General features: G+C 68.5%; 90 protein-coding genes and 17 pseudogenes (1 of these 107 cut by a window edge). 52 read left to right on the top strand and 55 right to left on the bottom strand.

From position 1 onward, the window contains the following. Nucleotides 1-102: 102 nt before the first annotated feature. Nucleotides 103-1,404: an MFS transporter gene (locus ABT245_RS14730; RefSeq protein ID WP_351733273.1), complete on the bottom strand. Its 1,302-nt coding sequence runs from the start codon at nucleotides 1,402-1,404 to the stop codon at nucleotides 103-105. 146 nt (nucleotides 1,405-1,550) lie between these two features. Between ABT245_RS14730 and ABT245_RS14725 the strand changes: the two genes are divergently transcribed. Continuing rightward, the gene (locus tag ABT245_RS14725; RefSeq protein ID WP_351733312.1) at nucleotides 1,551-1,817 is read left to right on the top strand and encodes a hypothetical protein; all 267 of its coding nucleotides are present in this window, start codon (nucleotides 1,551-1,553) and stop codon (nucleotides 1,815-1,817) included. Here ABT245_RS14725 and ABT245_RS14720 read toward each other — a convergent pair. After that, entirely contained in the window at nucleotides 1,768-2,613 is an 846-nt protein-coding gene (locus ABT245_RS14720; protein ID WP_351733270.1) for a phosphotransferase family protein, read from the bottom strand. The two genes, ABT245_RS14725 and ABT245_RS14720, sit on opposite strands and share 50 nt — an antisense overlap. Nucleotides 2,614-2,735: 122 nt before the next feature. On the opposite strand from ABT245_RS14720, the gene ABT245_RS14715 reads away from it, so the two are divergent. Next, nucleotides 2,736-3,011, top strand: coding sequence for a hypothetical protein (locus ABT245_RS14715; RefSeq protein WP_502982121.1), 276 nt, complete (start codon nucleotides 2,736-2,738; stop codon nucleotides 3,009-3,011). Between the two features lie 580 nt (nucleotides 3,012-3,591). Here the strand turns inward: ABT245_RS14715 and ABT245_RS14710 are convergent. The 3 genes from ABT245_RS14710 to ABT245_RS14700 form a co-directional block, all read right to left on the bottom strand. Beyond that, nucleotides 3,592-4,185 carry a hypothetical protein gene (locus ABT245_RS14710; protein WP_351733268.1) on the bottom strand — a complete coding sequence of 198 codons (594 nt, stop codon included), beginning with the start codon at nucleotides 4,183-4,185 and terminating at the stop codon, nucleotides 3,592-3,594. Nucleotides 4,186-4,537: 352 nt separating this feature from the next. After that, nucleotides 4,538-5,461, bottom strand: coding sequence for a recombinase family protein (locus tag ABT245_RS14705; RefSeq protein ID WP_351733265.1), 924 nt, complete (start codon nucleotides 5,459-5,461; stop codon nucleotides 4,538-4,540). Between the two features lie 458 nt (nucleotides 5,462-5,919). Beyond that, nucleotides 5,920-7,158: an acyltransferase family protein gene (locus ABT245_RS14700; protein ID WP_351733263.1), complete on the bottom strand. Its 1,239-nt coding sequence runs from the start codon at nucleotides 7,156-7,158 to the stop codon at nucleotides 5,920-5,922. Nucleotides 7,159-7,607: 449 nt separating this feature from the next. Between ABT245_RS14700 and ABT245_RS46070 the strand changes: the two genes are divergently transcribed. Further along, nucleotides 7,608-8,279 (top strand): RICIN domain-containing protein, encoded by a 672-nt coding sequence (locus ABT245_RS46070; protein WP_502982120.1) that lies wholly within the window; start codon nucleotides 7,608-7,610, stop codon nucleotides 8,277-8,279. Nucleotides 8,280-9,051: 772 nt separating this feature from the next. On the opposite strand, the gene ABT245_RS14680 is transcribed toward ABT245_RS46070, so the two are convergent. Beyond that, nucleotides 9,052-9,318, bottom strand: coding sequence for a hypothetical protein (locus ABT245_RS14680; protein ID WP_351733257.1), 267 nt, complete (start codon nucleotides 9,316-9,318; stop codon nucleotides 9,052-9,054). Nucleotides 9,319-9,700: 382 nt separating this feature from the next. Between ABT245_RS14680 and ABT245_RS14675 the strand changes: the two genes are divergently transcribed. From ABT245_RS14675 to ABT245_RS14665, 3 genes and pseudogenes are all read left to right on the top strand, one after another. Beyond that, nucleotides 9,701-10,003 carry a type II toxin -antitoxin system TacA 1-like antitoxin gene (locus ABT245_RS14675; protein WP_351733255.1) on the top strand — a complete coding sequence of 101 codons (303 nt, stop codon included), beginning with the start codon at nucleotides 9,701-9,703 and terminating at the stop codon, nucleotides 10,001-10,003. Beyond that, nucleotides 10,000-10,386, top strand: coding sequence for a fic family toxin-antitoxin system, toxin component (locus tag ABT245_RS14670; protein ID WP_351733253.1), 387 nt, complete (start codon nucleotides 10,000-10,002; stop codon nucleotides 10,384-10,386). Before ABT245_RS14675 ends, ABT245_RS14670 begins: the two co-directional genes overlap by 4 nt. Nucleotides 10,387-10,516: 130 nt before the next feature. Beyond that, nucleotides 10,517-10,800, top strand: a pseudogene (locus tag ABT245_RS14665) (GP88 family protein); the annotation flags it as partial. A gap of 129 nt (nucleotides 10,801-10,929) precedes the next feature. On the opposite strand, the gene ABT245_RS14660 reads toward ABT245_RS14665, so the two are convergent. Then, on the bottom strand, nucleotides 10,930-11,367 hold the full coding sequence (locus ABT245_RS14660; RefSeq protein ID WP_351733250.1) for a hypothetical protein: 438 nt from the start codon (nucleotides 11,365-11,367) through the stop codon (nucleotides 10,930-10,932). A gap of 162 nt (nucleotides 11,368-11,529) precedes the next feature. Here ABT245_RS14660 and ABT245_RS14655 point away from each other — a divergent pair, with 162 nt between their 5' ends. Both ABT245_RS14655 and ABT245_RS14650 read left to right on the top strand, forming a co-directional pair. Further along, nucleotides 11,530-12,291, top strand: coding sequence for a nucleotidyltransferase domain-containing protein (locus tag ABT245_RS14655; RefSeq protein ID WP_351733248.1), 762 nt, complete (start codon nucleotides 11,530-11,532; stop codon nucleotides 12,289-12,291). A 129-nt stretch (nucleotides 12,292-12,420) separates the two neighbouring features. Next, the gene (locus ABT245_RS14650; protein ID WP_351733246.1) at nucleotides 12,421-12,711 is read left to right on the top strand and encodes a hypothetical protein; all 291 of its coding nucleotides are present in this window, start codon (nucleotides 12,421-12,423) and stop codon (nucleotides 12,709-12,711) included. On the opposite strand, the gene ABT245_RS14645 is transcribed toward ABT245_RS14650, so the two are convergent. Both ABT245_RS14645 and ABT245_RS14640 read right to left on the bottom strand, forming a co-directional pair. Continuing rightward, the gene (locus ABT245_RS14645; protein WP_351733243.1) at nucleotides 12,672-13,451 is read right to left on the bottom strand and encodes a Tn3 family transposase; all 780 of its coding nucleotides are present in this window, start codon (nucleotides 13,449-13,451) and stop codon (nucleotides 12,672-12,674) included. The genes ABT245_RS14650 and ABT245_RS14645 overlap by 40 nt on opposite strands. A 13-nt stretch (nucleotides 13,452-13,464) precedes the next feature. Then, nucleotides 13,465-13,782 (bottom strand): annotated as a pseudogene (locus tag ABT245_RS14640) (Tn3 family transposase); the annotation flags it as partial. A gap of 93 nt (nucleotides 13,783-13,875) precedes the next feature. Between ABT245_RS14640 and ABT245_RS14635 the strand changes: the two are divergent. Further along, nucleotides 13,876-14,010: pseudogene (locus tag ABT245_RS14635) on the top strand (rRNA methyltransferase); the annotation flags it as partial. Nucleotides 14,011-14,026: 16 nt separating this feature from the next. Here the strand turns inward: ABT245_RS14635 and ABT245_RS14630 are convergent. Then, nucleotides 14,027-14,692 carry a YdcF family protein gene (locus ABT245_RS14630; RefSeq protein WP_351733241.1) on the bottom strand — a complete coding sequence of 222 codons (666 nt, stop codon included), beginning with the start codon at nucleotides 14,690-14,692 and terminating at the stop codon, nucleotides 14,027-14,029. A 217-nt stretch (nucleotides 14,693-14,909) separates the two neighbouring features. On the opposite strand from ABT245_RS14630, the gene ABT245_RS14625 reads away from it, so the two are divergent. Both ABT245_RS14625 and ABT245_RS14620 read left to right on the top strand, forming a co-directional pair. Then, nucleotides 14,910-15,056 (top strand): helix-turn-helix domain-containing protein, encoded by a 147-nt coding sequence (locus ABT245_RS14625; protein WP_502982119.1) that lies wholly within the window; start codon nucleotides 14,910-14,912, stop codon nucleotides 15,054-15,056. Nucleotides 15,057-15,502: 446 nt separating this feature from the next. Then, nucleotides 15,503-15,847: pseudogene (locus ABT245_RS14620) on the top strand (hypothetical protein); the annotation flags it as partial. A 430-nt stretch (nucleotides 15,848-16,277) separates the two neighbouring features. Here the strand turns inward: ABT245_RS14620 and ABT245_RS14615 are convergent. Continuing rightward, on the bottom strand, nucleotides 16,278-16,907 hold the full coding sequence (locus ABT245_RS14615; RefSeq protein WP_351733236.1) for a hypothetical protein: 630 nt from the start codon (nucleotides 16,905-16,907) through the stop codon (nucleotides 16,278-16,280). A 585-nt stretch (nucleotides 16,908-17,492) separates the two neighbouring features. Here ABT245_RS14615 and ABT245_RS14610 point away from each other — a divergent pair. Continuing rightward, nucleotides 17,493-18,149: a hypothetical protein gene (locus ABT245_RS14610; protein WP_351733233.1), complete on the top strand. Its 657-nt coding sequence runs from the start codon at nucleotides 17,493-17,495 to the stop codon at nucleotides 18,147-18,149. Here ABT245_RS14610 and ABT245_RS14605 read toward each other — a convergent pair. Further along, a complete protein-coding gene (locus ABT245_RS14605; protein ID WP_351733230.1) occupies nucleotides 18,136-19,131 on the bottom strand; it encodes an RICIN domain-containing protein in 996 nt (331 codons plus the stop codon). The two genes, ABT245_RS14610 and ABT245_RS14605, sit on opposite strands and share 14 nt — an antisense overlap. A gap of 510 nt (nucleotides 19,132-19,641) precedes the next feature. Between ABT245_RS14605 and ABT245_RS14600 the strand changes: the two genes are divergently transcribed. The 8 genes from ABT245_RS14600 (at nucleotide 19,642) to ABT245_RS14565 (ending at nucleotide 26,840) form a co-directional block, all read left to right on the top strand. Next, entirely contained in the window at nucleotides 19,642-20,487 is an 846-nt protein-coding gene (locus ABT245_RS14600; protein ID WP_351733228.1) for an alpha/beta hydrolase, read from the top strand. Continuing rightward, nucleotides 20,484-21,071 (top strand): hypothetical protein, encoded by a 588-nt coding sequence (locus tag ABT245_RS14595; protein ID WP_351733225.1) that lies wholly within the window; start codon nucleotides 20,484-20,486, stop codon nucleotides 21,069-21,071. Before ABT245_RS14600 ends, ABT245_RS14595 begins: the two co-directional genes overlap by 4 nt. A gap of 158 nt (nucleotides 21,072-21,229) precedes the next feature. Beyond that, on the top strand, nucleotides 21,230-21,430 hold the full coding sequence (locus tag ABT245_RS14590) for a linaridin-like RiPP (RefSeq protein ID WP_351733223.1): 201 nt from the start codon (nucleotides 21,230-21,232) through the stop codon (nucleotides 21,428-21,430). Between the two features lie 34 nt (nucleotides 21,431-21,464). Then, nucleotides 21,465-21,665 (top strand): linaridin-like RiPP, encoded by a 201-nt coding sequence (locus ABT245_RS14585; protein ID WP_073790453.1) that lies wholly within the window; start codon nucleotides 21,465-21,467, stop codon nucleotides 21,663-21,665. 204 nt (nucleotides 21,666-21,869) lie between these two features. Next, a complete protein-coding gene (locus ABT245_RS14580) occupies nucleotides 21,870-22,730 on the top strand; it encodes an HTTM domain-containing protein (RefSeq protein ID WP_351733219.1) in 861 nt (286 codons plus the stop codon). A gap of 53 nt (nucleotides 22,731-22,783) precedes the next feature. Next, a complete protein-coding gene (locus ABT245_RS14575; RefSeq protein ID WP_351733216.1) occupies nucleotides 22,784-23,569 on the top strand; it encodes a class I SAM-dependent methyltransferase in 786 nt (261 codons plus the stop codon). Further along, complete coding sequence (locus tag ABT245_RS14570) at nucleotides 23,566-25,356, top strand: ABC transporter ATP-binding protein (RefSeq protein WP_351733213.1); 1,791 nt, start codon at nucleotides 23,566-23,568, stop codon at nucleotides 25,354-25,356. Before ABT245_RS14575 ends, ABT245_RS14570 begins: the two co-directional genes overlap by 4 nt. Further along, nucleotides 25,353-26,840, top strand: a complete 1,488-nt coding sequence (locus ABT245_RS14565) for a phytoene desaturase family protein (RefSeq protein ID WP_351733210.1) — start codon at nucleotides 25,353-25,355, stop codon at nucleotides 26,838-26,840. The genes ABT245_RS14570 and ABT245_RS14565 overlap by 4 nt, the downstream gene beginning before the upstream one ends. A 155-nt stretch (nucleotides 26,841-26,995) precedes the next feature. Here ABT245_RS14565 and ABT245_RS14560 read toward each other — a convergent pair. Further along, a pseudogene (locus ABT245_RS14560) lies at nucleotides 26,996-27,481 on the bottom strand (transposase); the annotation flags it as partial. A 41-nt stretch (nucleotides 27,482-27,522) separates the two neighbouring features. Between ABT245_RS14560 and ABT245_RS14555 the strand changes: the two are divergent. Next, the gene (locus ABT245_RS14555; protein ID WP_351733208.1) at nucleotides 27,523-32,361 is read left to right on the top strand and encodes a tetratricopeptide repeat protein; all 4,839 of its coding nucleotides are present in this window, start codon (nucleotides 27,523-27,525) and stop codon (nucleotides 32,359-32,361) included. 1 nt (nucleotide 32,362) lies between these two features. Here ABT245_RS14555 and ABT245_RS14550 read toward each other — a convergent pair whose 3' ends face one another. The 5 genes and pseudogenes from ABT245_RS14550 to ABT245_RS14530 form a co-directional block, all read right to left on the bottom strand. Then, nucleotides 32,363-32,764 carry a hypothetical protein gene (locus tag ABT245_RS14550; RefSeq protein ID WP_351733205.1) on the bottom strand — a complete coding sequence of 134 codons (402 nt, stop codon included), beginning with the start codon at nucleotides 32,762-32,764 and terminating at the stop codon, nucleotides 32,363-32,365. 159 nt (nucleotides 32,765-32,923) lie between these two features. After that, nucleotides 32,924-33,214, bottom strand: a complete 291-nt coding sequence (locus ABT245_RS14545) for a hypothetical protein (protein WP_351733203.1) — start codon at nucleotides 33,212-33,214, stop codon at nucleotides 32,924-32,926. Beyond that, nucleotides 33,211-33,870, bottom strand: coding sequence for a ChbG/HpnK family deacetylase (locus tag ABT245_RS14540; protein ID WP_351733300.1), 660 nt, complete (start codon nucleotides 33,868-33,870; stop codon nucleotides 33,211-33,213). Before ABT245_RS14540 ends, ABT245_RS14545 begins: the two co-directional genes overlap by 4 nt. A 109-nt stretch (nucleotides 33,871-33,979) precedes the next feature. Beyond that, nucleotides 33,980-34,138: pseudogene (locus ABT245_RS14535) on the bottom strand (SDR family NAD(P)-dependent oxidoreductase); the annotation flags it as partial. Beyond that, nucleotides 34,113-34,328 carry an FcoT family thioesterase gene (locus tag ABT245_RS14530; RefSeq protein ID WP_351733297.1) on the bottom strand — a complete coding sequence of 72 codons (216 nt, stop codon included), beginning with the start codon at nucleotides 34,326-34,328 and terminating at the stop codon, nucleotides 34,113-34,115. The gene ABT245_RS14530 and the pseudogene ABT245_RS14535, both read right to left, overlap by 26 nt. Nucleotides 34,329-34,541: 213 nt before the next feature. Between ABT245_RS14530 and ABT245_RS14525 the strand changes: the two are divergent. Further along, nucleotides 34,542-34,726, top strand: a pseudogene (locus ABT245_RS14525) (DUF4158 domain-containing protein); the annotation flags it as partial. Nucleotides 34,727-34,751: 25 nt separating this feature from the next. On the opposite strand, the gene ABT245_RS14520 reads toward ABT245_RS14525, so the two are convergent. Further along, nucleotides 34,752-36,590 (bottom strand): FG-GAP-like repeat-containing protein, encoded by a 1,839-nt coding sequence (locus ABT245_RS14520; protein ID WP_351733201.1) that lies wholly within the window; start codon nucleotides 36,588-36,590, stop codon nucleotides 34,752-34,754. Between the two features lie 66 nt (nucleotides 36,591-36,656). Further along, on the bottom strand, nucleotides 36,657-37,376 hold the full coding sequence (locus ABT245_RS14515; protein ID WP_351733198.1) for a hypothetical protein: 720 nt from the start codon (nucleotides 37,374-37,376) through the stop codon (nucleotides 36,657-36,659). 427 nt (nucleotides 37,377-37,803) lie between these two features. On the opposite strand from ABT245_RS14515, the gene ABT245_RS14510 reads away from it, so the two are divergent. The 4 genes and pseudogenes from ABT245_RS14510 (at nucleotide 37,804) to ABT245_RS14495 (ending at nucleotide 42,989) form a co-directional block, all read left to right on the top strand. Next, nucleotides 37,804-38,901: a flagellar basal body L-ring protein FlgH gene (locus ABT245_RS14510; RefSeq protein ID WP_351733196.1), complete on the top strand. Its 1,098-nt coding sequence runs from the start codon at nucleotides 37,804-37,806 to the stop codon at nucleotides 38,899-38,901. A 40-nt stretch (nucleotides 38,902-38,941) separates the two neighbouring features. Continuing rightward, a pseudogene (locus ABT245_RS14505) lies at nucleotides 38,942-39,139 on the top strand (hypothetical protein); the annotation flags it as partial. A 947-nt stretch (nucleotides 39,140-40,086) separates the two neighbouring features. Continuing rightward, nucleotides 40,087-42,189 carry a HelD family protein gene (locus tag ABT245_RS14500; protein WP_351733193.1) on the top strand — a complete coding sequence of 701 codons (2,103 nt, stop codon included), beginning with the start codon at nucleotides 40,087-40,089 and terminating at the stop codon, nucleotides 42,187-42,189. 104 nt (nucleotides 42,190-42,293) lie between these two features. Next, entirely contained in the window at nucleotides 42,294-42,989 is a 696-nt protein-coding gene (locus tag ABT245_RS14495; RefSeq protein WP_351733191.1) for a helix-turn-helix domain-containing protein, read from the top strand. A gap of 144 nt (nucleotides 42,990-43,133) precedes the next feature. Here the strand turns inward: ABT245_RS14495 and ABT245_RS14490 are convergent, their stop codons facing one another. The 4 genes from ABT245_RS14490 to ABT245_RS14475 form a co-directional block, all read right to left on the bottom strand. Then, nucleotides 43,134-43,664, bottom strand: coding sequence for an SDR family NAD(P)-dependent oxidoreductase (locus tag ABT245_RS14490; protein ID WP_351733189.1), 531 nt, complete (start codon nucleotides 43,662-43,664; stop codon nucleotides 43,134-43,136). 62 nt (nucleotides 43,665-43,726) lie between these two features. Then, on the bottom strand, nucleotides 43,727-44,029 hold the full coding sequence (locus ABT245_RS14485) for an IclR family transcriptional regulator domain-containing protein (RefSeq protein ID WP_351733294.1): 303 nt from the start codon (nucleotides 44,027-44,029) through the stop codon (nucleotides 43,727-43,729). 330 nt (nucleotides 44,030-44,359) lie between these two features. After that, nucleotides 44,360-45,007: a response regulator transcription factor gene (locus ABT245_RS14480; RefSeq protein ID WP_351733186.1), complete on the bottom strand. Its 648-nt coding sequence runs from the start codon at nucleotides 45,005-45,007 to the stop codon at nucleotides 44,360-44,362. Then, the gene (locus ABT245_RS14475; RefSeq protein WP_351733183.1) at nucleotides 44,995-46,281 is read right to left on the bottom strand and encodes a sensor histidine kinase; all 1,287 of its coding nucleotides are present in this window, start codon (nucleotides 46,279-46,281) and stop codon (nucleotides 44,995-44,997) included. Before ABT245_RS14475 ends, ABT245_RS14480 begins: the two co-directional genes overlap by 13 nt. Nucleotides 46,282-46,415: 134 nt before the next feature. Here ABT245_RS14475 and ABT245_RS14470 point away from each other — a divergent pair, with 134 nt between their 5' ends. The 5 genes and pseudogenes from ABT245_RS14470 to ABT245_RS14450 form a co-directional block, all read left to right on the top strand. Further along, entirely contained in the window at nucleotides 46,416-47,189 is a 774-nt protein-coding gene (locus tag ABT245_RS14470; protein WP_351733181.1) for an ABC transporter ATP-binding protein, read from the top strand. 12 nt (nucleotides 47,190-47,201) lie between these two features. Further along, nucleotides 47,202-49,139, top strand: coding sequence for an FtsX-like permease family protein (locus ABT245_RS14465; RefSeq protein WP_351733178.1), 1,938 nt, complete (start codon nucleotides 47,202-47,204; stop codon nucleotides 49,137-49,139). Between the two features lie 147 nt (nucleotides 49,140-49,286). After that, nucleotides 49,287-49,901, top strand: a complete 615-nt coding sequence (locus ABT245_RS14460) for a serine hydrolase domain-containing protein (RefSeq protein WP_502982118.1) — start codon at nucleotides 49,287-49,289, stop codon at nucleotides 49,899-49,901. Then, a pseudogene (locus ABT245_RS14455) lies at nucleotides 49,832-50,476 on the top strand (NF041680 family putative transposase); the annotation flags it as partial. The gene ABT245_RS14460 and the pseudogene ABT245_RS14455, both read left to right, overlap by 70 nt. Nucleotides 50,477-50,485: 9 nt before the next feature. Further along, a pseudogene (locus ABT245_RS14450) lies at nucleotides 50,486-50,770 on the top strand (transposase family protein); the annotation flags it as partial. 62 nt (nucleotides 50,771-50,832) lie between these two features. Here ABT245_RS14450 and ABT245_RS14445 read toward each other — a convergent pair. From ABT245_RS14445 to ABT245_RS14430, 5 genes and pseudogenes are all read right to left on the bottom strand, one after another. Next, nucleotides 50,833-51,747 (bottom strand): NADP-dependent oxidoreductase, encoded by a 915-nt coding sequence (locus tag ABT245_RS14445; RefSeq protein ID WP_351733176.1) that lies wholly within the window; start codon nucleotides 51,745-51,747, stop codon nucleotides 50,833-50,835. Next, nucleotides 51,744-52,205 (bottom strand): cupin domain-containing protein, encoded by a 462-nt coding sequence (locus tag ABT245_RS14440; RefSeq protein ID WP_024494953.1) that lies wholly within the window; start codon nucleotides 52,203-52,205, stop codon nucleotides 51,744-51,746. Before ABT245_RS14440 ends, ABT245_RS14445 begins: the two co-directional genes overlap by 4 nt. 14 nt (nucleotides 52,206-52,219) lie before the next feature. Beyond that, entirely contained in the window at nucleotides 52,220-53,173 is a 954-nt protein-coding gene (locus ABT245_RS14435) for a helix-turn-helix domain-containing protein (protein WP_351733172.1), read from the bottom strand. Nucleotides 53,174-53,329: 156 nt separating this feature from the next. Then, a pseudogene (locus ABT245_RS46065) lies at nucleotides 53,330-53,425 on the bottom strand (IS5/IS1182 family transposase); the annotation flags it as partial. 72 nt (nucleotides 53,426-53,497) lie between these two features. Continuing rightward, entirely contained in the window at nucleotides 53,498-54,670 is a 1,173-nt protein-coding gene (locus ABT245_RS14430; protein WP_351733170.1) for an FAD-dependent monooxygenase, read from the bottom strand. An 82-nt stretch (nucleotides 54,671-54,752) separates the two neighbouring features. Here ABT245_RS14430 and ABT245_RS14425 point away from each other — a divergent pair, with 82 nt between their 5' ends. Continuing rightward, complete coding sequence (locus tag ABT245_RS14425) at nucleotides 54,753-55,484, top strand: TetR/AcrR family transcriptional regulator (RefSeq protein WP_351733167.1); 732 nt, start codon at nucleotides 54,753-54,755, stop codon at nucleotides 55,482-55,484. 66 nt (nucleotides 55,485-55,550) lie between these two features. Here the strand turns inward: ABT245_RS14425 and ABT245_RS14420 are convergent. From ABT245_RS14420 to ABT245_RS14405, 4 genes and pseudogenes are all read right to left on the bottom strand, one after another. Then, nucleotides 55,551-55,917 (bottom strand): annotated as a pseudogene (locus tag ABT245_RS14420) (transposase); the annotation flags it as partial. A 204-nt stretch (nucleotides 55,918-56,121) separates the two neighbouring features. After that, nucleotides 56,122-56,616, bottom strand: a complete 495-nt coding sequence (locus ABT245_RS14415) for a transposase (protein ID WP_351733165.1) — start codon at nucleotides 56,614-56,616, stop codon at nucleotides 56,122-56,124. A 711-nt stretch (nucleotides 56,617-57,327) separates the two neighbouring features. Then, a complete protein-coding gene (locus ABT245_RS14410; protein WP_351733162.1) occupies nucleotides 57,328-57,588 on the bottom strand; it encodes a hypothetical protein in 261 nt (86 codons plus the stop codon). A 194-nt stretch (nucleotides 57,589-57,782) separates the two neighbouring features. Continuing rightward, nucleotides 57,783-58,202, bottom strand: a complete 420-nt coding sequence (locus ABT245_RS14405) for a transposase (protein ID WP_351733160.1) — start codon at nucleotides 58,200-58,202, stop codon at nucleotides 57,783-57,785. 946 nt (nucleotides 58,203-59,148) lie between these two features. On the opposite strand from ABT245_RS14405, the pseudogene ABT245_RS14400 reads away from it, so the two are divergent. Then, nucleotides 59,149-59,256 (top strand): annotated as a pseudogene (locus ABT245_RS14400) (IS5/IS1182 family transposase); the annotation flags it as partial. Between the two features lie 9 nt (nucleotides 59,257-59,265). On the opposite strand, the gene ABT245_RS14395 reads toward ABT245_RS14400, so the two are convergent. The 6 genes from ABT245_RS14395 to ABT245_RS14370 all read right to left on the bottom strand — a co-directional run bounded on the left by ABT245_RS14395 (nucleotide 59,266) and on the right by ABT245_RS14370 (nucleotide 68,638). Then, a complete protein-coding gene (locus tag ABT245_RS14395; RefSeq protein ID WP_351733288.1) occupies nucleotides 59,266-60,576 on the bottom strand; it encodes a type III PLP-dependent enzyme domain-containing protein in 1,311 nt (436 codons plus the stop codon). Nucleotides 60,577-60,824: 248 nt separating this feature from the next. Continuing rightward, nucleotides 60,825-62,504 carry a PucR family transcriptional regulator gene (locus ABT245_RS14390; RefSeq protein ID WP_351733158.1) on the bottom strand — a complete coding sequence of 560 codons (1,680 nt, stop codon included), beginning with the start codon at nucleotides 62,502-62,504 and terminating at the stop codon, nucleotides 60,825-60,827. A 415-nt stretch (nucleotides 62,505-62,919) separates the two neighbouring features. Further along, nucleotides 62,920-64,485, bottom strand: a complete 1,566-nt coding sequence (locus ABT245_RS14385) for an MmgE/PrpD family protein (protein WP_351733284.1) — start codon at nucleotides 64,483-64,485, stop codon at nucleotides 62,920-62,922. A 77-nt stretch (nucleotides 64,486-64,562) separates the two neighbouring features. Then, the gene (locus ABT245_RS14380; protein ID WP_351733155.1) at nucleotides 64,563-65,906 is read right to left on the bottom strand and encodes a M20/M25/M40 family metallo-hydrolase; all 1,344 of its coding nucleotides are present in this window, start codon (nucleotides 65,904-65,906) and stop codon (nucleotides 64,563-64,565) included. Nucleotides 65,907-65,949: 43 nt separating this feature from the next. Beyond that, on the bottom strand, nucleotides 65,950-67,140 hold the full coding sequence (locus ABT245_RS14375) for a M20 family metallopeptidase (protein ID WP_351733153.1): 1,191 nt from the start codon (nucleotides 67,138-67,140) through the stop codon (nucleotides 65,950-65,952). A 133-nt stretch (nucleotides 67,141-67,273) separates the two neighbouring features. After that, on the bottom strand, nucleotides 67,274-68,638 hold the full coding sequence (locus tag ABT245_RS14370; RefSeq protein WP_351733150.1) for an MFS transporter: 1,365 nt from the start codon (nucleotides 68,636-68,638) through the stop codon (nucleotides 67,274-67,276). Nucleotides 68,639-69,606: 968 nt separating this feature from the next. On the opposite strand from ABT245_RS14370, the gene ABT245_RS14365 reads away from it, so the two are divergent. Continuing rightward, nucleotides 69,607-70,482, top strand: coding sequence for a LysR family transcriptional regulator (locus tag ABT245_RS14365; RefSeq protein WP_351733148.1), 876 nt, complete (start codon nucleotides 69,607-69,609; stop codon nucleotides 70,480-70,482). Between the two features lie 277 nt (nucleotides 70,483-70,759). Here ABT245_RS14365 and ABT245_RS14360 read toward each other — a convergent pair. Next, a pseudogene (locus tag ABT245_RS14360) lies at nucleotides 70,760-71,029 on the bottom strand (transposase); the annotation flags it as partial. Nucleotides 71,030-71,313: 284 nt separating this feature from the next. Here ABT245_RS14360 and ABT245_RS14355 point away from each other — a divergent pair. Then, a complete protein-coding gene (locus ABT245_RS14355; protein WP_351733146.1) occupies nucleotides 71,314-72,144 on the top strand; it encodes a transglutaminase domain-containing protein in 831 nt (276 codons plus the stop codon). 217 nt (nucleotides 72,145-72,361) lie between these two features. Here the strand turns inward: ABT245_RS14355 and ABT245_RS14350 are convergent, their stop codons facing one another. Then, entirely contained in the window at nucleotides 72,362-72,685 is a 324-nt protein-coding gene (locus ABT245_RS14350) for a hypothetical protein (protein WP_351733144.1), read from the bottom strand. On the opposite strand from ABT245_RS14350, the gene ABT245_RS14345 reads away from it, so the two are divergent. The 4 genes from ABT245_RS14345 (at nucleotide 72,665) to aspA (ending at nucleotide 79,105) form a co-directional block, all read left to right on the top strand. Then, on the top strand, nucleotides 72,665-73,696 hold the full coding sequence (locus ABT245_RS14345; RefSeq protein WP_351733142.1) for an APC family permease: 1,032 nt from the start codon (nucleotides 72,665-72,667) through the stop codon (nucleotides 73,694-73,696). The two genes, ABT245_RS14350 and ABT245_RS14345, sit on opposite strands and share 21 nt — an antisense overlap. A 211-nt stretch (nucleotides 73,697-73,907) precedes the next feature. Continuing rightward, entirely contained in the window at nucleotides 73,908-75,383 is a 1,476-nt protein-coding gene (locus tag ABT245_RS14340; RefSeq protein WP_351733139.1) for an MmgE/PrpD family protein, read from the top strand. A 219-nt stretch (nucleotides 75,384-75,602) separates the two neighbouring features. Then, a complete protein-coding gene (locus tag ABT245_RS14335; RefSeq protein WP_351733136.1) occupies nucleotides 75,603-77,264 on the top strand; it encodes a carboxylesterase/lipase family protein in 1,662 nt (553 codons plus the stop codon). A gap of 413 nt (nucleotides 77,265-77,677) precedes the next feature. After that, complete coding sequence (gene aspA / locus ABT245_RS14330) at nucleotides 77,678-79,105, top strand: aspartate ammonia-lyase (RefSeq protein ID WP_351733134.1); 1,428 nt, start codon at nucleotides 77,678-77,680, stop codon at nucleotides 79,103-79,105. A gap of 105 nt (nucleotides 79,106-79,210) precedes the next feature. Here the strand turns inward: aspA and ABT245_RS46060 are convergent. From ABT245_RS46060 to ABT245_RS14310, 4 genes and pseudogenes are all read right to left on the bottom strand, one after another. Beyond that, nucleotides 79,211-79,476: pseudogene (locus tag ABT245_RS46060) on the bottom strand (IS21 family transposase); the annotation flags it as partial. A gap of 693 nt (nucleotides 79,477-80,169) precedes the next feature. Beyond that, nucleotides 80,170-80,943: a hypothetical protein gene (locus tag ABT245_RS14320; RefSeq protein ID WP_351733131.1), complete on the bottom strand. Its 774-nt coding sequence runs from the start codon at nucleotides 80,941-80,943 to the stop codon at nucleotides 80,170-80,172. 265 nt (nucleotides 80,944-81,208) lie between these two features. Then, nucleotides 81,209-81,699 (bottom strand): annotated as a pseudogene (locus tag ABT245_RS14315) (winged helix-turn-helix domain-containing protein); the annotation flags it as partial. An 863-nt stretch (nucleotides 81,700-82,562) separates the two neighbouring features. Next, a complete protein-coding gene (locus ABT245_RS14310) occupies nucleotides 82,563-83,429 on the bottom strand; it encodes an SDR family NAD(P)-dependent oxidoreductase (protein ID WP_351733126.1) in 867 nt (288 codons plus the stop codon). 58 nt (nucleotides 83,430-83,487) lie between these two features. Here ABT245_RS14310 and ABT245_RS14305 point away from each other — a divergent pair, with 58 nt between their 5' ends. After that, nucleotides 83,488-83,952: a MarR family winged helix-turn-helix transcriptional regulator gene (locus ABT245_RS14305; protein WP_351733123.1), complete on the top strand. Its 465-nt coding sequence runs from the start codon at nucleotides 83,488-83,490 to the stop codon at nucleotides 83,950-83,952. Nucleotides 83,953-84,004: 52 nt separating this feature from the next. On the opposite strand, the gene ABT245_RS14300 is transcribed toward ABT245_RS14305, so the two are convergent. Further along, on the bottom strand, nucleotides 84,005-84,355 hold the full coding sequence (locus tag ABT245_RS14300; protein ID WP_351733120.1) for a hypothetical protein: 351 nt from the start codon (nucleotides 84,353-84,355) through the stop codon (nucleotides 84,005-84,007). A gap of 17 nt (nucleotides 84,356-84,372) precedes the next feature. Continuing rightward, complete coding sequence (locus ABT245_RS14295) at nucleotides 84,373-84,822, bottom strand: hypothetical protein (protein WP_351733118.1); 450 nt, start codon at nucleotides 84,820-84,822, stop codon at nucleotides 84,373-84,375. 26 nt (nucleotides 84,823-84,848) lie between these two features. Between ABT245_RS14295 and ABT245_RS14290 the strand changes: the two genes are divergently transcribed. Continuing rightward, nucleotides 84,849-84,980: a hypothetical protein gene (locus tag ABT245_RS14290; protein ID WP_351733116.1), complete on the top strand. Its 132-nt coding sequence runs from the start codon at nucleotides 84,849-84,851 to the stop codon at nucleotides 84,978-84,980. 334 nt (nucleotides 84,981-85,314) lie between these two features. Here the strand turns inward: ABT245_RS14290 and ABT245_RS14285 are convergent, their stop codons facing one another. From ABT245_RS14285 to ABT245_RS14275, 3 genes are all read right to left on the bottom strand, one after another. Beyond that, nucleotides 85,315-86,748 (bottom strand): amino acid permease, encoded by a 1,434-nt coding sequence (locus tag ABT245_RS14285; RefSeq protein ID WP_351733113.1) that lies wholly within the window; start codon nucleotides 86,746-86,748, stop codon nucleotides 85,315-85,317. Nucleotides 86,749-87,101: 353 nt separating this feature from the next. After that, a complete protein-coding gene (locus ABT245_RS14280) occupies nucleotides 87,102-89,048 on the bottom strand; it encodes an N-acyl-D-amino-acid deacylase family protein (protein ID WP_351733111.1) in 1,947 nt (648 codons plus the stop codon). Between the two features lie 135 nt (nucleotides 89,049-89,183). After that, nucleotides 89,184-90,527 carry an FAD-dependent oxidoreductase gene (locus ABT245_RS14275; protein ID WP_351733282.1) on the bottom strand — a complete coding sequence of 448 codons (1,344 nt, stop codon included), beginning with the start codon at nucleotides 90,525-90,527 and terminating at the stop codon, nucleotides 89,184-89,186. Between ABT245_RS14275 and ABT245_RS14270 the strand changes: the two genes are divergently transcribed. Together ABT245_RS14270 and alr are read left to right on the top strand one after the other, a co-directional pair. Further along, nucleotides 90,526-92,073 carry a PucR family transcriptional regulator gene (locus ABT245_RS14270; protein WP_351733109.1) on the top strand — a complete coding sequence of 516 codons (1,548 nt, stop codon included), beginning with the start codon at nucleotides 90,526-90,528 and terminating at the stop codon, nucleotides 92,071-92,073. The genes ABT245_RS14275 and ABT245_RS14270 overlap by 2 nt on opposite strands. Nucleotides 92,074-92,955: 882 nt before the next feature. Next, complete coding sequence (gene alr / locus ABT245_RS14265; protein ID WP_502982123.1) at nucleotides 92,956-94,149, top strand: alanine racemase; 1,194 nt, start codon at nucleotides 92,956-92,958, stop codon at nucleotides 94,147-94,149. A gap of 228 nt (nucleotides 94,150-94,377) precedes the next feature. Here the strand turns inward: alr and ABT245_RS14260 are convergent, their stop codons facing one another. Further along, nucleotides 94,378-94,803 carry a DUF4232 domain-containing protein gene (locus ABT245_RS14260; RefSeq protein WP_351733106.1) on the bottom strand — a complete coding sequence of 142 codons (426 nt, stop codon included), beginning with the start codon at nucleotides 94,801-94,803 and terminating at the stop codon, nucleotides 94,378-94,380. Nucleotides 94,804-95,585: 782 nt separating this feature from the next. On the opposite strand from ABT245_RS14260, the gene ABT245_RS14255 reads away from it, so the two are divergent. Next, nucleotides 95,586-96,248: an SMI1/KNR4 family protein gene (locus tag ABT245_RS14255; RefSeq protein WP_351733103.1), complete on the top strand. Its 663-nt coding sequence runs from the start codon at nucleotides 95,586-95,588 to the stop codon at nucleotides 96,246-96,248. A gap of 294 nt (nucleotides 96,249-96,542) precedes the next feature. Here ABT245_RS14255 and ABT245_RS14250 read toward each other — a convergent pair whose 3' ends face one another. Next, nucleotides 96,543-97,205, bottom strand: a complete 663-nt coding sequence (locus ABT245_RS14250) for a helix-turn-helix domain-containing protein (RefSeq protein WP_351733101.1) — start codon at nucleotides 97,203-97,205, stop codon at nucleotides 96,543-96,545. A gap of 70 nt (nucleotides 97,206-97,275) precedes the next feature. Between ABT245_RS14250 and ABT245_RS14245 the strand changes: the two genes are divergently transcribed. Beyond that, nucleotides 97,276-98,139, top strand: a complete 864-nt coding sequence (locus ABT245_RS14245; RefSeq protein ID WP_351733098.1) for an IclR family transcriptional regulator — start codon at nucleotides 97,276-97,278, stop codon at nucleotides 98,137-98,139. A gap of 38 nt (nucleotides 98,140-98,177) precedes the next feature. Here the strand turns inward: ABT245_RS14245 and ABT245_RS14240 are convergent. From ABT245_RS14240 to ABT245_RS14230, 3 genes and pseudogenes are all read right to left on the bottom strand, one after another. Beyond that, nucleotides 98,178-98,748, bottom strand: a pseudogene (locus ABT245_RS14240) (4-hydroxy-2-oxovalerate aldolase family protein); the annotation flags it as partial. Nucleotides 98,749-98,778: 30 nt separating this feature from the next. Next, nucleotides 98,779-99,726, bottom strand: a complete 948-nt coding sequence (locus ABT245_RS14235; RefSeq protein ID WP_351733096.1) for a 3-carboxyethylcatechol 2,3-dioxygenase — start codon at nucleotides 99,724-99,726, stop codon at nucleotides 98,779-98,781. A gap of 11 nt (nucleotides 99,727-99,737) precedes the next feature. Then, the gene (locus ABT245_RS14230; protein WP_351733093.1) at nucleotides 99,738-100,721 is read right to left on the bottom strand and encodes a zinc-binding dehydrogenase; all 984 of its coding nucleotides are present in this window, start codon (nucleotides 100,719-100,721) and stop codon (nucleotides 99,738-99,740) included. A 101-nt stretch (nucleotides 100,722-100,822) separates the two neighbouring features. Here ABT245_RS14230 and ABT245_RS14225 point away from each other — a divergent pair, with 101 nt between their 5' ends. The 7 genes in view from ABT245_RS14225 to ABT245_RS14195 are tightly spaced (at most 60 nt apart) and all read left to right on the top strand, a layout consistent with a single transcriptional unit that may run on beyond the window. Beyond that, nucleotides 100,823-102,172: an aromatic ring-hydroxylating dioxygenase subunit alpha gene (locus tag ABT245_RS14225; protein ID WP_351733091.1), complete on the top strand. Its 1,350-nt coding sequence runs from the start codon at nucleotides 100,823-100,825 to the stop codon at nucleotides 102,170-102,172. Then, entirely contained in the window at nucleotides 102,169-102,504 is a 336-nt protein-coding gene (locus ABT245_RS14220) for a non-heme iron oxygenase ferredoxin subunit (protein WP_351733088.1), read from the top strand. Before ABT245_RS14225 ends, ABT245_RS14220 begins: the two co-directional genes overlap by 4 nt. Beyond that, the gene (locus tag ABT245_RS14215; protein ID WP_351733087.1) at nucleotides 102,501-103,721 is read left to right on the top strand and encodes an NAD(P)/FAD-dependent oxidoreductase; all 1,221 of its coding nucleotides are present in this window, start codon (nucleotides 102,501-102,503) and stop codon (nucleotides 103,719-103,721) included. The genes ABT245_RS14220 and ABT245_RS14215 overlap by 4 nt, the downstream gene beginning before the upstream one ends. Nucleotides 103,722-103,781: 60 nt before the next feature. Beyond that, nucleotides 103,782-104,354 carry a 3-phenylpropionate/cinnamic acid dioxygenase subunit beta gene (locus ABT245_RS14210; RefSeq protein ID WP_351733085.1) on the top strand — a complete coding sequence of 191 codons (573 nt, stop codon included), beginning with the start codon at nucleotides 103,782-103,784 and terminating at the stop codon, nucleotides 104,352-104,354. A 31-nt stretch (nucleotides 104,355-104,385) separates the two neighbouring features. Beyond that, complete coding sequence (locus ABT245_RS14205) at nucleotides 104,386-105,246, top strand: alpha/beta fold hydrolase (RefSeq protein WP_351733082.1); 861 nt, start codon at nucleotides 104,386-104,388, stop codon at nucleotides 105,244-105,246. Continuing rightward, nucleotides 105,243-106,079 (top strand): 3-(cis-5,6-dihydroxycyclohexa-1,3-dien-1-yl)propanoate dehydrogenase, encoded by an 837-nt coding sequence (gene hcaB / locus ABT245_RS14200; protein WP_351733079.1) that lies wholly within the window; start codon nucleotides 105,243-105,245, stop codon nucleotides 106,077-106,079. Before ABT245_RS14205 ends, hcaB begins: the two co-directional genes overlap by 4 nt. A 19-nt stretch (nucleotides 106,080-106,098) precedes the next feature. Further along, nucleotides 106,099-106,977: the 5' portion of an acyl-CoA synthetase gene (locus ABT245_RS14195; RefSeq protein ID WP_351733077.1), read on the top strand. Its footprint extends 708 nt past the window's final position; the window shows 879 of its 1,587 coding nt (coding positions 1-879); it begins with the start codon at nucleotides 106,099-106,101; the stop codon falls past the right edge of the window.

The raw sequence follows: 106,977 nt of genomic DNA, 5'->3' as shown, positions 1-106,977 counted from the left end.
ACGATGCCACCCGTTCCGTGTTGTCAATCGTCGCGGCGGCCGGGCAGCTCCGGGCGGTGGTCCACAGGCGGAAGACAGCCCAGGAACAAGCGGCCCGCGTCTCTACATCCGTTTTGCCTTCGAACTTTGCGGCAGTGAGCCCTCTGTCCTGTCGTGGGGAGAGCCGCTGCTGTCCATCTGTCTCCAGGCTGGGAAGATCACCGGGCAGAGCGTGGCGAGCAGATACACGCCGCCAACCGTCAGCAGCGCACAAGGCAGGCCGGCCGCATCCACGAGGAGGCCCGCGGCCAGTCCGCCCAGCGGAGTGACCAGCTGGACCGCGGCTGTCGTCGCACTCAGCACGCGGCTGCGCAGTTCCTCCGGCACCGTCTCATACGTCACGGTGGCCATGATGGGGTTGAGCACACCGAAGGCGAGACCCTCTACCGCCATGATCACGGCCAGCGGGGTGAAGGTGTCGGTGAAGGCGGCCACCACGAAGCGCGGCAGGCCCCCGATGAGAAAAGCGATCGTGAACACGGGCCATCGCCGAAAGTGGCTGCCCACAGCCCCGTAGATCAGAGCCCCCGTGAGTGCGCAGATGCCGAACGCCGCGTTCAGCAGACCGAGATCGATGGCACCATCAAGCTCCTCACGGGCGTGCACGGGGAGAAGCACAGCGCTCCATCCTTGGTCGAGGCCCCTGGTGACCAGCGTCATCAGGCACAGGCCCAGCAGCAGCGGCGTGGCCGCCAAGAAGCGATAACCTTCCGTGAGTTGACGACGGTAGGCCCGCAACGATGCCGGCTCGACCTGCCGCAGGGGCTGTGCCTCGGGCAGGCCGCGCACCCCGAACGCGAACAGCGGCGCGGCCACGGCGAAGGTCGCGGCATCCACCAACAGGACGTTCTCGGCTCCGAGTACGGCGATCAGCACACCTCCGAGAGCGGATGCCGTCAGCGCCGCACAGCGCGCCGCGCCGTCGTACAGCCCGGCAGCCCTGGTCAGCGGCATTCTGGCGCGTTCGGCGAGCGTGGGCAAAAGCACGCCGCGGGCCGTTTCACCCGGCGCACGGAACAGCCCTGTCAGCGCCATCAGCACGCACAGCATCCAGAACTGCAGGATGCCGGCGAACTGCAGCAGGGGGATCGCCACAACGGCGACTCCGCAGGCGAGATCTGAGGCGACACTCACCCGCCGTCGTCCCATCCGGTCGATGACCGGACCGGTGACGAGCGCAGCGAGCACTGCGGGCAGCAGTGTGCAGAACGCCACGATCCCGGCCTTGGCGGCACTGCCCGTGCTTTGCAGCACGAACCACGGCACACCCATGTACGTGAGGCAATTCCCTGCGGTCGAAACGAGGTTGGCGACGAGGACTGCTGCCAGAGGACGGCGATCAGCCGTCAAGAAGTGTTCGGGCACTACGGTGGTCTCCCATGAGGGGAAGCGCCCACTGTGAAGGAAGCAGGTCAGCCGGTGGGCGAAGCGAAGTGGTCAGCGTCTGGCGCGCATAGCGAGGCGCACCGCGGTGCGGTGTTCACAAGCAGCGCCTCCAACACTTCGCCGGGATGACCACCCGGCACCTCCACGCATTGTCACCTCGGGCACCGGCCCTTCGCAACGACGATCCGTTCGCAACGGGCGGGCTCACACAGGAAATTGTCCGGGTTGCGCCAATGACGACAGAACTGCTGACGATCTGGATCCGGCGGGCGACGCCGGCCTTGAACGTTCACGGTCTCGGAACATCCACCGATGGGTCACACCATGCAGGCTGGGAAACGATCAACGTGCGCGTGGGAACTGCCACTGAAACCCGCAACCATGTGCGCTGATCAGCGGATTCCGTCGGTGCCCCGAAGTGGCCGCTGTTCGGCAGCAGCTCGGGCGGCGGGACCATCCCGCACCCCGAGCTGCCCGACTCGCCCCCGCTGCTGAACGGTCAGTTGCCCCCTGGTGTCCGAGCTGGGATTCTGGGGCCAAACAGGTTGACCCCAGAAGTGCGGACCATCGACGGCCTGCCACAAGAACCGCAGCATCGTGAACGGCAGCTGGACCGACAGCGCGGTGGCCCCGACCCGCAGATGAGTTGGGTCCACCGAAGCCTCTGGCGCAAGGCAGCTGGCTCGCCAGCCAATCAGTGAGACACAGAACACTCGGACACACGTTCCGCTTGCATAACATATAACCAACATCCTCCAGCGGACTGCCGGGCGCGGCCATGTCGAAATCGATGAAGGCGACCGGCATCTCGTCCTGGAAGACGGCGTTGTTCGGTCCCAGATCGTGGTGGCACACGACCTGATGCTGACCAGCAAGATCGCTGCCCCGGGTGGCATCGTGCATGGCGCGGGCCAGGGCGCCGGCCGCAGCAACCTGAACGTCGGTCCATGGCCGGAACTTGGGCGGGACCCAGCCCGGCACAAAGCTGAAGGTGTCCCGGCCTACCTGATCCCGGCCGAGATATCGCGGGGCCCCCGTGAATCCCCGGCTCTCCAAAAGATCAAGCAAGGAGGCGGCGAACGGCGAGGCAGCCGAGGTCGGCCTTCGAACCGTGTCACCGATGCGGACGACGTCTTCGGTGATGCGGCCACCCCGCAGAGGGACCACTTCGTCAACACTCTCGGACATGCCAGTGGTTCCTTTGCTGTCTCAGGCTGCTGCTGACGCGTGACGTTCCCTGAGGCATCGCGAGCGCCCCTGCTTCCCAGGCCCAGCGCTCGACCCGTGATCGACAGCATGTCTCATGAGACATGCGGAGCGCGAAGAACACCGTCGTGATCGCCACGGACTTCGAGCCCCGGGCCGGCAGCACGAACAACACCGCTGATGGCAGTGGCCAGCCGGACATCGACCTTGACGAAGCACGCCTTGCTTACGTCGCCGTCACCCGCGCCCGGGAGCGCCTCGACCTCGGCGGCCTGTCCTGGATTAACCAATACCCCAGCGCTCCCAGCACGAGGGGCGATCCTCGCCCCTCGGACGCGGGCCCGTCACCCTGGGACCGGCTCGGCCCGCCACCTGGCTAGCGTGCATGCGTATGAGTGAACGCTTCATAGAGATCAAGCGCGTTGACGAATACGCGGGCACGTTCGGGGAGTCTTGGCCGGGGCGGCAGGTCTTGGAGGCTGTGAACGCGGCCTATCCCTCGATCGTGGTCGACGGCTGGAGCCAAGAGGGCTGGGTCTACTTCCTTCCCGGAGGCCAGGAGGGCCCTCGACGAGGTCGGGCGGATGGTGGTCGTGGGGGCGAGCGGGTCGCTTCCCGTCCGTGTATGCCGAGACGGCGTGACGCGAGGCGAGTGGAACGTCATCCAGGAGCCGTTCAAGTACGGGCAGGAGATGGACTTCGAGCAGTTCTTGCGCGTGATCCACGGTGCCTGATCGAGCGGGACTTGCCGGTCCGGTGGTTTCCGAGCGGGGCATCCTGCGCCAACTGGTGCGAGCGGCCCCGTGGCAGTGATGCCCTCCAGCTCCTGGAGGACGCCGAAGAGGTAGTCGGCGCCCAGTGAGCTCGCCGCCGTCGTCTCGGAGGTCGCCTTGATCCACCGAGATGAGGGCGGCCGGAAAGTCAGAGCCAGCCTGCGCCGCCTCAGTGCCGGCAGCCGTATCAGAGCCCGGCCAGCATTCGTTTGGCCTGCGCGTGCTTGCTGATGACGACGCTTGCGTACCGGCGAAGTCCTCTCCTGTAGCAGCGTTTGCAGGGTTTTTGCGGATCGCCGGTCTTCTTTGCCCCGTGCGGGCATCCGGTCCTGATGCTTTGCAGGATGCTTCGGAGGACCCGCTCGTTCTTGGCAGCTTCGGCCGGTGTGTTGTCCGCCAGGTTCAGCCCCAGGCGAGCGGCGAGCGCCTCACCGCCTGGCGACAGCGGCGTCTTCAGCGCCAGCGTCTGAGGGCAGTGCCGGTTGAACTCGGTAAGGGAGAAGGTGGCGAGCCCGCGGCCGCGGAACTCTTCCTTGACGTGGATCACTTCGACCGAGTAGCGGCCGGTGTCCATGGGCAGGAACCCGGCGTCCTCCCCTTCGCAGCGGAAGAGGAAGGTGGAGAGGTAGCCCGCTACAGGGTTGCCGAAGGCCATCTCGCCGGTGCGGTCGAACTCCTCGAGGAGATAGCTGCTGAACATGTCCTCCAGGCTGCTGACATCTCCGGCCTTGAGCGCGTCGTACCTCTCCAGGACGACGCCCTCGGCGAGCTGCATGGCCATGGACTTCTCCTCATGAGCAGGGACTCTTCACAGCAGGCCCACCAGAACGTTGTCCTCGCGCCCGGTCGACCGGCGGCATCGCGATGCGGTTTCCTCGGTCGGCGGGAGACGAGTAGGCCCTGCTCTCGTATAGCTGTCACCAAGTGGCGTGTAGCGCTGAGTAACCATGGGTTGCGGTCGCGTTGCTGTGCCGAGGAGGAACGGACCAGGAAACCGGTGTTGCTGTGAGAGGTTTCGACAGGCTGTGATCGGCCGATGCTCTTCGATCCGAAGGTGCCGGTGACCAGCGGAACAGCGGAGGCCTCCGACATCTCCCAGGTCGGAAGCCTCTTGGTTTCGAAGCCCTGACGGCTTACTGCGAGGTTTCGGTCCCGAGGGCATTGACGCGATTCGCGTACTCGCGGCGGGCCTTGCGCTGTGCCGGGATGCTGTGGGCGCCGTCGAGGGGCTGGCAGCGGGCGAGGAGCTGGTGGTGGACCGCCGGGTTGGTGCTGACGCGCAGGGTGTAGCCCTGGCCGCGTCGTACGGTCACGCCGTGGTCGAGCGCGGTCCGTTCGGCGGGATCCAGCTCGGTGGTGCTGAGGAAGTCGGCGACCTTGCCCGGCATGTCGAGGGTGACCGGCAGCTCCGGGGCCGGTCCTTCCTCCGGGATGGCGGCGGTGTGCTCGGGCGTGAGATCGGCGACGGCGGTGCGGATCGCGGCGCGGCTGACGCCGTGGTCGCGGGCCAGGGCGGCGATGGAGCGGCCCTCCAGGTACGCGGTGCGCACGGCGTCGGTCTTCTCGGCCGCCACGGCGGGGCGGCGTCCGCCCTTGTTGCCCTTGGCCGCGGCGGCCCGCAGCCCGTCGTAGGTCAGTTCCCGCTGGAGATCGCGCTGGAGTTCGCCGGCGGCGGCGAAGGTCTGCACCATGAACTTCACCGTGGACAACAGTTCCCCGGTGCGCGGGTGGCGGGCGGTGAGGTCCATCGCGGAGAACGCGCCGTCATGGATGCGCAGCGCGACCTGGTCGCGGTGGAGGACATCGAGCACGTCGAGGATGTGGCCGGTGCCGCGTACGAGGCGGAACATCTCGGAGATGTGCACGGTGTCGCCCGGCCGCGCGTACGTCAGCAGCTCGCGGAACTTCGGGCGCTGGAGGGGGTGGAGGCGGCTGGAGGTTCCCGGGTCCTCCTCGAAGACGACCGGGTCCTCGATCCCGGCCTCGTCCAGGACGAGGTTCTGCCGGGCGGTGGACTGCTGGTCGGTCGAGACCCGCTTGTAGACCAGGTTCGCCACCGAGGGGCCCCCTTCCGTACGGAGGATCGGACCCTATCTGTCGTCAAACCCTGTCAGCAATCACCATCGGATCTGATTGGATTCGCGGCGCCGCGGACCCCCGGATTGCGGGGGTTCATTGGACGCGTCGACCACCTGTCGCCAATCGTTTGCGAACACCATTCAACCGGGCGAGGAGGCCGGAGACCGGCGGAACACAGCGGGGGCGCGAAAGTTCGTGGGCGCCGGTCAAGTCCCCAGTGCGGCAGCCCCGGCGGGCGGCGCGCTGGCTGACAAGGCGACGCCGGCCGACGGCCTCGCGGCGCCAGGGGACCTGATCGGCAGTCAGAGACGAAGGCCGACCACCCCACCGCGCTAACCGGCAGCGATCGGCCGGAGCGAGTCCTGCTATCCGTTTCGGCCAGTTACCCTCATCCAGACCGTCCAGCGCTAGGAGCCAACCTGCAACGCTCCGACCCTCATTGGTCCGGGGCGTCACGGGCTCCGGATATCAACGCAGCGCCCTCGGGAACAGATTCCCCTCGCGCGGCGTGAATACGACCTGTCAGCCTTCGGCCCCACGCCTGGCATGGTGCTTCGACCCACCGGTAGGTCAACGCACTCACAGGCAGCAGCACGGCATAGAACGCGATTTCCAGCACGAGATTGTCCCGCTCCCAGCGCCCGATCGTGCCATCGGATACCGCCAGCAACACCGGGTGCACCAAGTACACCGAGTAGCTGATCGTTCCCAGCCCGATCAGCCACCGCGGTATCCGCTGGCGCCGAAACGCCAGCCCAATACCGAAAGTGGCCACCGCCAGCAGGAACGCCACAATCCAGCCCCGCCCGGTGAAGTTGGCCCCTCCGCCGTACCGATACGCACTTCCCACAGCACACACCACCACCACAGCGGCGGCGCTTGCCGCATACCGCCAACTACTCTGACCGCTTTCGGCCCGGTAGACGGCTGTGCCGAGGAACATCACGGCAAGGATCACCAGCCCCTCCCACATGGGGACCGTGCCGTTGCACGTGACCAGTACGAGGGCCAGCATGCCTCCCAGTACCGCACCGGACACCCGGAGTATGGGAGATTGTGCGCTCGCGCAGCCGATAGCGACCGCCATGGTGATCGCAACAGCGACTACCAGTGGGGCAACGCCCACCGCCCCGGACAGAGCAGAAACGGGTAGCGCAGCCCCTGCCGTCACGCTGACGGCGGCGAGCGCCGCCAAGGCGACGGCGTACGTGGCTGACCGCTGGTGAAGGCGGACCGAGAAAAGAGCGACGACCAGCAAGTAGAAGGCCATCTCATACGAGAGCGTCCACAGGACAAGGAGAAGGTTGGGAGTGCCCAGCAACTCCTGGAACAATGTGACATGGGCGATGACGACCGCGGCGACGCTCTCCCCGTCGAAGTCGCGGATCTCCGCGATGCCTAGTAGATGGGCCCCGAGGACAGCCGCGGCAACGGCTGCCCACAGCGGGTAGATGCGGAAGATCCGCCCGAACCAGAAGGTCCGGATGCTGCCTCGCCGTTCGAGCGAGGCGGGGATGATGTAGCCGCTCACCAGGAAGAACACCATGATGCCGTACCGGCTGGTGTTGAACTCCGGCATCAGTTGCCGCCGGAATTCGGCCATGAAGGAGTACGAGGAGTGGTCGAAGACCACGACGAGCGCCGCGATGCCGCGCAGTGCATCCAGCCAGCCCAAGCGTGATGTACGAACCGGCCGGACCGTCAGGGGTAACTGCGGGGGCACGGAGGGTGATCGCACCTCCGCCGGGGAAGTCGGGGTGGGGGGGTTCCATACCCATGTTCACGTCCGGCGCCTCTCGAGTGTTCACCTGGGGCGTCATAGGAATGATCAAGCGTGCGCGAGCTGGTGCCGTTAGCCCCGAAACGAGACCGTGGCGATTACGCCCAGCGTCAGCAGATCCAGGGAACCGCAGGCCGAAGCCTGCACCGAGGCAGAATCGTATCCACTCCGAACAGCCGCCCGGCCGGGACGCGCGCAGGATCTCGCCCTACTGCACGTGCACCTGACCCTTGTCAAGCAAGCGCTTTCAGTCGAGATGTTCGAACGCACTAGCGAGATCATCGTTAAAGCCTGATTGAGTGCTCTCGGTAACACACAGAGCACCCACGGCAAGGAGACGCAGCATGCGCACCAGACGCCCCAAGCAGGTTCTCGTGGCCGCTCTGGCCGGAACCCTGATGGCGCTGGCCAGCCCTGCCATCGCGGACGCCCAGTCGTCGCACAGCAGTGACAGTGATCTGAAGCCCGTGGCACTTCAGGACGTCAAGTCCGCCTCCGCCGATGGCAAGTCCGTGGCCGCGGCCGCGTACTACGGCATCCGGAACGTGAAGTCCCAGAAGTACATCCAGCCCTTGGGTGGCAGCTCCGCCAACGGGACCAAGGTCGTTCAGCAGCCCTTCAACGCCGACTCCCTGACGCAGCTGTGGACGCGGATCACCGACGGCGGCTACTACAGCTTCGAGAACTACTCCGGCCGCAACCTCGGCATCGACGGCGCCAGCACCGCCAACGGCGCGGCCGCCATCATCGCAAACGGGTCCGGCGACGCCAACCAAGGACTGGGTGCAGGTCGACCGCGACGCGTACACCTTCGAGCTGCACAACCGCAAGAGCGGCAAGTGCCTGGGCATCGATGGCGCCAGCACCGCCAACGGTGCGACGGCCGCCCAGTTCACGTGCGACGGCAGCGCCAACCAGGGCTGGGGCTACTTCCAGTAGCCGGAGCAAGGAGGGGCTCTCCTCCCCATGCTGACCTGCACCGACTCCACAGCTCATCAGCAGCGTGGATTCAGTGACCTGCAGTAGGGCGCTGGCGGGTCAGCGACAACCTGGTAGCGGCCACCCCTGCGGGCCGGGTCCAGCGGTCCGATCGCATCCAGGATCGCACGCCAACTCAGGGCCGCCGCTCCCAGATCCCCGTCACGGTCGACGATCGCGGCGGGACCAGATTCGGCGCGTCGACGGCCCTCGCTCGACGCCCGGTCATCACAACCTCCACTCCGTGTATCGCGTCCGCGCGAAGGCGATACACGGGAGTGGAGGAGCTCGGCCTGCTGCGGCAGTGTGGGCTGGTGTCCGTGGCCCAGGGCGAAGCGGGTTCCGCACACCGGGCCCTCCGCGACGAGTACAGCAGCGACGTGAGGGTGCCGGAGATCCAGGAGACGATGCCCGCCACGCCCGACGGCCGGCGCCTGCAGCTACGGCTCCGCTTCCGCAGCGGCGACGAGGACCGGCACGTCGCCTCCGGCGGTCACGCCTTCTGCCGCCGTGACTTCGATGTGCACGACGCACCACGCGCCTTACAGAGCGGCGGGAGGAGTCTTCGAGCCGGGGTCGTTATGCGGTGTGCTCCGATGGGATGCCGGCCCCTGGCGCAGCACCCGGGCCATGTCTCGGCGTATGCGTTCGGCTTCACCGCGCACCTGGGCGGGGACATCGCCGCGCTCGGCGATGAGACGGCTGAAGATGGGGGTCTCTTGGAACACCGGGATATCTGCTCTCTGTCCGGGCGGCGGGACCCGTGGCATCGTGGCGGTTACAGCTGCGGGTCGAGGCCGAACTGGTTCATCAGGTCGGTGAACGACTTCCTGCGCTCTCCTTGAGTGCCTGGTCCTCGTCGGCGGGAAGAACGGTGGTGGTGACGGGCTGGATCTTGTGGGGGCGGCGGGCGTGGTCGGGGCCGTCAGCCAGGCATGGGAAGTCCACGACGACGGGTATGAGCGGCACGTTCTTCTCCGTGTGGGCCGCGATGGCAGCGTTGAGCAGCAGGCCCCTGTCGAGCCCGAGGTGCCGGGCCAGACTCGATGGGGGCGGGCGGCACACCGAGGCGCTCATGCAATCGCGTCCCCAGGGCAACTTCCGAGTCGGGGCGTCGAGCGGCATCGGCCGTCACGGGTGCGCTCGGGGCTTCGCGGACCTGGGTGGCGGGTCATCGTGTCGGCGTACGCGCGGGCCGACCGGGTGCGCACGAGGTGCTCGGCGACGACCTGGCCGGTCAGGGGGCACGGCTGGTGTGGCAGGGGGAATAGGAAGAGTAGCCGTTACATATTTCCGTCCGGGCTCAGAGGGCCCGGTACATATTTCGGGTGCAGAACAGGCCTGTGAGAGGCCCTCCCCAGGGGCGGGACTGTGGACGTGTCCGCGCCGACGGCTTGGGGCCGAGTCGTCCTCGTCGATCCCGAGACGCGCGTGTGGTACCGCTGGTACCGTGGATACCATGTCGGATGCCAAAACAGCGATGAACCTTCGCTTCCCCGACCCTGCGCAGCGGGCCGCTATCGCGGCAGCGGCCAAGCAGGCGGGGGTCAGCATGCAGGAGTACATCCTCTCCGCAGCCTACGACCGCGCCACCGCCGTGGAGCGGAAGTTCCTGGACGGCTTCCAGGCGTCCATGGCCCGGAGCGGCGCGGCTTTCGCTGCCGAGCCCAGCAGTCTGGACCCCAGTGCCGAGCAGCGGGCGGCCGAGCAGGAAGCGCAGCAGGAGCTGGGACAGCACCAGGAGCGAGGTCACGCCGCGTGACCCAGTCGGAACCGCTGCACCCGCTCGACGTCACGTTCCTGCTGCACGCCGCCGAGCTGCTCGACGGCGATCCGCAGGTCGACGATCTCGGACCGCTGTACGCCGCTGTCGCCCGAGTCAATGCCCGGGCGATGGAGCGCGACATCTACGGATCTCTGTATCTCAAGGCCGGCGCGCTGCTGCAGACCCTGGCGAAGCTGCCGTGCTTGGAGCATTCCAACGAGCGCTTCGCCTGGCATGCGACCGAGGCCTATCTGATCCTCAACGCACGCGAACTCGACTACCCGCCCAAGGCGGCCGTCGCGCTCGTGCGGGACGCCGCCTCCGGGGCGCTCGGCGTCGCCAGGATCGCCCGCCAGCTGCGCGACTGGACCGTCGCCTGATCCCGACGTGCCCCGGCGCCTGGGTGCGGTGGTCACACCAACTAGCCACAACACCAAACGGGTTGACCGGCGAGCGGCCTACGATCGCGTCATGACGATTGCTCCGGAGGCCCCTACCACGCTGCGGTTCCTGTCACTGGAGATCACCGGCCGCTGCCAGCTCACCTGTCCGTCCCGTGTCGCGGCACGTACCGGTTCAAGAACGTCCGCGCAGCACACATTCGGAATCTCCTCCTCTGCCGGGACAATGCGGAGGAGTTCGAGAGGCAGATGACGGAGGAACTCACGCACAAGAGGTACGTCGGCAAGTGGATTCGCGTGCACGATTCAGGCGAGTTCTTCTCCGACGAATACCTTCTCACCTGGCTGCGCATCATGCGCAGCTCACCGGGCGTTCGCTTCTACTGCTACTCAGGTTGAACTCGTGGAGTCCGGCGGTCTGATCGCGTCGTCGCCCATGGTCCGTCCGGTGGGTGGCAGACAGCCGTCGACCAGGCCCTGTTCTCGTATAGCTACGGCCAGGTGGCGTGTAGCGCTGAGTGACTACACGGGGCTGCGGTCGCGCTGCTGAAGGGCGGCGAAGTCGGCGTGTGCCGTCTCGACGGCCTCTGGGTATGCCTGGGTCTTCTCGTATTCGGCGAGTGCCCGGTAGACGCTGGCGACGGACGGGTTCTGTCCCTTGCGCTTACCGGTGGGGATGATCAGGGCGAGCTGGATCTGCTCGACGGACTCGCCGAGCGCCTTGCGCCGCAGCACGGTGTGCAGCATGTCGTCGGTGATGATCGGGGGTCGGCCGCCGTACTTGCCCTTGCGGGCCGCAGTCTCCAGCCCCTCCAGCGTCGACTCCCGGATGTTCTCCCGCTCCGTCTCGTCGAACTCTCCGAGCGCATCGGGATCTGTGCAGAGGCGATCGAGGAAGGAGAGGTCGTCTTCGGTGAACGCCCGCAGGTGGACTGTGTCTGCGTGGTCCGATGGAGTCATGGACCCCAGTCTCCCCCTCCAGGAGGCCAATCTGGCAGCTCCGCTGCAACCGCCATCATCGCCACCCACTCCGCCGTGTACTTGGAACGGATCTCCGCGATCATGCGTACAGCACGCTCACGATGCTCGGCAGGGTGAGGCATGCGGCCTCAGACTTTCCCCATGACGGATCAGAACACTGAGCAACTCATCGAGTGCTTCGTCAGAGCACTCCGGCCAGTCGTGCCGCTGGTCTCGGTATGGGCGCACGGGTCACTCGCCGGCGGCGATTACCAGCCGGGCCGCAGCGACCTCGACCTGATCGCGGTCGTAGCCCGACCCTGCACGGCAGCGGAGGAACAGCAACTCGGTGAGGTGCACCAGAACCTGGGCAATGTCATCCCCCTCGCGTCGAAGCTGCATTGCAGCTATCCCGTGGTCACAGAGCTGGATGACCCGGCACAGCCTCACCTGACATGGGCACACGAGGAGTTGATGCATCGGCCGGTCACACCGGTGACCAGGCGGGAACTTCATGACTTCGGACTCGTCCTGCACGGTCAGTCACCCGCCGACCTCCTGCCGCTGGTGACTGACGGGCAACTCGCTGATTTCATCGTCAAGGACCTGAAGAGCTTCTGGCTGCCGGCCCTGGACCACCCGGCGTGGTGGATGCGCGACATCTGGATCGACCTCGGCCTGCTGACTTTGGCCAGAGCAACAGCGACGCTGCGAGACGGAAAACTCATCACCAAGGCCGATGCCCTCGGTGTGCTCACCGAACTGGGTGCCCCCACCGACGTCGTGGATGACATCAGACAGCGTCGCTACGGCGTGCCCAACTCAGCGACAGAACAGTGGATTACCCACCGCGCAGAACTGACACTCGCCTTCCTCAGATCCGCGATTGAGCAGGTCATCTGGAAGGCAGGTACATGCCAGTGACGCACTGCGATCTCCTGGACCCGTAGGAAGCCGCCGACGGGGCCACCGACCTGTACGACGAGCTCGTTGCTCACGGCAAGGCCGACGATGAGCCGTGGACCCGGGCGTGCGGTGTGTACGACGCCGCGCATGCCGAAGCGTGAGGAGACCCAGATGTCCATCTGCGTCGTGCGGCGTCACCGTGTCGAACGCCACGCTCACCGTGCGATCACCAAACGTCTGCGCCATGCCGCCCCGGACGCAGTGCTGTCCGTCGACCGCGACCCGGACCGTGCGGACGCGGTCGTGCTGCACGTGAACTGCGGCGGCAGTGCCCTCGCCTGCAAGAGCATCCTGACGCGGGCCGGTCACCGGTGTAAGGACATCCCGTCCGAGCCCGGTCAGTACGGCCCGCTCCTGCGCATCTTGCCCACCGGCTGAGCCTCACGCACAAGGCGATCCGGCCCGGAGTCATAGGTGGTGACTTTGGGCCCGCCCGACCGTACGCCCCGCGCGTTACGGGGCCGATCGCTCTGCAGCCCGGCTCCGGGCTCGTCCACGGCCAAGGTCCGCAGCGGTCGGTGGCCCTGCTCGTCGAGCTGGGCAAGTTCGCGTTCGTAGTCGACGGTGATGGAGCCGTAGTAGTTGACCGCCGAGCTGCGGGCCGGGGAGATGTGCGCCAGGACCTCCGCGTCCACCTCTCGGCCGGCGCCGCGCAGTTCGCCGACGGCCAGGCCCATGTACTCGGTGTGCCAGCAGACCACCGCGTTCGTCACCACCGTCAGGCACCATGCCTGCTCGTTCTGCTGCTTGGGCCGGCGTCGGGCGACCTTGCCCTCACGGGCGTAGTGCAGCTGGCGGCGCAGGGAGTGGAGGGACTCGCCCTTGTTCAGCTGCCGGGCAATCTTGCGGCGGTAGACGGGATCGGACAGATACTTCGCCGCGTAGATGGTCCTGCGAATGGCGCCGTACTCCTTGAGCGCGGCGGCCAGGGCGTTCTGCCGGGAGGACGCGGAGAGCTTGCCGACGACCAGGGAGGCGGTGGCCTGCCCGTACGTCAACGACCCCGCCAGGCGAAGCAGGTCGTCCCAGTGGTCGGCCACCAGGTCGAGGTTGGCCTTCTTCGTCAACAGTGGCCCCGCTGTGGGGAAGCGTTCCTCGTAGTCGGCCTTCGCGCCCATCCGGGTACAAGGTGATCTTGCCCAGGTCACGGATACGGGGCGAGAGCTGCTTGCCCACCGAGTCGAAGAGGCCGAAGTTGACGAGAGTCACCCCGTGTGTGTCCGTGGCGTGCTCGGTGATCGGCAGATCGGTGGCGTTGCCCAGGATCTCGTCCAGCACGTAGTGCGCCTCGCGGTGCGTCGCCACGATGACCTTCGTGCCGAACGTGGAGTGCTGGTCGGAGACGTGCGTGTAGGTGGAGATGCCCTCGGACACGAAGTACTTGTTCAGATGCCGGGCAGTGATCGACTTGCCCCGGGTGGGAAACCGCTGCCCGTCCGAGGACGACAGCGGCCGCCGAACAGGAGACCCACGCCCGGGTGGCCCACCTGCTGACCGGCGAGCGCGCCCTGGGCCTGGACAACCAGCGCGACCAGGGCGATGCGGCCGGTGGCCGTAGTCGGCACGGACGAGAACGGTGACGCCGAAGTCTCGGAACTCGATCTGACCCAGCCGGTCCTGCTGCTGATCGGCAATGAGACCGCGGGCCTCAGTGCGGCCTGGCGTGAGCTCTGCGACCGGGGTGGACCGGCGCTCAGGCCCGTTCCGCCTCTTCCGGCACGAGTCGACTCGTGAAGCCCTCGCTACGCAACCGTTCGAAAGCCGCCGCTACCTCGTCAGGGATCTCTTGATCGATCATGAACCCCTGCTGTGGGTACACCATGAGCCGCTGCTGGGCCCCCACCAGCATGTCGATGACGAGACGCGCGTCCTGGATTGAATCGACGTACTCGGAGAGCGTCATAGGCGTGGAGGCGCTCACCCACTCGACATCCGGCCAGAGCTTTCGCGCTGTTGCGTAGGCCCGTCGCTCCTCATAAGGCTTGCTGACCAGTAGGACCGACGAGACGGGAACACGCTGCTCTTCGAGCAGGGCGCGGGAGAAGCGGATGTTCTCGCCTGTGTTCCTGGCCTTCGGCTCGACGATGACGGCGCTCGCAGGAACTCTCAGCTCCACTGCGCGGTCCCGGTAGTGTTCCGCTTCACCGCGGGGCATCCGCTCACGCGTGGTACGGCTGGTCGCTCCGGTGAAGACAATGAGCGGCGCCATGCCACGGTGGTACAAGTCTGCGGTGGTGTCGGCCACGCCCAGGTCGTGGCTCCCGAGTCCGATCGCCACGGAGCAAGGGCGCAGCTCGTGGCTCATCTGCTGGAAGTCCCACAGCCGCCGAGCATCCGCCCATGCCTGCGTTGAGATCACTTGCTCTCGCCCTCCAATGTTCGCCAACGACTGCGCCCCGCCGTTGAAAACGTACAGTCCCGTCTCCGGGCATCACGCGGAGATCAGCCGCGCCCCCGATGGGAACCAGCCTACGTTCCGGATCACAGACGTCTTCAGGCGCTGACTCTCCTGCCCTACGCGCTCACACTGTGTGACACTCGATCGAGCAGGGTGAGGGGAGCGCGCCAATGCGGGCATGACCGACCATCTTCCGTTCGGCAAGCGAGTCCGGTTCTACCGGAAACGCCGGGGCCTGAGCCAACGGCAGCTCGGCGATCTTCTGGGACGCTCTGAGGACTGGGTGTACCGAGTGGAGTCCGAACGCATAGGCCGCGGCACCTGAAGTGCGCAGCAGCGTACGGTTGTTCGCCGAAGCCGAAGGCACGACGCATCCCTTTCGCCGCCCGGCGGGACGCGCGCCACACGGGGTCGTCGGCGTCCGGATGTGCCGACCCGTGGCTGCGCCTGAAGCCGTCCCGTGGTGGCGTGGCGCGGGGACGCGCGCTCCACGCCGACTCCATCACCGGGCAGATGTAATGCGGTAGTTGATGACCTCCTCAAATGTAGAGGAGCGGCACACAGAAACGAACAAGGCGGCACTTGTTCCCCCTCAGAGAGCGCGGCATCAACCGCTGAACAGTGGAGCTGCCGCTCTGAGGGCCACAGGGCTCTCAAGCGTCGACCACCGTGCCGCGGCCGCATCCGGCGAGGCCGCCACGGAGACATCGACAAAACTTACCAATCAACCATAGAAGGGACGCAATCCTGTCTCGATTCTCAATAACTCGTCCGTTCCACGGAAACGCGCAGTGGCGCAGAATCCGGGATGGGAGCCCGGAGGAATGGGCGGACGTGGTCGCATTCGACACGGCCATCCGCCAGGGCAACGCCCGCGCGAACGCCGCGGGCAACCATCTGCTGGGGCAGGCGTTCCTTCACCGCTCCCGGGTGCCACTCAGTGAGGCCCCGATCGATCACGTCACCGCTGCCGAATGGGCCGCCCGCCAACAGGAACTCGACGACCGCACCGCGGTGGCCGAGGAACTGGAGAACGGGGTGGCCGACGTCTGCTCTCCCTGGGCGTGCCGCGGTGAGTCCGCGTCGGCACAGGACGGCTTCGAGTTGGCGTCCTGATACTCGATCTCGTCACTGGCCAGGGCGGCTAAAACCGCGCGCTGACCGTCGTGGGCGCACATGAAGTCGGCCTGAATTCCAGGCCACGGCCCAGATGGTGGTGCTGCTGGTGCTGTTCGGCGCCACGGTCGCCGTGCAGTTCGCCCTGCTGGGACGAATGGACCTGCAAGTCCGGCGCTTCTGACGGTCAGCCGACGGTCCCGACCGACGTGGCGATGTATCCGGCCTGTGTCTGTAGGCACTTCTGTGGGTTCCAGTGCACGAAGTTGTTTTGGCTCCCCTGCTGGGGTGGAAGGGGCGCGTATTGGTGTGATTCACGCCCCTGTAGCAAGGTGATTGGGCCCCACTTCGATCGGGTGGTTCCGCTGGCCCGGGTGGAAGGGATGGCGGCCAGGAAGCCGCGTCCGGCACGCTGCCCGGGGCGGAGTCCTTACCGGGCCTGCGCCTTGTCCGTGAGGTCGTAGTCCCCCTTGATCACCTGGTAGTCGGCGGCCGGCGCCATGCACTTGCTCAGCAGCGGCTCGCCCTCCTCGGTGCCCCCGGAGAGCCCGATACGGCTGGGACCACTGCCCTTGCCCTCTCCAACATAGAAACTGATCCCCATGCGGATGTGCCGCTTCAGATAGTCGTCCCAGGCACCGGTGTTGCCCCCGGTGCGCACGATGCGCCCGGTCACGGTGGCGGTGGGGCCGCCGCTGGTCAGGCAGTCCACCTTGAAGTCGCCCCAGTTGACCATCTCGGGCTCCCCGTCGGCGGCCGGCATCCGGTGGTGAATACGGAAGGTGCCCCAGGCTTTGTCGGGCTTGACCCAGCCCACGCCCTTGAAGGTGGCGTGGGCGTTGACGGTGACCTGGATGTCCTGACCGGCATCCGGGTAGTCCATACGGCCCCAGCCCTTGAGACTGGAGGTGACGGTCCCGGAGAAGGCGGAGGCTCGCGCCGTCCTGTCCGGCTCGGACGCGGGTGCTGTTGACGCGGAGGCGATCCCCGCGGTGGCCGCCACCGCGGAGGTTGCCGCGAGGAACGTGACGGCGCGGTGGGGCAGCTTGAATCCGGACATGGTGGAACTCCATTCGGGGTCGTGGAACCGTGCGCGGAGTGCAAGGGCCTCCGCTCCGCCACGACCGATCCTGCTCAACGCCCGCTCCCCGTACGTCAGTCAGCGGTCGTGACCTCTTCCGCCGTGCGGATGAGCCCGCCGGTGTAGCGATCCCCCTGACGATGTAGGCGACAACGACCGCGGCACCGGACCAGGCCCTGTCCGTACGCGCTCTCGTCCTCGCCATCGCCGGCCACCACCGCGGCTGGACTGCCGCGGTCGAGACCAGGACAGCCAGGCAGCCGGCCCACGACCGCCCACAACCCGTTACGCCGCCCGCGCCGGCCACCGTCTCCGAACCCACCGGCAGCCAGGCCGCGCCACCCGCGGTCCGCCGAGTGTCCGCGACCAGGCCACCCGTCCCGCCAGCACCCCGCTGACTCCCGCCCCCATCGGCCCCTGCGGGTCCGCTGTGCTGCCGTTCCCCCGCGCCGGCCAGGAACGACCCGTGAACCGGCACGCCGTCCTCCAGCGGACTGATCCGTTCGCCAGGGAGGCCGCCTCCGGGCCGGTTCCGCCACCGTGAACTCCCCGAGGAATTCCACCATGACCGACCTCGTCGAAAGCCCTGGCCCTGTACGACATGGCCGGTCGGATCGACCGCCTCCGATTCCAACTGCGCTCCCTGCCCCCTGTGCCCTGCCCCCTGCGCCCATCATCCCGGGGCTGAACAAGGTATCCACCCAGGTCTGCACCCTGGCCGGGATCACCACCGCAGTCAGCGCACAGGTCAGCCTCCGCCTGTCCGAAGGGCTGGCCCGCGTGCCCAGGCAGAAAGCCCTCCAGGCGTACAGCGATGCCCTCGCCCCGCTGGGCGAAGCCATGACCGAACTCGGGCGCCTGCAAACCGAGATCGTGTACTTCAACTTCATGCTGGGGCCCCCGATCCGAACGCGGATGCGCGACCCCGCACGGAAGATGTGGGAGAACTGCTGGATCTCCAGCCGGGCCAGTACGGGGGCGGTGTTCCTGATCGGCTGGGGAGCGGGTGGTCAGCTTCAGGTAGGGCCGCACGGCCGTCGACTTCTCATGGTCGACGGCGCGCTGGGAGAGGCGTACCAAGCCGCGCTGGACGCTACGAAGGACCGGCATCGCCTGCTCCGTCGAACTCATACAGCGACCATGCCTATTACTCGGACGGCGACGGACCGGGATTCCGCATGGGCTGACGCCCCGCGCGCGTCCCCGGTCAGCTCGCCCTGATGAGGAACCGCTGATCGGCGCCGCCGTCGCACGGCTCCTCGACCGCCTCGGCGCCCTCGGCGGTGTCGTCGTCGACGATGCCGACGCACCGCCTGTTGTCGTTCGAGCGGATCTGCACCGCCTGGTCGGCGGTGTCGGTGTCCTCCAGCCGGAACACGGTGGAGCGGTCGCAGTCATCCCAGGGTTCGAGCATGCCCTTCACCGGGCCGTCGCGCATGACGGTCAGACACCCTTTCCCCTGCTGGGGATGGTGCCACTGGATCTGGTACATGCCCTGACCCATCGGTTGCAGATAGGTGCGTGGCACCAGCGCCTCGTCACACGGGAACTGGGCGGCGACGGCGCTCTCGTAACGGCCGGCGCGGTCCCGGCCTTCGGTCAGGCAGAGGTCGGGCGTACGGGCGGGCCGGATGGTGACCCAGGCGTTGGTGGCGGCACCGGAATCGTACCGGGAGCCTGAGCCTGAGCCTGAGTCGTCGGAAAGCAACACCCAGCAGGTCAACGCCAGCACCGGGACGACGACCGAGGCCGCGATCACGGCCGTGCGCTTCTTGGTCCGCCGAGGCCGGGCCGCCAACACCGAGGTATCGACCCCCGCTTGAACGACGGCCCCGGACGCGGGTTCGGCCCCCGACGCGTCCGTCGCCGTCCCGGTCACGGCGTCGGACGCCCAACCCTGCCGGGACTCGGACTCGGAGCCCGAAGCAGCAGGCCTCGCGGCGATCCGCTCCCTGGCCTCCAGCCAGGAGTCGGCCCGCTGCCCGTCACCGCAGGCACGCACGAACGCGGCCAGTACATCGGGGCGCGGCAGACTCGTCCGGCGCAGTACGTCCGCGAGCGTGCTGCGGGCCAGCATGTCACCGTTACGGGCGGCCTGCTCCTCCAGTTCGCGATACGTCAGCCCGGAACGTTCCTTCAACTGCTGCATCAACGCGATGAAATCGGCGGCGTCCCGGGCTTCCTGCGGTAACAGATCCCCCATGTTCCTCATGAAACGGCATCTTGCTTCGGCCGTGTCATGAGGACAATGCGGAATTCCGCCATGCCTTGTTGTCGTCCGGCCGCAGTCCGGACACTTCCGAACGTGTCTGGACACGGATCCGGATCTGTCCGCCAGCGTCCCGAGCCCGTCCGAGCCGCCTCCGGACAAGATCCGGACTGTCTCCGACCAGCCCGGACAGCCGGTCGCCGTCCGGGACAGCCGGTGGCCGTTGCACCGGCCCGGCAGCAATCGGCAGGCTCGATGCCGCCAAAGGTGCGCTGCCCCTGTGGGGTGGGCGGACCTCGGTGTGCTGTCGCCGCTCACCGAGCCGGAAACCGGACCGACCGGACCGACCGGACCGACCAGACCGACCGGAGACCAGAGAGGCAGGTCATCGAGATGAGGAAGGCCCTGGGGGTCGAACTTCAATTCGCCATCGGTGTCGCTGGATTACTCACGGGCAACGTCGTCCGGGGGGCGCGGACACGGCGCCGCGGCACCCGCCGACGTATGGCCGCCTACACCTTGTTCGAGCGCCCCGACGGGGGCGTCATCGAAGTCGATCACCGACGGCCACCGGACGCCGAATTCGGCGTGCTCCTCTTCAACGGCCTCGGCCTGCCGCACGAACAGTGGTCCTGGGTACGCGGGTTCCTGCCCGGCAACGCCGCCTGCGTGGGCTACAACCGGCCCGGTCACGGGCTCAGCAGTCCGCTGCGGGGGGCCACTCTGGAGGACCAGTTCCGCATCGTCGACGAACTGCGCGAGCGCTACCTCGACGACCTGCCGCTGGTCCTGGTCGGACACTCGATCGGCGGCTACCTTGCCGCCGCGTACGCCGCGTCACGGAGGAGTGTGGCGTCGCGGGAAAGCGGGGCGTTGTCCCACGTGGTCATGGTGGATCCCACGATCATCAGCGACCTCCAGGCCAGTCTCGGCCTGCTTCCCGACTGGTGGACGCGGCAACGGCTGCTGATGGAATGCCTGTGGGCGGCGACCGGGCTCAACATCCTGCGGCCGATGACACCGGCCGGCGCGCTCTACAGCGAGGAGATCAAGGAGAGCCTCACCGCTTACCACGCCCGGCCGCGTGTGTGGGCCACCGCGTACCGCGAGTACATGACGGCACGCACCTACCCGCCCGTCGGGAGGCTCGGTCTCCCGTTGCACGTGGTGACGGCGCTCAAGGGCACCCGCAGCGCCGAGAAACACCGCAGGTCGCAGGAGACGATGCTGGAGCTGTCGGACTCCTCCTGGCACCACGTCCTCGACGATGCCGACCACATGGGAGTCGTCGCGGAGCAGACGCACGCCAAGACCCTCGCCGAGCTGGTGATCCCCGGGAGGGTGGCATGAAGCATGGCACGACCGGAGAGCGGGCCGTATACGCGACGGTGTCCACCGGGCTTGCAGCGTGGCTGGTCAGCACCGCTGCCGGCCAGCTTCCCGACCACAGGTTCGACCATCTGCTGGTACAGGGTCCGCTGCGGCTGCTCATGGCCCCCAACTGGCGGTTCTTCGGGCCCAATCCCGGTATGTCGAACTCACATCTGCTCTACCGGGACATCACCGACGGCAAGGCGGCCCCCTGGAGGGAAATCGAGCTGACCCCGGACCGGCCGTGGTACGCCCTGGCCTGGAACGCGGGCAACCGCGCCCCCAAGGTCCTCTTCGACGCGCTTCAGGTCATCATCAGGGCGGCCAACGAATCGTCCGCGGACCTGGGCCGTATCGCCAGGAGTCCCGGTTACCGGATCCTTCAGCGCTATCTGACCACCCGTGTCCCGCACGAGCCGGGTACCGACCACACGCAGTTCATGCTGCTGCGGGCCCACCCCGAGCGCGGTGAACGGCAAGAGGTGGAACCCATGTTCGCCTCCGAACACATCCCGCTGGGCCGGCCGCCGGCGTCATCGTCCGCTGCCACTGCTGCCCGGTAGACCGCTTCGGCCGGGAGTTCCGCTCTCACGTCCTTGCACCTCCGTACTCGTGACACGTCGCCGTGCTCGCGCGTGAGAGCGGGCCCCTCAGCCGAAACGGGAATCACGCCCCAGCTGAGGGAACGACAGAGAATTCGCACGCACACGAAAGGGAAGAGATGTCCCTCGTATCCGAGTTCGCCAACGAAACCCTCACCGACGTCGCCCCGGGAATGCTCTCGGCGACCGACGTCGCCACCCGTCTGGACACCCCGGCCGACCCGGTGATGGCCACCCCCCTCATCGTGGAGACCGTCCTCCTCACGACGGGGTGGCTCGCGGACAACATCGCCAACTACGTCGACCGCGTCAACTACTGACGTCCGGCACGAGGATCAAGACGAAAGAGGCGAGATGTCCCTGATAGCCGAGTTCGCCAACGAGACCTTGACCGGCGTCACCCCAGGCCTGCTCTCGGAGACCGACTCCATCATGTGCCCGGATGCTCCTGCCGACCCGACGATGTCCACCGCCTTCCTGACGGTGAACACCTGCCTGGACGGCCTTTACACCCGCACGGCCCTGACCGCCCTGATCGTGGTCGCGGCCGGCTGAGCGGTCTCCCGCGCTGTCATCCCCGCGATGTGGTGCCGACCAAGGGCAGCGGGGAGTCCGGCCTCCGGCGAAACCGCGCCGCGTCGTCGGGCCGCCCGGCACCACCCCGGCCGGGGGCAGGCACCGTCCTGTCCCCGGCACCCCGTCCTCGCCGAAAGTCACCACCGGAAACGCCCGCCGAATCGCCTGTCAGAAGGAGACCCCGTGTTCCGTCGCCTGGCCACCCGGGTGGCCTCGTCCCTCGCCGCGGCCCACCCGCCGGCCACGGTGCGCCGCATTGCCTCCGCGGGAACGTTCGTCGCGGCGCTTGAAACGCTCAGCCAGCACAAGCGGTTCGCGAGCGGCGATCTGCTGGGCAGCCAGGTCGAGGCCTTCCGTCCAGGGCTCGCGAAGCGGCATCCCAGGGTGTATCGCGCGCTGGCCTCAAGGGCGTTGCCCTACACGGTCTACGGCGCGCAGGCCGCCGTCTCCGCGGCCACCTTCCTGTGGCCCGAAAACCGGCCGCTGCGCATCGCGGGCGGCGCGACGCTGGCCGCCCTGCAAAGCGCGCAGGCTGCCTATATTCCGTTCGGCCGGGACGGCGCCGACCAGTTGCAGCAGGTCATCAACATCACGATGGCGTCCACCGGACTGATCCGCGACCGCGAACAGGCCGACGACCTGGCGATGCGGACGCTGGCACTGGAGACCTCGCTCTCCTACGTCGCCTCCGGGCTGGTGAAGGCCGTCTCCCCGGTCTGGCTCAGGGGCGCGGCCGTCGCCGGGGTGATGCGGACGAAGAACTACGGGGACCCGCGCGCCCACCGGCTCATCACCCGCTACCCGGCGGTCTCCACGGCGCTGTCCTGGGGCACGATCGCCATCGAGTGCGGCTTCCCGCTCATCTACGTGCTGCCCAAGCCCGCCGCCCGCGCCTACCTCGCCACGATGACGGCGTTCCACCTCGGTATCGGCGAGTTCATGGGACTCAACCGGTTCGTCCTCGCGTTCGGCGCCACGCATCCGGCGATCCATTACGTGTTGTCCCAGCGCCGCCGCGAGCTGGCCCCCGCCCTCGCGGTATGAGCCACGGCTCTTCACGAGGACCAGGATCCAAGAACCAAGTACACGGAGACCTCATGACGATCAAAACGACCAACACGGTCGCCGACATCGGCTACGGCAAGCAGTTCGAAGGCTGGTACGACCGCATGTTCCCGGGCGACGCCGCCACGCGGCTCACCGTCGACGCCTTGGCCGCGTGCCACCCGGACCCGGCCTGGGGCACGCTGGAGTTCGGCGTCGGGACAGGGCGCATCGCGCTGCCGCTCTCGCATCGTGTTGGTCCGGTCACCGGTGTGGACTCCTCTCAGGAGATGCTGGCCGTGCTGGAGAAGAAGTCCGGCGACGGCTCGGTGACCACCGAACTCGGCGACATCCGGACCTACCGCGACAGCCGCCGGTACGGCCTCGTCTACTGCGTCTGCTCCACGCTCTCGCTGATCCTGGACCCCTGCGGACAGCAGGACGCCATCACCCGTGCGGCCGAACTTCTGCGCCCTGGCGGCAGGTTGCTGGTCGAAACGCACAACCGCCCCGGCGTCGAGGCCCTGCACCAGGGCCTGACCCGCACCACGGTGTTCGTGCCCTTCCCGGAGCCAGACGCCGGGCTTCAGATGCACGCCACGCTCCTCGGGGAGAACCGGATCTGGCAGGTGTCCACGATCCTGTTCGAGCCGGACGGCACCCACCGCATCGGCACGGAGACCGCGCGCCTGCTCACGCCCGACGAGGTGGACGGCTACGCCCGGAACGCCGGACTGCGGCCCGAGGGCCACCACAGCGACTGGCGGCGCAACGACTACGTTCCCACGGCTGGTGTGTTCATCGCGTCCTACACCAAGCCGACCGTCGAGCCGGCATGAACCTCCGGGAGACGGTCCGCCGCCACTGGGCCCTGCTGGCCGCCGGCCTGGGCATGGGCCTGGCCGGTACGGTGGCCAAGCTTGCCCAGCCCTGGATGCTCGGCCGGCTGATCGAAGCCGTGGCCCTGGACAAGGCCATCGCCTGGCCGGTCACGCTCATCGTGCTGTTCTTCCTCGCCGACGCGGCGCTGAGCGCCGGACACTCCTATGCGATCGGCCGGGCCGGCGAGAACATCGTCTTCGATGCCCGGCGCACCCTCGGCAGCCGCCTGCTCCGCAGCCGGATCCCGCACTTCGCGCACCTGGAACACGGTGACGTCTTCGCCCGCACCGTGTCCGACACCTCCATCGCCTGCCTGGTCATCGCCCAGGCGATGGCTCAGACGGTCGGCTCTGTCCTCATGGTGACCGGCGGCATCGTGCTGATGGCCCGGCTCGACTGGCAGTTGCTGCTCACCGCCGTCGGCTGCCTCGGAGCGGCCAGCGGCGGGGCGTTGCTCCTCGCCCGCCAGGTGCGTATCGCCGCCCTGCGGAACCGGACGGACATCGGTGCGTTCGGCTCGGGTCTCCAGCGCGTACTCGGGGCCCTCACCACGGTCAAGGCCTCGCGCGCCGAGGAGCGGGAGACCGAGGAACTGGCGCGCCTGGCCGACCGGGCACGGCGCAGCGGAAGCCGGGTGGCGAAAGCCGGTTCGCTGCTCACCCCGGCGATGAACGTCGGAACCCAGCTGACGCTGGCCGTCGTCATCTCCTGGGGCATGGCCCGGGTCGCCACCGGCTCACTGCGGGCCGCCGATCTCACGTCGTTCGTGATGTACCTCTTCTACCTGGTGACGCCGCTGGTGATGCTCTTCCTCTCGATCGGCCAGGTCCAGCAGGGCCGCGCCGCGATCCAACGGGTGACGGAGCTGGCGGCGATCCCGCAGGAGGAGGAGCCGGAGGAATCGGAAGAACCCGTACTCCCGGAGGAGGACCGAGAGGAGAGGAACAGGAAGGAGGGCGACAAGAAGAACGAGGCGGACGCGATCCGCTTCGAGCACATCGACTTCTCCTACCACGACGACACCCCGGTACTGCGGGACGTCTCCTTCGCCGTGCCGCGCCGCGGCCTGACCGCGATCGTCGGTGTCTCCGGCGCGGGCAAGACGACGGTGTTCCAGCTCATCGAGCGCTTCTACCGGCCGGACTGCGGCACGATCCGCGTCGCGGGCCACGACACCGCTGCTCTCCCGCTCGCCGAACTCCGCTCGCGGGTCGGCTATGTGGAGCAGGACACGCCCCTGCTGCGCGGCACGATCCGGGAGAACATGACGTACGCGAACCCCGGAGCCGACGCCGCCGACATCGCCCGCACACTGCGCCTCGCCGGTCTGGCCGACTTCGTCACCGCACTGCCCGACGGGCTCGACACGCAGCTCGGCGAGCGCGGCGCGGGCCTGTCCGGCGGCCAGCGGCAACGGCTCGCCATCGCCCGCACACTGCTGCAACGGCCGGAGGTGATGCTGTTGGACGAGGTCACCGCGCATCTGGACAGCGACACCGAGGCCGCGCTGCGCGACGCGATGACGGAGGCCGCCCAGGAATGCGCGGTGCTGGCCATTGCACACCGGCTCTCCACCATCGTGCGGGCCGACCGCATCATCGTGCTGGCGGAGGGACGCGTGCGAGCGGTCGGCACCCACCGGGAGCTGATGGCGTCCGACGAGGTCTACCGGCGGCTGGCCGCCCAGCAGTTCGCCTGTCGGCGGAGCACCGCCGAAGACGTGGCCCAGGAGGTGCCCGTATGACACACACGAACGCAGCGGGCGTGGCGAACAGGGTGCGCGGTGTGGACGTCGCCGTCGTCGGCAGCGGCCCGAACGGTCTGGCCGCCGCCGTCACCATGGCGCGCGCCGGGCTGACCGTGCACGTCCACGAACAGGCCACGACCGTCGGCGGGGGTCTGCGCGGTGCGGCGCTGTTCGACTCCGAGGTCCGGCACGACGTCTGCGCGGCCGTGCACCCCACGGCCGCCGCGTCGGCCTTCTTCCGGGAGTTCGACCTCGCGGCGCGCGGTGTCACGCTGCTCCAGCCGCCGATCTCCTACGCGCACCCGCTCGACGACGGCGAAGCCGCGTTCGCGTACCGCGACCTCCGCGAGACCTGCGACCGGCTCGGCCCGGACGGGCGCCGTTGGTGGCGCCTGATGGCCCCGCTGGTGCGGCACAGCACGGGCGTGACCGACTTCCTGCTGTCCGGCCAGCGGTCCCTGCCGCACGACCCGGCCGCCCCACTGTTCCTCGGTCCGCGCATGCTCGGCGGCCTGCTCCCCCAGGCCCACGGACTGCGCACCGAGGCGGCTCGGGCGCTGCTCACCGGGGTGGCGGCGCACGCGATGGGCCGGCTGCCCAGCCCGTCAGCCACCGCCGTCGCACTGCTCCTCGGGCACCTGGCCCACTCGACCGGCTGGCCGCTGCCCCGAGGCGGCGGCGACCGTATCGCCGAGACCCTGGTAGAGGACCTGCGGGCGCACGGCGGCACGGTGCATACCGGCCACCGGGTTACCGACCTCGCGGAGCTGGACGCCCGGGTGGTCATGCTGGACACCACACCGCGCGGACTGCTCGCGCTGGCCGGTGACCGGCTGCCGCCGCGCTACCGACGGGCGTTGCGGCGCTTCCGCTACGGACCGGGCGCGGCGAAGGCGGACTTCCTGGTCGACGGGCCCGTGCCCTGGGCCGACCCGGAGGTCGGGCGGGCCGGGACCGTACACCTGGGTGGCGGCGACGCCGCGATACGCGCGAGGGAGAACGCGGCCGTCCGGGGCGAGGCCGGTGAAGAGCCGTTCGTGCTCCTGGTCGACCCGGCCGTGACCGACCCCGGCCGCGCGGTGGGCGGACGCCGACCGGTGTGGGCCTACGCGCACGTACCGAACGGCGACACCAGAGACCCGGTACCGATGATCACCCACCGCATCGAACGATACGCCCCAGGCTTCGCCGACACCGTCGTCGCGGCGCGCGGCATAGCGGCGGCCGAGTACGAGGCGTACAACACGAACTACCCCGGCGGCGACATCGGTGCGGGGGCCGTCACGCTCGCCCAGTCCGTGTTCCGTCCGGTCCCCGCCTGGAATCCGTACCGCACACCGCTGCCCGGCGTGTACCTGTGCTCGGCGTCGACGCCCCCGGGCCCCAGCGTGCACGGCATGTGCGGGTACCTCGCCGCACGGTCGGCCCTGCGCGGAGAGTTCGGCGTGACCACACCCCCGTACCTGGGCCCACACTCCTAACCTCGCTGTTTCGGTTGGCGTCGGCTGGTCTGGGGTGGTCCGTATGCCGGGGGTCGCGGGGCTGCTGTCGGACGTTGGGCATGGCGAGGTCCCGGCGCTGGGGCCGGGTGCTCCTGGGTCCTCGGGTCGTGGGTGGTCAGCGGCGACGTCGTCGGTCAGGTGGCCGGTCGGGGCAGTGCGACAAGGCGGCTGAACGCCGCGGTCAGTTCGTGACGCCAGGGCCAGGTGGCGGCGATCCGCAGGCGTAGGCGGCGGGCTCCGCGGGTGATCCGGGCGGCAGCATGCAGGAGGCGGTAGCGCAGTTTCTTGGGCTCGGCGGTGGCCAACTCGCCGTCCAGCAGCAGGGTTCGCGCCCAGACCAGCAGGTCGATCGCGGTCAGGAACAGCTCCAGCCAGGCCTGGTTGATGGCGAAGCGGCGGGAGGGGAAGCGGCCGAAGCCGGTGGTCTTGCCGCAGCGGATGTAGTCCTCGACCCGGGCGTGGGCCCGGTGGCGGGCCTCCAGGTCCTGGAGTGAGCCGCCGCCGGCGACGGGCGTGTCGGTGAGGAAGACCTGGTGGCGCATGCCTTCGTCCTGGTCGAACAGGGACAGCTGGGCGCCGGGGTGGGGGCGCTCGCGGCGGACGATGATGCGGGTGCCGTCCAGCGCGTGCCGAAGGCTGGGCGGCTGCCGCGCCCACCGTCGTGATCAGCACCATCACCGGCCCGGCCGGCGTCGGCAAGACCGCTCTCGCCGTCCACCTGGCGCACGAGGCGGCCGACCGCTTCCCGGACGGGCAATTCTATGTTGACCTGCGTGGTTTCGATCCCGCCGCACCGCCCACACGACCGCAGGACGCCCTGCGGGGATTCCTGGAGGCCCTTGGCGTACCGGCCGCTCACGCACCCGAGGGGCTCGACGCCCAGGCCGCGCTGTACCGCAGTCTGTCGGCAGGGCGCAGACTGCTCGTCCTGCTCGACAACGCGCGGGACGCCGCTCAGGTCCGGCCGCTGCTGCCCGGCACGCCCGGCTGTCTGGTTCTCGTCACCAGCCGCAACCGGCTCGGCGGCCTGGTCTCCGCCGACGGTGCCCACCCGGTCGCCCTGGGCACGCTCACGCCGGCCGAGGCCCGCTCGGCCCTGGCCCTGCGGATCGGTGCCGCCCGGGTGGCCGCCGAACCCCGGGCGACGGACGAGATCGTCCGGCTCACCGCGCGGCTGCCCCTCGCCCTGGCCGTCGTGGCCGCCCGTGCCGCCGACCGGCCGACGTTCCCGCTGGCGACGCTGGCCGAGCAGCTGCGGGCCGCTCACGGCGGGCTGGAGGCATTCCGTGACGCCGACCCCGCGATCGATGTACGGGCGGTGTTCTCATGGTCGTACGACGCACTCGGTCCCTCCGCGGCCCGCATGTTCCGGCTGCTCTCCCTGCATCCCGGGCCGGAGGTGACCCTCCACGCGGGGGCCGCCCTCACGGGTGAGCCGGTCTCCAGGGCCCGGGCCCTGCTCGCCGAGTTGGCCGACGCACGTCTCGTCACCGAGCGCACGCCCGGCCGGTACGCCTGCCACGACCTGCTGCGCGCGTACGCCACCGAACTGGTCCGCGCCACCGAGAGCGAGGACGAGCGCCGGGCGAGCCTGCGCCGGATGCTCGACCACCTTCTGCACACCGCCCACACCGCCGCGCTGCTCTTCGACCCCCCGACGGCCGTGATCACCCCTGTCCCACCGGCCGAGCCCTCCACACCACCGCAGCCCCTCGCGGACGAAGCGACGGCCCTGGCATGGCTCACCGGCGAGCGGGCGGTGCTCCTCGGCGCTTTCCGACAGGCGGTCGACCTCGAACTCGACGCCCATGTCTGGCAGTTCGCCTGGTGCCTGGAGCGCTTCCACGAACGGTTCGGCCACTGGCCGGAGTACCTCGCCCTCCAGCGGGCCGCTCTGGAGGCCGCCCGGCGACTCGCCGCTCCCGTGGCCCTCGCCCAGGCCCACCTCGGCCTCGGCCGCGCCTGCATGTTGCTGCGGCGGTACACCGAGGCCGAGGAGCATCTCCGAGCATCCATGGGCGAGTTCGGCCGGGTCGTGGACGACGACGGCAACGGGCGGGCGCAGTGCCATCTCTCCCTGTGGACGTTGATGACCCGTCAAGAGCGCTTCAGAGAAGGGCTCGAGGAGCTGGCGCCCGCTCTCGGCCTGTATCAGGCGTCGGGTCGGCGGAGGGGCGAGGCCGATGTGCTGGTGGCCAGGGCCTGGGGGCAGGCGTGCCTGGGCGACGGCCGCGGTGCGCTCCCCCACGCGCACCGGGCACTCGCTCTCTTCCAGGAGCTGGAGATCCCGCTCGCCGAGGGCTACACCTGGGACACCCTCGGCCACATCCATCGTCAACTGGGCCGGCACGGGCGGTCGGTGACCTGTTATCGACGCGCCCTCGCCCTGTTCCGAGCGGCCGGTGACCTGTTCAACGAGGCGTGCGTGCTCGACCGGCTCGGCGACGCCCACCACTCGGCCGGTAGTCCCATGGAGGCCCTGCGCGCCTGGGAGAGCGCGCGGGACGCGCTCCACGACTTCGATCCCGTCTGGACGGTCGCTGTACGGCAGAAGATCGATCTCCATCACTTACGGCTCCCGGTCCCGGTCACAAGGCAGGCACACTTCGTCCACTGCTCGCCGCCTACGCTGCCGCCACCTACCAACACCCGTCCACGGGGAGCGAGTCAAGTGACCATGGAGGAGTTGCAGCACGCCCTCTGGGGCGAGGCACCGCCGGGCTCGCCCGCCAACGCGGTCTACCGGCACATCGGTGTGCTGCGCCGGCTGCTGGAGCCCCAGCTGCCGGTCCGCGCGCCGGGCCGCTGGCTGCTACGGGACGCGGGCGGGTATCGGCTGCACGCGACGCCCGAGACACTGGACCTGCTGCGCTTCCGGGAACTGGTGCGGATGGCACGGCGGAGCGGGACCCGGGGCACGGAGGCGGCCGTACCGCTCCTGCTGGAGGCGCTGAATCTGCGCACCGGCCCGGTCGCCACCGGTGTCCCGGTGGAGGCGCGGTCCCATCCCGCGTTCAACGCCCTTGAGCGCGAACACCTGGCGGTGGTGAAGGAGGCGGCCGACGTGGCGCTGGCGTCGGGGCAGGCCGGGCGGCTGCTCGCCGTACTGCACCGCACCGCGACCGAGCACGCGCTCGACGAACCGCTGCAGGCCCGCCTCGTTCGCGCGCTCGCGGCCACCGGACAACGGGCGGCGGCGCTCGACACCTGGCAGCTCGTACGAGCCCGGCTCACCGCCGAACTGGGCGTCGAGCCCGGCTCCGAACTGCGGGCGGCGCAGCAGGAGGTACTGCGCGTGGACGCCCGTAGGAAGCCGTCCACGCCGGGCCGCGGCGCCCGGAGCGCTCCGGTCCGGCTGACCGTGGTTCCGGACACCCCGGCGGCCGCCACCACCCGTCCGGCCGTCCCGTTCGTCCGCCCGGCTCAACTGCCCGCCGACCTGGCCGCGTTCGCGGGCCGACGGTCGGAACTCGCGCATGTGGCGGAGCTGTCCGGGAAGGACGCGCCGGGGACCCGGATCGCCGTGATCAGCGGTCTGGGCGGCATCGGCAAGACCACGCTGGCCGTGCGGTGGGCGCACCGGGCCGCCCACCGCTTCCCGGACGGGCAGCTGTACACGAACCTGCGCGGCTTCGCCCCGGGCGGGATCCCGGCGGATCCGGCGCAGGTGCTGCGCGGGTTCCTGGAGGCCCTGGGCGTGCCCCCGCAGCGCGTGCCCGCCGGGGCGGACGCCCAGGCGGGGCTCTACCGCAGCCTGCTGGCCGGGCGCCGGGTGCTGATCCTGCTCGACAACGCGCGGGACGCCGAACAGGTGCGCCCGCTGCTGCCCGCCAGCCCCGGCTGCCTGGTGGTCGTCACCAGCCGCGACCGCCTCCTGGGCCTGGTCACGGCCGAGGCCGCCCGGCCGCTGGTACTGGACCGGCTCCCGGCCGCCGAGGCCCGCGAGTCCCTGACCCGCCGCCTGGGCGCGGACCGCGTCCTGGCCGACCCGGCAGCCGTCGACGAGATCGTCACCCGGTGCGCGGGGCTCCCGTTGGCCCTGGCCGTCGTCGCCACCCGGGCCGCCGCCCATCCGCACTTCGCGCTGGCCGCGATCGCGGACGAACTGCGCACGACCCAGGGCAGCCTCGACGCGTTCACCGACGCGGACCCGGCCGGGGACGTACGGGCGGTGCTCTCCTGGTCCTACCGTGCGCTGAGCCCCGACGCGGCACGCCTGCTGGGGCTGCTGTCCCTGCACCCGGGCCCCGACATCACACTGCCGGGCGCGGCGGCCGTTGCGGACGACGACCCGGCAGCGGTCCGCTGTCTGATCGCCGAGCTCACCCGCGCCCATCTGCTCACCGAGCACGCACCCGGCCGGTACGCCTGCCACGACCTGCTGCGTACGTACGCGGCGGAGTGCGCGAAGGAGCACCGGAGCGCGGGCGAGCGGGAGGCCGCCGTACGCCGTCTCCTCGACCACTACCTGCACACCGCGCATGCCGCCGGCGGTGTCTACTCGCCTTTCTGGAGGCTCGATCCGCTGCCCGCCGCCGCCCCCGGCGCGCGTCCCGAGTTCTTCGCCGACGACGCGCGGGCGCTGCGCTGGTACAAGGCCGAGGCACAGGTGCTCTCCGCCGTCGCCGAAAGGGCGGTCGCACGCGGGGACCACGCCCATGTCTGGGGCCTGGCCTGGGCCCTGGAGCGGTTCATGGACCGGCAGGGCCACTGGCACGACGGGGCCGCACTCCAGCGCCTCGGTCTCGACGCGGCCGTCCGCGACGGCCACCGCCCGGCACAGGCCCATCTGCACCGTGGCCTGGCTCGCGCCTCGGCCCGCCTGGAACGGTACGACGACGCGCGCACCCACATCCGCCACTCCCTCGACCTGTTCGCCGAGCTCGGCGACCGGCTCGGCCTCGCCCACGCCCATCGCAGTCACGGCTGGCTGCTGGACCGCCTCGGCGATCACGACGGGGCGCTCGACGCGGCGGGCCGGGCGCTCGCCCTCTACCGGGCCCTCGGCGACCGTGCCGCGGAGACCAGCGCCCTGCACGCGCTCGGCTGGACCCACGTTGGGCGGGGCGAACACCGCAGGGCCGCCGCTTACTTCGAGAAGGCCCTGAGCGGCCTTGCCGGGCTCGACGGCACCCGGTACGCCGAGGCCGGCGCCTGGGACAGTCTCGGTGTCGCCCGCCACCACCTCGGCGAGCACCGGCGGGCCGTCGCCGCGTACCAGTGCGCGCTAGGGCTCTACCGCGAGGTCGGCGACCTGTTCAGCGAGGCGGGGACGCTCCGTCACCTCGGCGACACCTACCTCGCCATCGGCGACCCCGGCGCGGCCCGCACGGTCTGGGAACGCGCGTTGCGGCTCCTGACCGGGACCGACCCGACCGCGGCCGAGGAGATCCGTACGCGGCTGCTGGCCCTCGGGGACGAGGTGCCCGCGCCGCGGATTGCCGTCGTGTCCACGTCCGCCGAAGACCTGGCGTGTGCTGCCGGCACAGGTCATGAGTGACTCACTCCCTGCGGGCCCAGGCGCCGTACTGGACGGGTCCCTGTATCTGGCTGCCCTGTTCCTGTACGGCCTTCTCCAGCAGGTCCGGCAGGGTGTCGTCGGCGGTGAGGCCCGCGGGCAGGGTCAGCCCCGTCCTTTCCAGCATCGGTGCGAGGCTGCGGACGGAGTCGGCGATCCACCGGATCACTGGTGAGGACGCGTCCGCTCCGACCGGGGTCAGGCATTCGACCGCCGGGCTGGGCAGCCCGGCGTCGAGGAAGGTCCGGGTGAGGCGGCGGCCGAAGTCCGGTGGGGTGCCGCCTCGCCGGTACGCCTCGGCGAGGAGAAGGTAGCTCTCGTCCCAGAGAGGGCTGGGCGGCCAGCTGGAGTACTCGTTGGTGAGGTCGATCTCATGGAACACCATGACTCCGCCCGGCCGCAGGAAACGGGCGAAGCGCCGGAGCGTGGCGGCCGGGTCCGGCTGGTACAGGTCGAGTCGCCGACCAGTGAGGGCGCGGGTGACGACAGCGCGCCAGCGGGTGTGCTCCGACCGGTCGTCGTCGCTGAAGTCGGCGATTGAGCTTTACTCCTCCCCGGGATCGAGACGGTTGAACACTCCCCCGTCCTCGGAATCGCCCAGCCGTGCGGCATCGTCGGCGACCAGGCTCCGGCTGAACCTGCGGCCGGCGAACAGCCTGCGGACGTCTTCATGGCGGGTCAGCAGCGCGGTCTCGGAACCGCCGGGTGTGCGGACCCACGCCACGGGGCACTTCTCGCGCAACTCGGACCACTGGGTGGGCGGTTCGAGGGCAGTGGGGCCCACGAAGGGGTAGTCCTGGGGGATTTCGTCGCTGTGGCCGCCGGCCGAGGTCATGTCGTTGCCCTTTGCTTGAGGTTGTCGCAGAGGTCGGTGAAGCCACCGGTCCCGGCACCGGTCTCGGCGAATGCCTCTCGCACCCGTGGAGACAGGAGCGCCGAGAGCTCGTCGGCATGGCGATAGCCGCGCATGGTGTCGGTGATCGGTTCCGGCCCGGCGGTCGCCGGGTGCAGATAGATCTCCGTCAAACCGCGAGGCAACAAGGTGAGTACGTCGATCAGCGCCGCCTCGTCGAAGCGCCCGCTGTGGGCGATCCCCCGCGCTTGGTCGTTGTGGCCGACCCCTGCCCTCTCCAGCCGGGCCCTGGTCAGCGCGGCCCAGGGCCACAACCCGACCTGACCCCCGGGCTCGTGGGGCAGCCGGAAGGCGCGCAGGCCGTAGTGCGAACCCACTCGGAGGATCAGCGAGAGCACCGTCGGGTGCAGGTGAAAGTGCTTGTGCGTGTTGACGTGGTCCAAAGCAGGACCGGTGGCCGCGAACGCCGCGAACTGGGCGTCGATCTCAGCACGTGCCCGGGGCGAAAGGAAGAAGCGGAATCCGTCGCGCACCATGGCACTGCCGAACCGGCCCCGGTCGTCGACGAGGGCGGAGATCGGTGGCCGCGCGGGATCCCGTATCGCCCAGTGAACCGCCCAGTCCGCGCCCTGCGGCATGGACAAGCAGCGACAGTTCACCGCAGGAGGCTGTCAATGGCGTGGCGCACGGCAGTGATTCCCTCGGACGTGGTGAGATCGGCGAGCACCGCCCGGCCCCCGTCCTGGCTGTCTCCTGCTTGTAGCGTTCCGCGTCGCGGCCCACCAGGACAAGTAGGCAGTCCTCCCGGGACAAACGATCCGCCGCGGCCGCCCCTATGCCGGACGAGGCTCCGGTTACCACGGCCCAGCCCCCGTTGAGGTCATCTCGCTCCTTGCTTCGGCGCATCGACGACGGCCACCGCGAGCTCGCCGGCGCTCCTGCCGCCCACCGCGTCCCAGAACCTCGCCCCGATCTGGACGATTGCCAGGTCGAGCCGCTCGACGACCCGGGTGAACGTCAACTCACCGTGGAACGAGGACGAGCTGATGGGACGCCGGAACGCACTCTTGAAATCGGTGATCAGGAGACTGCCCAGCTGCCGCGTCCACTATTCGCCCATGATCCACTCCGAGAACGGACTCATCAGGCCGTCCTGCGTCAACGGTGGTGCTGTTGCGGACGTTGAGGATCACCGTCGCGCGCTCGTTGCGGCTGACCGCGGACATCAGGCGAGGGCGACATTGGCGTAGCCCTGGTGCGCGGGGTCGGGCAGGAAGTCCGCCTCGGCGTCGCACTGCGCCACGCCACGACGCGGCCGGAGCTGGAGCGGTTCTTCTTCCTGGACGACGTGGACCGGGACCTGATCGCGTTGCGCCGCAGATGGCGCATCAGCTGGGGTTCGCGGTCCGGATGTGCACCGTCCGGTACGTCGGCCGGTTCTTGGTGGACGACCCGCTGGACGTGCCGTGGGCGGTCATCGAGCACCTGGCTGCGCACGGCTGTGGAGGCCCTTGGAGGTTTATCGGGTTCTGAAGCGGCGGTAGAGGTTGCGGGCCACGTAGACGCCCGGGCCGCCGAAGCCGACGATGTCGACGTGTCCGTCGCCGGTGATGTCGACGAGGAAGCGGGGGTGGCGGTCGACGCGCCAGGCGCCGGCGTCGTCGTTGTATCCGAACCCGCGGCACACCAGTTGGGCCTGCTCGAATTGGCCGTCGCCGTGGTTGTGCGATACCCAGACGCCCTCGTTGCCGAAGCCGATGATGTCCGGGTTGCCGTCGCCGGTGACGTCGGCGAGGAAGCGGAGGTGCTTCTTGCTCGTCCATCCCTGGGCGGTCCCGAAGTCGTTCAGGACGAGTTTCGGGGGCTCGAACGTGCCGTCCCCGCGCCCGCGTGAGACGACGACGCCCTGCGGGCCGAACCCGATGATGTCCACTGCTCCGTCGCTGGTCGTGCTGAGCAGGAACCGGGGATGTTCCTCGGTCGAGCTCCAGCCCTGGTCGGCCCCGAAGTCGTCCAGGACGTACAGGGGCTCGGCGAACGTGCCGTCCTCGTCCTGGAGGGACACCCACACGCCGTCGTCGTGACAGCCAACGATGTCGGCGCGTCCGTCACCGATGGTGTCGACGAGGAAGCGGGGGTGCTTGTCAACCAGCCAGCCACCAGACTCTTTGTGGTGGCCGAACGCCCGGAGAGCCGGTTCGTCGGTGAGCGGGGCGAATTTTCCGTCCTCGTCCTGGAGGGACACCCAGACGCCGTCGTCGTGGAAGCCGACGACGTCGAGCCTGCCATCGCCAGTGGTGTCGACGAGGAAGCGGGGATGCTTGTCGGCCAGCCAGCCGCCGGCCTGGTTGCCGTGTCCGAATGCTCTGAGGACGGGCTCGCCGCCCGGCGGCGGATACGTCCCGTCCTCGTCGTGAGGGTGCACCCTGACACCGTCGGCGGAAAGCACGACGATGTCGGGCTTGCCGTCGCCCGTCATGTCCGCGAGGGTCCGCAGGTCCGCGGGGCTCGGGGAGGGCGCGGGTGGGTGCAGGACGCGCTCTTCGTCGTCGAACGTGCCGTCGCCTTGGCTGGAGGACGTCACCGCGCCCGTGGCGGGTTTGAGGCCGACGATGTCCGCTTGTCCTGTTCCTGTGGTGTCGGCGAGGAACCGCGCGCCGAGCCCGGCCCACCAGGTGGGTTGGCCACTGGGAGAGGGCGTGGGCCCTTCGTTCTTCCACCCGCCGGCGTCCTGGTCGCTGCCGAACCGCTGCAGGACCAGCAGCATGTCGCTGAAGGAGGGGGTCGTATCGGGTGCCGGCCGCAGCGCGGCCGAGTGGGCCAGTCGCCAGGACCGGCGGCCGTTCCAGTGACTCAGTGGTGCCCAGCGCAGCACGGGGTCGCTGATGCGCTCGGGCTCGGCCGTGACGAACCGCCAGCGCTGGCTCTTAGCGCTGTCGTCGTACTCGCGCAGGACGACCCGGATGTCCTCCGAGTCGGGGTCGGGGTCGGCGAGGTCGAGAACCGCACCATCACTCGCGCCCTCGATGAAGTACAGGCCCGCTTCGCCGTCGACAGGGACGACGCGCCACTGCTGGCCCGTCTTGCCGGCGGCAGCGTCCCCCTCGCGTACGCCCCGGTCCGCGGCGGCGGGGTCGTCGAGCACCTTGCCGCTGACGACGTTGCGGAACACATACGCTTGTTCTTCCTGTGTGGCCTGCACAGGTGTGAGCTGCCACTGCTCGGGGCGCGGGGCGCCGTCGGGGAAGTCCCGGACGACGAGCGCTCCGGCCGCGCCCGGCGCGGCCTGAACGGCGAGGGTCTTCCCCGTGGCGGCGTTGACGATCTCCAGCTTCAGTTCTTGAGTGGGCACGGGCATCTGGTGCCTCTTCCAGGCGGTGCGGACGTTGACTCGGGACGGGCGTTGCGCGGCGGTGGCCGCGGATCACGTGAAGACGTGGTGGTAGGGGACGCTCCACTCGCTGGGCAATCGCGGGTAGAACGTGTTGATGACCGTCCCGGTGAAGTCCCCGCCCCAGTTGTAGGTGAGGCGCACCTCGCTCTCAGCCGTCACCGCGTGGTCCTTGAACCCGAGGATGGCGTCGGGGTGGGTGATCGGCACGAACGTGATCCGTCCCCACGGTGTCACCGTGACGACCCATAGCTGCGTGTCCTCGGGCGCGCCGTTCTTCCCGCGCCACTTGTCGCCCACCTTGTCGGGCAGGCCGACCTGGACGGTGTCGGCCGTGCTCTTGGGAGCGTCCTGGTGGACGGTGATGCGCCTGCGCTGCGGCTTGGGCGCGCCATCGTCGCCTCGTCCGTCCTCGGCTTGGCCTGCAGCGGCGGGAGGGGGCGGCACCTGGCCAGCGGCGCTTTCGATGAAGTACAGCGGCCGCTGCCCGAAGAAGCCGGCAGGGGTGATGTACCAGAGGTGGCCCTTCGCCTCCTTGGTGGCCGGATCGAGCGCGGTGGCCAGTTTGACCCCCTTGTCGTGGCTCGCCTCCGCGAGTTCGGCGGGCCGCAGGTAGCCGCCGTTGAAGGCGTGGACGAGCATGACCGGCCGGTTCTCGACCAGTGCTGCCACGATCGCGTTGTCGTAGCTGTTCACGGCCACCGGGCCGCCCACCACCAGATTCGACATCGCCGTGCGTTCCTGGGTGTACATGGCGGAAACCTCACCTGCTTTTGGATGTGGAGAACAACACGTCAGACACTCGGCGCCATAGTCGATAACTCAGCACCATGACCGGTAGGCGGAATTACCGCAGGCCCCAATCGTTCTTCGACAGAAAGGACCTCGAAAGCGTGGGCAACCTAATCAAATCCCCTCGCTTCACGGCAACATCCGAGGCCAAAGCACTTACAGGCAGGACTTCGGAAAGTCATCGACCGAGCGATCGACGCTTCCTCAAGTTACCTTGGAATAGGGCCAGTTGAGCCGCCGACAAAACTTTATCACTCGATTGAGGGTTATACACCGCGATACCTTTCCGGGAAATGAAGCACCTGCTAGCTTCGGTTGACGGAACGCGCGCAGATTCCTGATTACATTTCACCGAGCCGAATTCGGCCAGATTAGTCGAGGACGGGGAATGTCTTCCATCGCGTACTATCTGGGACAGGGCAAACGCCAGCCGCTGACGAAGAAGAACCTGCGGGAACTCAACATCGAGCAGACCTGGCAGTCCCTCCTGAACCACCCGAACCTGGTCTACGTCGACGACTACGGCGTGCAGCACAAGCCCGTCGGGTTCTCCGTGAACAAGTCGAGCTTCGGCACTTTCCCCGGCTCCGCCCTCCAGCGGGGCTGGCTCGCCTATATGAACCTCGGGGAGCCGCTGATCGAGGAGCGGCGCAACATCAGCCAGCCCCCGCCCGACACGTTCTCCTCGCGCGCCTACGTCAACCGCAGCCAGACATCCAAGATGACCTTCACCGACTCGGTCGATTTCACCGTGTCGAACGGCATCACGTGGTCTCTCCACGGGGAGGCCAAGCTCACCTTCGGCGGCAGCGTCAGCGCACAGCTCCAGCTGCAGCTGCAAAACCAGCTCCGGATGGATCTCCAGTCGCAGATGGCCACGCAGTGCCAAAGCGAGGTGGCGAACAAGAACGCGAACACGGTGACGAACAAGAACAGCAAGGACAACATGGGGGTGGACAACGCCAACGCCACCGAGAATTCCGTGCGGAACGCGGCGACGAACTCCGCGTCGAACACGGTGACGGGCTCGGTGGGGTTCACCACTCAGGGCAGCGCCACCGGCACCGCGTCGCTCAACGCCTCGTTGCTGCTGGGCATCTCGGGCTCCGTCGGCGGCTCCCTGACCACCAGCTGGGCCTCGAAGTCGCAGATCTCCGGCGAGGTCCCGCCGGGCGGCCGCGTGGAGACCATCGTCACCCAGCGGCGTTGTCACAAGCACTACTGCTACGAGATCCCGGTGACCTTCTCCGGGTTCATCGCGGTGAAGTACCCCGTGCCGGTGGCGGTGCTGTCTCCCCCGCAGCCCGGGGACCACCCCGGCCTCGACGACGTGGTCGCCCGCCCCATCAGCGACCTCGACCTGGCCGGCGGCGGGTTCCTGATGCACGGGTGGGCCGAGGTCGTCTCCGCCCTGGACGTCCACCACACGATGTTCGACAGCCAGAGCCTGACCGACAGCGACCGGGCGCTGCACAAGCAGCCCTGACCCGGGCATCCGACCGCCACGACGACCAGAGGTGACGACCATGGTGTTCGACAACATCTTCAACTCCGCAGGCAGGGGCGCGGGTCTGTTCTCCGTGAAACCCGGCACCAAGACCCAGCCGGGTGCGGGCGTCGACTTCGAGGACGCCGACGACGACACATACGACGACACGAGCACGAGCCTGTTCGACTGCGCGATCCACGGGGCGTCTTCCCGCGCGAAGGTCGTGCAGGAGCAGCCGGCGCCGCGGCCGGGGGTGAACACCCCTGGCCGTGCTTGGAGCGCCCGCCCTCGCTCCACCAGGCGTTTTGCCTTCGACCGCAGCCCCTCGACCTTCGCCGGAACCGTCTGAAGGCCCAGGGCCGCGGCCAGCTGCCGGCACCCCATACCCTCCCCGGCCGCATCCGACACCAGCACGGACATGATCCGCTGGTAGTCCGCAGGCAGGACTGCCGCTGTCATGCCCTCGGTCCGTCCGGGCACCACCGACCCCGCCAAAGCACTCACCACCGGCTCCGCCACCGCGGGTGGCCCGGCCACCCCGGCCACCGTCACACGGGCATCCACCAGACGCTGAAGTGTGCGTTCCGCCTCGCCGAGGGCAGCCTGCACCCGCTCGGCGTCCTCCCGCAGCCGTGCCACCTCTTCCCGGACCTTCTTCTCCCGGGCCTCCAGCAGACCGAACACCGACGGCACCAGCCACCTCCACAAGCGAGACGAACAGACGAACCACGCCCATCTCTCCCGCCAGCAGCCGGAGTCCATGCCCACCCAGCCCGAACCAAACGATCACGGTCGGAAAGCGGATGTCGCCTGAAGCCAAGCAACTCGATTCCACCCAACTCGGCGCAGGCCGAGAGCTCTACCGAACCCGGGGCGGTTCAGTGCCGCTCCAGCGGCGATAACGACGCGCCGATGGACGGTGTCCGGGTGGGGCTGGCTGCGCCAGCCGCCTGGGCAGGGTCTGGCATGGCGGCGAAGTGCTGAGCCTCCCTGAACTCGAATCTCTTCAGGCCGGATGAGAGCCCGGTCGGCTCCTCTTGTCCAACAGTGCCCGAAGGCCGCCCAGACCTGAGCTGTGATGGCGGACCGGCCGCGGCGGCTGACCCGGACAAGTAAGTCAAGCCTTACTTTCAAGGAAATTTGGCTGCATAGTGGAGGGTCGAGTCGAGAGGAAGGCTACTTTTGTCCCAGCTCAATGAGGGTGCCGCAGGACAGGTCGAGGTGGAGCAAACTCATGTGGCCGCTATGTACCGGCTGCTCGATGAGCGATTGGCGGATGCACGGGCCCAGCTGGCGGATGTGCTGAAGTCGTCGGCCGACAGCGCGGGCGAGGTGTACGCGCGCGATGTCGCCGCAGAGCGTCTGGCACGTCAGGTTCGTCGGCTGGAGGGGGCCGAGGAGGGGTTGGCGTTCGGCCGGGTTGATGGCGCGGACGGAACCGTCCTGCACATCGGACGGCTCGGCCTGCACGTGGGTGACCGGGACCTGCCACTGCTCGTCGACTGGCGAGCGGACGCGGCGCGGCCTTTCTACGAGGCGACGGCCGTCCACCCCATGGGGCTGCGGCGCCGGCGTCATCTGCGAGTCGAGGGCCGTGCGGTACGTGCGGTGAGCGACGAGCTACTGGACGGATCGTCGGCCGCAGTCGGCGACATCGTCGGCGATGGTCCGCTGACGGAAGCGCTGGAGGCGCAGCGCACGGGGCGGATGCGTGCGGCGGTGGCGACGTTGCAGGTGGAGCAGGACGCGATCGTCCGGTCCCCGCATCGGGGGGTGACGGTGGTGCAGGGCGGCCCCGGTACGGGCAAGACCGTGGTTGCGCTGCACCGGGCGGCGTATGTGCTGTACGCGTTCCCGGGAGCGGCCGCGCGCGGTGTGCTGGTGCTCGGGCCGAACGCGCGGTTCCTCGACTATGTTTCCCAGGTGCTCCCCTCGCTGGGGGAGAACGACGTGCTCCTGGCGACGTGCGCGGAGCTGGCCGGGGTGGAGCCCGCCGCTGTGGAGTCGTTTGATGTCGCGCGCCTTAAGGGGAACTCCGCGCTGGCCGAGGCGCTCGCGGGCCTGGTGCGCTCCCGGCAGGCACCTGCCGGCGGCTTCGCGGTCCGGGTGGGGCAGCAGTGGGTCCGGCTGGAGAGCGTAGATGTCGCGGCGGCGCGGGAGGCCGCGGTGGCGAGCGGTCTGGCGCACAACCGGGCGCGGGAGGTGTTCAAGGAGCACCTGATCGGCGCTGTCACGGATGCCCTGGAGCGCGACGCCGTCGAGGCCCTCGAACATATCGACGCCGAGATCGCCGAGAGCACGGGCCTGGATCTCGATGCCGCGGCCGAAGCCGATCTGCGGGCTCTCGGCTTCGACGGCGCGCCGGCCGCGGATCCGGCCGAGGTGTTCGACGCGGACGCCGTCCGTGCGGACCTCTCGGGCGACGCCCACGTCGACCGTGCGGTGGAGGCCCTCTGGCCGTGGCTGACGCCCGACGTGGTCGTGCGGGCCCTGCTGGCGGACGCTCGCACGTTGGGCAGGTACCTGCCCTCGCTCGCCCGCGACGAACGGTCCCGGCTGGTGCGTTCGCCTGAGGCCCCGTGGACGGATGCCGATGTGCCGCTGCTGGATGAGGCGGCGGCCCTGGTGGACGGGCTGCCGGAGCGGTCGTTCGGGCACGTCGTGGTTGATGAGGCTCAGGAGCTGACCGCTATGCAGTGGCGGATGGTGATGCGTCGGTGTCCGGCCAGGTCGATGACCCTGGTGGGTGACTTCGCCCAGGCGGGCCCTGCGACGGCGGCAAGCGACTGGTCCCAGGCACTGGGTCCGCATCTCGGCAGCAGGTTCGCCCTGCACACGTTGACCGTCAGCTACCGCACGACCCAGGAGATCCTTGCGAGCACCCATGGCCTGTTGGCGCGGATCGCCCCCGGTCAGACGCCGAGCCGGTCGATCCGCCACGGCGAACTTCCCCGCCACCTCGCCGGCTGCCCGCACTCCGTCGCCACCACCGTGGCCGGGGAGCTTCGGACGCAGGTGGCAGCGCACCCGGGCGACCTGCTCGCCGTGATCTGCGCGGACGACCGGGTCGAGGAGTTGGCGTCGGCCGATGTCGAGCGGTGGGCCCGCCTCGTGCCGGCTTCCGAAGCTCGCGGCCTGGAGTTTGACGCGATCGTCGTCGTCGCCCCGGAGGAGATCGCCGCAGCCCGCCCCGGCGGTGAGCGCGACCTGTATGTCGCCCTCACGCGTGCAACCAAGAGACTCTGCACAATCGCCGTGAATACGGCGTCACAGCACACCTCATGACGCCTGTGATGGACGCTCGGAGCGGGTACCTCAAGGGGCTGATATGGCGGGACATCCCAACGCCCCGCTGACGCCAGAAGGGCGTCCGTCGGTTATGTGAGCGCGTGGACGCCGGGCGTCCGGTCGCGCATGCCGCGGCGGAGGCCGGGATCTCCCGCCGTTGCCTGGCCAAGTGGTATGCCCGCTGGTGCGCGCACGGCGAGGCCTGGCTTGTGGACCCTTCCTCCCGGCCTGCCACGAGCCCGGCCCGCACCGGGGAGGACGTCGCGGATCTGATCGAGGCGCTGCGGCGCCAGACCAAGCACGGGCCCGCCCGCCTTGCTGCGCACCTGCAGCGACTGCACGGCATCACCGTCGCGCCCACCACCGTCCACCGCGTCCTCGTACGCCGCGGGCTCAATCGGCTGCGCGACCTGGACCCGCCCAGCGGCGAGCAGTTGCGCGAGGCGATCCGCTACGAGCACGACTACCCCGGCGAGCTGGTCCACGTCGATATCAAGAAGCTTGGCTGCATCCTGGCCGGCGGCGGCTGGCGCATGCACGGCCACGGTACTGACGCCGCGCGGGCCCCACCACGCCCTGCCACACCCTCAACCACCCGCCAAGCCCCGATCGCCCTCGAATTCGATGTCGGAGAGGTCCGGTTGCGGGTTTTGGATGTAGAGGTTGCTGCAGGCTCGCCCGAGGCCGCCTCCCATCGCCTTCGGGGTCACTCGCAGAACCCCTTCCGACCTGCGGAAACGCCGAGCACTAGAGAAACGGCCTGTGGCACCCGACGAGGCGAAACCGCAGGCCAGTAGGAATGCCGTTGCCCCAGAGGCTCCGAATTACGCGGAACACGGGCATGATGGACATCATCCTTCTCGGGCCGAAGCCCCTGATCTTCGATTTCCGTCAAAGCTGATCAAGCCCAATGGCTGAACTCAGCGACGATGCCCGGGTGACTATTGCTGGCTGTCCAGCGCGATGATCGGGACCTGGGACTCCAGGTGCACTTGGCTGACGAATCCGCCGTCAACTGGTATGTCGACGCCGGTAACGAATGCAGCGGCCGGTCCGAGGAGGAAAGCGATCACGTCGGCGACATCCTCGGGCTGGCCGATCCGCCCATGGGTATTGCGCGGGTCAATGAGCTGTGAACGTCGGGATCGGAGAACGTGTCCGAGTTGAGGCCCGTGGCCGCCGGGCCGGGGCTCACGGAGTGGGACGATGACCCCGGCCCCGTTGAGCAAGCCCACGACGTCGCCCGGAACCCGACCGAGCGCGTCGGCGACCGAATCCGGATCGCCCACATCCGCCACAAGAGTGATGGCTTGTCCCCCAGCGCGCTGAACGGACTTATCCGTGCGATCGAGGCCTTCCTGGTTGACGTCGAGCAGGGCGACGGTCACCCCGGTTCTGGCGAGACGGACGGCGGTGTTGGCACCGATTCCGGATCCGGCTCCGGTGATGACCGCAATGTCGGAAGTTGGCATGCCGAACAGTATGTGCCGTTCGAGGCCAGTGGGGTCGGTCTTTCCACGGAGCGGAAGGACAGTTACGGCTCGGTGAGGTGGTTAATTCGGCCCGCGAGGGCCTGAGCCGCGGAGCATAGGTGCGCGAGAAGGTGTTTTTGGTGAGTCGGGGCTGAATCGGTCCTGGCATCCATCCGGTTCGGCGGCACCGCGAGGGAGAGCGCGACCGTCGGCCAGCCTGTGCGGCTGGGGACAGCCACCGCTACGGAATGGATGTTCTGGCGCCACTCGCCGGCTACGCGTGCATACCGCATGAGTCTCACCCGCGCCAGCTCGTGGGCCAACGCGCCAGGGGTGCGAATCGTGGTGGGAGTGGCTGTCGGCAGGAGAGGGCCGGGGAATAGCCGTGTACGTAGGCTGGTTTGAACGCCGCCATGATTGCCTTTCCTCCGGCCGAGGCATAGGCGGGCACTTCATAGTCGATGACTGCGGGAACCCTGATTGACTGGCGGGATTCAACGGAGTCCAGGTAGCGTGCTACGCCGCCTTGGCCGCCCGCGCGACGGCCCGAACACCACCGTGTCCCAGGACACGGGCCTCCGCGGCCATCAGAAGCGCTGCGCGAGGACATCGCCGACGTGCTGCAACCTCTTGGCCTTCGTCTCTCCGAGGCGAAGACGCAGACACTCGGTTCGTTTCATCCGCCGTTACACCGGTCAGTGGCTGAGGTGGGCGAGGACTGCCAACACCCGCCGGTGGTCCGTGTCGACCGGGGCGAGGCCGAGTTTGTCGAAGATGGCTCTGACGTGTTTCTCGACGGCGGCGGTGCCGACGACGAGGCGCTCGGCGATGGCGACGTTGGATCTGCCCTCGGCCATGAGCGCGAGGACCTCGCGTTCCCGGGCGGTCAGGGGCACGAACCGGTCTTCCTTGCGGGTGAGGATCTGGGCGACGACTTCAGGGTCGAGGGCGCTGCCTCCGGTCTCGACGCGGCGCAGCGCGTCGAGGAATTCATCGATGTTGCCGATGCGGTCCTTGAGCAGGTAGCCGAGGCCGCCGGCGCCTTCGCTGCGGTGGGTGAGCAGTTCCTTCGCGTAGCGTTCTTCGACGTACTGGGACAGGACCAGTACGCCGACGCCGGGCTGTTGGCGGCGTAGGAGGAGGGCGGCGCGCAGTCCCTCGTCGGTGAAGGTGGGCGGCATGCGGACGTCGACGATGACGGCGTCCGGGTGGTGTGTGTCGACGGCTCGCAGAAAGGTCTCGGCGTCGCCTGCCGCGGCGACCACGTCAATGCCGGCCTCTTCGAGCAGGAGGGTGAGTCCTTCCCGGAGGAGGACGGCGTCCTCGGCGATTACGACGCGCATGGCAGCTCCGCGGTGAGGGTGGTGGGACCGCCAGGAGGGCTGGTGACCGTGAGGCGGCCGCCGACGGAGGCGACCCGGCCGGTGAGGCCGGTCAGCCCGGGGCCGGCCGGGTCGGCCCCGCCGATGCCGTCGTCGCGCACGGTCAGGACCAGCAGCTGGCCTGTCTGCCGCACGGTGACGGCGACGGCCTGGGCGCGGGCGTGTTTGGCGACGTTGGCGAGGGCTTCGGCGGCCACGAAGTAGGCGGCCGACTCCGTGGCCATGGGCGGGCGGCGCTCCAGTCGCACGTCGATGGTGGCGGGCACGGGGCTCAGACTCGTGAGGCCGGACAGCGCGGCGTCGAGGCCGCGGTCGGTCAGGACTGGGGGATGGACGCCGCGGACCAGGTCGCGAAGCTCGGTGAGTGCGGTCATGGCATGGGTGTGGGCTTTTTCGACGAGCGGTCGGGCGGCGTAGGGGTCATCGGCTGCGAAGCGGCTCTTGGCGCGCGCCAGGTCGATGGTCAGCGCGACGATCCGCTGCTGGGCGCCGTCGTGGAGGTCGCGTTCGATGCGGCGCCGCTCCGCTTCGGCCGCGTTGACGGCGGCGGCACGTCGGTATTCGAGCTCATCGACGCGGTCGGCGAGCGTTTGCCGCTCGTCGGTGCCGAGCAGCCGACGGGAGATGGCCAGGAGGAGCGTCGCCGTGGCACGGGTGAGCGGCGGGGCGACGAAAAGCAATGAAGCACCGGCGAGTGCGCAGACGGTGAGGGTGGGGGCACCTTCGAGCCGCCCTGCACCCACGACCACGGTTCCACCGAAGGTGACGTAGAGGGGCAGGGCGAGCAGGCCCAGCGCGGCCGACCAGAGGACGACGACGACCGCGAACCCTGCGAGGTGCCCGGGCACGAGCAGGAATACCGCGACCGCCTGCCACCACCGCCGCGGGCCCAGCAGCGCACGCAGCCGCGTGCGCCACGGCCCCCGGGTCCACGGCGCGGGAGCCGGTCCGGGTACTACGGCATGGAGCAGGAGCGCGGTGCGTGCCCGTTCGGCCCGGCAGACCAGGTCGGCCGCGGCCAGTGTCAGGGCGGTGACCGGGATCCCGAGCAGAGCCACCGCCAGGGTCGCCAGCGCGAAAGCGAACCCGGCGACGAGCACGAGGGCGGCGCCGGCCGTGAGGGGGAGCCCGGTCAGCAGGTAGAGCGCCGCCCTCCAGGTGCGGGGCGGGCGCGGGGCGCCGGCGTCCTGTGTGACCGGCCCGGAGCGGGCGCGGCCGAGGGCCGGAAGTCTCATACCAGTGACCCTACGGATCACGGTTGGGCGTCTCCAGCCGGACGGCCCACGGCCCGGTCCGTGGGTTAACCCCCGGTCAGGACGTGGGTGGGCATGATTCCGCTGGGCCCCGCCCCGGCCGCAGGCTGGACAGCATGACAAACGCGCATTCCAGGAGGAACTCCGCAGCCGGCGCGGCGCCGGGGCCGGTACCCGCCGCTCGGCTCTCCGCTGCCGTCAAGGCGTACGAGGCCGGGGGCGCCGCCGTGCGGGCGCTCGATCATGTGAATCTTGAGGTGCCCGCCGGCTCCTGGACGGCCGTCATGGGGCCCTCGGGGTCGGGGAAGTCCACGCTGCTGCACTGCATGGCCGGTCTTGAGCGGCTCGATGCGGGCCAGGCGGTCCTCGGCGGGCGGGACATCACAGCCGCAGCCGAGTCCGAGCTGACCCGGCTGCGCCGTCGGCAGATCGGGTTCGTGTTCCAGAATTTCAACCTCATCGCCTCGTTCACCGCCGAACAGAACGTGGCCCTGCCTCTGCGGCTGGCCGGAGCCCGGCCGTCCGGTAGGGATGTGCGCGCTGCGCTGGATGCGGTCGGGCTCGGCGACCGTGCCCGCCACCGCCCTGCCGAGCTGTCCGGCGGACAGCAGCAGCGTGTGGCCATCGCCCGCGCGCTGGTGACCCGGCCGGCCGTCCTGTTCGCCGACGAGCCCACCGGTGCTCTGGACACCAAGTCGGCCCGAGCGGTGCTCGACCTGCTCGGCCGGATGACCGCGGCCGGGCAGACGATCGTGATGGTGACCCACGACCCGGTCTCGGCCGCCTGCGCCGACACCGTCGTCTTCCTGCGCGACGGCCGCATTGCCGACCGGCTGACGCGGCCCTCAGCCGCCCTGGTGGCCGGCCGGCTGGCCGGCCTGGAGGGGTGACCCATGCTGTCCATGTCGTTTTCCACCCTCCGGGACCGCTGGGTGCTCTTCGCCGGCGCCGTCATCAGCCTCGCCGTGGGGGTAGCGCTGACCGCGGCAGCCCTCCAGATCGCCGCCTCGGCCGCCACCCCACCGACCCACACCGGACAGTCCCCGCCGGCAGCGGAACAACTGCGTACCGCCTATGACGACGTCGCCACGGTCATGATCATGGCGGCGATGCTGACGATCTTCTTGACCGTCTTCATCGTCGCCACCACCTTCGCGTTCACCGTGGCCCAGCGGCGCCGGGATCTCGCGCTGCTGCGTCTGGTCGGGGCCGGACGTAGCCAGGTCCGCCGGCTGCTGCTCGGTGAGGCGCTGCTACTCGGCGGCTGCGGCACCGCCCTGGGCATCCCGCTCAGCATTCCCGCGATCCATGCCCAGATGTGGCTGCTCGGCCAGGCGGAATTCCTCCCCGACGGCTTCAACGTCGGCACGGCCCTCTGGCCGACCGTCGCCGCCGCCGGGGCCGGGCTCGCCGTCGCCGTCCTCGGCGTCCTCGCGGCCTCCCGGAGCGCCGCACGGGTACAGCCCTTGGAAGCGCTGCGCTCGGCCGCCACCGTGCGCCGGGCCATGACGCCCTCTCGGTGGGTGTGCGGGCTCGGGCTGCTGGCCTGCGCCGTCGTGCTGGTGTTCATCGCCCCGTACGCCGGGCTGGTCGCCGCGCTCGCCCTGTCCCTGGGCGTCGCGGTCATCGGCGGCATTGCCTTGACCCTGCTCAGCCCGCTCGCTGTCCCCCTGACCAGTCGCCTGATCGGCCTGGCCCTGCGCGGCAGCATCCTCGGTACCCTCGCCGAGGCAAACCTGCGCCACGCCGTGCGCCGCAGCGCCTCCACGGCCGCCCCGCTCATCGTCCTGGTCGCCCTGTTCCTCGGCCTGGCGGGAACCCTGAACGCCGTCGCCCGCGCCACCGACATCGAGCTGCGGGACAACCTCGCCGGCGACCTTGTGGTGCGGACCACCGGCGCACATGCCGACCGCGTCGCATCCGTCCCCGGGGTCGCGGACGCCTCCCCGGAGTTCAGCATCCCGATGACACTCGATCTGAACGTGCGCAACGGCAGCAGCAGCAGCAGCCAGGACCGGTATGTCTCCGGCATCGTCGCCGTCGACCCCGACGCCTACCGGCGGGCGCACCGTCTCACCCCGCTGGACGGCAGCCTCGGTGACCTGAGCGGGCGTGCCGTCGCGGTGACCCAGCGCACGAGCGACGGCGACCGAATCGCCCTCGGGCAGGCCGCGACGGCCCACCTGGGCAACGAGAAGGTGCGGTTGCGGCTGGTGGCCGTGCTCCCCGAGCGGCTGTCGACCAGCCAGCAGATCCTCGTTCCGCGCGACCTGGTGCCGCCCGCTCTGCTCACCAAGGCATCCGCCCACGTGGTCGTCCATGTCGAGCGCGGGGTGAGCCCCGCCGAGGTGGCGCAGGCCATCAGCGACGAGGGGATCGGCACCGCGGCCACCGTCGCTGCCTGGGCTGCGGACCAGTCCGGCGAACAGCAGCAAACGAACCAGTCGACGCTGGTCGTGCTCATGGGACTCTCAGGGCTCTACACCGCCATGGCGGCGATCAACGCCGTCGTCATGGGTGCCTCCGCACGCAAGCGGGAATTCGCTGTCATCCGCATGACCGGGCTCTCCCGCCCGCAGGTGATACGCATGGCACTCGTTGAGGCTGCCACCGTCACCACGATCGGGCTGATGCTTGGCTCCGTCGTCGTGGCCGGTGCCCTGGCCGGCATCGCCGCCGCCTCGGCAAGCACCATCGGCACCACGGTGATCGCTGTCCCGTGGCACCTCACCATGGCGGTCTTCGCGGGCGCGTATGTGGTCATCGGAGCCACCAGCGCCCTCACCGCCTTGACCGCAACCCGGCCTCGTCCGATCCGGCTCGCCGCGGCCCGCGAATGAGCCGTGCCGCCGGCTCCACCACAAGGCGAGGGAACCGAGGGATGTGCGGCGCGTGACACCGCGACGCGACCGGTGCCCCCAGGCCACGCGAACAGCGCGCCGCGGCGCGTCGACCTCAGGAAGAAACCCAGAGAAGGGCGAGGAGACATGAGCAAGAGCTTCTTCACGCGAAAGGGCGGGTTCAATGCCCGCCTATCCACCGGTGCGCGGCTGAGCGTCGCCACCCTGGCGATAGCCACCCTTGCCACGGGAGTGGCGGCTGCCGCCGACGCCGCTGTCCCCGGCGGGCCCGGGCCCGACCAGAGCTTGCTGCAGCGCGATGTCGACGCCGTGCACAGGACCGGCGCCGTAGGCGCTCTGGCCCGGGTCCAGTCCGCTGATGGACACGCAGAGGCCAGGGCCGGTACTGCGGATCTTGAGACCGGCCAACCGATGCCCTGGAACGCCTACTACCGCATCGGCAGCATCACCAAGACCTTCACGGCCACGGTCGCGCTCCAGTTGGTCGGCGAGGGCAAGCTCAAACTCGACGACACGGTGGAGCACTGGCTGCCCGGCGTCGTGCACGGCAACGGCAACGACGGCAGCAAGATCACCGTGAAGAACCTGTTGCGCCAAACCAGCGGGCTCAACGACTACGACGAGCAGCTGCCATGGGTCCAGCAGTTCACGCCCGAGAAGTTCCACGAGGCACCACCAGCGCGACCGGCCGCTACGGGCAGGCCGTCGCCCGATCCTGGGACCGGCTGCACCCGCTGCTGAGCCGACGGTCGGCCTGGGCCGACCGTCCCGCCGGTGACCTCCCGGTCATCCCGGGCACGGTCGTCCGGCTGCAGGTCGACCACCTGCCCGGGGACCGCGACCCCAAGCCGGTGTGGCTGTGGTGGTCGGGAGTCAGTGCCACGGCCGCAGACGTGGACCGGCTCTGGCGGTCGTTCCTGCGAAGATTCGATCTTGAACATACCTTCCGGATGGCGAAGCAGACCCTGGGATGGACCCGCCCGAAGATCCGCACTACCGAGGCGGCGGACCGCTGGGCCTGGCTCGTTCTTGCCGCCCATACCCAACTCCGCCTCGCCCGGCCTCTGGCGGAAGACCTCCGCAAGCCCTGGGAGCGCCCGGCGAAGCCGGGCCGCCTCACCCCTGCCCGCGTCCGTCGAGGATTTCACCGCCTCCGCTGGAAGACACCCCAGCCGACCGGCGCACCGAAACCCGGCAAGGCCGGTCCAGGCCGACCGGCCGGCTCGAAGAACAAGCGCCGTGCGCACCAACACCCCGTCGGCAAGCGGGTCAAAACGGACACGAATGGAACCGACGGAAAGAAGCAAGCAGCTTAAATGTCAAGCTCAGGCATCGACCAGAAACTGGCCGGGCGTCCGGTGATGGCTGACGGCGGCTGCCAGGGCAACCCCGACGTGATCGTGCCCTACCGTAAACCCGCCGACGGGACACTGACCGACTGGCAGGAAGATCTCAACGCCATCCACCGCAAGGTCCGCGCCCGCGTCGAACACGCGCTGGCGCGGATGAAGTGCTGGAAAATCCTGCGGGACTACCGACGCGCGGCCAGCACCCTGGCGGACACCGCCTCGGGCGTCGCCCACCTGCACAACCTCGCCCTCACGGGCTGACCGCGAGTCGGCCAGTGGTCACTACCAAGAGCAGTCACGAGACACCCTCAGCTCGGCCCGGCTTAGCTTCCGGCCATGGCGATGACCAGTTTGCCGCCCTTCGGGCGCTGCTCGCGCTCCAGCTCCGTCAGGGCGGGAATCGCCTCGGACAACGGGACGGTACGGGCGATGGGCAGGCGCAGGGTCCGGGCCACCTCCTCCAGGTCGGCGGTCACTGGCCGGCCCATCATCGCCCGGAACGGGCCGGGCAGTGCGCTTCTGATCATTTTGGCCGGGGTTGGGACGATGTCGACGATGGTTCCGCCGGGCTTCAGCAGCGTTCGGGCCGCGGCGAAGGGAAGTATGCCGGGCGTGTCGAGGACGAGATCGAACCGTTCCGCGAGGGCGGCCGGGTCGAAGCCGAAACCCACGACCGGTTCGACGCCGAGCTCGTGGGCCTTGTCGGTCGCAGGGTTGCGGCAGCTGCCGGCGACCGAGGCTCCCCGCGCCCGGGCGAACTGGGCGGCGGCCCGGCCCACACCGCCCAGGCATCCGTTGACGAAGACCGCCTGCCCAGGCCGGATTTCCGCCGTGGCCTGGTAGGCGGTCACGCCCACGGTCGGCAGGGCGGCGGCCTGCTCGTACGAAAGGTCCACCGGTTTGAGCACGACCGCCTTCTCCGGGGCCGTCACCATCTCGGCGAACGCCCCCGCCTGCCGGAACCGAGCGTGGCCGAGTACCGCGTCGCCGGCCTTCAGGCGGGTGACGCCGGCGCCGACCGCCTCGACGACTCCGGCGAAGTCGTGCCCCATCGCCCGGGGAAAGGAGCGGCCGGTCATCAGCTTCATCTCGCCGTTACGCATCTTCCAGTCCAGCGCGTTGGAAGCCGCCGCTCGGACGCGGACGAGAACCTCATCCGGACCCGGGCGTGGTGGCTCGAATTCGGCGAGCCGCATCACCTCCGGGCCGCCGTAGCGGTCGTATTGAAGGCGCTTCACGAGGCGTATTCGTTCGAGATCTCGGTGGCGTAGTTCTTCCAGAGCGGTTGCATGGTCTCGGCGTTGACCGGCTGCCCGGAATCGATCATGGCCTTGAAGTCGCGGAAGTACTGCACATACAGGTCCGGCGTGAAGGTGTTCAGCATGACCGCGTTCTCGTCGCCGACGTTGGCGAACGTGTGCGGCGCCCCGGTCGGCACGATGACCCAGGTGCCCGGCCCGGCGTCGTACTGGTCCTCGCCGACGGTGAACCGGAAAGTTCCCGCCAGCACGTAGAAGCCCTCGTCATGCTGGGCGTGGCGATGCTGCAACGGGCTCGGGGTGCCTGGCGGAATGGTGACCTCGGCGAACCCCAGCCGGTGGTCGGTGTGCTCGCCGTTCTCCAGGATGCGGATCTGCTGTGCCCCGCTGCCGAGGATCTCGCCCTCACCGGGGCGGACGATGTTCACCTTCGCCACGACTTCTCCTATTGCTATTGCGTGCCTTGGTCACCACCATCCTTTCCCGGGCCGGCTGTGCGCGTCTTGGTCGTCTGTGCACGGTTGCTGGTTACCAGTGCGCGGGCGTTGTAGCCGTACGTCGCCTTGAAGAGCTTGCTGAAATGGGTGGGATCGGAGAATCCCCACCGGGCGGCCACGGCGGTGACAGTACGTCCGCTTCCGGTCAGCTCGGCTCGGCAGCGCTCCAGGCGGCGACGGCGGATCAGGGCCGCGACGGTGAGCGGCTGGTCCTCGAACAGCTTGTGCAGCCGGCGTACTGAGATGTAATGGGCGGCGGCGATGCCGGGCGGGGACAGATCGGGATCGGCCAGCCGCGCCTCGATGTAGCCGGTGATCCGGTCCCGCAGCCACTCGTCCGGGGCCGGTTGGTCGTCGCCGAGCCGGGCCTCCAGTGCGACCGCGATCAGCTCGACGACGGCCGCCGCCGACCGCAGCGCCTCCGCCTCGCGGAACCCGGTCGCCGACCGCGCCGACTCCCGGGCCAGCACGGAGACGAGAGCGCCCGGGCCGTGGCTGCCGTCGATGCGTACGCCGATGAGCCGGTCGATCTGCGCGGGCCGGATCCGAAGCTCCCGGCGCGGAACCAGGATAGTGACGTGCGCCGCGGCGGTGCTCTCGAACCGGAGCGTACGCGTGGGATCGAGCAGCACCAGGTCGGTCGGCCCGAGTTCGGCGTCGCCGCGCCCTTGCTCGATCCGCGTCCGGCCCCAGGTCATCACCTTGACCGCCAGGTTCTCGCCGTCGGAGGCGTCGCGCTCCTGCCCGATGCAGGAGCTCTCTGGCGTGTCGAGGGAGACCAGCCGCAGCGGCCCGAGGTCGCGGGTGGCGATCCGGCCCCGGAAGCTGGCCCCGGCCAGCTTGTTGACCAGCGGCGGAAACCCGCTGGCGGCCAGCTCGTCCTGGAACGTCTCAAGGTTGCCGATCACCGGTCAACGATAACGGCGACACTTCTGCTCGGGCACGGTGTTCGGCGGGCGTTACAGCGGCGCCGGCCCGCATCTGCTCTACCAGGCTCTGGTGCACGCGGTGGACGGCTCGGTCGCGCCGGCGACCGACGGCCGAACGGTGAGCGCAGCACCGATATCGGAATTGGTGCGCCGGACCGGGGCCAGTGCCAGTAGCGGGCCGAGGGGGTCGATCACGCGATGGGCGGCGGAGTGCGAGACGCCGAACAGCGGTCAGCGGCGGCGCCGAGACAAGCAGACCGAAGTCCCGCAGATGACATCGCCGATTGCGGCCCGCTGGATATGTCAGTTCATGATGAATTGGGCGAGTTTGGATCCGACCGGGGTGTTGGTGGCGCGGATGAAGCCACGGCGAGCGTGGTAGCCCAGTCGGTTGGCCGGCATGAAGAAGTGCTGCATGCGCAGGGCTTCCTTCTGGTGGCGGGTGACGAGCGGGCGGAGCTTCTGCTCCCATGTGCCGAGGGCGGCGGGCATGCTGCCGGGTTCGGTGAGCAGGCGGGCCAGCAGTTCGGCACCGGCGATCCCCATGCCGGAACCCTGGCCGGAGTGGAGGGTCATGCACCAGGCGGAGTCGCCGAGCAGGACGACCCGGCCCTGACTCCAGCGGTTGAGGCGGATCTGGCTGACCTGGTCGAACAGGACTGACTCGGAGCGGTCCATCGCGTCGAGCATGGCGGGCACGACGTCCCCGCCGAAGTCGGCGAACGCCTCGCGCAGGGCGTCGGCGGGCTCTTTGCGGATCTCGGCGGCGGGCCAGGGGGTGCAGTACAGGAGGAAGGCGACCGGGGGATGATCGCGGTAGCTGTTGATCCACGCGGAGCGGCCGGGTGCGGTGGCCACCACGGAGTCACCCTCACGCATTCCGGGCAGCGGGGTGTCCATGACGCAGGCCGCCACGACATGGTCGAAATCTCTGCGATAGAGATCTTCGGGGCCGAAGACGAGGGAGCGCACGGTGGAGTGGATGCCGTCGGCTCCGACGAGCAGCTCCGCGCTCTCCACGGAGCCGTCGGTGAGCGTCGCGGTCACCCCGCCACGGTCCTGGGTGATGGCGGCGGGTCCCGTGCCGTAGCGGATCTCCACCAGGTCGTGGACCGCCTCGTACAGGGCGCGCTCCAGGTCGCTGCGCAGCAGCATGCGCATGGGGGTGCCGTTGAGCTGCCGAGGGAAGGCGAGACCTGGGGTGAAGCGGCCGCGGGAGTCGACCTCGAACATGCGGCTGTCAGGGTCACGCCGGTCCGGGAGCGAGTCCAGGATGCCGAGGCGTTCGGCCGCGGTGTAGCCGGCGCCGTTGAAACGGACGAAATAGCCACCGGTACGGCGCTCTGGCGCCCGTTCGATGACCAGGGGCTCCCATCCGGCTCGGTGCAGGCTCAGTGCCGCGGCCAGGCCCGAGATGCCGGATCCGACGATGAGAGCGCGCCGGGCGCCGCGTGGGGGGAGTGAGGGAGCAGCCATGTCTCGACCTTAGACCAGGTGAGTACTGGATGACCAATTTTGAAATTTGGTCATCCAGGGAGCCGGGTGGGATGCTGTCCGCATGCCCCTGGAACACCCGGCCGCTTCCGAACAGACCGACACCGAACGCACCGAACGCATCCTCGCCGCCGCGCGCGAACTGCTGCTGGCCTGGGGCTACAAGCGGGTCACCGTGGATGAGATCGCCCGTCGCGCACGGATCGGCAAGGGCACCGTCTACCTGCATTGGAAGACGAAGGACCTGCTGTTCACCGAGCTGCTGCGGCGCGAGTTCCAGGAGGTCCTTGAGGCTGTCACGGCCCGAATCCAGCAGGACCCCGCAGCCGCCCTGCCCGGCAGGCTGGTCCGGGAGGTCTTCCTTCAGCAGACCCACAATCCCCTGGCCCGCGCCATCCACGCCGGTGACAGCGAAGTACTCGGCGCGCTCGCCACACCGGCGAGCGGGATGCCTGTCGCGCAGGAACTCGGCTTCCACACCCTGCTCGCCAGGCTCATCGATGTGTGGCGCGAACATGGGCTGCTGACGGACGTCGCATCTGCGGCGGACCAGATCTACCTCATCGACACGGTGCTGACCGGATTCATCACAGGCGGCATCGCGGTACCCCCGCGCGAGGACTTCAGCCTGGAACACCGAGCGGATCTGCTGGGCCATACGATCAAGGCCGCTCTCGAACCCTCCGCCAGCCCGCCCGAGGCCACCCTTCGCGCAGCCGCGCCACACATTCTCACCGCCCTGGCAGCCGCCCGGAGCACCCTCGCCGAGGTCGGCTCGCGCCTGGCGTCCCGCTGACCGGCAGCCGCACCGCCGGCCGGGCGGAACAGGCGGCGAGCGTGCGGGGGTGCCCTACGGGTTTCGTCAAATCGTGGGGCTTGGTTGTGGGCCGTGGAAGGTGCCGCCGCGGAGCATCGCGAAGAGCACGTCGGCTCGTCGTCTCGCGAGGCGGAGGAGGGCTTGGGTGTGGTGCTTTCCCCGGGCGATTTCTTGTCGTAGCAGGCCCGCGAGACCGGGTCGGCCAGGGCCGCGAACACAGGGCCCGCTTGAGCTGCTTGTTTTCTCGTCGGGAGGGCTGTTCACCCCGGGTCGAGGAACCCGAGCTGCGGGTCGCCGGCGCCAGTCCGGCATAGGCGGCCACATGGGCGGCGCACGGGAAAGCGGTGCCGTCGCCGACGTCGATGAGGATCCCTGCTCCGGTCCCGACGCCGATCCCCGGCATGGACGTCAGAGACCTAATTCGTTGCTGACGGATCCAGCACCATCCAGGTGGTTCGCTGAGTCTGTTCGAGCGTGGGACCGTGACATCTGTTGCCACTCCGGCTGACGAAGCCTCCGGATAGACCGGTGCAGGGCCCTGGTGCTTGTGGTGGTGGCGGTCACGGTGTCGGCGTACGACGTCAGCTGCCTCTGGCAAGATTTTCGTAGGCACAGATCATCTCGGTGCCATGGTCGACCGAACCGCGTAACGGCGGCGGAGGTGGGCGATCAGGACGACGCGGTGGCGCAGGAGTGGAACGCCGGCACGCCCTGCCTTCAGGCGTCTTTGGAGCTTGATGGCAGTGATACGGCCCTCGTTAACGCCAGAACTGTAGATCGTGGCGATTCCTTGGGCGACAGCATGCCGGTCTTCGCGCAGGGCTCCGGCGAGACCGGCAAGCGGTGGCAGTCCGCTGCTGGAGAGTTCGTCGAGCCAGGACGACAGGGAGCCGGCGTCGCGGTTGTCGAGCATGGCGGCGAACCGGCGGACCAAGTCGTGAGCGTGCTTGAGTTCCGGACAGTGCTCGAGGAGCCGGTACAGGCGGTGTGTGTCGTCAAGGCCGCGGCGGTCTGGGTGGGTGGTGATCCAGCAGGCACTCTCGCGCGGAGATGGCGGACGCTCGCGGGGCTGGTCCAGCGGCAGCCCGCGTCGCAGGGGCGCGACGGCCATCTTCCTTCACGCGCTGGTAGTGCCCGAGGCAGCCCTTGTCGCGGAGTTCCTCATGGAGAACCATCGCGTTGCGCTCTCCCTCGTCCCAGCGTTGTTGCAGGTAGTCGGGGTAGGGGTCCACGGTGGAGGGCTTGCGGGGTGGGCGGCCCATGACTTCATGCCAGTTGCGGGCGCGGGCATACTTGCGCACTGTCCGGCGGTCCAGACCGACCTCCCGGGTGTCTGCAGCAAGGCTTTCGGGTACCAGCGCACCGAGTTCTTCTGGCTCCGACAGTCGTTCGACGGTGAGCCCGGTTGTGGGTTGAAGCAGGGGCGTGGCCTGCGAGAAGAGGCCGTCTCGGGCGAGGGCGAACCTTCGACTGCCGGTTCGAGGGTGGTGCCCAAACTCGTCCGTACCGTGGAGCCGACTCACGTGCGTACAGACATCCCGGGCCACGGCGCTGTAGCTGCGTCCGATGTCGGTCAGGGTGTGCACAGCCTCGAACGGTCTCCTGGCGTGCAGACCGGCTCGAGTGTCTGCTGCAGCGTCCTCGGCGGTTTCCTCGTCCGGGCCCGGATCGGCCTCTGCGGTTGGCGGGAGGGCTGAACTCAGGCAGCCTCGGTGGGCGACGGCAAGACCTTGAATGCCACGGGACGGTCCCTGCCAGAGATGGAAGCGGTCGCTGACCTGCACGGCATCTGAGGCACCGGCGGTGATGTCCTGCCGGTAGGTCAGCGAGCCATCCGGCACACGACCTCGACACCGGGATGTTCACGAAGCCACTGGCTGAGTTGTTCGGCGTCCCGTCCCTGGCAGAGTGTGAGGGAGAGACGGGTGGTGGCCTCGACCAGGAGAGTTCCGTAGGTGTCGCCGTAGAGGGCGAATTCGTCCACGCCCAGCACCCGCGGGGTGACAAGGGGCGGCAGCGGCATCCGCATCAGCTGCAACAGGACAGTGCACCGCGACAGCCTGACGTTCAGAACCCGCAGCATCCGGGCCCCACCCCGGCCCGCCCGCGGCACCCCCGCCGATTCGAGCACCCGCTGCAGCAGCGGCGTGCGCGAACTGCACGCCACAGTGACACGGCCCCTCTGACGCCCGTGCGGCGGCACGGGCGCGCAGCCCCACAGGGTCCGAGGCTCTGCGCTTGAGCTTGACTCTGTCGGGGATCTTGGAGTGGTCGAGGTCAGCTGCCCGGCGTTCGCCGGGACTTCGGCGGGGGGATGTCGTGCTGGTCCAGGAAGGTCTGGAAGGCGGCCGGTGGTCGTGGTGAGGGGGTTTCCTCGGTCGGTGGCAGGCTGCTGAGGCGTGCGATGTTCACGGCGATGGCCGTGAGTACGTGTTGCAGATGGGTTTTCGGCTGTTCTCGGTAGCGGCAGTGGCGCATACCGTGTCCGTGGGCGAACTCGTTGATGGTGCCCTCGACTCCGGAGCGGACCGCGTAGCGGGTCTTCCAGCCGGGTTTCTGCTGCTCGGCGCGGATGTGGAGTTGCAGGTCGCGGAGTTCTCGTGGGGGAAATCCCACGCTCCGGGCGCTGTCGGCGGTGGTGGCGCACCGGGTGCCGGCCGGGCGGGGGCGGCACCGGCTCTTGGTGAACCGGGCCACGGTCGGCGGGGCGGCGGTGGGCGAGGACGTCGGGCAGGGGCCGTCCCGGCCCCGGCTGACCTGGCCCCGGTGGGCAGGTGACCTGTCGGCGGTCGAAGCCGATGGGGAAGTCGTCCCGGTCGAGGCCTTCGTTCCTGCGGTGCCGGCGGGTGGGGTTGCCCGGCAGTGGGCGTGGACGGTGACCTGGTGTTCACGGGTGGCTCGTTCCAGGCGGACCAGAGAGGTGTAGCCGCCGTCGACCGGGTTGCTCGGCGGGCAGCAGCCCGCGACGCGCCAGTCGGGTGTGGATGCCGGGCAGGGCCTGGCCGTCGTTCGTGGCGGCCGACGTGGTGGCCACGTCCGTGATCACGTTGATGCTGTCTGAGGCACACGTCTCGGTGACCTGCGCGGCGAACTCCTTCCAGTGGATGATGTGCCCATGGCGGACGTAACGCGCCGTAGTGTCGTAAGGCGAGACGACCGCTGAGGAGGAGGCGGCAGACCGCCGTCGTCGGCGGTGCGCCGGCGCAGGCGGCCTGCCGCGTCACGGTAGTAGTTCTGCACGACGATCTGCCGCAGTGCCTCGGCCTGCGGGCCAAACCGGTAGCCCGGTCCGTGCCGGTGGAGGCGTTCCACCATGTCCTGGCCAGCCTGATGCGGCTTCGTGAATTTCCCCAGGGCTGCTCTTCGTTCCCCACTCGGTTGCCGTGGGCGACGAGGGCCGGGGCCGCCCGCTCGTGGAGTGTGCGGGCCGTGCCGAGCCGTCAAGGGCGCCTTCGGCGTCGCTCACGCGATGCGCTGCGCGCACCCTGGACTGCTCGCCCCGCCCCTGGACCTGGCTGGCTATCGGGCGGCCCCTCCCTTGTGGCGTCCGACGCAGGTCAGCGCCCTGTGGGTGGGGAATCTCGGTGAGCAGGTCCGTCCCATCCCTGAGCACGGGGTGGGGAATTTCAACGAGCCCCATCAGGCCGGCTGTCGCCGCCTGCATCGCCGCTACCAACGCAAGGCCGAACACTTCCTGGCCTTCACCGCCCTCGCCTGCAGCCTCATCTGCTACCGCAGACTGACCAGATGAGACGACTTCTTAGGAAGTCTGTCCCGCGCTCGTCAGTTCAAGGAGCCGGTCCGCGTGGCGCGCGCCGCTCTCGGCCGCTATCTCGTCCAGGGTCTGGGCGTCACGCACGGGGGTGAGCCGGACCGTGCCGGTGTGCGTGTACCCGTACACGGCGGGGCGCGGCAGGCTGTTGTAGGCCCAAGGGGTGGAGAAATAGTAGGCGCCGGTGTCGTACAGGACGACGAAGTCGCCCTCGCTCAGGACGGGCAGCGCGCGGTCCTCGGCGACCACATCGCCCGCGAAGCAGCAGGGTCCGGCTATGTCCTGGGCGACCACCGGTCCGGTCAGGGGCTCTCCGCCGTGGTCGAAGGCACCCACCCGCAGGGGCCAGGCACCGGGCATGAGAACGGTACGGGTGGCTGTCTGGGCACCGGCGTGGGTCACCGCGATCCGGCGTCCGCCGGCCTGCTTGGCGTACTCGACCCGGGCGGCGATGAACCCGTTCTTGGCCAGCAGAGACCGGCCGAACTCGGTGACGAGGCCGTAGCGTCCGTCGAACAGTCCAGGGACGGTGGCGCGCAGGGCGGCGGCGTAGTCGTCGAAGGTCGGGCGGATTTCAGCGTCGGCGAAGTTGACCGGCAGTCCGCCGCCGATGTCGAGGCTGGTGATCTGCTGCCGGCCCACTGCGGCGTTGATCTCTTCGGCCAGCCGGTACGTTTCGGCGATGCCCTCGGCGATCAGGTCGAGCGGGCAGCCCTGCGAGCCGACGTGGGCGTGGAGCCTGGTGAGCCAGGGACGGTCGGCGAATGCCCGGATCACGGCCGCGCGGTTTCCGGCGTCACGCAGGGCGACGCCGAATTTCGAGGTTGCGGTCGCGGTGCTCATCGCCCCGATGGTGCCGCCACCGACTTGGGGGTTGACACGTAGTCCGATGACGGACATGCAACCGGCCGGCCGCAGTTCGTCGATACGCCTCAGCTCGTCCAGGTTGTCGGCGTTGAGGGCGATCCCCCACGCGAGCGCCTCGGTGATCTCCTCGTGGGTCTTGGCGGGTGAGTCGAGCACGACGCGTTCCGGGGCGAAGCCCGCGTCCCTGGCCAGCCGCAGTTCCCCTGGGCTCGCGACCTCGCACCCCATGCCCTCCTCGGCCAGGAGCCGCAGGACAGGCACGAGCGAGGCGGCCTTGGCGGCGAAGGTGTGCAGGACGTTGGGGACACCGCCGAAGGCCGCGTGCAGGGCGGCCACGGACCCGCGGATGCCGTGGACGTCGAGGAAGCCGGCGACGGGCTGTTCCGTCCGGAGCAGGCCGCTGCCGATCGCCTGACGCAGTACGGCGCCGATGCTTTCGGGGGCCTGGGACGCGGTGGTGGCGGAGTACGGGCGGTCGTCTCGTGCGATGTCACTGTAGGGGCTCACGTGCAGACTTTCTCCGTAGGGAGGCCGGGATGCGATAAGAGTCTCTCCTGCGACCGGCCCGGAGTCTTCGTGGCCCGGCACAAGAATTCACCGGACGTTTGTGGGCCGCTTCAACGGTCACGGCCGAGCTGGCGCCTCTCGGACGGAATTCCTGTGCTTCCTTCCGCTCGTCGTCACGCGGAAGGTGAAGCGGCGAGACGTACGGCCAGGGTGACGATGAGCAGGGTGTCGGGGTCGTCGAGGTCGACACCGAACCGCTCACGGATACGGCGCAGCCTGTAGCGCAACGTGTTGGGATGCAGGACCAGGCGCTGTGCGGCCCGTGGAATGTCGCCCGCCTCGTCCAGGTAGGCGGCGAGCGAGCGGACCAGTTCGCCTCCCGCCGCAAGGTCGGCGGCGATCATGTCGTGCACGGGTCCGCCGTGACGTTCCCAGACGGGACGGACCGCATCGAGTACCCGTAGCACCGCCACCGTCTGCGCGGTCTCCCCCGGTCCCGCGTAGCGCACCGGTGGCCGGCCGTCGACGTCCGCCCCGACCGGGACGGGACGGTGGGACCGCAGGCCACGAGCCTCGCGGTCGCGCAGCGCCCTGACGACCAGGAGCGCCTCGGCGTAGGAGTCGGCCGCGTCCAGAGGCGTGGGGACCAGCGGGCCCGCGCCGGTCCACACGGGTGGTGCGCCGGGCGTGGCGGCGGCCAGGGAGTCGAGTTCGCGGGCGAACCCTGCGACGTCACGCTCGTTCCCGCTCATGACGGGAAGCAGCACGATGAGCGCGGGTCCGTCACGCCAGGTGTGGGCGGTGGAGCGGAGGACGGACGCCTGGGCGCCAAGTGCCTGGAGGCTGTACTCCGCGTCGGGTCCGGCACGGCGGTCCCGCTCGGCGACCACCACGGCGCATGCGGTATCGGCGCTGAGTCCCAGCGTCCACAACTGCGAGCGGGGGTCGCCCTCGCCGGTCAGGAGCCCTCGCAGGGCATGCTCCCGCCGCCGGGGCTCGACACTCCCTCGCAGCCGCTCCTGGAGCAGGTAGGGCACGGCGACCTCCGCCGCCCGCCGCAGCACCTGCGGCGCGTCCGGGGAGAGCTGTCCTCCGTCGGCCGCCGCCCAGATGGAGCCCAGCACCTCGCCGCCGCTGCGGATGGCGATCACCAGGCGCTCGGGATCGTCACCCTGAGCGGGCCGGTGGATGACATCGTGGCTGGTCCACAGCGCACGCACCAGTCCGCTGCGGCGCAATTCGGCGACGCGCCACTCGGGCACCCTGCCGCCGAGGATGGTGGACTGCCGCAGTCCGTCGGCGTCGGCGCTGGTGGCCGAGTGCGCCAGAACCCGAAACTGCGTGTCCTCGACGGTGATGGACGCCTGGCAGGCGCGGGCGACGGTCGCCGTCAGCATGACGAGGCCTCCACCGGCGGCACTCTGCGCGAGGCTGTCCTGGCCGCTCGCATCGTTGAGGACCAGCACCGATCGCACGAGTTCCAGAACGTCGTCCCACGTGGCCCACGTGGCCCGGGCGAGCAAGGCCGTGCCCATCTCGCCGGCGGCGGCGCGCGCCGGCTCGGCCGGGTCGGCCGTACCGCCGAGAACGACGGCGGCGGCGCCCTTGCGCGCGGCGTCGCGCACCGCGTCGGCAGCCGCCGCGGCGTCGGGCCGCACCCCCGTGGCGAGCACGATGCGACCGTCGTACGACGAGGCGGTGCCCTCGTCCGCGATCAGGGCACCGTGCAGTGCGGCGTCCTGAGCCGGCGGCGCGACCACGAGACGAAGGATGCCGCTCTCGTCATGAGCGAGAAGGTGCCGCAGCGTGCTCTCCGACGGAACACCACCAGGACTGCCAGGAAACACTTGCATCGCCCCACGATAAGAGAACAGTGACAGCGATCCCGGCGGCTCACAGCCGCCGTCCGCCTCCCGCCAGATCCTCGCCCTGTTCGAGGACGGCGAGCACGGCCTACGGACCAAGGACATCTGCGAAGCACCGGGAACCGGCACACCGAAGGCACCCGGGCCAAGCTCGAACGCCTCGTGAGCCGCGGCATCCCCACAGAACCCGAACCCGGCCTGTTCACCAGCCCCGAACGGCAAGGTGAACAGGCGCCAAGGCTCGCAGAACCACCAAGACGGTACGAAAACAGGGTGGCGATCGTTGCGCACCGCCGGTATCGCGACGTCAGATTCCCGTTCCCAGTGGACGGGCCAGTTGGCCTGGGACTGACAAGCCTGTAGACCGACTTGCCGGGAGCCGCAGAAGGTCGGGCGCCGGGTTTCATTGAGTACCGAACTCAGGCTCTCCGGTGGATGAGAGGTCAGGTACGCGCGTCAATTCTGCAGCTTTGAGGAGTCTAGACCTCAGGCTTTCGGCGCCAACAGCTCCCAACAATGGAGTCGTCAGCGTAAGGAATTTTCTGGCCAGCTCATCATCTCCAATGGGATTATTCTTTCCGCCGCGACAGTCTTCCTTGGCCACGCTGAACTCTCGACCGTCTGTGGTCCGTAGCTGTATTCGACTCCCGTAGCTTTGTCGATCAAGCCAGAGTGCTTCCATTCTGGAATCCTCGTGCAGCGTCACTCGTGCGGCTAGCGAACGAACAGTCGAATCATTCATAGCCGACGAACTGTACCAATCAGGGCCTGGCTGCCGCCTCGTGAGCACCATTGCAGCTGTATAAGGCGCGCTGAACTCAGCGTCCACGATGCTGACCGGCTGGGGATCTCCGAACCATTCGGCCATCTCTCGGAACGATCCGACCTTTACTTCGGCAATATCTTCTGGCAGCAGGGAATATCGGTCGCGTAGTTCCGTCAAGCCATCAAGCATCGAATGGAGATACAGGCAGGCAGGGTACCCCTTGAAATAGGAGTCTTCGATGCGCCAATCGACCCCCAGATTTTTCACGAGCTTCTCGGGCTGGTAGCGGTCGGAGCCGACCATGCGCCAAAACCCAAATTCACTATCGAGGGTGCCGACTGGAGTTCTCACGCCGCTCTCGGCCATGTGGAGGGCGAGGACGCCGGCACGTGCTTGCTCGCCGAAATTGTTTTTGATGTCATTCAGCGGGCGGGAGGATTTGCTGATCCAGACAGGCAAAGGACTTCCCGAGGAAGCGTACCCGAAGGCGTGGCGAGCTTTCTCTGCATCGAGCCCGGCGATGTTCACTGCCGTTGCAGCCGACGTGAAGGCCATCCAAGAAAATTTTGATGGCACCAAACGAGCTTGCTCAGCACTTGACTGAATGGCATCCGCCACCCGGACCCCGACTTCGTACCCGGCAACCACCGCGGCAATGAGTCGCCGGCCATCGATCCGACGCGCTTGCGCGATGGCGAGCGCAGCAGGGATTGCGGCTGCGCTCGGATGTGCACGAAGTGTGTCCTCGTAGTCGAGCGCATCGGACAGGACAGCGTTGACAAAAGCCGCGGTAACCGGATCGGCCTTGTGTCGTGTCCCGACAATCGTCGCATCATCGCGACCGCTCAGTGGGGCGAGCGCGTCAACCACACGACGACCGAGATCGGTTTGCGCTCCACCGAACATGCACCCGACGGTATCCATCAACAAACGTGCCGCTTGCAGCGCTACCCGTTCCGGGATGTCGTCATATGTGAGACGGGTAGTGAAGTCGACTATCGCGTCCAGGTTCGGGGTTGGAGACGCTTCCATGATTTCGCGTTCCTTCGGTGTGTGCGGGGAACCCGCGCGCTCAGATCGGCGCATCAACATGTTCGCTTGATGGTCATCTCGGCGCGGGTAGAAACCTTGCAGGGTCGGCTCAATTACCATTCGGGTGCGAGCCGGTGCAGCGATGTTTCGGCGTTTGGTGTGGCCTTCCACCAAACCCTGAAGCGTTTTCTTTCTCGTATTATGATGAGGCAGGAGAGGGGAATTTCCCCAAGATGTGCGGCTTGGTGCTACTGGACGGTTGCCAGGAACCGGTCCAGTACCCTGGAGCCGAAGCGGAGGGCGTCTACCGGTACTCGCTCGTCCACTCCATGGAACATGGCTTGGAAGTCGTATCCCATGGGCAGGCCGAGGGGTACGAAGCCGTAGCCGTCGATACCAAGTCGTGAGAACTGCTTGTGGTCGGTTGCGCCGGAGAGGGAGTACGGCACGACATGACTTCCCGGATCTTCAGCGAGAAGTGCTTCGCGCATGGCGGTGAAGACTGGTGATTTGACGGGGGCCTCCAAGGCGGGTGCATGGTGGACGAACCGCCAAGTGACGTCTGGTCCGACGAGAGTGTCCATCGTCGCTGCGAATTCTTCCTCACCGCCTGGGACAAACCGCCCGTCGATATATGCGACAGCGACGCCGGGAATGACGTTCAACTTATAGCCTGCGCTGAGCATTGTCGGATTGGCGCTGTTGCGCAGCGTTGCTTCGACGATCGTTGCTGACTCCCCAAGTCGCTCCCGGAGGAGCGCAGGGCTGAGGTCTGGATCGTCCGGGTCGACTTCCGTTCCGGCGATATCGGCGAGCTGCTCGAGCGCTGCGCGGACCGTCGGCACTACGCGCAGTGGCCAGCGGTACTGATCGATGCGTGCGATGGCGCCCGCGAGCCGGGCAATCGCGTTTTCGGTGTTGGGTTTCGCACCATGTCCAGCTCGACCACGGGCCTCGAGCTTGAGCCACGCCTGCCCACGCTCTGCGGCACCGACTGGATAGATGCGAGTGTCCTGCCCCGCATAGAAGCGGTAGCCTCCGCTCTCGCTGATGCTCTCGGTACAGCCCTGGAAGAGGTCGGCGTGGTTGTCGACGAGCCACTTTGACCCGTAGGTCATGGTGTCTTCTTCGTCCGCGGTGAACGCAAGCACGATGTCTCGCACCGGTCGGCGGTTCTGACGGGCCCACCCACGGACGACCGCGAGCATCATCGCGTCCATGTCCTTCATGTCGACCGCGCCTCGACCCCAAACAACTCCGTCGCGAATCTCGCCGGAGAATGGATGTGCGCTCCAGTCGGCCGGCATGGCGGGTACGACGTCGAGGTGACCGTGGACCAGCATTCCTGGCAGAGAAGATCGGGTCCCTTCAATGCGGGCAACCACATTCGCTCGACCGGTCGCGGATTCAAGGATCGTCGGTTCGATACCAGCTTCGGCGAGCCGCTCCGCAACGTATTCGGCCGCAGGTCGCTCGCATGCATCTCCTGAGCCTCGGTTGGAGGTGTCGATACTGATCAGCTCGGATGTGAACTGGACTGCTTCGTCTTCGACCTGACGCATTCCCGCTGCAGAGTCCCTTTCGATTGTCATGGGGGCCTCCCGAACCTGGGTGGTGCCGTGATCCGTGCTCATCTCAAGCACCCAGGTAGCTGCGGATGATGCGCCGGTAGATCTCAACCGTCTCCAACGTCTCTGCAAGCGAAACCGACTCCGAGTTTGACCCGCTCTTCGTGGTGTGTGTCTCGGTGTCTGATGCGGTGTCTTCGCGGCCGTATGGGCCGAACATCACGGTCTCGATGCCCGCATCGAGTAGGTAATGCGCGTCTTCGAATCCCGCAGTCGCGCTCATCGCGGGATCGTCGCCTGTGACCTCGCGGTACGCTGCTGCGCACTCACGAACGATCCGAGCGTCGGGGTTGATCTCCGCTGAGTTCACCTCAAGCCGGCGTTCAACGTCGTAGGAAAAAAATCCTGGCCGATCCTTCAGGAGTTCTTCGACGACAGCGACGATCTGGGCTTCAGCCGTATCGAAGGTTTCGCCGGGCACAAGACGGCGGTCCAGCGAGATGACACATTTGTCGGCGACGAGATTTGGCTTGTCGCCGCCATGGATGGTGCCCACGTTCAGGGTTGGGCTGGGGACCAGTGGGTGCGTTGTCCGGGCGAACACCTCGGGCAGCTGCGACTCAAGACGGACGATGAGTTCGGCGGCCGCCACGATGGCGTTGCGGCCCAGCCAGGGGCGTCCGCCGTGCGCCGACTCACCGTACAACGTGACGTCGAGCCAGAGGCACCCTCGGTGCGCCAGCCTGACGGTGGACCCGGTGGGCTCACAGACCACGGCGGCATCGCCGGTGAGATGACCAGATGAGACAAGATACCCCGTCCCGACAGTGCCGCCACTCGTCTCATCGGCGACGCAGGCGACCACCAGACGACCCCGGGTGACGTCTCCGGCATCGGCGGCGCTGATGGCGGCGCGCACCATCGCCGCGACCCCTGCCTTCATGTCGAGGGAGCCGCGTCCGTAGAGCTGACCGTCTTCGATATGCCCGGAGAACGGGTCACCCAGGTATCCGGAGCCCGGTGGCAGCGTGTCCATGTGCCCGTTGAAGATCAACGTGGGGCCCTCACGTTGTGTATCGAAAGTGGCCACGACGTTCGGACGATTCGGCTGCCCCTCGAGGATGCGCACAGACCACGCGTCTGAGTCGAATTCACGCACTATCCTCTCAGCGACCGCGGCCTCGTTACCGGGAGGGTTAACGCTGACGGTCCTCACCATGTCGACGAGCAGGTCCTGCAGTTTGACTTCCATGTTCATGTTGCGGCTCTCTCCAGTCTCGATTGCGACGCCTCCGCGAGCGTCGTGAGGTGCGCCTGCCTCTTGGGCTGCTTGAGGGGGATTGAGGCGGTCGTCGATCTTGTCCAGCCTCTTCGCTGTCTGGGGCGTAATCTCAGTTGGGTTGGGGGGATGCCGCCTCGGCACCGTCTCGCAGGGCGTTCCCGCGTGTCTCTTTCAGGGTGAAGAACAGAGCCACTGTTGCGATCAGCGTGATCGCGGTGGCGTAGATCGCTGGAGCGATGGTGACGCCGGTAGCAGACACCATCCACGCAGCGATGAACGGCGCCGTCCCGCCGAATGCGGCGTACGAAAAGTTGTAGCTGACGGCGTTGCAGGTGTACCGAACCGAGGTGGGGAAGAGCTCGCCGGCGATGATGAAAGCTGCCGTTGAGACGGGGCCGAGGCAGGCAGCGAACAAGATCATCCCGAGCATGGCGAGGGCGACGTGCCCAGCCGTGACCAGCAGGAAGCAAGGGATCAGCGCCACTATCAATACGCCATTGCCGATCAACAAGACGGGGCGTCGTCCGTACCGGTCGGCGAGCGACCCGCCGACGAGGATGAAGATTCCGAAACACAGAGATGCGGCACAGCTCATCAGCAGAGCGTCATCGCGTGAGTATCCGAGGGTGCCGGTGAGGTAGGTCACCATATACGAATTGAGGATGAAGGATGCGGTTGCGGTGACGGCAGTCGCCGCCGCGAGCTGGAGCATGCGGCGCCACTGCGTCTTGAGCGCCGTCGCGACTGGATTCTTCACCTGCTCGCCTTCTTCCTTCATGGCGATGAACTCGTCGCTTTCCTTCAGCCGAAGCCGAAGGTAGAGGCCGATGAGTCCCAGGGGTGCTGCCAGGAGGAAGGGGATCCGCCAACCCCAGGCTTCGTAGGCTGCGTTATCGAGTACCGACGAGATGAGGTAGAGCAGCGCGGCGACGACCAGTGGGGGGATGGCGACGGCGAAATTCAAGATGCCGATGGTCCGGCCCCGCTTAGCTGGCTCGGAGGTCTCCAGCAGATACGAGCTGGCACCGGCGAACTCACCGCCGACCGAGATGCTCTGCACGACGCGGCACAGCAGGAGCAGCAGCGGGGCCACGACACCGATCGAGGACCAGGTGGGAAGGATTCCGACGGCGAAGGTGCTGGCCGCCATCAATAGCAGGGCGGTCGTGAGCGCGCGAGTCCGCCCCAGACGGTCACCGATGGCGCCGAAGAGAATGCTGCCGAACGGCCGTACAACGAAGCCCAGAGCGAAGATGGCAAATGTGCTGAGGACCGCTGCGGCCTGGTCACCCGGAGGGAAGAAGTGCGTGGCGATCGTGGGTGCGACAAGGGCGTATATGCCGATGTCGTAGTACTCGGTGAAGGTACCAACGCAGGCGGCGAAAGTGTCCCGCTTGGTGCGCTTCTGGGGAAGAGTGGCCGTGGCGCGGCCTTCCTTGTTCAACTCCTCGGAGTAAGACGGAGTGGCTTCCATCGTGTCCTCTTCTGGTTCGGATTGCGCCGACGTCTTCGTCGGCGCTGTGTTACCTGCCTGACCGGGCCTGCCAGTGGACCGGATTCAGGTCGTGGTTGTACAGCAGCAAGGGTGTCTGACCAGGCTGAGCGGCGGGTCAGGCGTCCAGACTGTCGGCCGTCATTTCGGCCTGGGTGTCGGCGATGCACCCCTTGTACTCCCCGAACGGAAATGCGAGGGGCTTCGCCCTCGCAGCGCCACTCGCTGTCTGCAGTTCCTGCATCGATCTCTCCTGTTTTCTGGTCGCCCGCGTCCCCGCCGGCTGGCGGCATGGGCGTAAGGGGCCCCCTTGTGGCGAACTCACGGGGTCCACCGTGTGCCGGTCTGGGGCTCGACCGGGGGCATGTGCCAGCTCGCGAGTCTGGGGATCCTTGACTCCACCGCCCCCGTAAGGGGCCTTGCCGAGAGCGGGCCGGGTGAGCCTGTTCAGGCCTCGTCGGGCGGTCAGCGGAAGGAGCCGTCGATCCTGGCTTTACCTACCGTCGGAGAGTTCTGCTGCTCGGCCGTTTTCGGCCCGCTGCCATCGTCATCACAAGCTCCCTAAATCAGACCTCGCACGGCGCAGAGCCAGCCCGCGATAGCAAGCGGGTGCATTCCAACCTTCAGCCGGAACGGGCCGAATAACCGTGATCGGTATCGTGGGCCCGCCTTGGACATGCTGTCCAATGCTGATTGGGCACGACTTCCATGCTGGTTCGGCATGGTTGCGCCACTACGCCGGCCGCCTCGGCCCGTGTCGATCTTGTCTCCGTAGATCCTCTGATCCCACCCGCAGGGTGTCGCACGCACACATCGTCGACAGGGTCTGCGGGACGGACTCACGCTGACTCGGCTGTTCTCAGGCCCGGATACTGCGGCTACAGTTCTTCGAGAAATGCCATCGCCTCATCTCACTTATAGTTTTCATGCGGGTTCGGCATACTTGTCCCATGGACCTACGTCTGCTGACCGCTCTGGTCGCGGTTAACGAGGCTGGCTCGGTGACGGCTGCAGCTCGGGAGCTGCTCATCGCTCAACCCGCTTTGTCCAGGCAGCTTCAGCAGCTCGAGCATCAGCTGGGTATCGCACTCTTCGACCGGAGGCACCGTCGACTCACTCTGACGGCGGCAGGTCAGCAATTCGTCGAAGCTGCGACCGCCGTGCTGAGGAGTGCTGAAGCTGCTCGTTCACTCGCCGAGTCACTCGCTGAGGGCCGGTTGGCGCGCGTGAGGATGGTGGCATCGCCGACATCTGCGGTCGATCTAGTCGCTCCATTTCTCGCGACGCTCGGTTCGGCCGACCCGTTGATCACAGTCGAAGAGGCTCAGTACGCCGAGGCCATCGAGCGCCTCAGGTCCGGATACGATCTTGCGTTGGTCTCTGCCCCGCCTCCGCGGGATCTGGCTACACGGGAGATCGCCGTCGTGTCCATCCGAGCCTATGTCGACTCGTCTCATCCGTTCGCCCGCGCCGATGAGGTGTCGCTGGAGGAACTAGCGCTACATCGGTTGATCATGCTCGACCTGAGCACCCAACCCCGGCGCATCGTTGATCAGGCATTCGCCGAGGCAGGGCTACCCAATCCTGACCTTATCGAGTGCAGCACGCCCCAGGTGGTCCAGGCGCTGGCCGCCGCCGGCCGTGGCATCGCCGTGGCCACGGACGACCCGCTCTTCGGGCTCGTCCCTGTCAACGTCCGCGCGCCTCGCGGTCGCTTGACAGTGACGGTGCACGCCGCCTGGGACCCCGGACACCATGCCGCGCACGAACTCGACCATCTCGCGAAGCGGGTGAGCGACTTCAGACGTGAGCGATACGCATCCTGAGTGGGCGTTTAGGGATGGATTCTGGCGTTAAGTCGCCCTCGCGGCTAACAACCTTCGGATTGATTTTTACCTTACATGCGCCTTCACGGCCTTCCGGGCACCGATGCGCGTGTCCGTTTGACTACTTGTAGGCGCTGGATTCCGTCTGGTTTAGCGATGGGGTAGAAGATTCCCGCCGGTGCGGAGCTTCCAGGCATTTCAGGCCGCACAGTTTGGCGACGAATGCGACAAAGCATGTTGAAACGGTCGGCGTGAATCAACATTAAACGCCCACTAACTTCCAGTCGATACGGGTCCGCACCGCCTCGGCGGCCTGCCAATCGGTGAGGTTCTCCACGAACTGCAACACCAACGCCAGAGCCGGCTTGCCCGGGGACCAGGCACGTTTGCCCCGCGCGGGGAACAGGCCCGCAAACTGCTCGTCCGTGAACAAGACGCCCAGCTCGTCGCGAACCGTGATCGCCAGACTGCCTTTCGGGAACGCCGCCCGCGCTACCCGCACCGTTTCCGCGGGAACTTCTCCTGGCATCAGCGGCTTCATCGACACTCGGACCCCACCCCGAACGCAAACGTCGGTCTCCAAGACCACAACCAGGTCTTGGAGACCGACGTCACGCACGAGCCCGGCAATTCGCCAACAGCGTCCCCGGAGGGCGGCGGGCCGTCGAGTGCGTAGCGGCAGACATCAGCCGGCCTGGTGGGCTCTTCGGCTCGGGCCCGTACTGGTGTGGGTGAGAAGCAGCAACGTCTGGCGGCGAGTTCCGGCAGCACCGTGGATCGGCTGGACCGCACCGGGCCGGATGTTCAACCCGCCCCATACCATGCCCGGTTATGGCAGATGACGTGCTCGACTACTCCCAGCCCGGCCCCTTCACGAGCCTGCACGCGACGCAGCTCCAGCTCATCGAGAGCCTGCCGGATGACCCCGTGGGCATCTGTGCCGCCGCGCAGGGCCTGGTCATTCAGCCCGCGGACGCCATCGCGTCAGGGATTCCTGAGGTACGGCTCGCGGAGAAGAACATCCGGCCGGTCAGCGAGCTGATAGCCGCTCTGATCGCCCTCGATCCGTCCCCGCTGCACGAGGCTCGCACCCCCGAGACTCGGGTGATCGGCACCTGCCGGCACTTCGCCACCATCGCCTGTGCGTTCCTGCGAGCGCGGAGCATCCCCGCTCGGGCCCGGTGCGGCTTCGGGACCTACTTCCTGGAAGGCTGCGGCGTCGACCACTGGATCACCGAGTACTGGAACGCCGATCAGCGGCGCTGGGTGCGCGTCGACACCGAACACCTCAGCAGGACCTATGTCGAACATCCCGAGGATCTCGCTGTGGGCGAGTTCCTGACCGGCGGCGAGGCGTGGGTTCAGTACCGCCAAGGTTTGGCCGACGGCCAGAAGTTCGGGGTGGCCGGTGTCGATTTCGCCTGGGGACCGGCCGAGATCAGCGGCAACGCCGTCCGCGACCTCGCGGCGCTCTGCAAGCAGGAAATGCTGAACTGGGACGAATGGGGCCGCATGACCGATGCCTATCAGGGCAAGACGGGTCCCGACTACGACCAGCTCATCGACGAGGTCGCCGATGCCTGCTCCAAGGACGATCCGCCGACTCTGACTCGACTGTTCGCCCGGGAACACTTGGCCGTTCCCCACGGCATGGCCGGATGAACCGATCCGGGGACTGGCAGCGGAGCGCCGACGACCCCGCCGGTCCCCGACTGCTCAGGTCGTGGCAGCCTGTTCTGCCTTGGCCGGGTGCTGGCGAGCCGATAGGAGTCGGTGCCGGTCTCGATGATGGTCGGCGCTGCAGCTGCCACCGCTTCGTGGCGTACGACAGGTCCTTCCGGCAGGCGTCGAGAACGCGCCCTGGGCTGCGACGACCGCCTCAGTCCGCTGCTGGAAGCATTAGCCGTTCTTCTCGTTCAGCTCCAGGTCCCTGGGCGGAGCGGGGCCCTGCTCTGGACGGGTGGTACGCGCCCACCAGCAGTGTGTCGGCGGTGCGCGGCCCGCCGGTGGCGGCAGGCAGCACGTCCACAGTGATTTCGGTGAATCCGGCCTCGTCGAGCAGCTCGACCCACACATGCTTCTGGAGAACCCAACGGCGCATCCTCGTCGCTTCGCCGTCCGGCGTCTTTGCCGGGATGTCGGCGGCCACGGCATCGGGCCGGGCGGGCGCCCCGTTCAGGTAGTGGGCGAGGGTCGCGAACACCAGGCGCCCGCCCGGCTTGAGCGCGGCGGCAACCGCGGGCAGCACCTCGCGGCGAATCTGCTGGGGGTACGAGTCACCAAGCGCGACAACATCGCGTTTCTGATCGGCGAGCTCATCGTCCTGGCGACCTTCGTGGGCTTCGCGATTGTCGCCATCAGCCAGGGAGTGAACGGCGCGGAGTGGACAGTCCTGCCCTTCTTCAACCGTGCCGAATTCACCCCTGGCCTGATCTTCGGCGCGGTCTCTGTAGCGGTGCTGTCCTTCCTCGGCTTCGACGGGATCTCCACCCAGGCCGAGGAAGTGGAAGGCGGCAGGCGAATGGTCGGCCGGGCCACGATGCTCTGTCTGATACTGGTGTCCGTCCTGTTCATCGTGCAGACATACCTGGCCTCGCTGCTCCTCCCCGGATTCCACCCGCTCGCGGAGGGGAGCGCAGAGAACCAGGCCTTCTACCACGTTGCCGGGGCCGCCGCCGGGCACTGGCTGGAGATCGTCACCGCCGTCGCGAAGGCGCTGGGCGTCGGGCTTGCCTGCAGCCTGGTCGCGCAGAACGCCACCTCGCGTCTGCTGTACTCGATGGCCCGGGACGGCAACCTGCCGCGGTTCCTCAGCCACGTCAACGCACGTACTCAGGTGCCGGATCGGGCGATCCTGCTGGTGGCCGGCGTCAGCCTCGCCCTCGGCCTCGGATTTGTCGGCCAGCTGGAACTCCTGTCCACCCTGGTCAACTTCGGCGCGCTGCTCGCCTTCCTGCTGCTGCACGTCTCCGTCGTGTCCTACTACCTGATCAAGCGACGCCAGCGCACCTTCGGAATCCACCTGGCCGTCCCCGTGATCGGCTTCGCGGTCATCGGATACGTGGTCGCCAACATGGACATGCACGCGAAGATCGGCGGACTGATCTGGCTGGCGATCGGCCTGGCAGTGGTCCTGGTACGCAAGGCGACGGGCCGCCCGATCACACTGGACCTCAGCGGAGCGGAGCGAGAGGCCGCCTCCACCAGCGCATAGCCACCCGCGTGACGTCTCACCGGTTCGGCCCGGCCGGCGCCGTGGGTCTCCAGCCTCAGCGTCAGACCGTTCGCGCAGGTCGCCTCCTCCTCTCCCCCGCCATGGGAACTGAACCGGCTGCCACTACCTCTGCGCGCGCTGCTGGAGACAGAGCCCATGCCGGTCTCAGTCCCCTAGCGGCCCCCCGTCCCACGAAGAAGGAATAGCTGTCATGAACACCGAGGGCATCCACAGGAAGCAGCGGATCGAATCTGTGCCGGCTGAGTCCCCCGGACACGCCAGCCAGCGAGGTTCGGTGAGCCGTGGCAGGTCGACGGACGTCACAGGTGAGATTGCCCGGTTCGTCTCCGGGGCGCGGTTCGAGGACCTCGACACCGGCACGGTCGAGCACCTGAAACGGCTCGTCCTGGACGGCGTCGCCAATGCCGTGGGCGGGCTCCACACGGCAGCCTCCCGGATCCAGCAGGGCCTCATCAGCGATCTCGGCTCCGAGCGGGTGGCTCGCGTCCTCGGATCGGGCGAACGGGCTTCCCTGCTGACGGCCACCTACGTGAACGCGGCCTGCGCGAACGCTCTCGACTTCGACGACACCTACAAGACGTTCCTTCACCCTGGGGCTACGGCCATCGCACCAGCGCTGGCCGTAGCGGAGAAGCTGTCGGCCCACGGACGCGACGTCCTCGCCGCGGTGGCGGTCGGATACGAGGTGCCGATCCGGGTGGCCGAAGCGGCCCTCCCGAGTCCGGAACGACGCGGCCAGGTCTGGGGCTTCGCCCCCTGGCAGACCCTGGGTTCGGCGTCGGCGACTGCCAACCTGCTCCGGCTGGACACCGAGACCACCCGCCATGCCCTCGGCGCGGCCGCCTTCAATGCCCCTGTGCCGAGCATCCGGAAGGAAGGCCTCGAGCCGGAGGACCGGCCCCTTTCGTGGATGAAGAACAACTATGGATGGGCCGCCATGGGAGGAGTGCTGGGAACGCTCCTCGCTCAGGAGGGGGTCCGCAGCAGTCGGACGGTGCTGGACGGCGAACGCGGTTTCTGGGTGATGGCCGGTTCGGACCGGTGCGACGTCGAGCTGCTGACCGCCGGCCTGGGCAACGAATTCCGCCTCCGGTCGACCCAGGTCAAACCCTATGCGTCGTGCCGCTGGACCCACTCCGCCCTCGATTGTGTAAGGCAGCTGCGGTACGACGGCAACCTGCCCGCGCTCGCGGACATCGAACGTGTCGAAGTCCACACCTTCCAGGAGCTGGCGGCGAACTTCACGAACGCCGCCCCCAAGGACATCGTCGACGCCCAGTTCAGCCTGCCCTACCTCCTGGCCCTCGAGCTTGCCGGACGATCGCCGGCACGGGGACTTGTCGAAGCAGACCTCACCGATCCGGCCATCCACGATGTCGCCGGCCGCATCGCGGTCCATCACAACGAAATAATGGACGAGTCCTTCCACTCGGGACACATGCCGTCGCGCATCGTGTGCCGTCTCCGAACGGGCGAGAGCGTCGAGACAGCGGTGAGCGATCCCGTCTGGGGCAGTCCTACGGACCCGTTCACCGACGACGACCTGATGGCCAAATGCATCGCCCTCCTCGAACCCACTTGGGGCCGTGCAGCGACCACCAAGCTGATCGACGGCATCCTGTACCTCGACCAGATCAGCGACCTCGCCACGATCCTGCCCGGGTGACTGTGTCGTCCTCCAGCTCCATCGACCAACGCTGTCAGGATACGACCATGCCGACGGTCAGGATTCCGGAATTGTCCATGCAATCCAACAGTCACTGACAGCAGAAGCTTTCGACGCGCATGTGCATCCGGCCGCCTATTCACCATCAAGGACAGTCGCAGACACACAGGGCGAGGCAGTGCGACCTCGCCGAACGGCCCGTGTTAGGAATCCGTGGGAATGATGCGTAGACGATTTTCGCACTTCATCGGTGCGACGGTGATGACCCTGGTGATGACGGGAGTCGGCGTAGCTTCGGCTGCGGGGGCGTCCGCGCCAGCCGCTCTGCTGGTGCAGACCGACCAGGGTGCGGTACGAGGCGTCACAAGGGAGGGCGTGGACGACTTCTTGGGTATTCCCTTCGCGGCTCCGCCTGTCGGCGACTTGAGGTTCAAGCCTCCGCAGCCGGCTCATGCCTGGAGCGGTGTCCGCGAAGCGGATCAATACGGCAGCAGGTGCCCCCAGCAGGCGAACCCGACCGGTCCGAAGTCCGATACCGAGGATTGTCTGTTCGTGAACGTGCAACGCCCGGCCGGCACCAGGCCGGCGCAGCGTTTGCCAGTCCATGTGTACATCCATCAGGGTGGCTTCGTCCGTGACGCGGCAAGCAACTACAACATGGACACGATCGTCCGCGCCAATAACACGATCGGGGTGACGATCAACTATCGGCTCGGTGTGTTCGGTTTCCTGGGCCTGCCCGGGCTGACAGCCCAGCAGGGCGAGTCAGGAAATTACGGTTTCCAGGATCAGCAAGCGGCGCTGCGCTGGGTGCAGAGCAACATCGCGGCCTTCGGTGGTGACCCGGCGCAGGTCACCATCGGCGGGAACTCCGCGGGTGGCTGGTCCGCATGCGGTCACCTGGTGGCCCCCCACTCACACGGGTTGTTTTCTCAAGCAATGATCCAAAGCGGTGGCTGTTCTTCCCGCACCCAGGCCCAGGCCGAAACCACCGGCAGGGCCTTCGCTGTGAAGGCCGGCTGCACGAACCCGGCGACCATGGTCACCTGCCTGCGAGGCCTCCCCGCGGCGCGACTCGTTGAGGCGAGCAGCTCGTCGGGGTTCACAGCGCATCTCGTGAGCGGCACACCCACACTCCCGGAAGATCTCCGTCAAGCCATCCACGAAGGCAACTTCGCGCGTGTGCCGGTGGTAATCGGCACCACACATGACGAGTTCCGCAGCAGACCGTCCGGGCTCATCGGTTGGACCCGACAGCGGTACGAGAACTGGGTTCGCACAGCCTTCGGCAGTAACGGCCCGGCGGTGTCGGCCCATTATCCCTGGCCGGCAAGCGCCGATCAGTTCACGGCCGCCTATCTGGTTGAGGCGATTTTCACTGACTCCGATGCCTACTCAGGCGGCTTTGCCGACCCTGGCGAATGGTATAACGGGAGCGGTTTCAGCGGCTGCGATAACCGACGCCTCACCAAGGATTTCTCGCGTCACACTCGAACGTACGCGTATGAATGGTCTCCTGACGCGGTCAGCCCTGGTCCGGTTTACGTTCCCGGTTTCGCCAATGGAGCCGCGCACCTCTCCGACTTGGCCTACCTCTGGCCCAGCTTCACAACTGACGGTGTAGCGGTCGCATCACGTTTTGACCCTGCGGACTGGAGCCTGTCCCGCAAGGTTGTGCGATATTGGGGCGCCTTCGTGAAGAAAGGGCAGCCGAACGTTCCACGCCAGATGAACTGGCCGCCGTACACCGCCACTTCAGGTCATCGACTTCTGCTGCAGACCGCCCAGAGCATGGTGATCGACGATGCCGCCTATGTCGCTGAACATCAGTGCACATTGTGGGACGGGCTGCCCGGCATCAGCGTGAGCTGGCCGAAATGATCCGGCTGCCAGGCTCCGTAAGAGGCGTCGGCTGCTTATCCAACACAGCTGGACTGGCAGGCATAGTGCTCTGACCCCGCGTTGGGTGGTACGGCGACCGCGCAGACAGGCCGTCAGCAGTGGTAGCCACCTGCCCACGGTGAGCGCCCGCGTCCGATGGCCGGCTGACCGACAATCACCTGTCGCCAACAGGCGGCACCAACGCCGAGGAGGCACTGTCGTATGAGCATGTTCATCCACGTTCCCGAAGCCACGATCACCGGACCGCTCGAGCCCAACGGGCAGCGGCCGGGAGCCGCCGTTGGTCCACTCGCGGCCGCGGTGCCGCGCGGCCCGTACCCCGAAACCTCCTTGCGGCCACGACGGCCGATTCACTCAATTCTCCGTCCAGCTGAAGGAAGACCTGCACTCACATGAGCGACAGACTCCGCCGCAGCGAACATGATCTGCTCGGGGACCGGGATGTGCCCGCCGATGCGTACTGGGGTGTTCACACCCTGCGTGCCATCGAGAACTTCGCCATCACCGGTACGCCTATCTCCGCCTACCCGCATCTGATCGACGCCCTCGCTACCGTCAAGGAGGCTGCCGCCCTCGCCAACGAGGAGCTGGGTCTGTTGGAGCCGAGGAAGGCTGCAGCGATCGTCACCGCTTGCCGTGAGATTCGCGGCGGTGCGTTGCACGACCAGTTCGTCGTCGACGTCCTCCAAGGCGGCGCCGGCACCTCAACCAACATGAACGCCAATGAGGTCGTGGTAAACGGGGCGTTGGAGCTCCTCGGCCACGACAAGGGCGAGTACCAGTACCTGCACCCCAACGAGGACGTCAACCTCGGTCAGTCGACCAACGACGTCTATCCGACCGCCGTGAAGGTGGCGACGGTTTTCGCGGTGCGCGGGCTGCTCAAGGCGATGGCCGTGCTCCAGGACGCGTTCGCTCGCAAGGCCTTCGAGTTCCGTGGCGTGCTCAAGATGGGACGTACTCAGTTGCAGGACGCGGTGCCTATGACGCTCGAGCAGGAATTCTCGGCGTACGCCGTCATGCTCGACGAGGACCGGGCCCGGCTCGCCGAAGCCGTCGAGCTGATCCACGAGATCAACCTGGGTGCCACGGCCATCGGCACCGGCCTCAACGCCCCTGCGGGATACGCCGAGTCGGCCCGCCGCCATCTCGCCGAGATCACCGGGCTGCCACTGGTCACCGCGGCCAACCTGGTCGAGGCCACCCAGGACTGCGGCGCCTTCGTACAGATGTCCGGCGTGCTCAAGCGCATCGCGGTGAAGCTCTCGAAGAGCTGCAACGACCTGCGGCTGCTGTCCTCAGGGCCGCGCGCGGGGCTCGGTGAGATCAACCTGCCCCCCGTGCAGGCTGGTTCCTCGATCATGCCCGGCAAGGTCAACCCGGTGATCCCCGAGGTCGTCAACCAAGTCGCCTTCGAGGTGATCGGCAACGACGTCGCCATCACCATGGCGGCCGAGGCCGGACAGCTCCAGCTCAACGCCTTCGAGCCGGTCATCCTGCGCTCCCTCTCGGACAACATCACACACCTGCGCAACGCCTGTGTGACCCTCGCGGAACGCTGCGTTGCCGGCATCACCGCCAACACCGAGGTGCTGCGCCGGACTGTGGAGAACTCCATCGGCCTGGTCACCGCCCTGAACCCGCACATTGGGTACACAGCCGCGACCGCGATTGCCAAGGAGGCCCTCGCCAGTGGCCGGGGAGTGGCCGAACTCGTCCTGGACAGAGGCCTGTTGCCGGCCGAACAACTGGCGTGGCTCCTCAGCCCCGAGCAGGTGGCGGGCACTGGCCCGGGAGCAGGGGTTACTCAGCCGGACTGAGCGAGACCAACACGTTCGAGCGCGCTGCGGAATCTGACCAGATCAGCCGGGTACCGGTACCCGGCGCTCCGCACCTATCCGAAGGCCGGTCTGCATGTGCTCGATGTAGAGGTCGGGCTTGGCGACCCCGGTCTTGAGGTTGTCCGGCACGAGCCGGCGCGGGACGCCGCCGAAGTGCGGAAGGCTGCGACGTGTGCTTCCGTCCATGCGTGCTGGTCCAGATGCAGCACCGGATGCACGAACATGTGCCGCGAGCAGGGCAGCACCATCACGAATGCCCAGACCCGGTGCCGCCGACCGGTGCGCGGGTTGATCCACTGGCCCAGGAAGCCGTAGTCGGTCTGGGCAGAGGATCTCGCTTCGCGGCGACCGCCTTCATCGCTGCCCGCTCCGTGGGGTAGTTGCTGCGGATCTCCGCGAGCATGCGCACCGCACGCTCACGAAGCTCGGGAGGGTGGCGGGACGGACGTGCCATGACTCGATCCTCTCAGGGAATCGAGCCTCCATCAGACCCGGAGCGGTTCACCGGTCCATCCTGGAGCATCTCTTCGAAGTGGCCCGAGTGGACGTTCAGAGCTTCGGCATGGACTCCGACGACCTGGACCTGAAACTCCCTCATACGGGTGTGGAATTCGGACAGCCCCTTCCCGATACCCGGAACCAGCGCATGGGGCATGCAGGGTCCGGATAGCGGGCGGGGAAGCGAGCGCGCAGCGGGTGGCCTGCGGAAAGCGGCGCGCCCCAGGGGAAGAGTTCCTTCCGGTCAGGAGTCCGGTTCGACTTAACCAGCACGGTGGAGGAGCCCATCGCGGCCCCAGAGCCAGGCCCCGTGCTCGGTCCACAGACCGACATGAACATCATGCCGAGCGGGATTGTGAACAACAGAGCCCGACTCGACCAGCGGACTCCTACGCTGGGAAGCGCAGGGCCGGCTCCCCAGACCGCGGTGATCAGCAGGGCCAACGACCCGAGCGCGAGGCCGCCTTCTGTGCCACCGGCGAGACCGGCCCGCAATCCCCGGGCCACGCCATTCACGCAGCCGGCCAGGGCCGCGACAGTGATCGTCAGGGACGTAGCGCCTGACGCAGGCTCAGGCCGTGGCGGTGGCGTAGCCGGTGCATCTCCCAGAAGGACAGGGCGGTCACGGTGACAGGGGCGCCCATCATGAAGACCCCTCTGGCGAACAGCGGGACGTCGGCGTAGGCGCCGGTGATCACATCGAGCAGTGCCAGCTCCCAGGACAGGACGAGGGCGAGGATGGGCGGTACCAGTTCGTGGATGTCGGCAGTGCGCAGGACATGGACGAGCGCCAGACCGATGCCGTAGAGGGCGAACCCGAGCGACCACAGGCACATCAGCGCGAGGACGATTTTGCCGGGCACACCGATGACGTCCCTGAATCCCTTGGTGACCGGGTCTGGTGCCATGGCCAGCGGAAAGGTGGCCATGGCGGCCACCAGGGCGATGATCGAGGCCAGGGAACGCAGGGCGCGGCGCACATACAGGCGCCGCACCGGGCCTTGGGCGGCGGCCACGAACACACCGACCACCACGGGGAAGGTGCCGATGAGCACCAGGACGTTGATCCAGCTCTGGTCGAACCGGTTCGAGAGCGCGGCCTCGACGTCCCCGGTGTCGCTGATCAGGCCGTAGGTGACGGTGAGCCAGACCCAGGCAGCGACGCCCAGCACGGTCCGCCACAGCTGCAGCCGGCCGACGGTGGCGTCTTCGACACGGTCCGGGCGCGAGGGACGGAACACCCGTTGGGCGGCGTACAGCGGATTGCGGACACAGCGCAGGATCTGCGAGCGGCGCGTCGGTTCCGGGGCGGGCGGCATGCCGGGCGGCGGCATCCAGCCGTGCGGGTGCGGCGGCTGGGGGCCCCAGCCCGCCGGTGGCGGCTGCGGCGGATACGGGCCGCCCGGCGGCGGAACGAACGGAGGGGGGTAGGGGCCCGGCGATCCGGGTCCTGGTGGTTGCCCGGGCGGGCCGAACTGCGGACGTCCGTAGCCATTTCCTCCGTGAGAACTCACGGTATACCCCCGTTGTTTGCTGTCCGGTTGAGCCTGGCGGATCTTACCCGTGAACCTCAGGGCCAGGCCATGCTTTCGGCGGCCGGAGCACCTGGCCCGACTCATCCGCGAAGCACAGCCACGCGTCCTGGTCCCTCACCGTCTTTCCACGCGGGGCCAGGTCTCCTGATCCGCGCGGCCACCGCATCCTCGTCCCGCTCGGCGGCCCGGCGCAGGGGCACCTGCACCGCGAACCTCATCTGGTGCAGGCCGCGCCAGGTCTGCGCCGGACTGAAGCGGACGTGGAAGCGTCGCGCGATCACCGTGGCCACCCGGGCCAGGGTCCAGCGTTGATACTCCACCCAGCGGTGCGCGGCCGGCCCCTTGTCCGGCTCGCCGACCGGCCAGGCCGCCTCCCCCCGCCCGGGCGTCATCCGCGACCGCCGCTCCGGCGCTCCCTTGGACCGCAGCGCCTGCACACCGCTGGCGCCGGCGGGCATGCCAGGTGTACGCGGACTAGGTGTACGCGGACTTCCGGGAGGTGCGTAATCACCGCGCGACCTGCGGCGGCGCCACCCCCCTACGCGGCTGTCGGACTCCCCCTCGTTCTTGTCCCCCTGGTCGCCGCCACGTCCTCCCCACACCTCATGGGCACAGCCGTGAACACCCGTCCACTGGCGATCACCATGGCCGCAGCGACAACAGCGGTGATCTGCCTCGACGTGTCGCTTCTCGTGCAACTCCTGCTCAGCCCATGAACTGAACGGTGCACGCGCACCGCCCGACGACACATGGAAAGGCCACCGTCGGCCCGGCGCGGACGCCGGGCCGCTTCGGGGACACACATGGCCGGGGCAGCTGGTGCCGTGGTGGGCCCTGTGGTCAGGGCGTATCGCCCGACGCAGTAGAAACGGCAGCTCACCCCGGGCCCGGTGTGCGGGCGTGATCATCGGTCCGAGGCCATGCCTGGGAGAGGACCGTTGCGGCGAAGATGCTCGTACTCGACGGCGTCCGTGGCCTGCGCTGTTTCGCGGTCGGCACGCAGTTCGTTGAGGTGCCGCCCGATTGCCGGGAGACAGGAGGGGTCGGGGCGGTGGAAGCCGGCGCACCGCTGCGTTGTGTCGTAGTCCGGTGCGTCGTGATGCTGTGCGCCTGCGACGAACACTGCTGACGCCGATGCCCGCGGCGACGAGCACCGCGACCCAGGCCAGGAGCATCAGCCGGCGTTGCCGGAAGGCGAACCGGCCGAGCCGGTAGAGACAGGTGGCCACGAAAGCCACTCCCACAGGAAGAAGAAAAGGGCGTAAGCGATAGGCCTGACAGGCACCGCGGACAAACCTAGGAGCCGGGCGCGGGCCGGAATGAGCTACGCGAGGACGAAACCCCGCGCGGGGCGGTGCCCCGGTACCGGTCACCGTCCGCCCTTCGACGGATGGCTCAAGGACTCAGTCGGCCGCGTGGGCGGCGAGGAGCGCCACGGTCTCCTCCCACAGTTCCTTCTGCACGAGCGGGGAACGGCCGGGTTCGGGGCACTGCAGTGGGCGGGCGTCACGCACGGAGAGGTAGGCGCCGCTGGTGCGGGCGAGCGCCGGGTCGGTGGCGAGCCGCACGATGATGCCGGCGCCCTTGCGGGGGTCACCGATCTTCAGGGTGTTCAGTACGCGTTGCAGGACGGCGGAGCCGGGCAGGTCCCGGCCCAGACCGGTGGCGTTGAAACCGGGATCGCAGCAGTTCACCGTGACCTTGCCCGGGTCCAGGCGCCGGGCGAGCTCCTGCGTCCACATGATCGTCATGAGCTTGGTGCGTCCGTACAGGGGCATCGACTCGCGGCGGGTGTAGGCATCGGTACGGCGAAGGTCTGCGGCCGGCGCGATGGTCTTCGCCTGCCGGGAGGCCTCGGAGGCGACGTTGACGACCCGGGCCGGCGCCGCGGCGCCGAGCGTGCTCGTCAGTGCCTCGGTGAGCACGAACGGGCCCAGGTAGTTCACCGCTGTCATCTCCGCGAACCCTTCGGCGGTGATCCGCTGCGTGAAGGCGTGCAGGCCGGCGTTGTTCACCAGGACGTCCAGGCGCGGGTAGTACGCGGCGATCTCCTTGCCCGCCCGGCGCGCGTCGGAGATGAGGCCGAGGTCGGCATGGAAGACGTCGACGGGCTGGTCGGTCACCGCACGGAGCTCGTCGACGAGGGCTTTCGCCTTGCTGTGGTCGCGGGCCACGGTGCCGATGCGGTAGCCCTGCCGGGCCAGCTGGAGCGCTGCGATGCGGCCCAGTCCGGAGGTGGCTCCGGTGATCAGGGCAGCGGGACGGTCCATGTCGGAACTCATTTCGTGAGGTACCTCATGATTGCGTTTGTGGGAGGATACCCGAACCATGGAGCAGCGCGGAGCAACAGCCACAGCGAGCACGCCGGAGCAGGTGGGACTGTCCTTCCTCCACCTCGCCTACGCCCTGCGTGAGCAGGTCGACCAGCACATGACGGCGACCGCGGGACTGTCTCTGTCCCGCACCAAGGTCCTCCAGGTGCTGGCCGGCCGTGGCGCGCTGCACCAGGCCGAGCTTGCCACGGCCCTCGGACAGGCTCCGCGCTCCGTCACCCAGATCGTGGAGGGTCTGGAGCGGCTCGGTCTGGTCAGCCGGACCGGCCACCCCGAGGACCGCCGCCGCAAGACTGTCGAGCTGACACCTGCGGGCCGTACGGCCCTGGCGCCCGCAGAAGAAGCAGGAACTCGTGTGCTTCGTCAGCGTTTCGGCTCGCTGACACCACAGCAGTTGACGGACCTCGACGCGCTGCTCACGCTCGTGGGGTCCACGCCGGCAGGCGACGACGCCGGCTGACGCACCACGGGGTGCCTCACGATGAACCCGGCCTTCAGCTGGGTCGGCCGGGCTACCTGGGCAGCGCCCCTCGGAGCGTGCCGATACGGACGGCTGGATGGTCGGGGTCGAGCGCGGTCATCTGGCTGACCAGCAGATGCGGGTTCGTTGAAGCCGGCCGGCGCCGGTGGCGGTAGGACAGCCACTCGGCGGCCAGCCGGTGCGTGAACTGCTCAAGGCAGAGGGTGTGACGCGGCAGGCTGCGTCGGAATTCGACCGTGCCGCGGGCGAGGTCCACATCGGCTGTCCGGATCGTGCGGATGTCGTGGCCGGAGACCGCGTGCACGGCAGCCAGGGCGACGGTCAGGCGCCCGAGCGGAGTGACGGCGTGGTCCAGCAGCCTGGCCGGCAGGTCGCCGGACACGGACTGTGCAACCCCCTTCAGGGCGACGGCAAGTCTCGGGCGGGATCGCGGAAGACGACTCGTTGCCGTTTCAGGGAGCGGAACAGGCTGCGCAGGGTGATGGCGAGCTGCCGACGTGCGTGGCCGGACAGGCCGTTCGCGGCGTCCTCGACCTGCTGCTGAGTGGTCTCTCGCAGCGTGGCCACCCCGGTTGCCGTCCATGGGGTGAGTACCGGCTGGACGTAGGCGAGGTAGCGGCGGATGCCGTCCCAGCTGCGGAACTCGCCCTCCCGGCGCCCCTGGCTGCGCAGCACGTCCACCCAGGCGCGGACCTCGCTCGCGACGGGCGGGACGTAGCGCTCGAGGACGGCCGCCTCGGCGCCGAGGACGGTGTGGGCGTGGGCGTTCTTGCGGTTGGCGTCAGCCGTCTGCCGCAGGAAATCGACCTGGAGTCCGGCGAGGTCACCCAGCTCACCGATCTGGACCAACAGCCGACGGCGCCACGGTCTGCAGCGTGCAGGACCTCTCGGAGCGTTTCCCCGTCGACCTCGGCCGCCACCTGCTGGTGGCGCACCGCAGCACCGCCTTCGCTCGCAGAGCCAGGAACTGCGCGGGCTTCGCGCGCCGCGCCCCACGCGTCAGCTGAGTCCGCCCGTCATCACTGAGCACCAGCTCCGGCCTGCGCCGACCCGACCGCGGCTCGTCCATAGGCCCGGCCATCCGCTGGGCGGCACACCGCGAGCGCCGCGTCCTCACCGTGTCCGCTGGTGCCTTGAACTCCGTCGCCACATGTGCGGTCGGCTTCCCGCCCGCGCACGCCAGGACGATCCCCGCCCGCCCGGCGAGACGGGGCGCCACCGCCCCGCCCGCCCGGCGCAGCAACCCGGTTCCTCATCGGACAGCACAACGTCGCTGGCACGAGGACCCCGAGACATGAAGACAGGCTACGGACCCAAGCCCGCGCTTTCCGGCGCAGCACACTAGCGCGTAGTCGTGCCCGCGTACTCCGGCTCGGGTTTGGCGGTCAGGCTGCCGCGCTTGCCGGTGAACCAGCCGATCGTCAGCAGCACGGCCCAGCCGACGCCGACGTACAGCGAGACCCGGCCGTCGGGGTCCCCTGCCGTGAGCACCGTGACGAAGGCGAGGAAGGCGAGCGCGATCCAGCTGCACACCGTGCCGCCCGGGGCTGGGAAGGGCGACGCCGGGAGTTCGCCCTTGACGACCTTGGCGCGGTAGCGGATGTGGCTGATGAGGATCATCGACCATGTCCAGATCGCCGCCGCGGTCGCTACCGACATGACGTATCCGAACGCCTTCTCCGGGACCAGGTAGTTCAGCACCACGCCGATCGACATCACGATCACCGACACGGTGATGCCCGCCGCCGGAACCTTGCGCGGGTTGAGCTTGCCGAAGACCTTCGGCGCCTCGGAGTTGGCGGCCAGGTCGCGCAGCATGCGCCCGGTGGAGTACATGCCCGAGTTGCAGGAGGACAGGGCCGCGGTCAGCACCACGAAGTTCACGATGCCGGCCGCCAGCGGGATGCCGATCTTACCGAAGGCCGCCACGAACGGGCTGACGCCGTCGCTGAACTCGGTCCACTTCACGACCGAGAGGATCACGATCAGCGAGCCGACGTAGAAGACGATGATGCGCCAGGGCAGGGTGTTGATGGCCTTGGGGAGGGTCTTCTCCGGGTCCTCCGACTCACCTGCCGTGACGCCGACCAGCTCGACCGCGAGGTAGGCGAACATGACGCCCTGCAGCGTCATCAGGCTGGAGCCGATACCGTTCGGGAAGATGCCGTCGTGCGACCAGAGGTTGGAGACGGACGCGGTGTCGCCGGCCTGCGAGAAGCCCAGGGTCAGCACGCCGACGCCGATGACGATCATGCCGATGATGGCCGTCACCTTGACCATCGAGAACCAGAACTCCAGCTCACCGAAGATCTTCACGGAGATCAGGTTGACGCCGAAGAGCAGCACGAGGAAGGCGAGAGCACTGCCCCACTGCGGGATGTCGGGGAACCAGTAGTTGATATAAATCGCCGCGGCGGTCAGCTCGGTCATGCCGGTGACGGCCCACATCAGCCAGTACGTCCAGCCGGTCACATAGCCGAAGAACGGGCCGAGGAACTCGCGGGCGTACTCCGCGAAGGAACCCGAGACCGGTCGGTACAGGAGCAGCTCACCGAGCGCCCGCATGATGAAGAAGACGACCACGCCCGCGAGCGCGTACATCAGGACGAGGCTGGTGCCCGCCTTCTCGATGTTCTTGCCGGCTCCCAGGAAGAGCCCGACGCCGATCGCGCCGCCGATGGCGATCATCTGCACCTGGCGGCTGCCGAGTCCGCGCTCGTAGCCCTCTGCGGAGGGGTCGGCGGCTGCCTTCTCCGGGACCTTCGGTGTGCTCATGCTCGCGCCTTTCCTCGTGCAGTTGACACCGTGTTCACACTCTTCATGGACAAGCTCCGGCTCTTTCGTGATATGTCCGTAGACATTCGTGTAGGACGGGATGGGCCAGCGGGACGTGGGCGAGGCCGCGCGGCCTGACGCATGTGTGCTGGCGGGGCAGCTGCGCGCCGCCCGGCCACAGGCTCACCAGTCGATGATCAGGGGCGCCGGTCCCGTCGATGCCGCGGACGGGACCGGCATGGCCCCTCACACACCCTGTGGCTGTGTCGTCGTTCGGATCGTTGCCGATCAGCTGGTCAGCAACGGGACGGCCGGTGGGAGTTCGTGGTTCCTCGTCTCGGGGTGCCGGTCGGTCAGAGTGTGCCCTTGAGCGCGTAGCCACCTGCGATCTTGACGGTGACCACGGTCTTGCCGTCCTCGAAGGGGTCCTTGTCGTCGACGATGACGACGAAGGAGCGTTCCTCGTCCTGACCGGCGATCCGGCCGCGGCCGGTGACGCTCGCCCAGCCGTCAGCCACCTGGAGCCTGCCCAGCCGGGTGCTGGCGAAGGTGAGGTGGTGGTCGGGTGAGTTGAGCACGAGATGACCGGTGGTGTCGCCGTCGTGTCCCCGCGCATGGAAACTGATCTGGGCGTGCCGCCAACCGGAGGTCTGCGGCAGGGGAACCAGTCGGCCGTTCGCCGACGCCCGGACCCTGTCGGAGCCGGTTTCACGTCGGCTGATCATGTTCCCCTCGCGCCGAAGGGCCTTGCCGGCCCGTGCGTCGGTCAGCCTGCCGTGGGTCAACGCCAGTATCCCGTTGATGATCACGTGCTCGACGCCTTGCGCGTACTGCTTCGGCTCATCGAAGGTCGCGCGGTCGATGATGGTGTCCGGGTCGAACACGGTGAGATCCGCCGCCATGCCTTCGGCGATGTACCCGCGGTCGACCATGCCTATGAGGGTGGCGGGCAGTCCGGTCATCTTCCGGACAGCCGTCTCCAGGTCGATGACACCGCGCTCGCGGACGTAACGGCCCAGGACTCGCGGGTTGGTGCCGTAGTGGCGTGGGTGGGTCGTGGCATCCGTCGTGGTTCCGCCGTCGGAGGCGACCGCGACCAGGGGGTGCCGCATGATGCGCTCGATGTCCGCCTCATCACCGAACGTGTAGATCGTACTCGTCCAGTCCTTCTCCTTCTCGATGATCCGCATGGTTGCCTCGCCGGGGCTGACACCCATCTCAGCGGCGACGTCGGCCAGCGTGCGCTGCTCGTCGACCAGGCTGACGTTCTTGGCCTCACCGACCTTGATGAGCAGGAGCTGCTCGATCTGCTGCGCAATGAGTGGTCGCAGTTCGGGGTCGGCGAAGCGCTCCAGGTAGGCGTCACGACCGCCGTCGAGCACCGTCCGCGGGACGATCCAGGTCAGGTCCGTCATCGCGGCCGGGTAGGGGTACTGGTCCATGGCCGCATAGGTGCCACGCGCGTTGGCCTGGTCAAGCAGCGCGAGGGTCTTGCGGGACTGCCCCCAGCAGACATGCATGATCTTGTGGTGGGTGATGATCGGCACCAAGCCGGCCCTCTCACCGATCCTCAGGTGTTCGGCGACCGCATCGACGACGTCCTTGTCCTCGTTGCGGATGTGACTGGGTGTGTTGGTCCGCCAGTGGCGTGCCGCGCTGAGGATCTTGATGACCTCGTCGGTGTCGGAGTTGTGCTGCGGCATGTAGTCGAGGCCGAGGGCGACACCCCAGGCACCATCGCGCAGGCCGGACGCCACGAACCCCTTCATGGCCGCGATCTCGTCCTGAGTGGCGCGCCGGTCCTTCTCCCCGACGACGCCTCTCCACGCCGCGTCGAAGGCGACATAGGCCCCCACGTTGTGGCCGAGACCGGCATCTTCCACCGATGACAGTTCAGAGATCGGAAACTCCTCGAACCCGTCGGGGTTGAGGAGCGCGGTGGTCACACCCTGGCGTAGGGCGCCCTCGGCGACCGGCAGGTCACTCGGGGTCGGGTGGGTGTGCAGGTCGATGAAGCCGGGAGCGACGACGAGCCCAGAGGCGTCGATCTTCACCGAGGCCGAGGCGTGGGAGAGGTCACCGATTCTTGCGATCGTGCCGTCCTTGATGCCGACGTCCGCGATATAGCGGGCTCGGCCTGTGCCGTCGATGACGGTCCCTCCGATCAGGACGATGTCGAGCTTCGCCGCCGCGGTGCTGCCTGAACTGGCCTGTGCGGTACCGGAGACCGCAGCGGTCACACCGGTAGCGGCGGCAGACAGCAGCAAGCCTCTCCGGCTCCAGTGCTGGGCGTCAGTCATGTGTTCTCACTCCTTGTCGGGCCTGGGTGTTGACGGCACCGAAGTCCCCGGATGGCGCGGGTGACGGTGCTCGGGTGGAACCTTCCTGAGGGTTGGGTTCGGTGGCTCCGGTGATTTTGATCGTGGTGAGTTCTGTCACCGGAGGGGGTCGACGGCACGCAGTTCGCTGGGTGTTCGACCAGAGACGATCTGCTGTGCCAGGAGCTTTCCTGTGACGGGGCCGAGGGTGATACCCCACATGCCGTGGCCTCCCGCCACGAATACGCGCGGGTGGCGGGTCCGCCCGATGAGCGGGAGACCGTCCGTGGTGCAGGGCCGGGAACCCACCCACTCATCGCTGCGGTCGTCGAGGTGAAGCCCGTCGAGAAGCTGCTTGATGGCCGTGGTCATGGCGGCGATGCGCCGCGGGTCCAGGGGCGCTTCGGCCGGTCGGAACTCCATCATCCCGGCAACTCGGAGTCGGTCCCCGAGAGGTGTGCAGGCGAGCCGCTCGGCCGGAAAGTAGACCGGGCCATCGGGGAGTTTCTCGGTCTTGACCGAGAAACTGTATCCGCGGCCGGCCTGGACGATTCGCCTCACACCGAAGGGCCGGACCGCCGTGTTCAACTGGGCGCCCGTTGCCAGGGTGACGGCGTCATACCGTGCCCCGCCGACCCGGGCTCCGTCCTCGCCTACGGCGACCCGTGCCACCTCCGCGCCCTCGCGCAGCACTCCGCCGCGTGAGACGACCGCCTCGGCGAGCGCCCTGACGAAGGCGGCCGGATCGATGAACCGCTGGCCCTTGAGCGCCACGGCGCAGCTGATCCTGCTGGAGAGAGCGGGCACGGCCGCGATCGCTTCGTCGGCGTCGAGCAGATCGAAGTCAACCGGCTGCCCGGCCGCCTGAATGTGCTCGAATTCCTCCAGGACGGCTTGGCGCGACCGCTCCCCGCGATAGGCGATGGTGAAGGGCTCGGCCGGCCTGGACGTGGCCTTGAGGCCCGTGGCTTCCATCTCCGCGAAGGCTTCCAGAGCCGCACGGTTCAGCGGGACGAGCGCCGCCATCGCCCGATCCCAGCGCCGCTGCGTGCTGTTGCCGACGAAACCGGCGAGGAAACGGAGAAGACGCGGACTCGCCGAGGGCGGCACGTACACCGGTGAAGAGGGCTCAAGCACGGCGCGCAGCCCGTACTTGAGCACTTCAGGCCCGGGCAGCGGGGTCGCCATGCTGGGTGTCAGCCAACCGGCGTTGCCCCAACTGGAACCCGAGGCCACCCGCGCACGGTCGAGGACCGTCACCTCGACGCCGTACTCCTGCAGATACCAAGCCGTGCAGAGTCCCACCATGCCCGCGCCGACGACGGCCACACGCCGGGGGGCGCGGTCACTCATCACCTTTGACATGGCCCCCATGGTGGGGGTGAGCCCCATCACAATTGAATGTTGGATCCCAACACTCTCAGGTCCCTGGATTGTTCTGGGAGTACATTCGTGCAGCATGATCACCGCGCATCGCATCTTCGAGGGCTTTGGCCCGGGTGTAGCCACGACGCTGGTTGTGGGACGGCCGGTGGAGGTGACGGGGCTTCATGTGTACGGCGACCCGGTCGGCGCGACAGTAGACGGCGCGCTCGTTCTCGCCACCGGGACCCTCACGGCACAGACCCAGATGGAGGTGGTCGTCAGCGCCGCCGAACGGCAGGCGGCGGGTGTTGTGCTGCGGGCTCCCGTCGATGAACAAGTGCGCAAGTGGGCCGCCGATATCCCCCTCGCATTGGGTGAGTTGGTCGAGGATGTCAGCTGGGTACAGTTCATCTCAATGGCTGATGCCATGCTCCGACAAGTCCACGCACCACTCGACAATGCCGACGACGCACACCAACGGATCTTCCGGCTCAGTGACGACATCGCTGAACTGCTCGCCGCCCCGATCACGGTGGAGGATGTCCGGAGTCAAGTAGTGGCCTACTCGGCTTTTGGAGAGACCGCCGACCAGGCACGGATGGACAGCATCCTGGGGCGCGCGGTGCCCGACAAAGTCGTGACACAACTGCGCGCAGCGGGTACCTTCCGCCGCCTTGCGACGAGTCTTGAGCCGTTCAAGGTTGAAATCGAGGATTCCAGCTTCCTGACCCGTCTCGTTGTCCCCATCCGCGTCGGCCCCGAGGTCATCGGCTCGATCTGGGCAATCCACGACGGTGAGCTGACACCGCAGAAGCGGAAGCGTCTTGTGGGCATGGCACGTTCCTTGGGATTGCTGCTCGTCCGGCTGCGTGCGCACGAAGAACTCTCCAGCCGCTATACGGCGGACCGGATCCGTGAGGCGTTCCGCAGACCCGGTAACAGCTCCTCGACCGAGCCCCTGGTCCTGCCCGCTCCGGAGGTCCGGGTGGCGGCTCTGGGGCGCTTGAACGGCACGAGCGCACAGAATGATCTCGTCCTGTGGCGCACCGTCTTCCGACGTCATGCATGGGCCGATCCGATCCTCACCGACCTGGAGGGGCTGGTGTTCGCGATCCTCACCGACGGTCACGGGCCGGGTAGCTGGAGCTGGGCTCGCTCCTTGAGCTTGAACGGGCGTATCGGGCAGGTCGGCGCGAGCCGGCCCACCTCTTCGGCAGCGGATCTGCCTGCCAGGAACCGGGAGGCCCTCGAAGTGCTGGGCACCGGCGTGGCTCTGGAGCGCCCAGCGGTCAGCTACGAAGAGGTCTGGGCTCAGTTGGTCATCCGTCGCAACCACGCCAACCTGCCCTGTGACCTGATCCATGACCTCAGCAGGCTGGACGACAAGGGCCGCGATCGGCAGGCGTTGGCTACTACCTTGCTGATCTGGCTGATGAACTGGGGCGACTACAACCGTGCCGCGCAGGTCCTGCGGCTCCATCCCAATACCGTGCGACAGCGAATGCGCCGGATCGAGCGTCTTCTCAGCAGCGTGGACCTATCGGATCCGGAGCAGCGACTGGCCGTAACCCTGGTGCTGCAGGCGCATCTCCATCGTGACGAGCCAGTCCGAAGGGAGCCGGACAGCACGATCGCAGGCTGATGCCCATGTGACACGCTGCCCCGCGCCAGGCAGCTGCCCGGCACACGTATGCGGCTGCTTCTGGCGGCCGGTACGGGCCCTCGGAGCTTCCCGGCGTCCGGCGGTGGTGCACGAGGGTGATCGGGATGTGCCGGGCAGGATGGTGGCCCGTGACCAGTCTCCGACGGCTTCTCGACGCCGTAGGACCGTCTGTGCTGTCGGAGGTGTGTGCTCCCGAGGTAGCTCCAGTCCCGGTCGGCGATGGGGTGGTCGCCGACCGGACGGCGAGTTCGAGCTGGGTGCGGGCGATGACTGCTGCGCGCGGCGCTCGACCGTGACAGGTATGCAAAGTCCATGGCGGGCCGAGGAGTTGCCGAAGCCGGGGACCTCTTCGAGGTGGCCGACGCGATCGCCTGCGCCATCGAAGGATGGCGTCCCGCCGAGTGGTGTAGCCGATCAAGGGACCAGAACTCGCAGGCCACAGCGGGAACTTCGAACGACCGGGGCGCTCCCGACGCCTGACCGGGCCGCTTCGCGTGCCGAGCCCAACGGAGAGATCCTCGCGAGCCAGGTTCCGGAGGGCGAGGCGCATGATCGCTTACACCACCCGGGGGGACACGGCCCATCGAAGGGCGGGTCACCATCGAGGACCATGGAGAGCACCGCACCCGCCGAGGCGGACCACCGCGCCTGACCGCCCTGGTGTGGGGGCGGTCGGCGAGAGGTGAGAGCCCCGGGTCGCGGCCGGCATGTCCGCTGCCGCGGTGTGCCAGCCGCACTCCCGGCCGCCGAAGAACAGTGCCGTTCACACGATGACAGCGCGTTCCACCTGTCGACACCATGGCTCCATCCCGTAGCGCCGCCAGACATCGGTGGATTCACTGGAAGGACGATGACGTGGAGATCGGCAGTCCTCACGAGGTCAACAGCCGCCCGCCCCAGGCTCACGACGAACCCGCGCTCGCGGAGGCTCGGATCGATCTTGCAGCGATCCGGGCCAACACAGCTCGGCTGCATGAAGCGGCAGGTTCCGCCGAAGTCATGGCCGTGGTGAAAGCCGACGGCTACGGGCACGGCATGGTCCCCTGCGCCCGCGCGGGTCTGGCCGGCGGCGCAACCTGGATCGGCGTCGCTCGCATGCACGAGGCATTGGCACTACGCGCGGCAGGCATCAGTAGCCGGATTTTCGCCTGGCTGCTGGCCCCCGGCGACGACTGGGCTTCCGCCGTTGCCGCCGGAATCGAACTGTCGGCCGCAGACCCCTGGGCGGTCGAAGCCGCTACCCAGGCCGCGCTGGCTGCGGGTCGACCGGGTCTGCTGCACCTGAAGATCGACACCGGGCTGGGGCGCGGCGGCGCCTCCCCCGCGCACTGGCGCGCCCTGCTGGGGTCGGCTTCACGCGCTGAAGCATCCGGGCATGTCCGCGTCGTCGGGATCTGGTCCCATCTCGCTCAAGCCGATTCCCCGGGCCACCCCGAATGCGACCGGCAGGTGGAGCGCTTCCGTGACGCGGTCGAGCTGGCGCGCAAGACGGGGCTGAGCCCTGAAGTCCTCCACCTGGCCAACTCGGCAGCCACGCTCAACCTTCCGCAGACCCACTTCGACCTTGTGCGCCCCGGGCTCGCGCTCTTCGGGCTGAGCCCAGTGCCGGAGGCGGCCGCACCGACGGCCCTGGGGCTGCGGCCGGCGATGACGCTCACCGCCCGACTGGTCTCCGTCAAGCGCGTCCCCGCCGGGCACGGAGTCTCCTACGGCCACCGCTACCGCACCGTCCGTGAGACAACGCTCGGTCTGATCCCGTTGGGGTACGCCGACGGCGTACCCCGGCATGCCTCCAGTACCGGTCCGCTCCTCGCCGTCGGCCGCCGGCGCACGGTGGCAGGCACCATCTGCATGGACCAGTTCGTCGTCGACCTCGGCGACGACACAGCCGCAGCCGGCGACGAGATCGTGCTCTTCGGCCCCGGAGACAGCGGCGAGCCCAGCGCCGAGGACTGGGCACGTGCCGCAGGAACCATTTCCTACGAGATCGTCACGCGCATCGGCGCCCGTGTACCACGCACGTACACCGGTGGCTGCGACTCGAAAGAACGCTGACGCGGATCCGCTGTGACTGTGAGGTCCCGCGACAATGTCCCGAGGGTCACACCTCCGACCGCTCGAACCACCCCGCCTCGCTCAGCACAGCCGACGTGTGTGTCGACCCGGAGCGTTGTTCACGCGGCTGATCGGTGGATGACCGCCGAGTGCGGTGTGGCGGATGGTGTCCTTGCTGACGGCGAAAAGGCGGGCCGGGGCACGGTAGGCGGCAGGGCGTGATCTGGATCAGGCGCCGTCGCCTGATCTGAAAGGGCTTAGCCGAGGTACCGATGCCTTGCCCGTGTTGGAGACCTCGCCACCGGTCCAGCGCACCGAGATCGAGGTCGTCTCGTCGGGCGGAGTGATGAGCAGAGCCGCCGGTGTCACGGTGGTGACACCGGTGATCGCCGGATCGGCATACGTCAGTGCCGACCAGGCACTGGCTCCGGGAGTGAGCGTCACGGTCGGTTGCTCCTGGCCGCCTGCCCGCTCAGGGTCCGGGGTGACTGCCTCGCCCTGGCGGTTGACGAACGCCACTCCGGGAAAGCCGCGGACCGAGCACGTACGGCGGGAACCGTTGGTCAGGACAACGGCGAAGTTCGACTGGCCGGCTCCAGGGTCGTCGGCCCCGACGGACGCCCGCAATTCGGAGGTATGGCAGCGGCCGCTCATGGCCGGTACGGCGGAGCTTGATGACGACGTTCCCGCGTCGAGGGACGGAGACGCTTCGCGGGACGAGGTGTCGGTGTCAGCAGGTCCCGGAACGGGGGTGGTCTCTGTCGGTGACGAAGAACCGGGCGCAGTCGGGCCGGCTCCCGCGGCTCCGTCCGTACTCTGGTCGGTACACCCGACCAATACGCTGCAGCAAATGAGAGCGCTTGGCAGAAGTATTCGCTGTGTCATGTCGCTTTCCTGGCCTGGCGGCTGTATCCGGCCTATGTCACATGGGAGCCGCAGTCGGTGCGTAAGTAACAGGCCCGCCTCTACCTGCGAGAAGTGGACCAACCGGCCGAGGCGGCATGACACCCTCGCACACCCCTGCATCCGCGGGCTCCGGACGACACCCGTCCGTCCACGGAGGCTGCCGTGCGCGGGTGCTTCCAGCTGTTCGGTCAGGCATTTCTCTCCCCAGCCGTGTACACGCGAACGTGATCGTCCACGCGGCCGCCGGGGGGCAGCCGCCCGACCGCCGACGGCACACGCCGGGGACAGCCACCCGACCGCCGGCGGCACACCGCACCCCGACGCTCAAGACTGGCCGCCGGCGCAGTGCGCTGCCGACCGCAGCCGATCTCGTCCGGCCGGGCCTGAGCCCCGCACAGGCGTGCGTGCCGGCGGTCGCGTCCTGCCCAGGGGTGACGGACGTCCTCATCGCCGCTTCGGCCACTGCGGACCGGGCCGGCTGATAGCCTCCCGGCCGCACACGCTTTCGCCGGCTGTAGGAGGCACCCAACGTGCGACCGGTTTTCGAGCTCTCCCAGGTCCGGTTCTTCCGATCCGTTCCCGTGGCGCCCGCCGACGGTTTCGCCGGCTACTACCAGCGGGTCGGCGAAGGCCCGATCGGGTACCGCGGCGCGCCGGCGGAGGCTCCCCCGCGGCCCGGGACAGCCGCGCTGCCGCTGCGGACCGTCGAGCAGTGGCGGTCCTTCCTGGCCGAGGAGGCGGCGCAAGGCGGGGACGAGGAACGGCTCGCGGCACTTGAGGAGCGGCTCGGCACCCGGCTTCCGCCGAGCTACCGCGCATTCCTGAGCGCCGCGGACGGCTGGCTGACCATCAGTACGTTCGAGTACGAGATGGGTACGACCAGCACCGTCGGCTGGCTCCACGAAAAGGATCCCGGCCTGTGGGACCTCATCAGGGACACCGAGTACCCAGGGAACGGCGGCTTCTGGGGCCGCCTCCTGCTCATCTCGGCCGAAGGCGATGCCGAGAACTGGCTGCTCGACTCCGGGGACGTCGCACAGGACGGCGAGTGGGCCGCGTACCGCTGGGACGGGCGGCGCCGGGGGCTGAGCGAGCGGCATGCGTCCTTCGCCGAACTCGTCGAGGCGGAACGCGAATCCTGCGAGGAACTGGAGGCCCACGAGGACCACGTCCTGCGTCCCGAGTACCCTTAGGAACTCGCCACCGAAGGCCGCGACCGAGCACTGTACGGACCTGTCGATGACGCGGTGGCGGCCTTCGGCCGGGCGCCGGTCGAAGGCTCCGGCGCCGAGACCGCCCGAGTCGACAAGCCAACAACCGGTCCCGAACAACGCTCCCTCATATCGGAGAAACGCCTTCGCCACCACACCGAGACGGTTGTGGGTGCCGTGGCACCGGCAACAAGCTGAGGCCGGCCGTGGACCGGCCTGGTGTGATGCGCCAGAAAGAGCAGAGTTGGTGCGATGGTGTCCGCTGGACGAACGGTCTCACCCCCGGCCTGACGCCGGAGTGCTCTTCACCATGGTGGGGCCGAACTGGCGTACTTGGGGAACTGTGGTGACCATGTGGGCGACCACCCGTTCGCTCAGGCAGACAAGTCGGTGCGGGACATCGCCGGGGAAGCGTGCGAAGTCACCGGCGGCCAGCTCGACCGTTTCGCTGAGCGGGCCTGTGCGCAGCTTTCCTGTAATGACGTACAGATGGTGCAACGTTCCCGCTGCGTGCGGATGAACCGGCTGCGGGTCCTTGTCGCCGCGCTCCAGACGCAAGACGAGTGTGCGGACGTATCCGGAGCCGTAGATCTCGTCGAGCACCCGTTCGCTCCAGTTCGACGCCTGCCGCCACTCACCCTCGCTCTGGCGCTGCACGTACACGGGTGTCCCCCACTCGGTCAGCAGCCGCCGCGCGGGTACGTCCAGGGCGGCACCGAGCAGAGACAGGGTCTCCACCGTAGGGTTGCCCAATCCCTGCTCGATCTTCGACAGTGTCTGCTTGGACAGGCCGGAGCGCCGAGCCAGGTCCCCGAGCGACATGGCCCGCTCCAGCCGGAAACGTCGCACGTTGCGGGCCACAAGATCGTTCTCGTGAGCGAGGGTGTCACTTTTAATAGCCATCCCGTCATTGTTGACGAACATCTGGAAGATCCGCATGCTTGTCACATAAAACTTGGCGAAGCGCGCATTAAAAGTGACGTCATTGTCTGAAGCCGAGGTGAAAAGGATGACTGCCCCTCTCGCCGCCCTCCCGCGTGACGACCGAGCAGCCGTCGACAAGGCCATCAGCCTTCTCATCGCCCTGGGCGAGCGCACCAGCTCCGGCGTGGGCGTCAGCGAACTGGCCCGCCGCGCCCAACTGAGCAAGTCCACCGCGCATCGCGTCCTGGGCATGCTGGAGCGCAATGGCGTCGTGGAGCGCATCGGGACCGACTACCGGCTCGGGGAGCGCCTGCATCACCTCGGCCGTGCGGTGTATGCACCAGGATCCGAGGCGGTCCGCGACCTGTTGCTGCCCTACCTGGCCGATCTGTACGAGGCGACCCGCGAGACCGTTCACCTGTCCGTGCTCCATGACGCGCACGTCGTCTACCTGGCCAAGCTCTACGGCCACCGCAGCGCCCCGGTACCCTCGCGGATCGGCGGCCGCCTTCCCGCCCACGCCACGGCGGTCGGAAAGGTTCTCCTGGCCTATGACTCCCGGGCCGCCGAACAGGTCGCGACCGAGACCTTGGCCCGCTTCACGCCACACACCATCTCAACACCGGACGAACTGGCCGCAGAACTGGACAGGATCCGTTGTACCGGTGTCGCATTCGACGACGAGGAGTACCAGCCCGGCTTGGTCTGCGTGGCCGCGCCGGTGCAGGATCGAGGCGGTCTGCCCGTGGCTGCCCTGTCGATAGCAGGACAAACGGGCCGCACCGACACTCGGCGACTCAGCGCGGAGGTCCGACGGGTCGCCGCCGAGGCGTCCCGAGCCTGGCCGATGCGGGCGGGGCGGCGGCAGAGCTCGTGCCGCGTCGAGGCCCAACCCTCTTGCCCTGGTCCCGGGCCTGGCCGGGACGCAGAACACATGGGCCGGCGATGAGGGGCGGCCACGTAGGTGGCCGCTGCTCACGCCGTCCCTCACGCTGCCGAAGCCACTCCCAGCAGGCCGAGAGCAATGTCGACGATCATGTCCTCTGTCCGCCGACCAGCCTGCGGCGGCCAACCTCAAGGAGAATGCTCCGGGCGTCGACGCCGTACTGTCCCGATGCGGCTTCGGCGTGGCGGAGCAAGCGGGAGGAGACGCCCGCGTAGCCGAGGGCGAGGGTTTCCCGGTCGACCGAAATCGCCACGGCCGGCGACAGGTTCTGGTGAGCGTGGATGTCGATCTGTGTCCCGGCGACGAGCACGTCCCGGTGGGTACGCACCCGCTTGCGGACTCCGTCCATGGTCAGTCGGCCGCCGGGGTCGGTGACGTAGACGCATTGCGCGCCGTAGGACTCCATGAGCTTGGCCGGCTTCGCCAGTTGCGGGGCGTCGGCCATATGACTGCGCATCAGAGAACCGCAGACGTCCTTTCCCAGCTCGCGCGCGCCGACGATGTGCCCGGGAGCAGCAACGAGGTGAGGGTGGCGTTCTGCAGCACGGACGCGGCGGCTTCGATCCACTCGCAGTCCGTATGGCAGCCGGGCCCGTAGTTGAGGCTCGCGCCTCTACGATCGCTGACCGTGCTCGTTCTGTGTCATCGGGCCCCCTTCAGCTGCGCCGTCACCACGGCGAATCCGGCAATCCACTCCGGGATGGGCCGGTAGAAGCGGGAGGCGAAGCGGTAGTCGCCGACGGCGGCGAGAGACGCGAAGGCGGCGATCCAGGTGCGGACCTCGTGGGCGGATCCGCCTCCCTCGGCACCCATCCACTCGGTGCTCCACGCGTCGACATCGGCCGGCTTGAACTCCGCCAGGGTGTCGAGGACCAGGTTGTCCCACTCGGGGTTGATCGGGATCACCGAACTCGACCCGGCGGCGTAGTCACGGCCGGCCTGGATGACGCGCTGTTCGCCCCTGGCCCGCTGCTCGGGCGTGGGTGGACGGCCCTCGATGAGGGCGTCGGCGACGCGGGGCGGCGCTCCCTCCAGCACCGGGACCGGGGGGTCGTGGGAGAGGCCACCGGACGCCAGGAACAGCACCCGCCGGTCCAGATCCGCTGCGGCCTCGCCGATCGCGGTGCCCAGGGCCCGGACCCGCCTGACCGGGCCGAGCGGGGTGGCTACCCCGTTGACGAAGACCGGCACCACCGGGATCTTGTCGATGCCTCCGAACAGCACTTCCAGCGGCTGCACGAACCCGTGGTCGACGGTCATCCGGGCGGAGAGGGTCAGGTCGACACCGCGGTCGAGTACCCCTCGTGCCAGTGTCCGCGCCGCCTCGGTGTCGACGGACAGTGGCCCGGCGGCGGACCCGAAGTCGCCGACGGCATGCGCCTCGGTGGCCAGGCAGAAGGGGGGCATCTCCTTGTAGAAGAAGCCGTTGTAGTGGTCCGGGGCGTACAGGACGACCAGCTCCGGGTCGAAGTCATGGACGAAGGAACGGGCCTCGTCCACGGCCGTGTCGACAGCCGCGACCACGTCCGGCGCGGGGTCGTTGGCACCGATCAGCGGGGAGTGGGAGAGGCCGACTGCTGCGGCGGTCATGGCGGTGCTCCTCACCGGGGGGAGTCGGTCGGGCGGATGATGAGTTTCCCGGTCAGCCGCCCGTCGAGCATCAGCTGGATCCCCTTGTGGATCTCCGTGAGCGGCAGTGTGCGGTCGATGACCGGGCGCAGGCCGGTGGCGTCCATCAGCTTCAGCAGGGACACCAGTTCGCTGCGGGTGCAGCCCGTGGAGCCGAGGATGCGCTGCTGGAGGTAGAAGACCCGGCCGAGGTCGGCGGGCGGGTTGGTGCCGGAGGTGGCGCCCGCGATCACGATCGTGCCGCCCGGGCGGAGCGACTTCAGCGAGTGCGACCAGGTGGCCTCGCCGACCGTCTCGATCACCACGTCCACGCGCTCCGGCAGCCGTTCTCCAGTCGCCACGGCGGCCCGTGCCCCCCAGGACAGAGCCTCTTCGCACTTGTCCGGGCTGCGACTTGTGGCGTACACCACGGCTCCCGCGGCGACACAGAGTTTGATCGCGGCCGAGGCGACACCCCCGCCCGCACCCTGCACCAGAACACGGTCACCGGCCCGGACTCCGGCCTGGGTGAACAGCATCCGGTAGGCGGTGCCCCAGGCGACCGGAAGACAGGCGGCCTCGTCGAACGACAGCCAGGACGGCTTCGGGATCAGGTTGCGGGTGGGCACCGAGAGGTACTCGGCGAAGGCGCCGTCGTGCTGCTCGGACAGCAGGGCGCGGCCCGGGTCGAGGGTCTCGTCGCCCCGACCCGCGTTCGGGTCGGCGATCACGGGGTGGACGAGGACTTCGTTGCCGTTCTCGTCGTAACCGGCGGCGTCGCAGCCGAGGATGATGGGCAGCCGCTCGGCAGGGTGGCCCACACCGCGCAGCGTCCACACATCGTGCATGTTCAGCGACGAGGCGACGACACGGACCAGGGACCAGCCGGGCCTCGGCTCGGGCTTGGGAACGTCCCCGAGCACAAGCCCGGCCAGCGGGTCGCTCGCGCTCTGGGAGACGGCGGTTGCAGCAAGCATGGATTCACGCTCGCTCGGCCGCACACCTCGCCGACAGCGCGTGTGCCGCTCTGCGGAACGACGGCTGGAAGCGGCCTGACCTACTGCTGTTGCGTGGGGGTATGACCTCGACGATCGAACCCCGGGGCGCGGCCACTGCGGCCCCGGGCGGGGCCCTGCGGCGCCCGGCAGACCTGACACACACCATCGACGTCTCCGGGCTCGTCGACACCGAGGGCGGACTGCTGGATCGCGTCATTTTCACCGACCAGGAGCTGTACCAGCAGGAGCTGCGCCGCGTCTTCGCACCCAGCTGGCTGTTCCTGGCCCACACGGATCAGTTCCACAAGCCGGGCGACTTCTTCACCACGTACATGGGTGAGGACCCGGTCATCGTCGCCCTCGACCGTGACCGGCGCGTCCGCGCCTACCTGAACTCCTGCCGGCACCGGGGCGCTCGGGTGTGCCGTGCGGACTTCGGCACCACCCGCAACTTCACGTGCACCTATCACGGCTGGTCCTTCAGTCTCGATGGTTCCCTGGTGAGCGTGCCGAACAGGGACGGCTACCCCGGCGACTTCGACGAGGGGCGGTGGGGCCTGGTCGAGGTGGCGCACGTGGAGAGCTACCACGGGCTGATCTTCGGCACCTGGAACCCCGACCCGGTCCCGCTGCGTGAGTCGCTGGGCGACATGGCCTGGTACATGGACGCCATGCTCGACCATGACGAACAGGGCACGGTGGTGGTGGGCGGCGTCCACAAGTGGGTGCTGGAGGGCAACTGGAAGCTGGCGGCCGAGCAGTTCGCCACCGACTGGTACCACGTGAACATGAGCCACGCCTCGGCCCTCATGGCGCTCTCGCCGTCCGCCAAGAAGCCCAAGGACGCAGTCGTGCACCGCACCGGCCGCCAGTACTCCGATGCGAACGGCAACGGTGCGGGCTTCCCGGTCCACCCCAAGAACCGGTTCGACGCCCAGACCGTGCACAGGTGGACGGACTACGACGCCCTGCGCGAGCGCCTGGGCGAGGCGCGGGTTGAGGGCCCGCTGACCAACGGGCACGCCACCGTCTTCCCGAACTTCTCCTACCTCCCCGTCAACGGCTCCCTGCGCGTCTGGCACCCCAAGGGCCCGGACCGCATGGAGGTGTGGGCGTGGACGATCGTCGACAAGTCGATGCCCGAGGAGGTCCGCGAGGCCCAGCGCCTCTACAACCTGCGCACCTTCGGGCCCAGCGGGATCTTCGAGCAGGACGACGGCGAGAACTGGAGCGAGGTGCAGGCCATCTCGCACGGCTTCATCACCAACGGGATCGCCCTGAACTACCAGATGGGCCTGGGCTCGGAGCGTAACGACGGCCGTTACCCGGGAACCACCAGCGAACTGTACAGCGACGCCGCAGGCCGGGCGTTCTACGGGCGCTGGCGCGAGCTGATGAACACCCGCGCATGGCACGAGGAGCAAGCATGAGCGACGGCATCCGCGTCGCGTCCCTGGACGAGATCCCGCAGGGCGAGGGCATCGCCGTCGACAAGGCCGTCACGGGCACCGACGACAACATCGCCCTGCTGCGCGACATCGACGACACCGTGTACGCGCTGAACGACACCTGTAGCCACGAGACCGCCTCGCTGGCCGAGGGCTGGGTGGAGGACGGCTTCGTGGAGTGCCCCCTGCACTCCAGCAAGTTCTGCCTCAAGAGCGGCGAGGTGCAGGGGTTGCCGGCGACCAAGAACGTGTGCCCGCACCGCGTCGAGGTGCGCGACGGCGAGATCTACCTCTTCCCCGGGGAAGCTCCGTGAGCAGGAGCGTGGTGATCGTGGGCGGCGGTATCGCGGGGGTGAGCACCGCCGCCGCTCTGCGCTCCCAGGGGTTCGACGGTGAGGTCACCCTCGTCGACGCCGGTGAGTTCCCCTACGACAGGCCGCCGCTGTCAAAGGACTTCCTCGCCGGCACCAGGTCCCTGGAGCAGATCGCCCTACAGCCGCCGTCCTGGTACGACGACCAGCACGTGCGCCTGGTCAACCGCGCTACCGTCACCGCGTTGCGCCCTGGCGAGGCCAAACTGGAACTGTCCGACGGCGCCCTGCTCAGCGCCGACCGCGTCGTGCTGGCCACCGGAGCGGGCGCCGCCCGCCCGCCGGTTCCCGGCGCGCGCAGTCCGCGCGTGCACGTCCTGCGCACCGCCGATGACGCCGACCGGCTGCGCACCGCCCTGATGCCCGGCGCCCGGATCCTGGTCGTGGGCGCCGGACTCATCGGGGCGGAGAGCGCCTCCACTGCCGTACGTCTGGGCTGTGAGGTCACTCTGCTCGACCCGGTGGCCGTACCGCTCACCGCTGTCCTGGGACCCGAACTCGCCGAGTGGGTGCACGGCCTGCACGCCTGCAACGGCATCACGACCCGCCAGACACTCGTGGAGTCCTTCACCGACCTCGGTGACGCCGGCATCGAAGCCCGGCTGGCCGACGGCAGCCCGGCACATACCTACGACGCGGTACTGCTGGGTGTCGGCATGGTGCCGCACACGGGTCTCGCCGAGCAGGCCGGACTGAAAGTCGACCGAGGTATCGTCGTGGACTTCGGCCAGGTGACGTCGAACCCGGCCGTCCTTGCCGTGGGGGATTCCGCGAGGGCCCGGGATGACGAGGGTGTGCTCCTGCCCTGTGCCGAGCACTGGGAGGCGGCGCAGACGGACGGCGCCCGGGCGGCGGCGACCATCCTCGGGACATCACGGCCGGCTGCGACGGCCTCCTGGTTCTGGACCGACCGGCACGAGCGGCACATCGAGGGCGTGGGACACATGGCCCGCGCGTCCGACACCGTCGTCCGCGGTTCCTTCGGCGACCCGTCCTTCGCCGTGTTCGGAATGCGGGACGGTCTCGTGGTCGCCGCAGCCGCCGTCGACGACTCCGCCGCCGTACGCGCGGCCCGCCGGATGATCGACCGCCGGATCCCGGCCGATCCGGGTCGGCTGACCGACCCGTCCGTCAGCCTTCGCACTCTCCTGCGGGGCTGATGTGTCGCAGAACGGAACGCCCCTTACCGACCGCATGCGCAGAAGGGATCGAATGACACCGTGAGCACCAGCACCGAACCGGCCCCCTCCCGTGCGGGAGCGCGGGCCGACCGCGACACCCACTTCGAGGTCGAGCAGTTCTACTACGAGGAGGCCGATCTCCTCGACGCCGGCCGCTTCACCGACTGGCTCGAACTACTGGCCGAGGACCTGGACTACTGGATGCCGACGCGCACCAACCGGCTGCGCCGCCAGCAGTCGTTGTCCGTCGCCGCCCGGGGTGAGGCCGCCTTCTACGACGAGACCAAGGAGAGCCTGGCCTGGCGCATCCGCCGTTTCGACTCCGGCATGGCCTGGGCCGAGGACCCGCCGTCACGCACCCGGCACCTGGTGACCAACGTCCTCGTCCGGCACATCGACCCGGAGGAGAACGCGGACTTCACCGAGGACGATCTCCTGGCGAGTTCCGCCTTCCTGGTCTACCGCAACCGGTTGGAACGCGAGGAGAACGTCCTCGCCGGCGGCCGCACCGACATCCTGCGCCGCACACCGAACGGACTGCGCGTGGCTCGCCGCACCGTCCTCCTCGACCAGAACGTCCTTCAGGCGAAGAACATCTCCACCTTCTTCTAGTCCGCCGCCTTCTTCCCGAGGGGAACCCGTTGTGACCGACCTCGAACTCAAGCACCACCGTGTGGCCACCTCGCTCGGCGAGATCGCCGTCGCCGAGACCGGCCAGGGGCCGGTGCTCGTCATGCTGCACGGCGGCGGCCCCGGCGCCTCAGGCGCCAGCAACTACCACCAGAACCTGCCGGAGTTCGCGCGGCGTTTCCGTGTCCTGCTGCCGGACCAACCCGGATTCGGCGACAGCTACCGCCCCACGGAGCAGGACCTCGAGAAGGGTTCGATCACCCAGATCACCGCCGACGCCCTCTTCCAGGCCCTGGACTCGCTCGGCGTCGGCACTTTCCATCTGCTGGGCAACAGCCTCGGCGGAGCCGCCGCCATCGCCATGGCCCAGCAGCGCGCCGACCGGGTGACCCGCCTGATCCTGATGGCCCCCGGCGGCGGCTGGCTGCCCTTCGGCCCCACCCCCACCGAGGGACAGAAGGAGATGTTCCGCTACTACAACGGCAGCGGCCCCAGCGAGAAGAAGATGGGCGCATTCATCCGCACCATGGTCTTCGACCACAAGCAGTTCGGCTCCGACGTCGTCAAGGCCCGCTACGAGGCCTCCCTCGACGAGAGCCACATCGCCTTCTACCACCTCTACAACGCCGCCTTCGCCAGGCGCGGCGGCATGGACCCCCTCTGGCGCGACCTGCACAAGATCAAGGCCCCGACCCTGCTGCTGTGGGGGCGTGACGACCGCACCATCACCCTCGACGGCGCCCAGCTGATGCTCAAGCAGATCAGCGACGTCCAGCTGCACGTCTTCGGCCGCTGCGGCCACTGGGTGCAACTGGAACGGCGCCGCGAGTTCGAGCAGCTCGTCACCGGCTTCCTCGCCGAGGAGGTGTCATGAACCGCGGCTGGCTGGAGGGATACAGCGCGCTGATCACCGGAGGCGGCTCCGGCATCGGCCGCGCGGTCGCCCAGCGCTTCGTGGCGGAAGGTGCGTCCGTGACGATCATCGGCCGGGACAAGTCCCGCCTCGACGAGGTCGCCGAGACCTCCCAGGCGCCCGAGCGCTTCCACACCGTCGCCGCCGACGTGCGTGACCCCGAGGCGCTGCACGCCGCCGTCACCGCCACCGTGGAACGCTTCGGCAAGCTCGACACCCTCGTTGCCAACGCGGGCGTGTGGGACTACCAGCGCCAGCTGACCCGCCTGACGGCGCGGGAACTCGACACGGCCTTCGACGAGGTTTTCTCCATCAACGTCAAGGGATACCTGCTGGCGGCGGAAGCCGCCTGGCCGGAACTGGTCAGGACACGCGGCAGCATCGTCATGACCCTTTCCAACGCCTCCTTCTACGTGAATGGCGGCGGCCCCCTCTACACTGCCAGCAAGCATGCCTGCCTCGGCCTGATGCGGGAACTTGCCTACGAACTCGCCCCCAAGGTCCGCGTCAACGGAGTCGCCTGCGGCGGTATGAACACTGACCTGCGCGGCCCGCAAGCCCTCGACCTCAACGAGCGTTCTCTGTCGGCCTCCTTCGCGAAGAAGAGCCCGGACGCCCCGCCGCCCCCCATTCCCCTGCACGACTCCAGCACCGACCCACGCGACTTCACGGGGCCGTACGTCCTTTTGGCCGCGCGCGAACAAAGCGGCCCCATCACAGGCCAGGCGATATCCGTCGACGGCGGGATCGGCGTCCGTGGTTTTGCCACCGCCGCAGGCGGCGACCACCTCTGAGCTCGACGAGGAGCCCACCGTGACCACGCCCCACCCGCACAACTCCGGCCTCAAGGCCGACCTGAACCCCGCCACGGCCGTCGCCCGCAACGCCCGGTATCACGGGGACGCCGTCGTCCTCGACTACCCGGGCGGCGACCTCACCTTCCGTGAGCTAGACGACAAGGCCGCCCGACTGGCCACTGTGCTCACCGCCGGCGGCACCCGCGACGGGGACCGCGTCGCCTACCTCGGACTGAACAGCACCGCCTTCTTCGTCACCATGCTCGCCGCCTTCCGCATCGGCGCGCTGTTCGTCCCGGTGAACTTCCGCCTTGCCGACCCGGAACTCATCCAGCTGCTCGAAAGCAGCGGCTCCCAGGTCATCGTCTGCGAAGAAGGCCACCGCGCGAGCATCGACCGGGTACGGGACAAGACCAGCCTTTGCCGCCTCCTGCTGGTCGACGACGACCCCACCGTGCCGGCGGCCATGGCGTCGGACGGCTGGGAACCGTGGGCAGCGCTCATCGCCGGCGCCGAGCCGACTCCCACGGCCGCGCCCAAACACGCCGACGACCCCGCCATCCTGATGTTCACCTCCGGCACCACCGGAACGCCCAAGGGCGTCGTCCTCACCCACGGCAACGCCTGGTGGAACTCGGTCAACGTCGAACTCCACCTCGACACCCGACGCGGTGACATCACCTACGCGGCAGCTCCGCTCTTCCACATCGGCGCCCTCAACAGCTTCGCGCTGCGCACCCTCACACGCGGTGGCACCGTGGTGGTCCGTCGTGCCTTCGCCCCCCAGGAGTGCGCCGACGACCTGGCCCGACTGAAGGTCAACTCCATGTTCGGCGTGGCCCAGATGTTCACCGCGCTGGCCCGGGTGCCCGGCTTCTTCGACAACGACCTGAGC

The organism is Streptomyces sp. NPDC001508, from assembly GCF_040298665.1.
Taxonomy (GTDB): Bacteria; Actinomycetota; Actinomycetes; order Streptomycetales; family Streptomycetaceae; genus Streptomyces.
This window is presented reverse-complemented; position numbering and strand designations above follow the sequence as displayed.

Coding starts and splice junctions, on each gene's coding strand:
- ABT245_RS14340 (WP_351733139.1), top strand. CDS start 73,908: ATGAACACCGAGGGCATCCACAGGAAGCAGCGGATCGAATCTGTGCCG.
- ABT245_RS14480 (WP_351733186.1), bottom strand. CDS start 45,007: ATGCGCGTCGTAATCGCCGAGGACGCCGTCCTCCTCCGGGAAGGACTC.
- ABT245_RS14710 (WP_351733268.1), bottom strand. CDS start 4,185: ATGGCCATGCAGCTCGCCGAGGGCGTCGTCCTGGAGAGGTACGACGCG.
- ABT245_RS14675 (WP_351733255.1), top strand. CDS start 9,701: ATGTCGGATGCCAAAACAGCGATGAACCTTCGCTTCCCCGACCCTGCG.
- ABT245_RS14600 (WP_351733228.1), top strand. CDS start 19,642: ATGGCCGCCTACACCTTGTTCGAGCGCCCCGACGGGGGCGTCATCGAA.
- ABT245_RS14550 (WP_351733205.1), bottom strand. CDS start 32,764: ATGGTGTTCCATGAGATCGACCTCACCAACGAGTACTCCAGCTGGCCG.
- ABT245_RS14430 (WP_351733170.1), bottom strand. CDS start 54,670: ATGGCTGCTCCCTCACTCCCCCCACGCGGCGCCCGGCGCGCTCTCATC.
- ABT245_RS14335 (WP_351733136.1), top strand. CDS start 75,603: ATGATGCGTAGACGATTTTCGCACTTCATCGGTGCGACGGTGATGACC.
- ABT245_RS14250 (WP_351733101.1), bottom strand. CDS start 97,205: ATGCGGATCTTCCAGATGTTCGTCAACAATGACGGGATGGCTATTAAA.
- hcaB (WP_351733079.1), top strand. CDS start 105,243: ATGAACCGCGGCTGGCTGGAGGGATACAGCGCGCTGATCACCGGAGGC.
- ABT245_RS14370 (WP_351733150.1), bottom strand. CDS start 68,638: ATGGAAGCCACTCCGTCTTACTCCGAGGAGTTGAACAAGGAAGGCCGC.
- ABT245_RS14235 (WP_351733096.1), bottom strand. CDS start 99,726: ATGACCGCCGCAGCAGTCGGCCTCTCCCACTCCCCGCTGATCGGTGCC.
- ABT245_RS14230 (WP_351733093.1), bottom strand. CDS start 100,721: ATGCTTGCTGCAACCGCCGTCTCCCAGAGCGCGAGCGACCCGCTGGCC.
- ABT245_RS14310 (WP_351733126.1), bottom strand. CDS start 83,429: ATGGACCGTCCCGCTGCCCTGATCACCGGAGCCACCTCCGGACTGGGC.
- ABT245_RS14585 (WP_073790453.1), top strand. CDS start 21,465: ATGTCCCTGATAGCCGAGTTCGCCAACGAGACCTTGACCGGCGTCACC.
- ABT245_RS14475 (WP_351733183.1), bottom strand. CDS start 46,281: ATGAGACTTCCGGCCCTCGGCCGCGCCCGCTCCGGGCCGGTCACACAG.
- ABT245_RS14280 (WP_351733111.1), bottom strand. CDS start 89,048: ATGACTGACGCCCAGCACTGGAGCCGGAGAGGCTTGCTGCTGTCTGCC.
- ABT245_RS14375 (WP_351733153.1), bottom strand. CDS start 67,140: ATGAACATGGAAGTCAAACTGCAGGACCTGCTCGTCGACATGGTGAGG.
- ABT245_RS14680 (WP_351733257.1), bottom strand. CDS start 9,318: ATGAGCGCCTCGGTGTGCCGCCCGCCCCCATCGAGTCTGGCCCGGCAC.
- ABT245_RS14380 (WP_351733155.1), bottom strand. CDS start 65,906: ATGACAATCGAAAGGGACTCTGCAGCGGGAATGCGTCAGGTCGAAGAC.
- ABT245_RS14595 (WP_351733225.1), top strand. CDS start 20,484: ATGAAGCATGGCACGACCGGAGAGCGGGCCGTATACGCGACGGTGTCC.
- ABT245_RS14410 (WP_351733162.1), bottom strand. CDS start 57,588: ATGCTGCGGGTTCTGAACGTCAGGCTGTCGCGGTGCACTGTCCTGTTG.
- ABT245_RS14515 (WP_351733198.1), bottom strand. CDS start 37,376: ATGTACACCCAGGAACGCACGGCGATGTCGAATCTGGTGGTGGGCGGC.
- ABT245_RS46070 (WP_502982120.1), top strand. CDS start 7,608: ATGCGCACCAGACGCCCCAAGCAGGTTCTCGTGGCCGCTCTGGCCGGA.
- ABT245_RS14565 (WP_351733210.1), top strand. CDS start 25,353: ATGACACACACGAACGCAGCGGGCGTGGCGAACAGGGTGCGCGGTGTG.
- ABT245_RS14365 (WP_351733148.1), top strand. CDS start 69,607: ATGGACCTACGTCTGCTGACCGCTCTGGTCGCGGTTAACGAGGCTGGC.
- ABT245_RS14720 (WP_351733270.1), bottom strand. CDS start 2,613: ATGTCCGAGAGTGTTGACGAAGTGGTCCCTCTGCGGGGTGGCCGCATC.
- ABT245_RS14650 (WP_351733246.1), top strand. CDS start 12,421: ATGCCGAAGCGTGAGGAGACCCAGATGTCCATCTGCGTCGTGCGGCGT.
- ABT245_RS14520 (WP_351733201.1), bottom strand. CDS start 36,590: ATGCCCGTGCCCACTCAAGAACTGAAGCTGGAGATCGTCAACGCCGCC.
- ABT245_RS14570 (WP_351733213.1), top strand. CDS start 23,566: ATGAACCTCCGGGAGACGGTCCGCCGCCACTGGGCCCTGCTGGCCGCC.
- ABT245_RS14470 (WP_351733181.1), top strand. CDS start 46,416: ATGACAAACGCGCATTCCAGGAGGAACTCCGCAGCCGGCGCGGCGCCG.
- ABT245_RS14510 (WP_351733196.1), top strand. CDS start 37,804: ATGTCTTCCATCGCGTACTATCTGGGACAGGGCAAACGCCAGCCGCTG.
- ABT245_RS14305 (WP_351733123.1), top strand. CDS start 83,488: ATGGAGCAGCGCGGAGCAACAGCCACAGCGAGCACGCCGGAGCAGGTG.
- ABT245_RS14415 (WP_351733165.1), bottom strand. CDS start 56,616: ATGGCCGTCGCGCCCCTGCGACGCGGGCTGCCGCTGGACCAGCCCCGC.
- ABT245_RS14645 (WP_351733243.1), bottom strand. CDS start 13,451: ATGGGCGCGAAGGCCGACTACGAGGAACGCTTCCCCACAGCGGGGCCA.
- ABT245_RS14270 (WP_351733109.1), top strand. CDS start 90,526: ATGATCACCGCGCATCGCATCTTCGAGGGCTTTGGCCCGGGTGTAGCC.
- ABT245_RS14615 (WP_351733236.1), bottom strand. CDS start 16,907: ATGTCCGGATTCAAGCTGCCCCACCGCGCCGTCACGTTCCTCGCGGCA.
- ABT245_RS14245 (WP_351733098.1), top strand. CDS start 97,276: ATGACTGCCCCTCTCGCCGCCCTCCCGCGTGACGACCGAGCAGCCGTC.
- ABT245_RS14545 (WP_351733203.1), bottom strand. CDS start 33,214: ATGACCTCGGCCGGCGGCCACAGCGACGAAATCCCCCAGGACTACCCC.
- ABT245_RS14725 (WP_351733312.1), top strand. CDS start 1,551: ATGACCACCCGGCACCTCCACGCATTGTCACCTCGGGCACCGGCCCTT.
- ABT245_RS14425 (WP_351733167.1), top strand. CDS start 54,753: ATGCCCCTGGAACACCCGGCCGCTTCCGAACAGACCGACACCGAACGC.
- ABT245_RS14285 (WP_351733113.1), bottom strand. CDS start 86,748: ATGAGCACACCGAAGGTCCCGGAGAAGGCAGCCGCCGACCCCTCCGCA.
- ABT245_RS14320 (WP_351733131.1), bottom strand. CDS start 80,943: ATGCCGCCCGCCCCGGAACCGACGCGCCGCTCGCAGATCCTGCGCTGT.
- ABT245_RS14490 (WP_351733189.1), bottom strand. CDS start 43,664: ATGCCAACTTCCGACATTGCGGTCATCACCGGAGCCGGATCCGGAATC.
- ABT245_RS14610 (WP_351733233.1), top strand. CDS start 17,493: ATGACCGACCTCGTCGAAAGCCCTGGCCCTGTACGACATGGCCGGTCG.
- ABT245_RS14715 (WP_502982121.1), top strand. CDS start 2,736: ATGCGGAGCGCGAAGAACACCGTCGTGATCGCCACGGACTTCGAGCCC.
- ABT245_RS14260 (WP_351733106.1), bottom strand. CDS start 94,803: ATGAGCGGCCGCTGCCATACCTCCGAATTGCGGGCGTCCGTCGGGGCC.
- ABT245_RS14355 (WP_351733146.1), top strand. CDS start 71,314: ATGGCAGATGACGTGCTCGACTACTCCCAGCCCGGCCCCTTCACGAGC.
- ABT245_RS14460 (WP_502982118.1), top strand. CDS start 49,287: ATGAGCAAGAGCTTCTTCACGCGAAAGGGCGGGTTCAATGCCCGCCTA.
- ABT245_RS14540 (WP_351733300.1), bottom strand. CDS start 33,870: ATGCCGCAGGGCGCGGACTGGGCGGTTCACTGGGCGATACGGGATCCC.
- ABT245_RS14225 (WP_351733091.1), top strand. CDS start 100,823: ATGACCTCGACGATCGAACCCCGGGGCGCGGCCACTGCGGCCCCGGGC.
- ABT245_RS14275 (WP_351733282.1), bottom strand. CDS start 90,527: ATGCTGCACGAATGTACTCCCAGAACAATCCAGGGACCTGAGAGTGTT.
- ABT245_RS14575 (WP_351733216.1), top strand. CDS start 22,784: ATGACGATCAAAACGACCAACACGGTCGCCGACATCGGCTACGGCAAG.
- ABT245_RS14465 (WP_351733178.1), top strand. CDS start 47,202: ATGTCGTTTTCCACCCTCCGGGACCGCTGGGTGCTCTTCGCCGGCGCC.
- ABT245_RS14590 (WP_351733223.1), top strand. CDS start 21,230: ATGTCCCTCGTATCCGAGTTCGCCAACGAAACCCTCACCGACGTCGCC.
- ABT245_RS14625 (WP_502982119.1), top strand. CDS start 14,910: ATGACCGACCATCTTCCGTTCGGCAAGCGAGTCCGGTTCTACCGGAAA.
- ABT245_RS14655 (WP_351733248.1), top strand. CDS start 11,530: ATGACGGATCAGAACACTGAGCAACTCATCGAGTGCTTCGTCAGAGCA.
- ABT245_RS14220 (WP_351733088.1), top strand. CDS start 102,169: ATGAGCGACGGCATCCGCGTCGCGTCCCTGGACGAGATCCCGCAGGGC.
- ABT245_RS14660 (WP_351733250.1), bottom strand. CDS start 11,367: ATGACTCCATCGGACCACGCAGACACAGTCCACCTGCGGGCGTTCACC.
- aspA (WP_351733134.1), top strand. CDS start 77,678: ATGAGCGACAGACTCCGCCGCAGCGAACATGATCTGCTCGGGGACCGG.
- ABT245_RS14605 (WP_351733230.1), bottom strand. CDS start 19,131: ATGGGGGATCTGTTACCGCAGGAAGCCCGGGACGCCGCCGATTTCATC.
- ABT245_RS14390 (WP_351733158.1), bottom strand. CDS start 62,504: ATGCAAGTGTTTCCTGGCAGTCCTGGTGGTGTTCCGTCGGAGAGCACG.